This window comes from Oceaniglobus roseus (assembly GCF_002869745.1).
In the GTDB taxonomy this organism is placed as follows: Bacteria; Pseudomonadota; Alphaproteobacteria; order Rhodobacterales; family Rhodobacteraceae; genus Oceaniglobus; species Oceaniglobus roseus.
On sequence record NZ_PNOS01000002.1, the window covers coordinates 57,672 to 152,737 of the forward strand.

Consider the following 95,066-nt stretch of genomic DNA (forward strand, 5'->3'; position numbering starts at 1 on the left):
CTCTTCGTCTCGCTCGCCATCGAAGGCTTCCTGCGCGACCCCCTCGCCTTCGGCTGGCCGCAGTCCGTTCCCGTCCCGCCCGAGGCGCGGCTGCCGAAGCTCGTCGACCGCTCGCGCCTGCACGTCGGGCTGGTGATCGCGGTGCTGGCGGCGGTGCTGGTGTACCTCGTGAACCGATACACCGTCTTCGGGTTGCAGGCCCGCGCTGCCGGCCTCTCGGCCCCCGCCGCGCGCTTCGCGGGCGTGCCGCTGTCGCGCACGCTGCTGACCACCGCCTGCCTTTCGGGCGGTCTGGCGGGGCTCGCCGGGGCGATCGAGGTCATGGGGGTCAAGGGCCACGTCTCGTCCGACCTCTCGCCCGGCTTCGGCTATACCGGCATCGTCGTCGCCATGCTCGCCGGGCTCTCGCCCCTCGGCGTCATCCTCGCCGCCCTCTTCGTCGCCGCTCTCTTCGTCGGCGCCGACGGCATGTCGCGCGCCCTGGCGGTGCCGAGCTTCATCGCAGACGTGACCACCTCGCTCGCCCTGCTGGCCATGCTGGTCGCGATCTTCTTCACCCAGTACCGGGTCGCGAAATGACCGACCTCCTCGACATCCTGCTGACCGCGGGGCTCTGGTCCTCGACCTTCCGGATCGCGACGCCGCTGATCTTCGGCACCCTCGGCGCGCTGCTCTGCGAACGGGCGGGGGTGCTGAACCTCGGGATCGAGGGGATCATGACCTTCGGCGCGATGATCGGCTGGCTCACCACCTACCTCACCGGCGACCTCTGGTCCGGCGTCCTCGCCGCCGCGCTGGCGGGCGCGGCCTTCGGCCTGCTCCATGCCGTCCTCACCGTGACGCTCGGCCTCTCGCAGCATGTCGCGGGGCTCGGGATCACGCTCTTCGCGTCGTCCTCCAGCTATTACGTCTTCCGCCTCGCCGTCCCCGTCCAGGGGACACCCCCGACGGTCGAGGCCTTCGCCCCCCTCGCCCTGCCGGGCCTGTCTGACCTGCCCTGGATCGGCCCGGCGCTCTTCACCCAGACGCCGCTGACCTACCTCGCGCTCGTCCTCGTGCTGTTGACCGCCTGGATCCTCGCCCGCACGCCCCTCGGCCTCGCCGTCCGCCTGACCGGCGAGAACCCCCACGCGGCCGAGGCGCAGGGGCTCGACCCCGTCGCGCTGCGCTACGGCGCGATCATGGCGGGCAGCGCGCTGATGGGTGTCGGCGGCAGCTTCCTGACGCTGGCGGCCTTCAACAGCTTCTTCCCGACCATGGTGCAGGGCCGCGGCTGGATCTGCATCGCCCTCGTCGTCTTCTCCACCTGGCGGCCGATGCGCGCGCTCCTCGGCGCGGTGCTGTTCGCGCTGTTCGACGCCTACCAGCTGAGGCTGCAGGCGGTCTTCGGCAAGGCGGTGCCCTACCAGCTGTTCCTGATGCTGCCCTACGTGCTGTCGATCCTTGCCCTGGTCGTCATGGCCCGCCGGGCGCGGGTGCCGCAGGCACTGATGAAGCCCTACCGGCGGGGCGAACGGTAAGGGCGGATCTCGAGTATCCGGGGAAAGAAGAAGCAAAAGGATGTTTCTTCTTTGCAAAAATACTCCCGCCGGAGGCATCCCCGGCCAGACGCGGGCGGCTCAGGTGAAAAGGTAGGACACCACCAGCACCAGCCCCAGCCCCGCCACGGTCCAGCGCATCGGCCTTTCCGGCAGGTGCCGCGTCAGGTGGCCGCCGAGGTAGCCGCCGATCAGCCCGCCGACCAGCACCGTGCCCGCCGCCGTCCAGTGGACGAGACCGGAAACCGAGAGCGGGATCACGGCGACCGAGTAGATGAAGAAGGCGATCAGGTTCTTCAGCGTGTTGGCCCGGTGGAGCGACACCCCGCCCGCCACCGACAGCACCGCGATCAGCATGAACCCGAGCCCGGCGCCGAAGTAGCCGCCGTAGAAGCCCACGGCGAACATCAGCACCTGCGACGCGCGGTGCAAGCGTCCGCCGGGGAAGAGCTTCTGCATCAGGTCGGTCAGGCGGCGCCCGGCGATGATCGCGCCGACGGCGATCAGCAGCAGCACCGGGATCACGGCGAGGAAAGCCTTCTCGGACGAGAAGATCAGCGCGACCGCACCGAGAAAGCCGCCGACGAGCGCGGGCAGCATCTGCCGGAACAGCGCCTTCGGGTCGTCCAGCACACCCTTGCGGTTCACCCAGACGGCAGGGATCTGGGCGGGCCACATGGCGACGGCGGCCGTCGCGTTTGCGGCGAGCGGCGGCAGGCCCGCGGCCAGCAGCATCGGGAACACGAAGAGCTTGGCGCCGCCTGCGGCGGAGTTGACCACGCCGCCGACGATGCCGGCGACGAAGAAGAGAAGCAGTTCGGTCATTCCGCTCCCTGACTGCCGCCCCTGCGGCCTTGCACAAATCGAACAACAACACCGTCAGACAGCGGCAAAATGGAAGCCGTTCCTGCACATTTCACGCAAGCGGTGTCACACGTAGCAGCCTGCGATCCGCGCCCGCTGTTGCACCAGCGCCAGCACGTTGGCGATGGTCGGACAGGGCAGGTCCACCTGCTGGGCCAGTTCCTGCACCGCCGTGACCAGCGCGTCAATCTCCATCGGCCGTCCCAGCTCCAGGTCCTGCAGCATCGAGGTCTTGTGCGCTCCCACGGCCGCCGCGCCGTCGATCCGCTTGTCGACGTCGATCGAGAACTTCACGCCCAGCCTCTCGGCCACCCCCTGCGCCTCGACCATCATCGCGCGGGCCAGCGCCCGGGTCCCCCCGTCGGCACAGATCTGTTCAAGCGTCGCGCCGGTCAGGGCCGAGATCGGATTGAAGGCGAGGTTGCCCCAGAGCTTGACCCAGATCTCGTCGCGGATCTGCGGGCGCACCGGCGCGCGGAATCCCGCGGATTTCAGCGCCTCCGACAGCTTCTGAGCGCGTTCGGACTTCGACCCGTCGGGCTCGCCCAGGGTGAAGCGGTCGCCCGAGACGTGGCGGATCACCCCGGGCTCCTCCACCTCGCAGGCGGGATAGACGACGCAGCCGAGCGCGCGCCCGGGCGGGAGCGCCTTGCTCACGGCGCCGCCGGGATCCACCGCCTCGACCACCTTCCAGTCGTGCCCCTCAAGGCCGTGGAAGTACCAGTAGGGCACGCCGTTCATGCCCGTCACCAGCGTCGTGCCCTCCCCGAACAGCGGGGCCAGCTTCGGCGCGACGGGGGGCAGCGAATGGGCCTTCAGCGTGACGAAGACGTAATCCTGCGGCCCGAGGTCCGCGGGATCGTCGGAGGCGGCGATCTGCGCCACCTCCTCCCTGCCGTCTATCAGCAGCTTCATGCCGTTCTCGCGGATCGCCTTCAGGTGCGGCCCCCGCGCAACGACCGAAACCTCCTGTCCGGCACTGGCGAGGCGCACCGCAAGATAGCCGCCGATGGCGCCGGCTCCGAAAATGCAGATTCTCATGCCGAGAGCCCCAGCTTTTCGGCCAGGCCAATGCGCTGCAACTTGCCGGTCGAGCCCTTCGGGATTTCGTCCAGGATCAGCACCTTGCGCGGCACCTTGAAGGCGGCGAGCGTCTTGCTGCAGTGCTCGCGGATGCCCGCCTCGTCGGCCTCGGCGCCCTCCTTCAGCACGACCGCCGCCGCGACCTCCTCGCCGAGCTTGGCGTGGGGCATGGCGAAGGTCACGCACTGCGCGATCGCCGGGTGCTCCATCAGGACGGCATCGACTTCGCCCGGCGATACCTTCTCGCCGCCGCGGTTGATGATCTCCTTCAGGCGGCCGCGGATCGTCAGGAACCCGTCCTCGTCCAGCGACCCCTGGTCGCCGGTGCGGAACCAGCCATTGGTGAAGTTCTCGGCGTTGGCCTTGGGGTTGTTCTGGTAGCCCGCGGTGACGTTCGGGCCGCGTATCACGATCTCGCCCACCTCGCCCTGGGAAAGCAGGCTGCCGTCCTCGCCCATGATCGCCACCTCGGGGCCCGCGGCGGCGCCCACGGTGCCGGGCTTCCTCTGCCCCGGCTCCAGCTGGTTCGACGCCATCTGGTGCGCGGCCTCGGTCATGCCGTAGGCCTCGATCACCCGACAGCCGAAGGTCTTTTCCAGATCGTGCAGCACCGGCACCGGCAGCGAGGCCGAGGAGGAGCGGATGAAGCGCAGGTTCGCCCCCTCGACCACCGCGGCGTTGCGCGCCGCGCGCGACAGGATCGCCTGGTGCATGGTCGGCACGGCGGTGTACCAGGTGGGCTTCGCGGCCTCCATCCAGCCGAAGAACTTCAGCGCGTCGAATCCCGGCGTGCAGGTGATCGCCGCCCCGGCGCTGACCGAGGACAGGACCGCCGCGATCAGCCCGTGGATGTGGAACAGCGGCATGATGTTGAGGCAGCGGTCGGTCTCGGTCAGGTTCAGCGTTCCGGCGATGTTGGCGGCCGAGGTGCAGATGTTCGTCGCCGAGAGCGGCACGATCTTCGGCCGCGACGTCGTGCCCGAGGTGTGCAGCACCAGCGCGGTGTCGCCGGGGCCGTTGCGCTTCGCCTCGCCGGTGGCGAGCGATGCGCCGTCCGTCGTCAGGTCGAAGGCGCCCGCGGTGTCGCCCGGCACAAGCTCGATCAGCGTGGTGCCGAGGCGCGCGGCCGCGGCGCGGGCGGGGCTGTCGTTCCCGGCCTGCACGATCAGCGCCTTGGCGCCCAGGTCCTCCATGTAGAAGGCGAACTCGTCCTCCTTGTAGGACGGGTTCAGCGGCGCGGCCGTGGCGTGGGACGCGACGGCCAGGAAGGACGACGCCATCTCCGGCCCGTTCGGCAGCGCGATCGCCACCGCGTCGCCCGGCCCGATGCCGAGAGAGGCAAGCCGCGCGCCCGCACGGTCGATCAGGGCGGCGAGGTCGGCATAGCTCATGTCGGGCCGGTCAGTGGCCCCCAGCACGGGGCCGGATCGGCCCGCGATCATGTCGGGGATGGTCATGGGTCTGTCAGTCATGGTCGTGTCCTTCCTCCGGGGATTGGGTCATGGCGCGGCGGACCGCGTTCAGGTGGCTGCGCATGGCGTCGCGGGCCTTCGGCGCACTGCGGGACGCGATGGCGTCGATCACCGCGCGGTGCTGGGCCGAGAACAGCCGCTGCCGTTCGGGGTCCAGCGTGGCGCTGCGAAGATCGCGCCAGGCCTGCTGGTTGCGGATGCCGTTCAGCGTGTCCAGCACGGCGGCCAGCAGCGGGTTGCGCGCGGCCTCGGCGATGGCGGTGTGAAGCGCGCTGTCCTCCGCCTCCCACGCCGACCAGTCCTGCGCCGATTCCGCGGCGTCGGCCCGCAGGCGCAGGGCGTCGACCGCGGCATCCGAGGCGCGCAGGGCGGCAAGGCCCGCGATCTGCGGCTCGATCATCTCGCGCAGCTCCAGCACGTCGGCGGGGCCGGGGGCGGTGTCGAGGTGCAGCATCGCCACGATGTCGCGGCGGCTGACGAAGGTGCCCCGCCCCACCTCGCGGCGCAGGCGGCCTTCCCGTTCAAGCCGGTCGAGCGCCTTCCTGAGCGTCGAGCGGCCGACGCCCAGCTGCGCGGCCAGATCCCGCTCGGGCGGCAGCCGGTCGCCGGGCGCGAAGGCGCCGTCCATCAGCGCCTTCTGCAACAGATCCAGAGCGTCCTCCGCCGTGCGCATCGGGCCCGCGCCCTCCTCATCCGCAAACCATTGGGGACCAATGTAGCGGATCAACGGCGAAGTAAAGAGGAAAGTGTCGGACCAATCGAGAGGATTGGTTTGCCCTATGTCAGGCTGCGCATCCAGCCCAGCGTCGGCTCCGTCGGGCCGCCGGGCTTGTACTCGGCCCCGAGCGGCGCGTCATAGCCGAGCGCGGCGAGGTGGCGGAAGACATGGGCATAGGCCACCTCGCCCTCGTCCGGCCTGCCCCGCGCGGGCACGCCGGCGAACTGGATGTGGCCGATGATGTCGAGGGTGTCGGCCAGCCGATGGGTCAGGTCGCCCTCCATCAGTTGCAGGTGATAGCAGTCGAACATCAGCTTCAGGTTGGTCTCGCCCACATCCTCGATGATCGCGCGGGCCTGGTGGCTGTTGGTCAGGAAGTAGCCCGGCGCGTCGTAGCGGTTCAGCGGCTCGATCAGGATGGTGATGCCGTGGGGCGCGGCGGCGCGGCAGGCGTGGCGCAGGTTGTCGACGAAGGCGAGCCGCGCGGCGGGGCCGGTGGCGAAACCCGCCATGACGTGGATCCGGCCGCAGCCGATGGCGACCGCATAGGCCACCGCCTCGTCGATGGCGGCGCGCGCCTCGGCCTCGCGTCCCGGCAGGGCCGAAAGCCCGTTTTCCCCCGCTGCCACGTCGCCGCGGCGGGTGTTCAGGCCCAGCATGGCGAGGCCCGTCTCGGTCAGGGCGGCGTTCACGTCGTCCGGGGGCGTGTCATAGGGCCAGTGGCATTCCACCGCGTCGAAACCGGCGGCCTTGGCGGCGCGGATGGCGTCGGGCAGGGAGAGCTCGGTCCAGAGGAAGCCGAGATTGGCGGAAAACCGGGTCATGCGTCCCACTCCACGTCGAAATGCGTCACGATCTCCGTGACCTGTCCGGGGCTCAGCATCCGCGGCGAGAGGCCGCGGGTCAGCAGCGCAAGGCGCGCGGTGTCCTCGAGCTCCTCGATGGCGTTGCAGGCGGCCTCCACGTCCTTGCCCGCGACGACGGGGCCGTGGTTCGCCAGCATCACGGCGCTGCGCTTGCCCGCGAGGCCACGCACTGCCTCTCCCATGGCCGGGTCGCCCGGGCGGAAGAAGGGCAGGAGTTTCACTTTTCCGACTTTCATGATCGCGTAGGGCGTCAGCGGCGGCAGGAAATTATCCTCATCCGCCATTGGCAGCATCGACAGCGCGACCGAGTGGCAGGCGTGCAGGTGCACCACCGCCCCCGCCGCCGAGCGGGTGTCGTAGAAGGCGGAATGCAACGGCATTTCCTTCGTCGGCGGGTCGCCGTCGACCAACTGCCCATAAGCATCGAACCGCGACAGCCGCCCCGGATCGAGCCGCCCGAAGCTGGTGCCGGTGGGCGAGACCAGCAGCCCGCCGTCCCCGGTCCGGGCCGAGATGTTGCCGGTGGAGCCGCCTGTCAGCCCGCGGTCGAACATCGACTTCGCCAGCATGCAGATCAGCTCGCGCAGGCGGGCCTCGGCGCTCATCCCTGCCCCGTCAGGATACGGGCGGCCTTGGCGAAGAAGTCCGGCGCGCCGAAGTTGCCGGATTTCAGCGCGACGACCAGCTTGTCCGAGGCCCTCAGTGCAGGCACGCCGGGGTCGATCTCCGGCCCGATCTCCAGCCGCTCCAGCTTAAGCCCCTCGACCACCGCGCCCGAGGTCTCGCCCCCTGCGCTGATGATCGCCCCCGCCCCCATGGCCCGGCAGAGCTGCGCCGTGGCGGCGAACAGCCGCTCGAAGGCCTCGGCGGATTTCTCGCGCCCGTATTGCTCCTGCACCCGCTTCACCACCGCCGGATCGGCCGAGGAATAGGCCAGCGGCACGCCCTTCTGCTGCATCAGCCAGTGCGCCACCTTCTCGGGGGTCATCTGCCCCGACATCACCTCTTCGGCGCCGATCTCAAGCGCCGGGTGCGTCTCGGCATGGCGCGCCACCTGCGCCCGCGTCGCCGTGGAACACGACCCCGACAGCGCGACGCAGCGCCCCGGTTGCGGCTGCCACTCGGTGCCGTAGCCCTCGATCTTGCCCGCCCGCTCGAAGTTGGCGGGCAGGCCGAGCGCAACCCCCGAGCCGCCGGTAATCAGCGGCAGGTCCGCCGCCGCCGCGCCGATCTCGCGCAGGTCGGGGTCCTGGAGGGCGTCCACCACGATCAGCCGCTTGCCCGCCTCGTGCTGGGCCGCCAGCGCCGCGCGGATCGCCTCCGCCCCCTGCAGCACGTCCCGCGCGGCAACGTGACCGACGGCAAGCGAGGTCTGCCGCGCCAGCCAGCGCCGCAGGTCGGGGTCGGTCATGGGGGTCAGCGGATGGTTCTCCATCCCCGACTCGCTCAGCAGCCGGTCGCCCACGAACAGGTGCCCCTGGTAGACCGACCGCCCGGTGCCCGGAAAGGCCGGGCAGACGATCACCTTGTGGGCGTCCAGCGCGTTCGCCAACGCCTCGGCCACGGGGCCGATATTGCCCTCGGGTGTCGAATCGAAAGTCGAGCAGTACTTGAAGAAGAACTGCGTGCAGCCCTGCGCCTTCAGCCAGTCGAGTGCCTCGAGCGACAGGCGCACCGCCTCCTCCGGCGCGATGGAGCGCGACTTCAGCGCGACCACCCCCGCCTCGACCGCCGGATCGGCGGGGCCGGAGGGCACGCCGGTATATTGCACGACCCGCATCCCCTCCTTCGCCAGCGTGTTGGCAAGGTCGGAAGAGCCGGTGAAATCGTCGCCGATACAGCCGAGCAGCATCACGCCTCTCCCGGCAGGGCGATCCCGGCGTTCCGGGCATAGACCTTGGCCACCGCCGCGTCGTCCTCGCCCCCGAGGCCCGAGCCCGAGGCGGCGAGGAACTGCTGGAGCGCCGCCGCGGTCAGGGGCGCGGAAAACCTCGCCCCCCGCGCGATGTCCAGCACGATGCCAAGGTCCTTGGGCCAGATGTCGACCGACGAGCGCGGGGTGTAGTCGCCCTCGGCCACGTGGGGCCCGCGATTCTCGAGCATCCAGGAGGTGCCCGCGCATTTCGGGATCACCTCCAGGAACTTCTCGGGGCTCACCCCTTGCGTCATGCCGAAGGTCATCGCCTCTGCCATCGCGGCGATGTGGACGCCCGCCAGCAGCTGGTTCACCGCCTTCATGGCCGAGCCCGCGCCGGCCGTCTCGCCCAGCTCGAACACCGAGGCCGCGCAGGCATCGAGCACGGGGCGCGCGGCGGCGAAGGCCTCGGCCGTGCCCGAGGCCATGATGGACAGCTCTCCCGAGGCCGCCTTCGCCGCACCGCCGGAAATCGGCGCGTCGAGATAGAGCACGCCGGCCTCGGCACAGCGCGCCGCCATGTCGCGGGCGAAGGCCGGGGGCACCGTGGCGCAGGCGATCACCACCGCGCCCTTCCGCAGCCGTGCCACGATGCCCGCCGCGCCGAACAGCACCGCCTCGGTCTGGGCCGCGTTCAGGACCACGACCACCACGGCGTCGAGCTGCGGCGCAACCTCGCCCGCCGCCCCCTCGGCCCCGCCCTCGGCGCGGAACCTGGCGACCTGCGCCTCGGCGATGTCGAAGCCGTGGGTCACGTGTCCCGCCCGCAGCACCGATTGCGCCATGCCGTATCCCATGGAGCCCAGTCCGAAGACCGCCACCCGTCTTGCCTCTGCCATGCTGCCTCCCCTTGCGTTGCCTCACGTTACCGCCGATGCGGCGGGCAATTGCAAGCCATTCCGCCCTAGGCCCCGCGGCGAAGGCAGGCTAAATGCATCGTTGAACCAGGGGCCGAAGATGACCGAACGCAACATCACCGCCGCCGCCACCGCCGCCCGCGTGCTCGAGACCGAGGCCACGGCGCTCCGCCGCCTCGCCGCCGAGATGCCAGAGGATTTCGAGCCGCTGGTGGCGCGGATCCTGACGCTCAGGGGCCGGGTCATCGTCTCGGGGATCGGCAAGTCGGGCCACATCGCGCGCAAGATCGCGGCCACCCTCGCCTCGACCGGCACTCCGGCCCTGTTCGTCCACCCCGCCGAGGCAAGCCACGGCGACCTCGGCATGATCGGGGCCGAGGATGCCTGCCTGCTGATCTCGAACTCCGGCGAGACGTCCGAGCTGTCGGACATCATCACCTATTCCCGCCGCTTCTCGATCCCGCTGATCGCCATCTCGGGGCGCGCCGACAGCACGCTGATGCGCGCCGCCGACCTGCGGCTGCTGCTGCCCGACGCGCCCGAGGCCTGCCCGATCGGCATGGCGCCGACCACCTCGACGACCATGACCCTGGCCCTTGGCGATGCGCTGGCCGTCGCGCTGATGGAGGCGCGGGGCTTCGCCGCCGAGCGGTTCCACGACTTCCACCCGGGCGGCAAGCTCGGGGCGCAGATGATGCGGGCGGACCAGCTGATGCACACCGGCGAGGCCCTGCCGCTGGTGCCCGAGGACACGGGAATGGGCGAGACGCTGCTGGTGATGACGTCCAAGGGCTTCGGCATCGCCGCCGTCACCGACGCCGAAGGCCGCCTCGCGGGGATCGTCACCGACGGCGACCTGCGCCGCAACATGGCGCTGCTGATGGCCCACACCGCGGGCCAGATCGCCACGAGGAACCCGGTGACGATCGGCCCGGGCACGCTGGCGGCCGAGGCGCTGGCGATCCTGAACGCGCGCAAGATCTCGGTGCTGGTGGTGGTGGACGACGACCGCCGGCCCATCGGAGTGCTGCACATCCACGACCTTTTGCGCCGCGGCGTCGCCTGAAGCCGCGTTTTGCGTTTGAGATCGCGGCGCCGGGGCGATAGAGCTTGAACAGCACGGCGCCCGAGGCGCCGCGCATGGTCCCGTAGCTCAACTGGATAGAGCACCTGACTTCTAATCAGGATGTTGAGGGTTCAAGTCCTTCCGGGATCACCAATTCTTCGGATCATCTGGGTTCTGGCGGACAAATCCCGTCAGTGACTCATCTCGTGAATCCAGCGTGGCAGCCTTGATGCATGAGCAGACCAACCGCTCCGACCTGCAGGACCAGGAACTGGCCGGCCTGCAATGAAGCGCTCAGGCGCCGGGGCTCGTTGAGGATCTGGTCTGACCCCGAGATGACCTGGGAAGCCTCGCCGTCTGGCAAACGCGACCGTCGGCAGACCTACGGCGATGCCGCCATCCAGACCTGCCTGTCGATGAAAGTCCTGTTCGGCATGGCACCCAGGCACGCAACAAGCATCGTCGACAGCCTGTTGCGGCTGGCCGGGCTCGACCGGGCGGCACCCGACTTCAGCACGCCGTCGCACCGACAGAAGACACTGGCCGTGAACATCCCATATCGAGGTTCGAAGGAGCCGTTGCACCTGCTGATTCCCTCCCGGGCATTGCTGCGCAATACCCTGCCGGGCAGCGGATAGCACCGGGATCAAGGTTGAGGGTGAAGGCGAGTGGACCGCGCGCAACCATGGAGGTCCCAAACGGCGCGTCTGACGCAAGGTCCACCTCGGGATCGATGAGCAGACACTGGAGGTTCGGGCCGTCGAGATCACCGGTAGCCACATCAGCGACGGACCTGTTCTGCCTGACCTGCTCAGCCAGATCCCAGCCGAGGTAGAGATCGCCAGCGTCACTGCAGACAGTGCCGCACCAGCCGCGAGCCGGCGAACATCCCTCCCGCCAGGCGGCCATCGGGATTGTCGATCACCGCGCGGATCTCGAAACTGCGGGTCTGCATGTCGATCTCGGGGGCGCGCACCGTGACGCGTCCCGTGAAGCTCTCGTCGGGATAGGACGGCGTCGTCACCTCCACCGTCTGGCCGGGGGAAATGCGCGCGAAATAGCGTTCGGGGATCGTGGCCGAGACCTTGACCGCGGAGAGGTCCGACACCCGCGTGACCGCACGGAATCGCCGGGCGGCAACGGATCCCCGCCTCACCCTCCGTCCTGCGCGTCCAGCAGGACCGCGCGCAGTCCGGCCTCGTCCAGTCCGAGCCCCGAGAACAGCGTCCAGGCCTGCACGCCCTGGAAGAAGAACAGCTCCCATCCGGGAATGATCGACAGGCCCGCCGCAGCGGCATCGGTCAGGAAGCGCGTGTCGGTCGGGGTGTAGACGGCGTCGAAGGCCCAGGTCGCGCCCGGCATCGCCCCGGCGTCGAGCGGCGTGCCGTCGTGGCCGACCATGCCGACGGGGGTGCAGTTGACCAGGCCCTCGGCCCCGTCCGCCGCCGCTGCCGCCTCGGGCCAGACCGAAACGTCGAGCGTCGGCACCGCGCCGCGCAGCGCGTCGGCCAGCGCCTCGGCCCGGGCGGGATCCCGGTCGACCAGCCTCAAAGCGCGGGCGCCGAGCCCCGCCAGCCCGAAGGCGACGGCGCGCCCCGCCCCGCCGGTGCCGATCAGCAGGACGGTGCCGGGGGCCGCGTCACCGCGGACCTTGCGGTAGGCGGCCATGAAGCCGGAGTGGTCGGTGTTGTAGCCGACCGGCCCGCCGTCCTCGAAGATGACCGTGTTCACGGCGCCGATGGCGCACACCAGCGGATCGTCGATCCGGACCTTGCGGGCCGCCGTCTCCTTGTAGGGATAGGTGACGTTGATGCCGCGGAAGCCCTCGGCGGCGCAGGACGCGAAGACCTCGTCGAAGCTCTGGCCCAGATCCCGCGGCACCAGACGCTCGTAGGAGACCGCGACGGCGTTCTGCTGGCCCGCCAGGCGGTGCAGCAGGGGCGCGCGCGAGGCGGCGATGTTGTCGCCGATCAGGCCCAGCAGCAGCACGCCGATCATCGGTGCGCCCTCCGCCCCGCGGTGCCGCCCCCCGGGTCCGCCACGACGGCGGCCGCACCGGATACCGATGTGCGGACGGCGGGGCGAAGAACGGCGGTAACAATGAAACGCGGCATGGGGGACTCCCGTAACAACAAGGCCTGCGGCCAGTGCGGTCGTGATGCGCCGAGGAGCGGCGTGCCGTCAAATGCGATTTCCCGGCAGAGACCGCACGGGTGGCCGTCCGGGCCGGAGCGTTGTCTGTGGGTGCAACAAGCGGAGTTAGGCCGCTCGCGCGCATCGCTCGGGGCCGCGCGGCTTCTGCGGCAGGTTGCCGCACAGGGGTACAGGGTCCCCCTGCACTGCCGGTCATCACGCCGCAATCCCGGTTTCCGGCCCTTCCGTTTCCTGCTTTACTCCGCCCTGCGTCCCCTCCCGCTCCGCAGGGATCGGGGGAACTGGCAGCACCATTCGCCGGACCGGGGGCGAGACGACGGGACGGACCGGCCGCCCGGCCCTGTCCGCAGTCCGGAAAGGATCGTCATGGCCCGGCGCCCGCTTCGCCCCCTGCTCGTCGCGCTTGCGCTGGCCAGCCCCCTGTCGGCCGCGGCCGAGCCGCTGGCCCTGACCACGCCCGAGGGCACGCCGTTCGACTTTGCCCTGACGATCGACTGCGGCGGCCGTCCGGTGTCGCAGTCCTTCCGGGTGTACGCGGACGGCATGCCGCGTCCGGGGGCGGAGATCCTTGCGGGGCTTCAGGGCCCGATGGCCGAGGCCGCAGATCCCGACGACCTCGCGCAGGTCATGGAGACGGCGAGCCTAGCGGGAAGCGACTGCGACGTCGCCTCGAACCTCTCGCCCGTCAGCCCGCAGACCGCCCTTGTCGCCGACACGGCGCGGGCGGCGGGCAGCCTCTGGGCCGGGGCGCGGCTGGCCGATCTCCGGACCCGGCAGGAGGCGGACGCCCGGTTCCCCGTCACCTTTGCCGACGACTGCCGCGCCCGGGCCGCGGCGTCCGGCACGCCCGGCCCGGAACAGCTCTCGGCCGCTCTCGACCGGATCCCAAGGGTGGCCGGGGCGCTCGCCAAGGCTGCGCCCGGCAGCCTCGACCGGCAGTTCCTTCTGGGTCTCGACCAGTCGGCCTTCGCGCTGTCCACCGCCCTGGCCCGGTGCGCCTTCGCGCAGCCTTTCGATGCGACCCTGCCCGCGACGCTCGACGCGCAGACCGCCGACTACGCTCGCTTAGCCGCGATGATCGCGGCCGACGCGAAGACGCCGCCGACCGCGGCCCCCACCGGTGACTGGCGCCTGACCCGTCGCGGCTGGGGCGCCCATGCGCTGGTGCCGTCGGAAGCGGGGCCGAGCTTCGGCTATTACTGCGAGGTCGACAGCTCGGGCGGCTATCGCTGGTCCTTCGTGGTCTCGGGTCAGGACAACGATCCGACGGCCGAGCTGGTGATCGACGGCACGCCCGTGCTGGGGCGGCTCTTCGGCGAGAGCCTGCGCCGCTTCGCCGACTCCGACCGCGCCTTCCAGTACCTCGCCCTGTCGGAGGACAGCGGCGATCCCGTCGCGGCGATCCGGGCCGCCCGCACGCTGGCGCTGAGGATCAACGGCGAGGTGATCGACTTCTCGAGCCGCGGCTCGGCCGCCGCCATCGGGCAGGCCCGCGACCACTGCGCGGCCTCGGCGGTCGAGGTGCGCTAGCGAAGAAGGAGGTCAGTGCGTCCAGGCACCCCGGCGGTTGGTCGCGAAGTTCTCGCCATAGCCGCCCGGACGGATGTTGGCGGCCCGCTTCTTCGGCTGGGTCACGATGGCGTCGATCCCGTGCTCCTTGGCATAGTCCAGCGCCGCTTCCTTCGTGTCGAAGTGCAGCTTCACCTGGGCCTGGGTGTCCGAGGAACTGGTCCAGCCCATCAGCGGATCGACCGAGCGCGGCGTATCGGCGACGAACTCCAGCACCCACTCCTTCGTCTTCGCGATGCCCGAGGACATGGCGGTCTTGGAGGGTCTGTAGATGCGTGCGGTCATGGGAGTCTCCGGCGGGAATGCTGCGGCCGCAGTATTCCGCATCGCCGCGGAAATCGCAAGATTGCGCCGCCCGAAGGACGGCATCCTGGGCGCGGCCCGACAGGGAGGAGAGAAGAGGGGAGCGCCGCAGGAACCGTGAGTGGTGGCGTTGGCTGCCAGGGGGTCCGGGGTGAGCGAGGGGTGATGCTCAGACCTCCTGACAGCCAAGCCTGCTGCTTGCCCCCTGAGTAAGCCACGGCGATCCTCAACGTGCAAGAGAATTTTTCTACCTATGGTTGTTTTGCGCCCCTCGCCCTGACATGCGGCGAATTCGCGCAGATTCGTGCCGATCCCGCCCGCGGTTCCGGCGGAGGACTGCCGCGCAGGGCGTGGACGTCCGGCCCGGCCGCGACACATATCAACCTTGCGCCTCCAGCCCTGCACCACCATCTTCGCCGTGACCGAAGGACCAGACATGCCCCACCACAACACCAACGCGCTCACGCCCCGCTCCGAGGTGCTGACCCGCCCGAAGCTCGAGGGCGGGCGCCGGCTGACGATGCATACCGAGTTCAAGGCGGCCGGCGACCAGCCGACGGCGATCAGGGAGCTGACGGCCGGCGTCCTGTCGGGCGAGCGCGACCAGGTGCTGCTGGGCGCCACCGGCACCGGCAAGACCTACACCATGGCCAAGGTGATCGAGGAGACGCAGCGTCCGGCGATCATCCTTGCCCCGAACAAGACGCTGGCGGCGCAATTGTACGGAGAGTTCAAGGGCTTCTTCCCCGACAACGCGGTGGAATACTTCGTTTCGTTCTACGATTACTACCAGCCCGAGGCCTATGTGCCGCGCTCGGACACGTACATCGAGAAGGAAAGCCAGATCAACGACCAGATCGACCGGATGCGCCACTCGGCCACCCGGGCGCTGCTGGAGCGCGACGACGTCATCATCGTCGCCTCGGTCTCGTGCATCTACGGCATCGGCTCGGTCGAGACGTACTCGGCCATGACCCAGGACCTGATCGTCGGCAACCAGTACGACCAGCGGCAGGTGATGGCCGATCTCGTCGCCCAGCAGTATCGCCGCAACGACCAGGCCTTCCAGCGCGGCAGCTTCCGCGTCCGGGGCGATTCGCTGGAAATCTTTCCCGCCCACCTCGACGACCGGGCATGGCGGCTCTCGTTCTTCGGCAACGAGCTGGAGTCGATCGTCGAGTTCGACGCGCTGACGGGGCAGAAGACCGATACCTTCGAGAAGATCCGCGTCTACGCGAACTCCCACTACGTCACGCCCAAGCCGACGCTGAAACAGGCGATCTCCCAGATCAAGGTCGAGCTGCGCCAGCGACTCGACCAGCTGGTGGCCGAGGGCAAGCTGCTGGAGGCGCAGCGGCTGGAGCAGCGCACCAACTTCGACATCGAGATGCTGGAGGCCACCGGCTCCTGCAACGGGATCGAGAACTACTCGCGCTATCTCACCGGCCGCGCCCCGGGCGAGCCGCCCCCGACCCTGTTCGAGTTCATCCCCGACAACGCCATCGTCTTCGCGGACGAGTCGCACGTGAGCGTGCCGCAGATCGGCGGCATGTACCGCGGCGACTATCGCCGCAAGTACACGCTGGCCGAGCACGGCTTCCGCCTGCCCTCCTGCATGGACAACCGTCCCCTGAAGTTCGAGGAGTGGGACGCCATGCGCCCGCAGTCGGTCTTCGTCTCGGCCACGCCGGCCGCGTGGGAGCTGGAGCAGACCGGCGGCGTCTTCACCGAACAGGTGATCCGCCCCACCGGCCTGATCGACCCCAAGGTCGAGATCCGCCCGGTCGAGATGCAGGTCGACGACCTGCTGGACGAGATCCGCAAGGTCAGCGCCGCGGGTTTCCGCACCCTCTGCACCGTGCTGACCAAGCGCATGGCAGAGGACCTTACCGAATACCTGCACGAGCAGGGCATCAAGGTCCGCTACATGCACAGCGACATCGACACGCTGGAGCGGATCGAGATCCTGCGCGACCTGCGTCTCGGCGCCTTCGACGTGCTGATCGGGATCAACCTCCTGCGCGAGGGGCTCGACATCCCGGAATGCGGGCTGGTGGCGATCCTCGACGCGGACAAGGAAGGGTTCCTGCGCTCGGAGACCTCGCTGGTGCAGACCATCGGCCGCGCGGCGCGCAACGCCGAGGGCCGCGTCATCATGTACGCCGACCGCATCACCGGCTCGATGGAGCGCGCCATGCGCGAGACCGACCGCCGCCGCGAGAAGCAGATCGCCTACAACGAGGAGCACGGCATCACACCGCAGACCGTGAAGAAGAACGTCGAGGACATCCTCGCCGGGCTCTACCAGGGCGATGTCGACATGAACCGCGTGACGGCGAAGATCGACAGCAAGATGCAGGGATCGAACCTGCAGGCGGTCATGGACGGCATCCGGGCCGACATGCGGAAGGCCGCCGAGAACCTGGAGTTCGAGGAGGCCGCGCGCCTGAGGGACGAGCTGAAGCGGCTCGAAGCCGTGGACCTCGCCGTGTCGGACGACCCGATGGCGCGCCAGTCCGCGGTGGACGCCGCGGCCGAGGCGGCGGTGAAATCCTCGGGGCGTTCCACGGCGGGCCGTCCCGGCCAGCGCGGCGGCAACGTGCGGCGGAAGAAGCGCTAGGGACGGCTCACATCACGTTGCCCGCCCCGGGGGTATAGCTGGCCGCGACCACGGAGTTGGCGATCAGCGTGTCGCATTGCACCGCGCCCGAGACCTTGAACATCCCGGTGCTGACCTCGCTCAGGGCCGCCGAGGCACGGATCACCGCGCCCGCCGTGACCTCCACCGAGGTCGCGGCGCTGACCAGAACGCTGCCGGTGGCCGCGATCACCACGTCCTGCCCCTGCACCTGCACCACGCTCTCCAGCGCCGCCAGCCGCGCCTCCAGTTCCAGCACCCGCGCCTGGAGCGCGGCGATGTCCTGGGCGTTCTGGCCCGTCGTCGGAAGCGGCCGCGCCGCAGGCGGGGCCTTGGGCAGGGGCAGCCGTTTCATCGGGGTCATGCGAATGGGCTTCTTGGTAATCAGCATGGAAATCTCCGTCGTCGGAATGATCCGGGAATGCCGTGACGATACCTCAGAATCGCCTCTGCGCTAAGCCGCCCTTTCAGCCGCACCGCCGCGTCCGCGATTATTTCCGGCCGCCCCTTGCGCGCCGTCCGCGCCTGCCCATCTGACAGCAGCCCACCCGCTCCGATCCAGGGATCACCCAGATGCGCTCCGTCCTCGCCGCCGCCCTCCTCGCCGCTTCCACCCTGCCCGCCCTCGCCGATACCACCTCCGGCACCGTCATCGCCTACGACCGCGTGGCGAAGATCATCGTGCTCGACGACCGGACGGTGTGGTCCCTCGAAACCCTGAAAACCCCGCCCGAAGGCCTGAAGGCCGGGGACAGGGTGAAGATCGACTATACTTCGAACGGCGACAACGGCTGGGGCCGGATCAACGCGCTGACCATCGGCGGCTGATCCAGGCCAGTCCGGCCGTTAACGCCTGCTTAACCACGCACGGCGCAGCCTCCGAGGATGCTGCGCCATTGCCTCCCGACGGCCGCCTTGACGGCCCTGCTTGCGATGCTGACCCCCCTGGCGGCCTCCGCCGGGGCCTGGCCGCGCGAGAAGGGAACGGGCTTCCTCTCCATCTCGCAGGAGTTCGGGCGCCGCGCGGACGGAACGCTGAGAAGCTACGCCTCGGTCTACGGCGAGATCGGCGCGACCGACGCGCTCACCCTCGGGGTGAAGGGCGGCATGGCCTACGGCGAAGGCTATTACGACGGCTTCCTCTTCGCCCGCCTGCCGATCGGTCCCGCCGACGGGAAGAACCGGTTCGCCGTCGAACTCGCCGCGGGCGCCCGCACGCTGCCGGGAGGCGCCGCCGAGGCCGTCCTGCAACCCGGCGCGGCTTGGGGCCGGGGGTTCGAGGCCTTCGGAAAGAACGGCTGGATGGGGATCGAAGCCTCGTTCGGCCTGGGCCTGACCACCCGCGACACCTGGGGCAAGGCCGACGTCACCCTCGGCCTCAGCCCGTCGGAGGGCTCCCACCTCATCCTCCAGTTGCAGAGCTACCACGACGTCTACGGATCGCTCTACAAGCTCGCGCCCGGCTACGTCCGCCGGATCACCCCCGCGATGCAGATCGAGGTCGGACTGATCCACCACCTGACCGGGCGCCGTCAGACCGAGCTGAAGATCGGCAGCTGGTTCGAGTGGTGACGTTACCCCCCCAGAAACGTGTGGGTGGCCGAGGGCGGGACCGGAGCCTTGCCGTCCTGCCGAAGGCAAGCTCCGGCAAGACCCTCGAGGCATGGGCAGCAAAACCTGGGCGCCGCTCAGAAGGGCTTGTCGCAGCGCGCCGTCACCTGCACCCGCCCCCGCGCGGGCGCGGACCAGCCAAGACGGACCCGGTTCTGGTTCGCCCCGTCCAGCGGCGTGACCGACGGCATCTCGTAAAGCACCTGCGCACCGCTCGTCCGGATCTCGCCTTCGGGCACCACCGCGCTCACCGTGCGGGTGTAGCCCTCGAACGGGAGATAGCCGCCGACGTTCAGCACCCAGGTCGCGGCATTGTCCGGCTGGTCGAACTCCAGCGTCACCGGGTTGATGGTGATCTGGTTCACGCCGTTGAAGGAATTGCCCGCGAAGACGATCTGGCGCGACAGCGACAGGTCCAGCGGCGCGATCGAGTCGTCCACCCGCTCGATCCTCTCGATCGAGCCGTTCAGCGACTTGAACACGTTGCCCTCGACGCTCAGCCCCTGGAGGAAGTGACCGGGCCCGTAGGGTTTCACGACAATCCAGCTGAAATACGGCGCGACATCGTTGGCCGTGAAGATGTTGCCGGTCAGGGTCAGGCCGCCGAACGAGAACTCGTTCGAGAACGACGGCTGCGCGTCATGCTCGTTGGTCCACTCGATGAACGAGTTGTCGAGGTAGCAGCCGGTGATGACAGTCTTGACGTTGGTCTCGGTCAGCACGACACCGGCGGTGCGTGGTCCGTTGGTCTCGTTGTCGCCCTGGAACCAGTGGTTGCCGACCAGGAGGTGGCCATTGCCGAACAGAACCATCGTGGTGCCGAGACGCTGGAACCGGCTGTCGCGGATCTTCGAATCGTTCGCATTGACGTTGAACCCCACCGACTGCCGCTGCGGCGCGGGCAAAGCCTGCTCGTCGCTCACGAAATGGCAGCGGTCGATCTGCAGATCCTGGCAACCCCGCCCGATCGAGGTGATCCCGCGGTGCTTCGGCTTGGTGATCCAGCAGTCCCTGAGGTGGAAGGTCTCCCCCTCCGGGGCAAGAAGGATGCCGCTCGCCTCGCCGTCGAGCTGGAACTCGATGTCGGTCAGCGTGAACTTGCTGAGCCTGGCGAAGCCGCTGAAGTCCAGCGCATAGCGGAAGCGGCGGAAGGAATAGCTCTGTGTTCCGGCCGGCCCCCACAGCGGCTGGCTGAGCGTGAGACTGCCCGCGCCGACGTTCTTCGCCCGGACATAGACCTCGCGCCCCACACCGTTGCCGGTGACCAGCGAACCGACCTCGATGTTGGCGATGTTCGCCACGTCCGTCAGCATGTTGGGATTGTTGACGTTGTATCGCGCCGACGAGGTGACGGTGGGCGTGTTCCAGGCCGGCCCGGGCTGCACGTTGAACTGGCCGTTCCGGATCACGCGGCGGATCTCATAGGTGTCGAGGTTGTTCACCGCCGCCGCCATGTCGATCGGCGCGCCGAGCTCGATCCGCCGTCCGCCCATGTCGAGGCTCTCGTGGTTGGTGTTGTTCAGCAGCGCCTGGAACGCCTTCCGGAACGCCTCCACCTCGTTGCCGAAGGCGTCGATATAGGTCGGCAGGTCATAGTTCTTCTGCAACAGCAGCCGCCGGTTCGCCGGCATGGTCACGGTGCCCACGAAGCGCACGCCGTTCTCGAACGTGACATCGCCGTTCAGCCGATAGGTGCCCTCGGACACCACCACCGAACGGCCCTGCGCGGCGGCGTCGGCGGCGAGGAAGGCGTCGGTGTCGTCGGCGACGCCGTCACCGATGGCGCCGAAATCCCGCACGTCGACCCAGTCCATCAGCACCCGGAGGAAGGCCGACGTGATATCCTCGATCTCGATGTCGTCGATGCGCACCCCCCCGCCGGTCGGCCCGGTCAGGTCCAGCCCGAAATGACCGAACAACGGCGCCCGCCCCCAGACCATGTCGACCCCGGTGCGGTCGCCCACGCCGACGATGGCGCTGACCTCGACGACCTCGCCGTAGCTCTGGAGCTGTACCGAGGGCCCCACCTCGACCACGTTGGCTATATGGGCATTGCCCGCCCCCACGGCATAGCCGGCGATGCGCACCGCGGGCAGGTTGCCCGACACGGCCTTCACCCGCGCCGTGATCCGCAGGTAGCAGCCGGGCAGGATCGGCGTCTCGCCGGTATAGCGCAGCTTCTGCACGCTCTGAATCTTCACCAGCTCCAGCGCGCCGCCGAAATCCTGGTCCGCGGGCACGAAGGCCGCGTTCGCCGCGTTCTGGTAGGTCGCCGAACCGGGCGTCCCGTTCTCGCTGGACCAGACGCCCAGCCCCTGGCTGAACGGCGGCGGCATCAGAACCAGTCCGTCGGTGATCGCCTTGTTCATCGGAATCCCTTTCCATGGCTCGAGCCCGGACGAAAAGGACCCCGGCGGCGCCAGCCGGCGGGGTCTCGAATGTCGGGGATCGTGATCTGCGGGAAAGGGATAGGGCGGCGTGCGTTAACCGGCCGCTACCCGGGCGTGCGCCCGAAGTGGGTCCGCGCGACGTAGGCGCACCGCTTCAGGCGCCCAGCTGTTCGGCCTTCAGAAGTTGCACGCCGTTGATCTGCCAGCCGCCCTCGGGCGATTGCACCATCTGGTAGTCGAGCGCGTAGTAGACACCTGCCGCGTCCTTCACCAGCACCTTCTGCCACACCTGCCCGCCGATGCTGCGAAGCTCGAGGAACTGCACCTCCTGCGGGTGGTGCACCATGGGATAGCCGGTCACGACCATGTTGCGGAACCGCTCGGACGAACCGAAGACCCCCTGGATCGTCGGCGAGGCGAAAGAGAACGCCCGGTCGAAATCCTCGGCCTTGAAGGCTTCCATCTGCTGGCTGATCACCGCCTCGATCCCCGGGTCTGGCATGACGGTGGTGGTCTGGGCGCGAAGCGGAAGGCTCAGCGCGAACACCGCCGCGATCGTCAGAAAAATCCGTGTCATTCCTCGTCCTCCGTGCTGCGTCTCGTTCAAGATACGCAGGGAGTGGAAGCTTGGTTTCAAAATCCCTCCAACGGACGACACTTCGTTGCGCCGGAGTCCGGATTTCCGGCACTCTCTTGACCCGGCGCCGCGCCAGCGGGCGTCCGGCCGGGCCGGACGTGCGGCTTCCCGGTCAGAGCCTGCCTTCGAGTCCCGCGTCGATCAGCGCGATGCTCTCATCGATTCCGTAAAGCGCGATCAGCCCGCCGAAGCGCGGCCCCTGCGAGGCGCCAAGAAGAACCTCGTACAGCGCCTTGAACCAGTCCCTCAGCGGCTCGAACCCGTGCTCCTTGCCGACGGCGAAGACCATGCTCTGCAGCGCCTCGGCGTCCAGTCCGCCGTCCCAGGCCTTCAGCCGGTCGCGCAGGTCCTCCAGCGCCGCCCTCTCCTTCGCGTCGGGGGCGCGGAACACCTTTGCGGGCTTCACGAAGTCGTGGTAGTACCGGATCGCATAACCTGCCGCCGCGTCCAGCCCCGGATGGCTTTCCGGCCCGGTCTCCGGCGCATAGCGGCGGATGAAGCCCCAAAGCCGCTCCTTGTCCTCGGCCCCCGAGACCGAGGCGAGGTTCAGCAGCATCGAGAACGGCACCACCATGTCCGACGTCGGCACGTCGTGGCCGTGGATGTGGAACACCGGGTTGGCGCAGCGCCCCGCGGGATCCTGATCGTCATAGGCCCTGAGCTGCTGATGATACTCGTCCACCGCCTTCGGGATCACGTCGAAATACATCCGCTTCGCCGTCTTCGGCTTCTGGTACATGAAATACCCGAGGCTCTCGGTGCTGGCATAGGTCAGCCACTCGTCGATGGTCAGCCCGTTGCCCGACGACTTGGAAATCTTCTGCCCCTTGTCGTCCAGAAACAGTTCGTAGGTGAAGTGGTTCGGCTTCCGTCCGCCCAGGATCTCGCAGATCCGGTCGTAGATCGGCGTGTTGGTGCTGTGATCCTTTCCGTACATCTCGAAATCGACACCCAGTGCCGCCCACCGCGCGCCGAAATCCGGTTTCCACTGCAGCTTCACGTTGCCGCCCGTCACCGGCAGCGTGCAGTCGCGCCCGTCCTCGCCCTCGAAGGTGATCGTCCCGTCCTTGCCGTTCACCTCCTTCATCGGCACGTACAGCACGCGCCCCGAGATCGGCGAGATCGGCAGGAAGCAGGAATAGGTCTGCTGCCGCTCTTCCCTGAGCGAGGCCAGCATCACCTCCATGATTGCATCGTACCGCTCCGCCGCGCGCAGCAGCACCTCGTCGAACTTGCCCTCCCTGTAGAACTCGGTGGCCGAAATGAACTCGTATTCGAAGCCGAAGGTGTCGAGGAACCTCCGGAGCATGGCGTTGTTATGGGCGCCGAAGCTTTCGAACTCGTTAAAGGGATCGGGGACCGAGGTCAGGGGCTTCTGCAGGTGCTCGCGCAGCTTGTCGGGATTGGGCACGTTCCCCGGGACCTTGCGCATCCCGTCGAGGTCGTCCGAAAAGCAGATCAGCCGGGTCGGAATGTCCGAGATGATCTCGAAGGCGCGGCGGATCATCGTCGTCCGCTGCACCTCGCCGAAGGTTCCGATATGGGGCAGACCCGAGGGGCCATAGCCCGTCTCGAACAGCACGTATCCCTTTTCCGGCGGCGCCTTCTCGTAGCGTTTCAGCAGCGCGCGGGCCTCCTCGAACGGCCAGGCCTTCGATTGCATCGCCGCGTCGCGCAGATCCGACATCTTTCTTCCCTCCATCGCGGCCCCGCCGCATCCGAAGGCTCCTCCCTATTGCCCCACCGTCCGCGCGTCAATATTCTGCGCCGCAACAAGGTTCAGGAGCATCCATTGACCGACATCTCCCACTCGCTGACGCCGCAGGACTGCCTCGTGGCGGTGATGATCGCCGTCTCAGTGTCCGACGAACGGGTGAAGACCACGGAACTCGTCACGATCGAGCGGATCGTGAACCACCTGCCGGTCTTCGCGGGCTTCGACCAGGACCGCATCACCCCCATCGCCGAGGTCGTCTATGACCTGTTCGGCGAGGAGGACGGGCTTGACGCGCTGTTCGGACTGATCCGCGACAACCTGCCCGAGCGGCTGTTCGAGACCGCCTATGCGCTGGCCTGCGACGTGGCCGCGGCCGACGGGCATATCGGCGAGAACGAGCTGCGCCTGCTCGAGGAAATCCGCTACGAGCTGACCATCGACCGGCTGCACGCCGCCGCGATCGAACGGGCAGCCCGGGCAAGGCACTTGTCTCTTTGAGCGGATCGGCGCCCGGATCGGGCGCCAGAACTGCCCAAAACCTTCACTTGTCGAACAATCATGGCCAGACCGGCGCCGAGGATCCCAAGGCGGCCGCGGGTCGCTCCCAATGCATCGGCACGCCGTCGATCTCCAGCGCGGGCCGCAGGCGCCGCGCCACACCCCAGACGGTCCGCTCGACGCCGTCGGCGTAATCGGCAGGCGTCGCCGCAGCCATGGCGCCCTGCACCCCGGGGGTCATTCCGGCCAGCAGCTCCGCCGTCCGCGCCAGCGACAGGCGCAGCGGACGCAGCCCCTGTCCCGCCCGGCCCCGCGCCAGCTCGCCGACCACCGCCGCCGCCATTAGGTAGCCGGTCGCATGGTCCAGCGCCTGCACCGGCAGCGGCACCGGCTTCTCCGCCCCCGCCCGGGCCTGCCCTTCCGCAGCGATGCCGGCGCTCATCTGCACCAGGGAATCGAACCCGCGCCGCCCCGCCCAGGGGCCGGTCCAGCCATAGGCGCAGAGCGCGGCATCCACCGCCCGCGGGGCGATCCCGGCCCGCGCGGCGTCGCCAAGGCCGAGCCCTTCCAGCGCCCCGGGCCGATAGCCGTGCACCAGCACGTCCGCCTGCGCCAGCAGCCCGTCGAACACCGCCCGGTCCTCCGCCACGCGCAGGTCCAGCCGTGCGCAGCGTTTGCCAAGGGTGATATCAGGGACCACGTTCGGCTCGTCCCAGCCCGGCGGGTCGATCCGCAGCACCTCGGCGCCGACCCCCGCCAGCCCCCGCGTGCAGACCGGCCCCGCCAGCACCCGCGTCAGGTCCAGCACCCGAAGCCCCGCCAGGGGGCGTCCCGGCGCGCCGCCCCAGTCCCGCGGCGCGACCTCGCGCGTGTCGCCGAAGCCCACCAGAGGCTCCGCCGCCACGGCCGCGCCCTGCGGATGCGCCGCCCAGGCCGCCCGGTCGCGCATCGCCGCGCTGACGCCGCCCGCCGCCGCAATCCGGCCCTCCAACTCATGTGGATCCCACCCGCGAAGGGCCTCCGCCACCGCCTCGCGCCGCGCGGCGCAGCCCAGCACCGACAGAGCCGCGTCGCGGTGATGGGGCAGGTTGGTGTGCAGCCGGATCCAGCCGCCTTTCGCCGGATAATCTCCGGCCAACGCGTCCCAGATCGGCGGCAGGCTCCAGCCCTCGGGCGCGATCGAACGATCGAACCACAGCGCGGCCAGCCGCGCATCGACCGCGCCGCTGCCCACCGGCAACCCCAGCCCCGCGCAGAGCGCCGCCACCGCGTCGCCCACCGCCGCCACCGAGGCGCCCGACAGCTCCGTCACCGCGAAACACGACGGCAGGGCCCCGGCGAACCGCAGCTCCGTCACCGGGACCAGGCCCAGCGCGGCGCCGATGCCGCCGAGGTCAGCGCGCATGGTCAGGCCGCATAGACCGTGCTCCACCGCGACAGCAGCGCCCGCTGCAACGTCCGCGCGCGGGCCAGCCAGACCGAGCCGCCCGGCGGCTGCTCCATCTCGGCCTCGCTCAGGGCATCGCGCCGCTCGACGTCCGCGCAGTAGATCGCGAAGGCCAGGTCGTGACCGCCCTGCGCGCGGACATAGCCGACCAGCGCCGAGACGAAGTTCAGCGTCCCGGTCTTGGCCTGGACCAGGGCGTCGGGACTATCCTCCACCTCGTAGGTCTTGAGGAGCGGCCGCAGCCCCTCCTGCGGTCCGAGCTTGATCAGCGCGGCGACCATGTCGGCGGCGTCGATCCGCGACTCCCCGCCAAGCCCCGAGTGGTCCACCAGCTGCGCGGAGGAGGCGCCCGCCTGCTGCGCCAGCCACGCATCCATTGACCGCGCGCTCGACACCAGGTCGCGCACGCCGCCGCTGCGCGCGGTGGTCGCCGTCATCCCCACGACCTCGGCGGTGAGGTTGGTCGAATACTTCAGCATCTCGGTCAGCACATGGGAGAGCGGCGCGCTTTCGTGCACCACCAGCTCGCTGCCCTCGGCCGTGTCGGCCACCGCGACCCGCCCGCCCGTCTGGATGCCGTGGGCACGGGCCAGCGTCTGGAACACCTCGCCCGCATAGAGGTCGGGCCGACGGACCGGCAGCCAGCGTGACCCGCCCCCGCCAAGCGCCCCCTTGGCGACGGTCCAGATGTCGGTGTCGTCCTTCTCGGTGTAGGTATAGACGGGCCCCGCACGGTCGGCGACGGACATCTTCGCCACGGTCACGCCGGGGCTGTACTTCGCGCTGCGGGCATCCATCGCCACGTCGTAGGCGCCCCCGCTCCGGCGCCATTCGAAATGCACCCGGTTGTAGTTCAGGTTCAACCCGCCCACCGAAGGGTTGTAGGCCAGGTGATCGGGCTGGAGGGGGTCGATCTCGCGTACTTCCGGCAGGGCGCCGCTCCAGACGCGGAACCGCCCTGCCACCTCGCGCACGCCGATCCGCTTCAGTTCCGCCGCCATCTCGCCCAGCGCGTCGGTGTCGAGGTCGGGATCCCCGCCCCCGGCCAGGATCAGGTCGCCCTCGATCCGCCCGTTCGTCACCGGCCCCGTCGCCAGAAGCCGCGTCTTGAAGGTGTAATCCGCCCCCAGCGTGTCCAGCGCATAGAGCGAGCTCAGCGTCTTCGCCGTGCTCGCGGGCGGCTGGGGCAGGAGCGGCGCGCGGGATTCAAGGATCTCACCGGTCCGGGTGTCGGCGACGGCGAAGCTCACCTTGCCGGTCAGCCGCGCCTTCTCGACCAGAGCGTCGGCATCCGGGATAGTGACCTTCCGGAACTCGGGATGCCGCGACCGCGGACGGATCGAGGTTTCGGGCGCCTCGGCCCAGAGCCGGGCGGCCGGAGTGGCGAGCAGCCCCCCGAGGAGCAGTCGTCGCGACAGGTTCAAGGGCAGTCCCCCCGGGTTCGGGCAATGGTCACAGGGCCCTGGCAGGGGCCCCGGCGGTTGTAACCGGCGCGCCCGTTCGGCTGCAAGCCTAACTCTGCCAGCCGCCCCGGGCCCGGATCGCGCTTGACGACATCGTGTTCATCGGCAGGTTCACGAAGCACCAGGCGGGCGGCGCCGAGAGCGCCAGCAGCTTGGCGCGGCGCGCGGGCAGGCGGAACGGCTCGAACCGCGCGGCGGCGGGCGACATCCGCGCGACGATGCCAAGCCCCGGGCGCGCCAGCACCCCCACCGGCACATGGGACATGATCCACTGCCAGCGGTCCCACAGGTGGAATGTGGCCAGCGAGTCCGCCCCCATCAGCCAGACGAAGTGGACGCCGGGATAGGCGGGCAACAGCGCCTCCAGCGTCGCCGCGGTGTAGCGGGTGCCGAGGTCCCGCTCCAGCGCCGTGATCTCGACCCGCGGGTGGCGCATGACCTGGCGCGCCTGTTCCAGCCGCCGCTCCATCGGCGCAGGGCCACGCGCCTTCAGCGGATTGCCCGGCGACACCAGCCACCACACCGCGTCGAGGTCGAACCGCTTCAGCGCCTCGCGGGTGATGTGGGCATGCCCCTCGTGGGCCGGATCGAAGGAGCCGCCGAGCAGCCCGATCCGCTGCCCGGCCCGCGCCACGGGCCAGCCCGGACGCCGCCGGGTCACGCCCGCCGCTCCGCACGGACCAAGGCGCAACCGCCCGACATCGCTGGACCTCCTCCCGCCGCGGGGCACCCGAAGCCCCCCGGCCAGTCACCCGAAAAGCGCCGCCGCGTCAACCGGCGGCGGTGGCTCAGACCTCCTCGCTCGACCGGGCCCAGAGGTTGATGTCCTCCTCCTGCGTCACCGCGTCGATCTCGGCCAGCTCCGCGTCGCTGAACTCCAGGTTCCCGACCGCGCCCGCGCAGTCCACGACCTGGCTCGGCTTGCTTGCCCCGATCAGCGCCGTGGTGATCCCGCCGCCCCTCAGCACCCAGGCAATCGCCATCTGGGCCAGCGTCTGTCCCCGCGCCTCGGCGATGGCGTTCAGCTTCCGCACGCTTTCGACGGCGCTGTCGGTGATCATCCGCTCGGCCAGCGACTTGCCCTTCGCGGCGCGGCTGTCGGCGGGGATCCCGTTCAGGTACTTCGGCGTCAGGATTCCCTGCGCCAGCGGCGTGAAGGCGATGGAGCCGACGCCAAGCTCGGCCAGCGTGTCCTTCAGCCCGTCCCGCTCGACCCAGCGGTTCAGCATGTTGTAGCTCGGCTGGTGGATCAGGCAGGGCGTGCCCAGGTCCTTCAGGATCGCCACCGCCTCGCGCGTCCGTTCCGAGTTGTAGGACGAGATCCCGGCATAGAGCGCCCGGCCCGAGCGCACGATGTGATCGAGCGCGCCCATCGTCTCTTCCAGCGGCGTGTCGGGATCGAAGCGGTGGGAATAGAAGATGTCGACGTGATCCAGCCCCATCCGCTTCAGCGACGCGTCGCAGGACTGCACCAGGTACTTCCGCGACCCCCACTCGCCGTAGGGCCCCGCATGCATCCGGTAGCCCGCCTTGGACGAGATCACCAACTCCTGCCGGTAGCCGCGGAAATCCGTCCTCAGGATCTCGCCGAAGGCTTCCTCGGCCGAGCCCGGCGGCGGGCCGTAGTTGTTCGCCAGGTCGAAATGGGTGATCCCGTGGTCGAAGGCCGCGCGGCAGATCTCGCGCTTCGTCGTGTGCGCCGCGTCGCCGCCGAAATTGTGCCAGAGCCCCAGCGACACGGCGGGCAGCATCAGCCCCGAGGCGCCGCAGCGTCGGTAGATCATGCGCTCGTAACGGTTTTCGGCGGGGACATAGGTCATCGGTCGGCTCCTCTTTCGTTCCGGGCGCACCATGTGCGGGCGCCCGCGCGAAAGTCAAACCGCGGTTGCCAAGCCCGCGCGCAGCCGCAACAGTGGACTCAACCCCAAGGGTAGACCCAAGGAGCGTCCCCATGTCCCGCCCCCTCGCCGCCCTGCTCTTCTGCCTCGCCGCGTGGCCGGCCCCGGCGCAGCAGGCGCCGGAGCAGAACGCCGACGCCGCCTTCATCGCCAGCCAGGTCGCGACCGAGGAGATCTTCCGCGGCGCCGTCACCGCCAACCGCCCCGTGATCGTCAAGGCGCTGGAGAACGACCTCGACCAGCGCGGCATCACGCTGGCGGACAGGGACAGGTTCTTCGACCTGTTCCTGGAAGAGTTCATCGCGGGCTTCACCGAGAAGATGCAGGCCGAGACCGCCGCGATCTACCGCAACGCCTTCAACGACACGCAGCTCGCCGACATCGCCGCCTTCTACCGCACCGAGTCCGGCCAGGCGCTCCTGCGCCAGCTGCCCGCCGTCATGGCCATGGGCGCCGCCGCCGGGCAGCGCGCGGGCCAGATCGCCGGGCAGGAGGCGGGCCCCCGCCTTGCCGCGCGGATCGAGGCGGAAAGCCTCGGCATCGCCGCCGACGACGTCTCGAGGAAGCGCCTCCTCGACATGCTCCGCTGAGCAAACCAGAAGCACCGCGAAAGGACACGCCATGCACCGCCCCCTGACCGCCACCTTCGCCCTATTCCTCGCCCTGCCCGTCGCGGCGCAGCAGAGCACCGACGCCGTCGCCCCCGAGACCGCGACGGAAACGCCGACGGCAACCGCGCCCGACGCCTTCGCCGACCTTGGAGAGCCCGCGAAGGCCGCCCTCGCCACGAAGGAGTCCGGCAAGCCGACCGAGGCGCAGGACTGGATGATCGCCGCCGCCAACCCGCTCGCCGTCGAGGCCGGGGCGAAGGTGCTGGCCGAGGGCGGCAGCGCCGCCGATGCGATGGTCGCCGCGCAGCTGGTGCTGGGGCTGGTCGAGCCGCAGTCGTCGGGCCTCGGCGGCGGCGCCTTCCTCGTCTGGTACGACGCCGCAACGGGTGAGCTGACCACGCTCGACGGGCGCGAGACCGCGCCCCTCGCCGCCCGCCCCACCCTGTTCCTCGACGACCAGGGCGAGCCGCTGAAGTTCTACGACGCCGTCGTCGGGGGCCGCTCCGTCGGCACGCCGGGCACGCCGAAGCTCATGGAAACCGCCCACCGGATGTGGGGCAAGTCCAACTGGGCCGGCCTGTTCGAGCGGGCCATCGCGCTGGCCGAGGACGGCTTCACCGTCTCCCCCCGCCTCGCCTCCCTCATCGCCGAGGATACCGAGCGGCTGGCCCGCTTCCCCGCCACCGCCGAATACTTCCTGCCCGGCGGCACCGCGCTCGCCGCGGGCGACACGCTGAAGAACCCCGCCTACGCGCAGACGCTGAGAGCCATGGCGCAGAACGGCGCCGACGCCTTCTACCGCGGCCGCATCGCCGAGGGGATCGTCGACACCGTGCAGGGGGCCGAGGGCAATCCCGGCGTCCTCTCCAGCCTCGATCTCGCGCTCTACGACGTGGTCGAGCGTCCCGCCGTCTGCGCCGCCTACCGCGCCTACGAGGTCTGCGGCATGGGCCCGCCCTCCTCCGGCGCGCTGGCGGTGGGGCAGATCCTCGGCACGCTCGAACCCTTCGACCTCGCCGCCATGGGCCCCGACAGCCCCGAGGCGTGGCGCCTGATCGGCGACGCCTCCCGCCTCGCCTTCGCCGACCGCGGCCGCTACGTCGCCGACACCGACTTCGTGCCGGTACCGGTCGAGGGGATGGTCGATCCCGCCTACCTCGCCACCCGCGCCGAGCTTCTGAAGACCGACAAGGCGCTGGAGACGGTCGAACCCGGCACCCCCGAGTTCGATCACGCGCTGATGTGGGCCGACGACCAGAGCATCGAGTTCCCCTCCACCTCCCACATCTCCATCGTCGATGCCGAGGGCAACGCGCTGTCGATGACCACCACCATCGAGAACGGCTTCGGCTCGCGCCTGATGACCGGCGGCTTCCTGCTGAACAACGAGCTGACCGACTTCTCCTTCGCCACCCACGAGGACGGCCGCCCCATCGCCAACCGGGTCGAGCCGGGCAAGCGGCCCCGCTCGTCGATGTCGCCGACCATCGTGATGCAGGAGGGCAAGCCCGCCATGGTCGTCGGCAGCCCCGGCGGCTCGCGCATCATCGGCTATGTCGCCCAGGCGGTGATCGCCCACATCGACTGGGGCATGGACGCCCAGGCCGCGGTCGCCATGCCGCACTTCGTCAACCGCTTCGGCACCTACGATCTCGAGGAAGGCACCACCGCCGCCGACCTCGCCCAGCCCCTGACCGACCTCGGCTTCGAGACCAGCGTGACCGACCTGAACTCCGGCCTGCACGCCATCATCGTCGGCGACGGCCTGACCGGCGGCGCCGACCCGCGGCGCGAGGGGATCGCGCTCGGAGAATGACCGGGAGGGGGCCGCGCCTGTCGGCCCCCCCTTCCGCCTCCCCGCCGTTCAGGCCCGTACCAGGGTCGGTCTGGCGGCACGCCCTTTCCGGGTGCAGAGTGGCCGCCATGCGGCAGGCCCGCCGCAGGACAAGGGAGAGCGAGAGATGAGCGTTTACCTGATCGCCGACGTCCGCGTGACCGACGACGGCTGGATTCCCGACTATGCCGCCGCGGTGCACGGGATCGTCGAACGGCACGGCGGCCGCTACCTGTCGCGCAGCGGCAACATCGACACGATCGAGGGCGAGGACCCGCAGAGCAGCCTGATCGCCGTGCTCGAATTCCCCGACCGCGCCGCGCTCGACGGCTTCGTGAACGATCCCGACTATGCGCCCCACGCCGCCGCGAGGCAGGCCGGCAGCGTCTCGGTCTTCCGGGTGATCGACGCCACCGACGCCGCCGGGACGATCCCCTATCTCGGCAAGGGCTGACCGCCCATCCGGAACGGCTTGCGCGCCCCGGAAGGCATTTCCGGGACGCGCACCGACATCGGATCGGGACGGCGGCCCCCGAGGGGGCCTGCTCCCCCCCTCAGCCCTTGAACTTCTGGATCTCGCCCGAGCGCAGCTTGCCGATGTACCGGCTCAGCTCGCCCTTCACGATCGGCATCAGCAGGTACAGCGCGATGATGTTGACGATCGCCATCGAGAACAGCATCGCGTCCGAGAAGTCGATCACCGGGCCCAGCGAGGCCGCGGCGCCGATCACGATGAAGATGCAGAAGATCGTCTTGAACACCAGCTCCTTCGCCGCGCCCTCGCCGAAGAGATAGGTCCAGGCCTTCAGCCCGTAGTAGCTCCACGAGATCATGGTGGAGAAGGCGAAGAGCACCACTGCCACCATCAGCAGGATCGGGAACCACGAGAACTCCTGCGCATATGCGAGCGATGTAAGCTCGACCCCCGAGACGCCGCCGTCGGTCGCGATCCGCCCCGCCTCGGCGTTCCAGATATAAAGGCCGGTCTCGGGGTCCTGGTTCAGCACGCCGGTGATGACGATGACGAGGGCCGTCATGGTGCAGATCACCACCGTGTCGATGAACGGCTCCAGCAGCGCGACGTATCCCTCCGTCACCGGCTCCTTCGTGCGGACCGCCGAGTGGGCGATGGCGGCCGAGCCGATGCCCGCCTCGTTCGAGAAGGCCGCGCGCCGGAAGCCCTGGATCAGCGCCCCGGTAAAGCCGCCGGCCACCCCGAGCCCGGTGAAGGCCCCCGCGAAGATCTGACCGAAGGCCCAGCCGATCTGGTCGAAGTTCAGAAGCAGGATCAGGATCGACACCACGACATAGAAGATGCCCATGAACGGCACGATCTTCTCGGTCACCCGGGCGATGGACTTCAGGCCGCCCGCGATCACGGCGAAGGTGATGGCCGCCAGGATCACGCCCGTGATCCAGCCCGGGAAGTCGCCGAAGACGCCGGCGATCTGGGCATGGGCCTGGTTCGCCTGGAACATGTTGCCGCCGCCGAGCGCGCCGAGGATGGTGAAGATGCAGAAGATCACCGCCATGACCTTGCCCGCGGGCAGGCCCCGCTCCTCGAACCCCTTGACGATATAGTACATCGGCCCGCCCGAGACGGTGCCGTCGGGGTATTCGTTGCGGTACTTCACGCCGAGCGTGCACTCGGTGAACTTCGTCGCCATGCCGAACAGGCCCGCGACGATCATCCAGAAGGTCGCGCCGGGTCCGCCGATGCCCACGGCCACCGCGACGCCCGCGATGTTGCCAAGGCCCACCGTGCCCGACAGCGCGGTCGCCAGCGCCTGGAAATGGCTGACCTCGCCCGCGTCGTCGGGGTTGGAGTAGTCGCCCTTCACCAGCGCGATGGAATGCGCGAAGCCGCGGAACTGGATGAAGCCGAAGTAGAAGGTGAAGACCAGCGCGCCGATCACCAGCCACATCGCGATCCAGCTGAAGTCCGTGCCCGGGATCGGCGCGAAGATGAAGCCGACGTACCAGCCGGTGTAGTCGGCGAATATCTGGTTGATCTTCTGGTCGATGCCCATGGGGGTGGCGGCCTCCTGCGCGCGGGCGGCGCCGGTCAGCAGCGCGGAGAAGAGCGTGGCCAGGAAGGCCAGGGGAAGGTTTCGCATGGCTGTCTCCTCAGGGAACGATGGTGACGGGAACGGAGGACTGGGCGACCAGCCGCCCCGAGACGCCGCCGAAGATGCGCTCGGTCAGGCCGCGGGCGCCGACGCGGCCGATGATGATCTGCGCCGCCCCCTCCTTCACCGCGATCCGGTCCAGGATGTCGGCGGCATCGCCGTGCTCGACCCGGCCGCTGACGCTCAGCCCGCCCGCCTGCAGCGCGGCGAGGGCGGGTTCCACGACCCGCTCGCGCGCCAGCTTGATGTCCTGCTCGCGCCGCTTGTGGCGCTCGGCGTTTTCCTCCGGCGTCTGGAAGCTGAAGGGCGACCATTCTATGACATAGACGGCGATGACCTCGCAGCTTTCCATGGCCTTCGCCTGCTGCCGGACGACGTCCAGAACCCTCGAAGAGGCCTCCGATCCGTCCAATCCGACGACGATCTTCGTTCCCGGCATTGCTGTGCCTCCTTTGTCCCTCGGTCCGGGAAGGCTAACGGGGGATGTCTTTTCATGATACCCCTCTTCACAACCCGCGATGGATTCACGTCCCCTTGCCGCCCCTGACGGCAAATCCTACTCTGGCGCCTCATTCCACGGCAGGATCCGACATGAAAATCGCCATGATGGCGCAGAACGCCAACCTCTACTCGCACCAGCGGATGAAGGAGGTGGCCGAGGCGCGGGGGCACCAGTTCGACATCATCAAGACGCTCGGCTGCTACATGAACATCGCCTCGCGCCGCCCCGACATATACTACAACGGGGCGAAGCTGCCGAAATACGATGCGGTGATTCCCCGGATCGGCGCCTCGATCACCTTCTACGGCCTCGCGGTGCTGCGGCAGTTCGAGATGCAGGGCGTCTACCCGCTGAACGAGTCCGTGGCGATCGGCCGCTCGCGCGACAAGCTGCGCTCGATGCAGCTGATGGCGCGCGACGGGATCGGCCTTCCGGTGACGACCTTCGCCCACGACCCGAAGCAGACCGAGGAGGTGCTGAAGCTCGCCGGCGGCGCGCCGACGGTCATCAAGCTGCTGGAGGGCACGCAGGGCATCGGCGTGGTGCTGGCGGACACCGACCGGTCGGCCAAGTCGGTGATCGAGGCCTTCCGCGGCGCCAACGTGAACATCATGGTGCAGGAGTTCATCAAGGAGGCCGGCGGCACGGACATCCGCGCGCTGGTGGTCGGCGGCAAGGTGATCGCGGCGATGAAGCGGACGGGGGCCGAGGGCGAGTTCCGTTCGAACCTGCACCGCGGCGGTTCCGCGCAGACGATCAAGATCACGCCCGAAGAGCGGGCAACGGCCATCCGCGCCGCGAAATCCATGGGGCTGAACGTCTGCGGCGTGGATATGCTCAGGGCCAACCACGGGCCGGTGGTGATGGAGGTCAACTCCTCGCCCGGTCTCGAAGGGGTGGAGAAAGCGACGGGGATCGACGTGGCGGGTAAGATCATCGACTTCATCGAGAAGAATGCCAAAGAGGGCAAGACCCGCACCGTGGGCAAGGGATGACACGCGCGCAGGCTCCGGCGGGGGGAGAGTGCCTCTCCCCCGGACCCCCTTTCGGGCACGCCGCGGCAAGGGCATCGGCGGAAGGAAAGCCGTGCGCCACGGCGCGCCGTGCGGCAGCCGTCGGGAAGTTGGGGAATGCGGGGGCGACGCCCGGGGCCGCCCTCGCCCCTCTGCCCCCTCTCCCGACCTCCGCGCGAGGCGACACCGTGTATGCGGCGCACAGGGCCCGCGCCGCCCGCCGCGCACCCGCAGCCAGGCCGACGTGCCGCATCCCATGACCCGCCCGCCCTTCACCCTCGGCCCCGCCACCATCGCCCCCGGCAGCCGCCGCACGGTGGACCTGCCCGTTTCCGTCCTTTCCGACCATACCCCCGTCACCATGTCGGTGCAGGTGATCCACGGCCGCCGCGACGGCCCCACCCTCTTCGTGTCCGCCGCCGTCCACGGCGACGAGGTGATCGGGGTCGAGATCGCCCGCCGCCTGCTGCGTGCCCCGCAACTCGACAGCCTGAGGGGGACGCTGATGGTGGTCCCCATCGTCAACACCTTCGGTTTCCTCAACAATTCCCGCTACATGCCCGACCGGCGCGACCTGAACCGGGTGTTCCCCGGCTCGCCCACCGGATCGCTCGCCGCCCGCCTCGCGCACCTGTTCATGACCGAGATCGTGGCCCGGGCCGATTTCGGGATCGACCTGCATTCCGCCGCGCTGCACCGCATCAACATGCCGCAGATCCGCGTCTCGGCCAGCAACGACACCACGCTGGAACGGGCCGAGGCCTTCGGCGCCCCGATCGTGGTGCGCGCGAAGCTGCGCGACGGCTCGCTGCGCCAGGCGGCCCGCGCCATCGGCTGCGACATCCTGCTCTACGAGGCAGGCGAGGCGCTCAGGTTCGACGAGATGTCGGCGCGCGTCGGCGCCTCGGGCATCCTGCGCGTCATGCACCACATGGGGATGATCGGGACCAAGGGCCTGCCGAAGCGGCGGGCGGCGCCGATCCAGGCCTCCTCCTCGGCCTGGACGCGGGCGCCCGCCGGTGGCCTGCTGCGCTGCTTCAAGGAGGTCGGAGAGGGTGTCGAGACAGGAACGCTTCTCGCCATCGTCACCGACCCCTTCGGCGAGACCGAGGCCGAGGTGCTGGCGCCGAACCCGGGCATCATCCTTGGCCGGGCCATGATGCCGGTGGTGAACGAGGGCGACGCCGTCTATCACATCGCCGCGACGCCGGTCGATCCGGCGGTCAGGCTTCAGCGCCTTGCCGCGGATCTCGAAGCCGATCCGATGTTCGACGAGGACGAGATCCTGTAGCGGCACAGGCGGCAGGGTCGCGGGCCAAGACAGGCAGAAGCCCGGCCTACGCGCCGGTCGCCCCGACCGCATCCCCCAGCGCGATCTCGCCCGGCACCACGACGCTCGCATAATACCCGCCGTGGCCGCGCACCGCGGAATATCCGCCGAAGCCCAGCGCCTCCTCCATCCGCGAGCAGGGCGGGCAAGGCCCCTCGACGAACAGCACGGCCGAGCCGATCCGGACCTCCCGCCTGCGCAGGGCGGCAAGGTTCGCGCCGGACACCATCAGGTTGCGCCTCAGCGTCGCCGCCGTCACCTCCCGGCCGAGAAGCGCCGCGATCACCGGCAGATGCTCGGCCTGCAGCAGCGTTACCGCCCGCTTGCCGGCCCGCCCGTGATCGCCGCAGATCCCGTCCAGTTCGACGCGCACCCGCACCGGTTCCGCGACCGCCGCCCGGCGCTCCGACCGCACCCCGATCCATGCGACACGGCCCGCCCGGGCGTGACGCGACATCATCTCGGCCAGATCCACCATGGACACCTCTCGATTCTGTTGCCAAACTGCAGCATCTTTCGGCCCCCGGATAAGGAAAATCCGGCCGATCGGGAACCGTGAACCGATCCGTTCCGTTGAGGGGCGAATGACGTGGTGGCGCGGGGGGGCGCACCGGAAGGAAAGCAAGAGCCGGACCGATGATGCGTGTACTGATCGTTGAAGACGAAATCCTGGTTGCCCTCGAGCTTGAAGCCGTTCTGGAAGAGAACGGACTCGAGCCTGTCGGCATCGCCGCTGACCGGGCAAGCGCCATGCGCCTTGCATCAGGAAGCCTCGACGTCGCCCTTGTCGACATCAACCTCCGCGACGGGCCGACTGGGATCGACATCGGCCGCAGGCTCGCCACCGACCACGGCGTGCGGGTTATCTTCACCTCCGCTAACCCGATGATGCTGGGCGACGGGGTGGAGGGCACTCTTGGCTATCTCCCCAAGCCTTATCATCCCGATCAGATCGTCGCCGTTCTGCGCTATCTCGACGCGCAGCCTTCGGAGGCCGATGCCGCGCTCATGCCGCCCCCCGACCTGCGCCTGTTCCAGAGCAGCGGGCTATCTGCCTGAGCCATTTCCAGAGAAGCGATGTTCGGCCCGAGGCTGTTCCAGATCGGCAGTCTCCTGACCTCAGCCCTGTCCTGAACGGCGGCATCTCGGCCTGAGCGTCACTCCTCTTCCTCCTCCGGCTCGGCCCGGGCAAGGTTCCGGGTCTTGCATACGAAGGTCACTTCCAGTCCCTCCGGCCGCCACTCCCGCTCGATGCGCCCGTCGAGGTGCTGTTCGACGCTGACCGTCGACAGCATCGTGCCGAACCCCATCTGCGTCGGTGCATCGTCCAGCACCGGTCCGCCCGTCTCCGACCAGCGCACCCGGCAATCCCCGTTCGACAGCGCGGTGTCGATCGTCACCAGTCCGTCCGGCGTGCTCAGGGCGCCGTACTTGCTCGCGTTGGTCGCCAGTTCGTGGAAGATCAGCGCCAGCGGCGTCGCCGAGGAATCGTCGATCACCGGATCCTCGCCCGAGAACCGGATCCGCCCCTCCTCCAGCGCCGGATATGGCACGAGGATCTCGCGCGCCAGCTGGTGCAGGGTCGTCTCGCCATGCTGGGGCCGCGACCTTGCGCTGTGGGGCCGGGCGAAATCGTGCGCCCGCCCCAGGGCCGCCACCCGGTCCTTCAGCACCGCGGCGAAGGCCCGGCTTTCGGGGAAGCGGCGCGAGGACAGGCCAATCAGGCTCTGGATGATCGCGAAGATGTTCTTGATCCGGTGGCTCAGCTCGTGGCTCAGCAGCTCCGAGTAGTCGGCCTGGCGCTTCGCCTCATCGATGTCGGTGCAGGTGCCCATCCAGCGCACGATGTTGCCCTCGGTGTCGCGGATCGGCAGCGCACGCCCCAGGACCCAGCGATAGGTCCCGGAACGGTGGCGCAGCCGGTACTCGATCTCGTAGGGCTCACCGGTGGCCAGGCTGTGCCGCCAGATCTCCCAGGCCCGCTCCTGGTCGTCGGCGTGGAACATGCCGTTCCAGCCCTCGCCGTCGGTGCTGCCCTCCGGAACACCGGTGAACTCGTACCACCGCGCATTGTAGTAGTCGTGATCGCCGTTCGGCAGGGTCGACCAGACCATCTGCGGCATCGCATCCGCCAGCGCGGCGAACCGCTGCTCGCTCTCGTAGAGCGCCGCATCCTGCAACGCCAACCGGTCGATGCCGAACCGCAGCGGGCTGACATCGGCCGCGACGCCCTCCAGCCGCACCCGCGCGCCGTCGCGCTGGCAGCGCCCGCGCAGGCTGATCCACCGCTGCCCGCCCGAGGGCAGGCGGATCCGGAACGTCTCGTTGAAGCGGCCCTGCCGCATGGTCCAGAACTTCGCCAGCCGCTCGGCATCTCCCTTGTGGACGACACCGGCGACCAGATCGCGGGTCACGATGGTCCCCCGTTCGCGCCCGAACAGCGCCGCCAGTCCGGCGGCGGCGGAAAACCTGTCGGTCCCTGAATCCCATTCGAAGGCGATGGTGTCGTTGTAGATGACGGCAAGCTCGCGCTGCCGGTCGGACGTCAGAGTGGCGGTCATAGAGGAAGAAACGTCCTGGATTCCGAAGTAACCGTTAATAACGCGCCGACTCTCCGGCGGTTCCGCGGGCCGATAGCACGATCGCGGCGCGGCCGCCAGAAACCCCGCACCAAAGGACCGGGAGGGTTCGCACGAGCCTTCCAAATCCCGCGCCCATCCCGTATCTCCGATGCAAACCGAGACACCCGAGACACCCACAGGACAAGGGCAGAGCATCCCATGGCAGCCTATCAATACGTCTATCACATGGACGGCGTCAGCAAATCCTACCCCGGCGGCAAGAAGCTGTTCGAGAACATCCGTCTTTCCTTCCTGCCCGGCGTCAAGATCGGCGTCGTCGGCCCGAACGGCGCCGGCAAATCCACCCTGCTGAAGATCATGGCCGGGATGGACAAGGACTTCACCGGCGAGGCCTGGGCGGCCGAGGGGGCGCGCGTCGGCTATCTCCCGCAGGAGCCGAAGCTCGACGAGTCGCTGACGGTGCGCGAGAACGTGATGCTTGGCGTCGCGGGCAAGAAGGCGATCCTCGACCGCTACAACGACCTTGCCATGAACTACTCGGACGAGACGGCCGAGGAGATGGCCAAGCTCCAGGACGAGATCGACGCCCAGAACCTCTGGGACCTCGACGCCCAGATCGACGTGTCGATGGAGGCGCTGCGCTGTCCGCCGGACGACGCCATGCCCGCGACCCTCTCGGGCGGCGAGGCGCGCCGCGTCGCCCTCTGCCGGCTGCTGCTCGAAGCGCCCGACATGCTGCTGCTCGACGAGCCGACCAACCACCTCGACGCCGAGACCATCGCCTGGCTCCAGCAGCACCTGATCGACTACAAGGGCACGATCCTGATCGTCACCCACGACCGCTATTTCCTCGACGACATCACCGGCTGGATCCTCGAACTCGACCGCGGCCGCGGCATCCCCTACGAGGGCAACTATTCCTCGTGGCTGGAACAGAAGGCCAAGCGCCTCGCCCAGGAGGCGAAGGAGGACAAGTCGCGCCAGAAGACGCTGGAGCGCGAGCTGGAATGGATGCGCCAGGGCGCCAAGGCGCGGCAGGCGAAGTCGAAGGCGCGGATCAGCGCCTACAACGAACTCGCCGCACAATCCGACCGCGAGAAGCTGGCCCGCGCCCAGATCATCATCCCGGCCGGCCAGCGCCTCGGCAACAAGGTGATCGAGGTCGAGGGCCTGACCAAGGCCATGGGCGACAAGCTGCTGGTCGAGGACCTGAGCTTCGCCCTGCCGCCGGGCGGCATCGTCGGCGTGATCGGCCCGAACGGCGCCGGCAAGACGACGCTGTTCCGCATGCTGACGGGACAGGAGAAGCCCGACGCCGGTTCGGTCGAATACGGCGAAACCGTCGACCTCGCCTATGTCGACCAGTCCCGCGACGCGCTCGATTCGAACCATACGGTCTGGGAGGAGATCACCGGCGGCGCCGAGATCATCGAGCTCGGCGACGCCCAGATGAACTCCCGCGCCTACTGCTCGGCCTTCAACTTCAAGGGCGGCGACCAGCAGAAGAAGATCGGCATGCTCTCGGGCGGCGAGCGGAACCGCGTCCACATGGCGAAGCTGCTGAAATCCGGCGGCAACGTGCTGCTGCTCGACGAACCCACCAACGACCTCGACGTCGAGACGCTGCGCGCCCTGGAGGACGCGCTGGTGGACTTCGCGGGCTGCGCCGTGGTCATCTCCCACGACCGCTTCTTCCTCGACCGCATCTGCACCCACATCCTCGCCTTCGAGGGCGAGGCCCACGTGGAGTGGTTCGAGGGCGCCTTCTCGGACTACGAGGAGGACAAGAAGCGGCGGCTGGGGGCGGATGCCGTCGAGCCCAAGCGCCTGAAACACAAGAAATTCAGCCGATAGGCTGGAGTTCTTGCGTTTCCCGCTTGGGATCGACGCGTGCGCGAAAGCGATTGCGAAGCAATTGCGTGCGGCACCCGGTGAAGGTTGGGTGCCGCCACTGGAGCCGAAGCCGATCAAGCACAAGAAGTTCAGCCGCTGACACCCTGCTCCGCGCCCGCGCAACACGATGCGGGCGCGAAAGCGATTGCGTGCGGCACCCGGTCAAGGCGGGATGCCGACGGTGGAATCGAAGGACCGTCGCTGATCCCTTCCGCGCGGGCAACCGGGGGGCGCCTGCGCGGAAGCCTTGGCGCCACAGAAGCGGGCGGACCCGGGGCGCACCGCCCCTCGCGGAACCCGCGACGACCTGCCGCGTTGCTTGGCCAACATATGGTAAAGGATTCCTCCCATGACCCTCGGCACCATTCTCCTCATCCTGCTCGTCATCGCCCTGATCGCGGCCCTGCCCACTTGGGGATACTCCCGCGGCTGGGGCTATGCGCCCACCGGCGGCCTCGGCCTCGTGCTGCTGATCGTGATCATCCTGCTCGTGATGGGCCGGATCTGAAGACGCGGGATGGGTGATGACGTCACCCATCCTGCCCTTTCCGCCCGCGAGGCGCGGATCGCAGGCCAACGAACCCGCTACCGACTCAGGCCGGAATATGCTATGCAGGCCCTACGAAGCCAGACCGCAGCACCTCAAACCCAGGTATATCCTCAACGCGTGTGCATGTGAGAGAGCTTCCCGGACCGCCGCCTCAACCGCGGCGGTCTTGGCTTGCGGGCCATCCCCCGTCCCTCCCGTACCGCCCCTGCCGTCAAAGGACATTCCATGCGCGCTTCCGTCTTCGCCCTCTCGCTCCTCGTCGCCACGCCGGCCGCCGCCGAACAGGTCGGCAACGTCGATGTCGACTGGCTGGGCAACGACATCGTCATCGAGGCCTTCGCCGATCCCAAGGTCGAGGGCGTGACCTGCCATGTCGCCTATTTCGACCGCGGCCTGATCGACCGGCTCCAGAAGGGCAACTGGTTCGAGGATCCCTCGAACTCCTCCATCGCCTGCCGCCAGACCGGGCCGATCACCATCGGCGACATCGACCGCTCGGACGAGGGCGAGTCGGTGTTCTCCGAACGCCGCTCGATCATCTGGAAGACGCTCCAGGTGAAGCGGATCTTCGACGAGGCGAACCAGACGCTGATCTACATCTCCCACGCGCGGCAGGTGCAGGACGGCTCGGCCAAGATGGCGATCTCCACCGTGCCGCTCTACAACTCCGGCGCCGCGGGCAACTGAGCGTGCAAGGCGACGGAGGGATTCGGGGAGGCGCGGTTTGCATTTTGCCCGCACCCGCCCCATTCTTGCGCGACAGCCCGAGAGGTGCGCCATGCCCGACGTCTCGCCCACCCGACACGGCCCGCCCGCCTGTCCGACCTGCGGAAGACCCGTCGCGCGGCCCGGTCCCTGCGACGCCCCCGCCTGCCAGACCCGCGCACGGGTCGCCGAAGGGGCCGCCCTCGCAGCCCGCAAGCGCGCCGTCGAGATCCGCCGCGCCGAGCAGGCCGCCACCCGCTGCCGTCCCCTTGCCGTCGCCGCCATGCGGCAGCTTGGCCTCGACGTCCCGGCGAAGGTCGCGGTCGGACCGCTGACCGACAGGCCCCTGCGCCGCCCGGAGGACTCCGAGCTTCAGGCCCTCGCCGCGCATGTCGAGGGCCTGCTCGCCGCGTCCTTCGGGCCCGATCCCGCGCAGCCGCGTCCTCCCGAAACCCCTGAGCCCGAGGCGGCGGCCTTGCGCAGCGATACCGTCCCGGACGATCCGCCCTGGGTCGGCGCGCTCTGCGTGGCGTGCCGCGGGCTGTGCTGCCAGGGCGGGCGGCGCAGCCATGCCTACCTAAGCCGCGGCACCATCGACGCGGTGCGCCACGCCGCCCCCGACCTGACCCATGCCGCGCTGCGCGACGCCTATCTCTCGGCCCTGCCCCAGCAGGCGGTCGTGGACAGCTGCCTGTTCCACGGCGTCGCGGGCTGCACCCTGCCCCGCCGCCTGCGCTCGGACATCTGCAACGCCTACGAATGCGACGAACGTGTGCGCCTGCGCGAAAGCGGCGCGGGTGCGGACGGAACGCCGGTGGTCGCCGTAGCCGTTCGCCGCGATCACCATGCCTTCACCGCCGCGGGCGCCCTGCCCGTGCGCGTGGTCAGCGCGACGGCGGCGCACGGGCTCACCCTCCACGAGAACCTCGCGCTGCCCGCCATGCCCGGCGAGGCCGACGGATAACACTTGCTTTTTCCGCAGGACTACCCCATACGGCCCCTGCGAACGTTATCTCTTTCGACCCACTGTTCTCCGACATACCGGCCACAGTCTTTCGATCTTGCACTGACCGAGCCGGGCCACCGCATTCCGCGGGTGGCGAATGACAGGAGTACACACGATGGCCCAGGGCACCGTGAAATGGTTCAACGCCACCAAGGGTTTCGGTTTCATCGAACCCGAAGGCGGCAAGAAGGACGTGTTCGTCCACATCTCGGCAGTCGAGCGTTCGGGCCTCACCGGCCTCGCCGACAACCAGAAGGTCACGTTCGACATCGAATCCGGGCGTGACGGCCGCGAAAGCGCCGTGAACCTCCAGCTGGCCTAAGTCGGCATGGCGCCGCTCCACGGGCGGCGCACCCAACTACGAGCGAACCGGCCCCGACCAGGGCCGGTTTCTTCTTGCCCGATCAGAACGGGAAGAACACCGGGATCGCCAGCACCGAGGCGAGGCCGACGATCAGGTTCATCGGCACCCCGATCTTCAGGAAGTCGCTGAAGCGGTAGTTCCCCGCGCCATAGACCAGCGTGTTCGTCTGGTAGCCGATGGGCGTCGCGAAGCTGGCCGAGGCGGCGAACATCACCGCCACCACGAAGGGCCGCGGATCGGCCCCGATCTGCCCGGCCAGCGCGATGACGATGGGCGTCAGCACCACCGCCACGGCGTTGTTCGTCACCGTCTCGGTCAGGAACGAGGCCAGGACGTAGACGGCGACCAGCGTCACCATGGGCGGCAGCCCCTGCAGCATCGGCGCCAGCGTGTCGACGATCAGCTGCACCGCCCCCGTCTGCTCCAGCGCCGCGCCGATGATCAGCATGGCGAAGATCAGCACCAGGATCCCCCCGTCGATCGAGCCCCAGGCCTCGTCGTTGTCGATGCAGCGCAGGATCAGGATGCCCGCAACCCCGATCAGCGCCAGAAGCTGGATCGGCATCACGTCGAAGGCCGCCAGCCCGACGATGGCGGCAAGCGCGAGGATGGCGATGGGCGCCTGGCGGCGGCGGAAGGCCCGCCCGCCGGTGGTGGTGATCGACACCAGGTCGCCCGAATCCCGCAGCGCCGAGAAGCCCTCGTCGGTGCCCTCGAGCAGCAGCTTGTCGGCGGGGCGCAGCCTGACGCTCGACAGGTCGGCGCCGGGGATATGGTTGTGGCGCGCCGCGCCCAGAACCCGCACCCCGCCCCGCCGCCCGAGCGCAAGGTCGGCGATCCGGTGGCCCGCGCTGGAGCGTGACGTGGACACGATCGCCTCGGCCACCCGCACCGTCGCGTCCGCCTCCAGTTCGATCGCGCGCCGCTGCCCGACCCTCAGACCCGTCTCCTTCGCCAGCGTCAGCAGCTCCGACGCCGTGGCCAGCACCACAACCGTGTCGCCCTTCTGCACCGTGGCGCCCTTCAGATCGCCCCGCTCGATCCGGTCGCGGCGCCTTATTCCGGTGACCCGGACCCCGGAGCGGTCGAACATGGCGAGGCTGCCGAGCGTCTCGCCGATGGCGGGGAAGCTGCCTTGGATCGTGACCTCGGACAGGAACCGCTCCTCCTCCTCGCCCGATCCCTCGACCGCGGCGCGGTCGGGCAGCAGCAGGGGGCCGAGCAGCAGCATCGCCGCCGCCCCGACCGCCGCGACGACGATGCCGACCGGCGCGATGGAGAAGATCGAGAACCCCTCCAGCCCGCTCTCCCGCGCGATGCCGTCCACCAGGATGTTGGTCGAGGTGCCGATCAGCGTGCAGGTGCCGCCCAGGATCGTGGCATAGGACAGCGGGATCAACAGCTTGGTCGAGGCGATCCCGAGGCTTGCCGCCAGCCGGATCACCACGGGAATCAGCACCAGCACCACCGGCGTGTTGTTCATGAAGGCCGAGGCGACGATGGTCGCGATCAGGAACACGGCGACCGCCAGCGTCGGCCGGTTCTGCGCCCGCCCGATCACCAGCGAGGCCATGGCGTCCAGCACCCCGGTGCGCACCAGCGCGCCCGAGATCACGAACATCGCGCCGATGGTGATCGGCGCCGAGTTCGAGAAGACGCCCATCACCTCCTTCGACGGCACGAGACCCAGCACGATATAGGCCGCGGCACCCCCCGCCGCCGTGACCTCGGGCGGATAGAGTTCGAGGATGAAGGCGACAAAGACGAGGGCCAGGATCGCAAGGGCGATGACGGGGGCATGTGCGGCGATGAAATCTGCCATGGAACACCAGCGAGGGGGCAGGCCGCCGCCGCGGCGCTGACCGGATACGGCGCCGAAACCCGCGCCGCTGCCGCAACGCATCCCCGACCCGCCGGTTCCCCGCAAGGGCTTTTCGCGCCCTGCGCCCCGCGCTCCTCTCCGCGCGCGGTTCCGACCGGCGGAAGCCTGCCACCCCCGCGAACCAATTGTGAACCATTGTCGGGGTCCACCCCGGGAATTGTCTTTACGAACGGGGTCCGACCTGTCAGAGTCGGTACCTGCGACGTCACCTCTATCGACACCTGACTGCTTTCCAAGGCTACAGCGCATTCGATCAAGCACTGACCGAGCCCTGCTGTTGCACTCCCGCGAACAGCGAGAAAGCAAGGAGACACGGAATGGCCACTGGCACCGTGAAGTGGTTCAACACCACCAAAGGCTACGGCTTCATTGCCCCCGATACCGGCGGCAAGGACATCTTCGTTCACATCTCTGCCGTCGAGCGTTCGGGCCTCACCGGGCTGCGCGACGACCAGAAGATCCAGTTCGATGTCGAAGCCGGCCGTGACGGCCGCGAGAGCGCCGTCAACCTCAAGCCGCTCTGAGAGCGGCTCCGCATCACGCCCTTGGAAAGACCGGCCCTTCGCCGGTCTTTTTGTTTGCGCGTCCGCGTCTTCCGCGCCTCACCTCTTCGGTGGCTGCGGCGTGGGATAACGCGTGCCCTGCACGATCTCGTCGATCTCCACCGCCTCCCAGGAGAACCCCTCCACCTCCCGGTCCTTCCGGCAGAACACCTCGCTGTGGCAGTACATCTCGCGCACCGGGCGATAGCGCAGGTACCGCTCGGAGCCGGGCGCGAAATAGCCGCCCATGGGATTCGACATGCCCCCGTCGAGGAAGGTGTAGCCGAGGCCCGGGTTGAACAGCGCCCTGAGCCCCATGTCGGAGAACTGGAAGAAATTCCATGGCCGCTCGTGCGACGAGAACGAGAAATGCGTCTCGACGAAGACGTGACCGCCGACCTTCAGCATCTTCGTGATCTCCTGCGCCACGATCCAGGGCATGCACAGATGCTCGAACACCGCGGAAGAGAAGATCAGGTCGAACCGTTCGCCCTCCCGGAAATAGCTGCCGAGGCGGTGCGCGTCGCCGACGACATCGACGTTCTCGCCGTCATAGAAGTCGAAGCCCACGTACTCGGCCCGTGCGAACCGGTCGCGGAAATTCGCCCCCGTCACGTTGCGCGAGCCGATCTCCAGCACCCGCATCCCCGGCTTGTCGAACAGCCGCGGCAGGTGGTCGGGCCATTGTCCGTGGGACACCTCGCGCGGGGGCGCGATCCGGGTCTTGTGGAACAGGAACGGCAGGCTGGCGAAGATGCCGTATATGCTGAAGAGCCTGCGCTCGATCTCCTTCTTCGTCGCCCGCTTCAAGGCGCCCCTCCGTCTCGTCCTGTTGAATGATCGCGTGCGGGCCGGGCGGTCAGAGCAGCGCCTCGACCTCCGAGAGCAGCGCCGCCATCTCGTCTGTCGCCGCGCCCCTGCCCCGCTCCTGCACCCCGCGCCCGAGGCCCAGCGTCTCGGCATAGACGACGCGGTTGCCGAGCTTCGTCTCGGCCAGCGCCACGTCCAGGTCGCCGATCGCCGCCGTCACGTCTGTGCCGACGCGGGTGCCCGCCTTGAACCGGTTCAGCACCACCAGCGCCGTCTTCCGCTCGCGCGCGACGAGGTCCAGCACCGATTCCACCGCCCAGACATCCACCTGCGACGAGGCCACCGGAACGATCACCAAGTCCGAGATCTTGAGCGAGGGCCGCAGGTCCGCATCGACCTTCGGCGGCGTGTCGAGGATGACGATGTCGCAGGTCTTCTTCAGCTTCTCGCATTCATAGCCGACGCCCCAGGCGCTGGCCGTCGAGAAGTCCATGTCGGCGATCCCGTCGCCATGGCGCGCCATGAACCACCGCCCGAGCGATCCCTGCGGATCGGTGTCGAGCAGCGCCACGGACTTGCCCGCCCTGACGAAGGCGACGGCCAGATTCGCGGCGATGGTCGTCTTGCCCGACCCGCCCTTCTGCTGGGCCACGGTGATCACTTTTCCGGCCAAGACGGCTTCTCCCCCGGCTGCTGCGACGCAGCGTATGCGACACCTGCCTCTGCGGCAAGTCCGCTCACGGCCCGCTCCAGTCCACGTCCCCGGCCGGCTCGACCAGAAGCGTGCCCTCCGGCGCGGACCGGATCAGCTTGGCCGCCGCCGCTTCGTCGCCGTCGAGCCAGGCCGCCAGGTCGCGCGGCTCCAGCAGCACGCCCATCCGGTGGTGATAGTCCCTCACGTCGCCCGAGGGCGCGCAGGTCACGGTGGCGACCTGCGGCACCGCCCCGCCGCCGGGCCCGCACCAGAGACCCGTGACCGCCGCGAACAGCAACGGCGCCCCGTCGACGCGGCGGATCCGCCAGGCCGTCTTGCGCCGCGCGGCGCCGGTCCACTCGTACCAGCCATCCACTGGCACCGCCGCCCGGCCAAGCCCGGCAAAGGCGGATTTCGCGAACAGCGTCTCGCCCCGCGCGTTGACGATGGTCTCCAGCACGGGCCGCCCCCGCGCGTTGCGCCGCCCCGAGGGGATCATCCCCCAGCGCATCTCCCGAAGCTGCCGCTCCGGCGTCACCACCGCCACCTGCTGCCCCGGCTGGATGTTCCGCCGCGGCGGCTGCGCGGGCAGTCCTGTCCGCAGGCCGAGCCATGCGGCGATCTCGTCGACGGGGGTGGTCAGGAACATGCGGCCGGGCATGGGTTCAGCATAGGAGCGCAACTGGTTTGCACAAAGACCTTCCGGCGCAATGGCGGCGTCGCCCGGCCTCTTTGCCACGCCCTCGCCGGTTCAGGGCAAGGGCAGCACCCGGGCGCAAGCGCAAGAGACCCGGGAACTGTCCGGCAGCACGCCCGGGGCGGGACATTTCCGCCCGGCACGCCCCGGACCGCGGCCACCGACGGCCCCGCCGCGCGTCCGCGCCGCTCGGGAAGGGGCCTCCCCGAAACGCCACGCCGCCGCTCCGCGCGCCCGGAGTTCCCCGAACTCCGGTCCCCCGGGGCCCTGCCGATTGACCGCCGCGCCGCAACCGGCCACACAGCCGACAAGGAGAGGCACATGATCGGCAAGGGCATCTCGCTGCGCGCGCTCGAACTGTTCGAGATGGTCGCGGACACCGGCTCGGTCGCGCGCGCGGCCGAACGGGCGGGGCTGAGCCTGCCCGCCGTCTCGCAGGCGCTGAAGACGCTGGAGGACGCCGTCGGCCGCCCCCTTCTCGACCACGCCCGCCGCCCGATGCAGCTGACTCCGGCCGGGCGCCTCTTCCTGCGCCGCGCGGAAACCGCGCTGGCCGAGATCCGCCAGGGTCAGGCCGAAGTCGCCATGCCCGACCTCGGCCACCTCGCCGATCTCGGGCTCGGCATCATCGACGACTTCGAATCCGAGGTGACCCCCGAACTCGTCACAACCCTCGCCGCCACCCTGACGCGCTGCCGCTTCCGCCTGCACACCCAGCCGAGCCACGGGTTGCTCGCGATGCTGGAGGCGGGCCAGATCGACCTCGCCGTGACCTCGCTGCCCGAGACGACGCCCGAGGGTCTCGCCGTGCGCCCACTGCTGAGCGATCCCTTCCTGCTGGCAGTCCCCCACGGCACCGATCCCACCGACGATCCCTGCGCCGCCCTCGCCGCCCTGCCCTTCCTGCGCTACAGCCGCGACCAGATGATCGGCCAGCGGATCGAGGCGGAACTGGCGCGCCACGCAACCGACATCCCGAACCGGTTCGAGCTCGACTCGGTCCAGTCGCTGCACGCCCTCGTCGCGGGCGGGGCGGGCTGGGCGATCACCACGCCGCTGTCGTTCCTGCGCGCCCACCGCTTCCGGGCGGCCATCGACCTGCACCCCCTGCCGATCCCCGGCTTCGCACGGCAGATCGCGCTGGTCAGCGCCGATGCCTGGATGGACGACGTGGCCGACGACCTTGCCGCCACCCTGCGCCGGATGATCGAGGCCCGCGTCACCGCGCCCCTGCGCGACCGCCTTCCCTGGCTCGATGCCTTCCGGGTGCTCGACCCGCGCTGAGCCGGCGCGGCGCCGGAAGGCCTATTTCACGAACAGCTCCCGCGGAGTCGCGCACAGGCACTCGGCACCGGTTTCGGTGATGAAGATGGGCTCGGTGATCTCGATCCCGCCTTCCTCCAGCCAGAGCGCGGGCATGAAGTGGAAGGTCATTCCCGGTTCCAGCACCGTGGTGTCGCCTGCGCGCAGGCTCATGGTCCGCTCGCCCCAGTCGGGCGGATAGGAGAGCCCGATCGGATAGCCGCAGCGGCTGTCCTTGCGGAAGCCCAGACGGTTCAGCGTGCCGTTGAACGCATCCGCCACCGCGCCGCAGGTGTTGCCGGGCCGCGCCGCGGCAAGCCCCGCCTCGGTCGCCTCCAGCACCGCCGCCTCGGCGCGGCGGAAGGTGTCGGGCACTTCTCCGAAGAACAGCGTGCGCGACTGCGGACACTGGTAGCGCATGTGCGCCCCGGCGATCTCGAAGAACGTGGCCTCCCCGGCCCGAAGCGGCCGGTCGTCCCAGGTCAGGTGCGGTGCCGTCGCGTCCATCCCCGAGGGCGCCATGGGCACGATCGCCGGGTAGTCGCCCCAGTTCCCGTCCGCGCCGGTGATCCCGGCGTGCCAGATCTCCGCCACCAGCGCGTTCTTCGCCATCCCCGGCTCGGCCTTCTCGAGGATCACGCCGTGCATCCGCTGCACGATCGCCGCCGCCCGGCGCATGTATTCGATCTCCTGCGGCGACTTCACCGCCCGGCACCAGTTCACGAGCGCCGTCGCATCCTCCAGCCGCGCCCCCGGCAGGCTCTGCCGCAGGGTCAGGTGCGCCGCCGCGGAATAGTAGTAGTTGTCGAGTTCCACCCCGATGCGCCCCAGGCTCCAGCCCCGCGCCAGGATCAGTGCGGCCAGTTCGCCCATCGGATGCCTGTCGGGGTTCTGCACGAAGCCGTCGTCGTAGCCGACGATGTCGTCGTCGCCCATGAACACCGTGCGCCTCGCCCCCGCCGCGTCCATCCCCCGCCCCCACCAGACCGGATCGCCCTCGAGCCCCAGCAGCACCGCTTGGTGGACGTAGAAGGACCAGCCGTCATAACCGGTGAGCCAGCCCATGTTCGACGGATCGCTGACGACCAGCAGGTCGAGGCCCCGGTCGGCCATCGCGTCGCGCACGGCGGCGATGCGGGCGGCGTATTCCGCGGCACTGAAGCGGGGGGCGGGGTTCGGCATGGGCGGGCTCCTGTTGTCGCTTTCGCCCACCCTCGGGCAAGGCGGGCCGCCCGGCAAGGGGTCAACCGGCGACGGCGCCGACGACGAAGACCGGGATCAGCCCGGCGCAAAGGCCGAAGAGCATCCCGAACAGCACGAAGATCCCGTCGCCCACCAGGAGGCCCACCGCGATCAGCGTCACCATGGCGCCGATCAGCGAGGCCGAGAGCGGCACGAGTTCCAGAAGCGGCGTCATTCCCCCCGCGAGGGCGCAGAGCGCCAGGGCGGCGACGCTCAGCGGCGGCGAGACCAGCGCCTGCAGCCGCGGCTTCGAATGGCGGTCCAGCCAGTCCGCCAGCCGCTTCAGCGCATCGGTGGCCCGGCGCAGCGTCCTGCCGCCGAGGCTGAGGCGCATCAGGAAGCCGGGCAACCACAGGTGCTCGCGGCGGAACAGGATCTGCAGGGCGACGAGGGCGATCGAGATGCCGCAGACGGTCGAGAACAGGGGGATCCCGCTCAGCGGCGAGAAGACCAGCAGCGCGGGCACCAGCAGCATGGCGAGGAAGGAGGAGCGTCCGAAGCTCGCCACGATCTCGCCGAGGCTCACCTCCTCGCGCCCGGTGAGCGATTCGAGGCGCTCCACCACCTCGCCCACGGCATGGCGCGGCGGCTCGGTCGGTGCGGCGGTTGTTGTGGCGGCGCGCGCGGGGGCCATGCTCGTCGGTCCTGTAACGCGCCCTCGGCGCAGCGGCGGCGGCATCGCACGTCGGGCGCCCCGCCGCCAGAGAGATCGCGTCGAAGTCCGGCGGTTTCAACCGCAACCCGCGGAAATCCGCCCCGATCGGCGGGTTCGCGTCGATCTGGAGCGCGGTGCGGCTCCGGCAGGGTCGGCGCGCGCAGATGATGCAGGGCGCAACCGGGAGAGGGGGGGGGGGGGGGGGGCCCCCCCCCCCCCCCCCCGCCCCCTCTCCGCCGCACCGTCCCCGGCCGTCGGCCATGGCGTCATCGGTTCCGCGGCGGGCTCAGCGGCCGATCGTGCGGCGGCTCCCGCCCTGCCGCCCGGCGCCCCGATACGCCGCGGTCCCCCGCCCGTCAGCCCTCCGCCGCGCGGAACCAGGACGCCAGCGCGTCGCGGTCGCCCTGCGGGATCTCGGTGACGTTGGCGGGCGGCATCGCGTGGCTCACCGCCGCCTGCAGGTAGATCTGGCGGGCATGGGCAGCCACGTCGCCCTCGGTCTCGAGGTACACGCCCTTCGGCGCCCAGCGGATCCCGGGCCAGACCGGCTTGCGCGCGTGGCACATCGAACAGCGCCCGGTGACGATGTCATAGGCGGCGTCGAACCCCTCGGCACCGGCGAACCGCTGCTCGACCGGCGTCAGCCCCCGCGCCTCGGCCTCCTCGACCGTGCCGCCGAAGGGCACGGAGGACAGCCAGGCGATGACCAGGAACAGCACCACCGTAACGGCCCAGGTCCAGGTGGGCTTCCCCTTCCGCGCGTGCATCGAGTTGAAGTAATGCCGGATGCTCACCCCGGTCAGGAACACCAGGGGCGCGATGATCCAGGCATAGGGCGTCGCGAAGGCCAGCGGGTAATGGTTGCTCAGCATCAGGAAGATCACCGGCAGCGTCAGGTAGTTGTTGTGGGTCGAGCGCAGCTTGGCGATCTTGCCGTACTTCGGATCGGGCTTGCGCCCCGCCTTCAGGTCGGCCACGACGATCCGCTGGTTCGGCATGATCACATGCGCCACGTTCGCGGTCATGATCGTCGCAGTGAAGGCGCCGAGGTGAAGCATCGCCGCCCGCCCGGTGAAGACCTCGTGATAGCCCCAGGACATCGCGGTGAGGATCACGAACAGCAGCAGCATCAGCACAGTCGGCCGCTCGCCCAGCGGCGACTTGCATAGCGCGTCGTAGACCACCCATCCGACGGCGAGCGACAGGGCCGAGATCGCCACCGCCTGCCACACCGAAAGATCCGCCTTCGCCGGGTCGATCAGGTAGAGGTTCGCCCCCGCCCAGTAGACGATCATCAGCAGCGCCGCGCCGCTGAGCCAGGTCCAGTAGCTCTCCCATTTGAACCAGGTCAGATGCTCGGGCATCGCCGCGGGCGCGACGAGGTACTTCTGGATGTGGTAGAACCCGCCGCCGTGCACCTGCCACTCCTCCCCGTCCGCGGGGCCCGGGATGTTGCGGTTCAGCCCGAGATCCAGCGCGATGAAATAGAAGGAGGATCCGATCCAGGCGATGGCGGTGATCACGTGGGTCCAGCGAACGGCGAAGGCCATCCACTCCCAGAGGATCGCGAGGTCGTACATCGGCGGGGCTCCGTCAGGCGAAAGGGTCGCCCACAGGCCAATCCCGTTGCCGCCCCGCCGTCAAGGCCCAAGGCGCCGCGGCGCGGCGAACTCCACGGCACGCGGGCCACCACGCCCTCCGGTCAGCCGCCGCGCCCCGGTTTCTTCGAAGAAACCGGACCATTTTCCTCGAGGAAAATGGCACCGCTCCACCCGCCGCTCTCCCATCCTGCCGCGCGCCCGCCGCCCGCGCCCCGCCGGGGTCCTCAACTCCCCCGGTAGGTCGAATACCCGAACGGCGACAGCAGCAGCGGCACGTGGTAGTGGTCCGCCTCCGCCATCCCGAACCGGATCGGCACCACATCGAGGAACCGCGGCCCCCCGGCCCCGCCGAACCCGTCGAGATAATCCCCCGCGTGGAACACCAGCTCGTAGACCCCGACCGCGAACTCCGCTTCCGGCAGGATCGCCCCGTCCGTGCGCCCGTCCGCGTTGGTCACCGTCTCCCGCACCAGCTCCCGACCCCCGCCGTCGAGCCGGAACAGCTCGATCTTCAGCCCCGCCGCGGGACAGCCCCGCGCGGTGTCCAGCACATGGGTCGTCAGATATCCGCCCGCCATCCTCATCTCCGCCTTGAGCTTCCCCGAACCCCAAGGCCTAATGGCGCGGACACGACAAAGGAAGTCCCCATGTCCGACCTGCCCCGCTATCCCCGCGACATGCGCGGCCACGGCGCCACCCCGCCCGACCCGCAATGGCCCGGCGGCGCGAAGATCGCCGTCCAGATCGTGCTGAACTACGAGGAGGGCGGCGAGAACAACATCCTTCACGGCGATGCCGCCTCCGAGGCGTTCCTGTCGGAAATCGTCGGCGCCGCGCCCTGGCCGGGCCAGCGCCACTGGAACATGGAGTCTATATACGAATACGGGGCGCGGGCCGGGTTCTGGCGCCTCCACCGGATGCTGCAGGACACGCCGATCACCGTCTACGGCGTCGCCACCGCCCTCGCGCGGTCGCCCGAACAGGTCGCCGCGATGCAGGCGGCCCGGTGGGAGATCGCCTCCCACGGGCTGAAATGGATCGAGTACAAGGATTACGCGGAGGACGCCGAGGCCCGCGACATGGCCGCCGCCATCCAGCTGCACACCGAGGTGACCGGCGCGCCGCCGAAGGGCTGGTACACCGGCCGCTGCTCCGCCAACACCGTCGCCCTCGCGGCGAAGAGCGGCCGCTTCGCCTATGTCGCCGACGCCTACGACGACGACCTGCCCCACTGGATCGAGGTGGGCGAGAAGGACCAGCTGGTCGTGCCCTACACGCTCGACTGCAACGACATGCGCTTCGCCACGCCGCAGGGGTTCAACGCGCCGCAACAGTTCTTCGACTACCTCCGCGCCACCTTCGACACGCTCTACCGCGAGGGCGAGCAGGGCGCGCCGAAGATGATGTCGGTCGGCCTCCACTGCCGCCTCGTCGGCCGCCCCGCCCGTGCCGAGGCGCTGCAGCGCTTCCTCGACCACGCCCGCGCCCGGGACGGCGTCTGGTTCGCCACCCGCCTCCAGATCGCCGAGCACTGGGCGAGGACGCACCCCCACCGCCGCCGCCCGCGCGCCTCGGACATGGGCCGCGCCGCCTTCGTGCGCGCCTATGGCGGCGTCTTCGAACACTCCCCCTGGATCGCCGAACGGGCGCTGCGCCTCGAACTCGGGCCCGCCCACGACAGCCCCGCGGGCATCCACAGCGCGCTCTGCCGCGCCTTCCGCGCCGCCACCCGCGAGGAACGGCTCGGCGTGCTCCGCGCCCACCCCGACCTTGCCGGGAAACTCGCCGCCGCCCGCCGCCTCACCCCCGAGAGCACGGCGGAACAGGCCTCCGCCGGGCTCGACCACCTGTCGGACGAGGAACGCGCCGCCTTCCAGTCCCTCAACGCCGCCTACACGGAAAAATTCGGCTTCCCCTTCATCATCGCCGTGCGCGACCACGACAAGGCGTCGATCCGCGCCGCCTTCGAATCGCGCCTCGACAACGACCCCGAGACCGAGTTCGCCGAGGCCTGCCGCCAGGTCGAGCGCATCGCCGAACTCCGCCTCGCGCAGATGCCATGATCGCCCTCGCGCCCGCCCCCCTGACCGCCGCCGCCTTCGCCCCCTTCGGCGAGGTGCTGGAGGCGGAAGGCCCGCCCGACCGCATGATCAACGAAGGCCTCTGCGCCCGCTTCCACGACCGCGCGACGCTCGACTTCGGCGCGGGCCGCGCGGGCATCAGCATCTTCTCGGCCGAGCCCCGCTCGCTCCCCTACCGCTTCGACCTGGTCGAGCGTCACCCCGAGGGCAGCCAGGCCTTCCTGCCGATGACCGCCCACCCCTTCCTCGTCATCGTCGCCCCCGACCTCTCCGGCACCCCCGGCACGCCCCTGGCCTTCCTCACCGCCCCCGGCCAGGCCATCAACCTCTTCCGCGGAACTTGGCACGGCGTCCTGACGCCGCTGCATGCCCCGGGCCTCTTCGCCGTGGTGGACCGGATCGGAGAAGGCGCGAACCTGGAGGAGTACCGGTACGGGGAGGGGTATGTGGTGGGGTGAGGCGAGGAGCTGGTTACGGCGAGATGGTGGATTGGGCGGAAAACGGACTTACGCTGCGGAGGCAAAATAATTCGGAAGACGAGGTCAGAGCAGCTACTCATACTAAACCTATCGGCCTCCAATTGAAAATTGGTTTTCCGCTGCTTGCCCTGCCAAGGCGCCATCTATAAAATTTGCTCCAAACAAGATCGAAGGCCTTTGTGGATTGAAGGACGAAATGGACGCAAATCATCACCTCCGACCACAGCTTGACGCTTTCGCCCGTCTTGCCAACCCCGGCTTTGCCCTTCTCGTGGACGCTCCATGGGGCGCTGGCAAAACTCACGAGCTGAAAGGATGGCTGACGGGCCGGGAAGACGCCCTTTACGTAAGCATCTACGGTGCGAAAGGCTCGTGCGCTATCGAGGAAGCTCTGTTTCAGACACTCCTAAAAAGAAAGGATTTGAAGCCTCCCAAAGGCGCCACGCAGATAATGGAAGGTGTCGCAGAGAAATTTACCGGGGCCAAAATAGATTTTACCGGCGCCTTTAGACGGGCAGTGATGAAAGACCTGCCGCGGGTTCTTGTGTTCGACGATCTTGAGCGGGCAGAAATGCACCTGACCGAATTGTTAAGCGCTATTAACCGATTTGTAGAGCATGAAGGGCGGAACGTTGTTCTCTTGGCAAATCAGGCTGAACTTCGTGATAAAGATCCCAAAACATATGAGAGGACAAAAGAGAAAGTTATCGGACGGATCATCACTATTTATCCCGACGTCGATGCTGCGACAGAAAGCTTTTTGGCATCTATGGAAAGAGCTGAACACCAGCGCGCAGCACGCGAGTTTCTGACATCCGAGAAAGCCCTCCTTTGCAGCGTTTTCGATACATCCAAGGCTTTGAATCTTCGATTACTCCGATACGCCATGCTCGAAATCGCACGGGTATTCGATGGGATTCCCGAGGAACTAAGGGAAAATGCGGAGGGAATGCGCTACTTGCTTGCCACTTTCGTTGCTCTTTCGATAGCCTTTCATGGCGGTGAAGGCCTTGGCATCGAAGGATTAGGGCAAGAAACAGGCTGGGCGCACGCGGTTTGGAGTGCAAATGGTCAAAAAGGTGAGGCACCTCCGAAGTCTGCGCTCGAAAACCTGCAAGAACGGTTTGGAGAGCATCCTTACGTCCGCCTACATAGCCAAGTTGTTTCTGCCAAACTTGCCATCGCATGGATAGGTAAAGGACATGTGGATGACAAGCTTCTGTCCGACGAATTGCGGAAATCGCCTGTATTCAGGTTGCAGGACTCTGAGGCTTGGCAGACCTTGTGGTGGTGGCCAAAACGAAAGGATGCCGAGGTCGAGGCGGCACTGAAAACGGTGAAAAGACAAATAGGTGATAAAGAGTTCCACGACCCAGCAGTTATTATGCACCTGCTTGGGATATTATTGGACCTGGCCGACCAAAAAATTGGATGGAGTTCGCGGCATGATGTTGAAAATGAGGTCCGCGCGTATATAGCCACACTGGAACAGGATAATCAGCTTCCAAAAGAGCTGCCAAGGCGGCGGTGGAGCGGCGTCTCTTTCGATCATGGGCAATTTGGGCTCGGCTTCCATCAAAAAGATTCCAAAGAGTTTGCTACGATTCGCGAGGAGCTACTTGAAGCATTGGATCGGTCGTTCTGGAAAGCAAATCAGGAGCGTGTAGAGGAGATGCTATCCCTTGCGGAAGCGGACCTTGGGGCCTTTGTCGAAGCAATCGACGACGGGGGACGCCGAGCTGGCAGTCCGAACTATGCACATGAGCCTATTTTTGCAGATGCCGACCCAGTGGAAGTGGCGCGACTTTTGTTTTCGTTTGAACCTGAAGCCACACACGAGGCGCTCAGGCCATTTGAACGCAGAATTCAACGCATGGAACGAGATACCAGAGCCGGGGGTCAGAGCTCAGAACGCGATTGGCTCTTGAGGGTGAGGAAAGCAGCGTATGATCTTGCATCTGAAGCAACGCCCATTCGGGCCGCACAGATCCGAATGGCAATCAAGTGGTACCTCGATTTCTTGGACGGGCCTGACAAAGAGCCCGACGACGGCGGGAAGGCGAAGCAAGGCGTTTAGGGCCGAAATACGGTTCAGCCTGTCCGCCACAAGCATATTCGCCGATTAAAAATGCCGCGCTTTCGAGGGATGTCCGCTTTCTCGAGCTGCGCCGCAGCAAAATCAGTGAGCATGAATGGCAGATCAGGGCCGTGAACCACCCTCCGCGTCGCCCCACACAAACGTCCCACCCAAATCATACACAAGTCATACGCCGATCATACACCGGTACCCCCCTACCTCCCCAGCCCCATATGCCGGTTCACGTCCTTGTAGAGCAGGTAGCGGAACGGCCCCGGCCCCCCGGCATAGCAGGCCTGGGGGCAGAAGGCGCGGAGCCACATGAAGTCCCCGGCCTCGACCTCCACCCAGTCCCGGTTCAGCCGGTAGACCGCTTTTCCTTCAAGGACATAGAGCCCGTGCTCCATCACGTGCGTCTCCAGGAACGGGATCACCGCGCCGGGCTGCAGCGTCACGATGTTGACGTGCATGTCGTGCCTCAGATCGCCCGGATCCACGAACCGCGTCGTCGCCCAGGCCCCGTCCGTCCCCGGCATCCCCGCCGGCGCGATGTCCTGCTCGCGCGCGACAAAGGCCTCCGGCGCCGCGATCCCCTCGACCGGCTGATAGCGCTTGCGGATCCAGTGGAACGTCGCCGCCGCCCCACCCCGGTTCCGGAGCCGCCACGCGGCCCCCGCCGGCAGGTAGGCATAGCCCCCCGCCGCCAGCGCGTGCACCTCGTCGGCCACCGAAAGCTCCACCTCGCCCGCGACGACGAACAGCACCGCCTGGGCCCCCGGATCCGTTTCGGGCCGGTCGCTGCCGCCCCCGGGCGCCAGTTCGGCCACGTATTGCGAGAAGGTCTCGGCAAACCCGCCCAGGGGCCGCGCCAGCACCCAGAACCGCGCGCCCTCCCAGTGGGGCAGGTACGAGGTGACGATGTCGCGCTGCACCCCGGCGGGAATCACCGCGTAGGCCTCGGTGAAGACGGCGCGCCCCGACAGCAGGTCGGTCTGCGGCGGCAGTCCGGCGGGGGGTGTGGCATAGGATGTCATGGCAGGTCTCCGGCGTTTCGCACCGACCCTGCGCCGGACGCCGAGACCCGGAAACGCCAGAATGGAGGGAGTTGGTGGAGTCGATCGGGATCGAACCGACGACCTCGTCATTGCGAACGACGCGCTCTCCCAACTGAGCTACGACCCCACTTGTGCGTCAGATGGACCATCCCGCCGCCGGTGTCAAGGTCGCCCCGACTTCGGCCGAAGGTCGTGGACGACCCGCCCGGATGCGATAGGTTCAGCGTCACCCGACCCACCCCAGGCGAAAGTCCCCGATGCCCCAAGCCCGCGCCGCCCTGTCGAAGACGCTCTACCGGCTGCGCCGGTTTTCCCGCAAGATCTGGGTCCGCTCCTCGCTGATCGCGCTGCTGGGCGTGGTCGCCGCCGGAGGCTCGGGCAGCCTCGCCCCGCTGGTGCCCGAGGACATCGCCAAGGCGGTCGAGCCGGAGGCGGTGGAGAAGATCCTCGAGATCATGTCCTCCGGCATGCTCGCCGTCGTGATCTTCTCGCTCTCGGTCATGGTCTCGGCGCGCCAGTCCGCCTCGTCCCAGGTGACGCCCCGGTCGCACCAGCTGCTGCTCGAGGACACGACGACGCAGAACGTGCTGGCGACCTTCCTCGGCGCCTTCCTGTTCTCCCTCGTCGGTGTCATCACGCTCGGCACCCAGCTTTACGCCGGGGATGCGGCGGCGGTGATCCTCGCCTTCGCGCTGCTGGTCATCCTGCTGATGATCGTCGCCATCCTGCGCTGGATCTCGCACCTCAGCGACCTCGGCAGCGTGCTGGCCACCACCCGACGGGTCGAACGCGCGGCCATCGACGCGATGGAGGCCTGGCTGAACTCGCCCTGCATGGGAGGCCGCAAGCTGACGGGTCCGCCCGAGGGCGATCCGGTCAAGGCGCGCCGCTCGGGCTATGTCCAGCACATCGACATGGAGAAGCTGTCGGACGCGATGGAGGACTGCGGCGGCAAGCTGTTCCTCGCCGCGCGCCCCGGCGCCTTCGTCACCGAAGGCCAGCCCATCGCCCATTGCACCGCGAAGGCCGACATGGACCAGGTTCACCTCGCCTTCACCATCGACGACATCCGCCGCTTCGACCAGGATCCGCGCTTCGGCGTCATCGTGCTGAGCGAGATCGCGCAGCGGGCGTTGTCGCCCGGGATCAACGATCCGGGCACCGCCATCGACGTGCTGACCCGGCAGGAACGGCTGCTGTCGCGCTACCGCGACCGGATCGAGCATGCGGACGACGACGCGCTCCACCCCCGCATCCATGTTCCACCGCTGACCGCCGACGCGCTGGTGCGTGACGCCTTCGATCCCATCGCGCGGGACGGCGCGGCCATGGTCGAGGTGCAGATCCGCGTGCAGAAGGCCCTCGCCCACCTGGCCGAGACCGGGGATCCGGACATGAAGGTCGCCGCCCGCGACGCCGCGGCGCGGGCGCTGCAGCGGGCGGTGATCGCCACCGCCCTGCCAGCCGACCGCCAGCGCCTGCTGCGCACCGTGGCGCGCTGCGGGCTGGTGGATGCCGACAAGGTCGACCTCGCGTTCGAGTGACCCCTGCCGACCGCTACTCCGCCGCTTCGGCGTAGGCCTCGAGCGGCGGACAGGTGCAGACGAGGTTGCGGTCGCCATAGGCGTTGTCGACCCGGTTCACCGGCGGCCAGTACTTGTCGACCCGGAACGCGCCCTTGGGATAGCAGCCCTGCTCGCGGCTGTAGGGCCGCTCCCAGTCGCCGACCAGGTCCTCGACCGTGTGCGGCGCGTTCTTCAGCGGGTTGTTCTCGCGGTCGATCTCGCCCTTCTCGACCGCCGCGATCTCCTCGCGGATGTTCAGCATGGCGTCGCAGAAGCGGTCGAGTTCCGCCTTCGTCTCGCTCTCCGTGGGCTCGACCATCAGCGTGCCCGCCACCGGCCAGCTCATCGTCGGCGCGTGGAAGCCGTTGTCGATCAGCCGCTTGGCGATGTCGTCCACGGTGATCCCCGCCGACTTCTCGAACGGCCGGGTGTCGAGGATGCACTCGTGTGCCACCCGCCCCTCGGTACCCTTGTAGAGCACGTCGAACGCCCCTTCGAGCCGCTTTGCGATGTAGTTGGCGTTCAGGATCGCGACCTTCGTCGCCTGGGTCAGCCCCGCGCCGCCCATCAGCAGGCAGTAGGCCCAGGAGATCGGCAGGATCGAGGCCGAGCCGAAGGGCGCGCCGCTGACCGCGTGGGCGCCGCCGGTCTCGGTATGGCCCGGCAGGTGCGGCGCGAGATGCGCCTTGACGCCGATCGGCCCCATGCCGGGACCGCCGCCGCCATGGGGAATGCAGAAGGTCTTGTGCAGGTTCAGGTGGCTCACGTCGCTGCCGATCTCGCCGGGCTTCGCCAGCCCGACCATCGCGTTCAGGTTGGCCCCGTCGAGGTACACCTGCCCGCCGTGGGCATGGGTGATCTCGCAAACCTCCTTCACCGTCTCCTCGAACACGCCGTGGGTCGAGGGATAGGTGATCATGCAGGCGGCCAGCGTGTCGCCGGCGGCCTCGGCCTTGGCGCGGAAATCCTCCACGTCGATGTCGCCCCGCGCGGTGCACTTCACCACCACCACCTTCATGCCGCACATCTGGGCGGAGGCCGGGTTGGTGCCGTGGGCGTTGACCGGGATCAGGCAGACCTTGCGTTGATGATCGCCATTCGCCTTGTGATAGGCGGCGATGGTAAGAAGACCCGCATATTCCCCCTGCGCGCCCGAGTTCGGCTGCATCGACATCGCGTCGTAGCCGGTGATCTGGCACAGCTTCGCCGACAGGTCCTCCAGCATCTCGGCATATCCCGCCACCTGCTCCTTCGGGGCGAAGGGGTGGATCAGGCTGAACTCGGGCCAGGTGATCGGCATCATCTCGACCGCCGCGTTCAGCTTCATCGTGCAGGACCCCAGCGGGATCATCGCCCGGTCCAGCGCCAGGTCGCGGTCGCTGAGACGGCGCATGTAGCGCATCATCTCCGTCTCCGCCCGGTTCATGTGGAACACCGGGTGGGTCAGGTACTCGGACGTGCGCAGCAGCGCGTCGGGGATGCGGTATTCCTCGGACAGGTCGTCGTGCCGGCCGTGGATCCCGAAGGCATCCCACAGCCGCTCGACCGTCTCGGGGCGCGTCGTCTCGTCCAGCGTTATGCCGAGCTTCGTCTTGCCCACGACGCGCAGGTTGATCTTCTGCCGCCGCGCCTCGTCCATGATCGCGCCCTGCAGCGGTCCGACCTCGACCGTGATCGTGTCGAAGAAGCTTTCGGGCTCCACCTTGAACCCGGTCTCCTGCAGTGCCCGCGCCACGCGCACCGTCTTGCGGTGGATGCGCTGCGCGATGGCCTGCAAGCCTTCGGGCCCGTGGAACACCGCGTAGAAGGACGCCATCACCGCCAGCAGCGCCTGCGCCGTGCAGACGTTGCTCGTCGCCTTCTCGCGCCGGATGTGCTGCTCGCGCGTCTGGAGGCTGAGGCGGTAGGCCTTGTTCCCCCGCGCGTCGATCGACACGCCGACGATCCGCCCCGGCATCGACCGCTTCAGCGCGTCCTTGCAGGCCATGTAGGCCGCGTGCGGCCCGCCATAGCCCATGGGCACCCCAAACCGCTGGGTCGAGCCCACGGCGATGTCCGCCCCCATCGCCCCCGGCTCCTTCAGCAGCGTCAGCGCCAGCGGATCGGCGATGACGATGCCAAGCGCCCCTGCGGCGTGCAGCGCCTCGATCTCGGGCGTGAAGTCGCGCAGGTGGCCGTGGGTGCCGGGATACTGGAACACCGCGCCGAACACGGCCGACGCGTCCAGGTCCTCGGGCGCCCCCACGATGACCTCGATCCCCAAGGGCTCGGCCCGGGTGCGGATCACGTCGATGTTCTGCGGATGGCAGCCCTCGTCCACGAAGAAGGCCATCGCCTTCGTCTTGCTCGCCCGCTGCGCCATGGTCATCGCCTCGGCCGCCGCCGTCGCCTCGTCCAGAAGCGAGGCGTTCGCCACCTCCAGCCCCGTCAGGTCGCAGACCATCGTCTGGTAGTTCAGCAGCGCCTCGAGCCGCCCCTGCGAAATTTCCGGCTGGTAGGGCGTATAGGCCGTGTACCAGGCCGGGTTCTCCAGGATGTTCCTCTGGATCGCGGGCGGCGTGACCGTCCCGTGATAGCCCTGCCCGATCATCGACGAGAACACCTGATTCTTCTTCGCCACCTGCGCCATGTGCCAGAGCAGCTCGCGCTCGGACTTCGGCTTGCCGAACTCCAGCGGCTGCGCCTGCCGGATCGCCTTCGGCACCGTCTCGGCGATCAGGTCGTCGAGCGTCCCGGCCCCGATCACCCGCAGCATCTCCTCCATCTCCGAAGGCGAGGGGCCGATGTGGCGGCGGTTGGCGAAATCGTAGGGGCGGTAGTCGATGGGGGTGAAGGTCATTCCGGTCTCCTGACGTCACGACGGATGGACCGGGCCCCTGCCCGGTCCGGCCTCCGGCGGGAGTATTCGGGGCAAAGAAGAAACGGGGAGGCTTCTTCTTTGCGGAACTACTCCCGCCGGAGGTATTGAAGGTTCCTGCCCGGCGGTGGCCGTCAGCCGATGAACTTCAGATAGGCTTCCTCGTCCATCATGTCGTCGAGCACCGACATGTCCTCGAGCTTCATCTTGAAGAACCAGCCGTCGCCCGTGGGGTCCTCGTTGACCAGCGCGGGGTTGTCCACCAGCACCTCGTTCACCTCGACGATCTCGCCGTCCACGGGCGCCATGATGTCCGACGCGGCCTTGACCGATTCGATCACCACGACCTCCTCGTCCTTGACCACGGTGCGCCCTTCCTCGGGCAGCTCGACGAAGACGAGGTCGCCCAGCTGTTCGGCGGCATGCTCGGTGATGCCGACGACGACCAGATCGTCCTCGACGCGCAGCCATTCGTGTTCTTCGGTGTACTTCATCAGGCTCTCCAGGGAGGGTGTTGTCAGCGTTTGAATTGGGCGGGGCGGAAGGGCAAATCAACCACCGTCGCGGGCAGCCGCTTGCCGCGGACCTCGGCGAAAAGCTGGGTGCCCGGCGCAGCCTTGTCGGCACTCACGTAGGCCATGGACATCGGCCGGTCGATCGAGGGGCCGAAGGCGCCCGAGGTGACCCGGCCCACGGGCTCGCCCGCCTCCGCGTCGGCGTAGAGATCGGCGCCCGCCCGCATCGGCCCGCGCCCCTTCGGCAGCAGCCCGACACGCATCCGCGGCGCGCCATCGGCCATCTGGCCGAGGATCCTGTCGGCGCCGGGAAACCCGCCTTCCCGCGCACCCCCTGCGCGCCGCGCCTTCTGGATCGCCCAGGTCAGACCCGCTTCCACCGGCGTCGTCGTCCCGTCGATGTCGTTGCCGTAGAGGCAGAGCCCCGCCTCCAGCCTGAGGCTGTCCCGCGCGCCGAGGCCGATCGGCGCCACCGCCTCGATCGCCAGCAGCGCCTTCGCCAGCTCCGCGGCCCCGCCCGAGGGCACCGAGATCTCGAACCCGTCCTCGCCGGTGTAGCCCGAGCGCGAGATCCAGAGCGGCCCGAACAGCGTGTCGACCGTCCGCACATCCATGAACCGCATCCCCCGCACCTCGGGAACCAGCGTCGCCAGCGCGTCCTCCGCCAGCGGCCCCTGCAGCGCGAGCAGCGCGCGGTCGGTGATCTCCTCCACCTCGCAGCTGTCGGAGAGGTTGGCCCGCAGGTGGGCGATGTCGGCGGCCTTGCAGGCGGCGTTGACCACGAGGAACAGGTGATCGCCGCGGTTCGCCACCATCAGGTCGTCGAGGATGCCGCCCTCGTCGTTCGTGAACAGGGCATAACGCTGCCGCCCCTCGGCCAGACCCAGCACATCGACCGGCACCAGCCCCTCCAGCGCCAGCGCGGCGTCAGATACGTCGCCCGACTTCGGCCGCAGGATCACCTGGCCCATGTGGGAGACGTCGAACAGGCCGGCCGCAGCGCGGCAGTGCAGATGCTCCTTCATCACGCCCGCGGGATACTGCACCGGCATCTCGTAGCCCGCGAAGGGCACCATGCGGGCGCCGAGGTCGAGGTGCATCTGGTGAAGTTGCGTCTTCTGCAGGTCGTCCATCGCCGTTCCGTCCCCTCTCCGGCCGAACGCCGGGCATCTGGCGGCCTCCTGACGGATGCCGCGGTCCATGCCCCCTCTGTTCCTGCGCCTGAGATCGCTATCCCTTCGGCGGGCGCTGCGGCGCCACTCTCCAGAGTTCCGTGTCCGGCGAAGGTCCTTTTGCCTGAGAGTTCGCCGGGGCGGCTGCTCCTTCGGCACCGGCCCGCCCGAAAGCGGCCCGGATTCTCCCTTCGCCTGCCTCCGGTTATTTCACACCCGGCGGCTTTGGCAAGGGGGGACGGCGCCGTGTCCGCCTCACCCCGGCAGGGTGACGACCGTCGCACCGCGGCCGGTCGCGACGACCGTATGCTCGTACTGCACCACCGGCGCCGACGGCATGCCATAGAGCGTCCAGCCGTCCGCACCGCCCCGCGCCATGTGCCCGCCTGTCGACAGGAACGGCTCGATGGTGAAGACCAGCCCCCTGGTGATGCGGCGGCGCTCGGCCCGGTCCGGCCAGGTGGCGATCTCCTCGGGATACTCGTGCAGCGCCCGTCCGACACCGTGGCTCGCGAGGTTGCGGATCAGCGTGTAGCCGCGTCGCGCGGCGAACCGTCCGATGGCGCGGCCGACCCCCGCCAGCGGCCTGCCGGCACCGACTTCGGCGATCCCGATCCTCAGCGCCCGCCGCCCGTCGCGGCACAGCCGCTCCCGCAGGGGATCGGAGGGTGGCACGATGAAGCTTGCGCCGGTGTCCGCGAAATAGCCGTCCTTGGAGGCTGACACGTCGATGTTCACCAGATCCCCGGGCGCGATCACCCGCGCGCCGGGAATGCCGTGGGCGATCTCCTCGTTGACGCTGATGCAGGTCGCGCCGGGAAAGCCGTAGGCCGATTCCGGCGCCGACACGGCGCCTTCCCGCTCCAGCTGCAGTCGGCCGATGCGGTCCAGCTCGGCGGTCGTCATACCGGGCTCCAGCGCCGCCGCCATGTCGCGCAACGTGTTCGCGACGATCCGGCCGATGGCCTTCACCCCCTCCAGCTCGTCCTCGTTGGTGATCGTCATGGCGCTGCCCTTCCCCGCGCAAGGTTCGTGACGACAGCCATAGCGGATCGGCCGCCCCCGGCCCAGACCCGGCAGGGCCCGGCGGCAGCGGGGACTTGATTTCCCGCCCCCGCCACGGCATCGAAGCGCCATGACCAAGCATCTCTTCTTCGGCTACGGCTCGCTCGTGAACCGGACCACCCACGAATATCTCGAGGGCCGCACCGCGCGGCTGCACGGCTGGCGGCGCGTGTGGCGGCACACCCAGATCCGGGAGGAGGCGTTCCTCACCGCCGTCCCCTCCCCCGGCACCACCATCGAGGGGCTCGTCGCGCGGGTCCCCGGCGGCGACTGGCAGGCGCTCGACGCGCGCGAGACGGGATACGACCGGGTGCAGAGCGGCGACGTGGAAATCGCCGGAGAGCGGCTGGCCGATGTCGCCGTCTACTCGATCCCCGAGAACCGCCACCCCGCGCCCGCCGACATGCGCCCGCTGCTGCTGAGCTATGTCGATGTCGTCGTGCAGGGCTTCGCGCGCGAGTTCGGTCCCGCCGGCGTCACCCGCTTCTTCGAGACGACCGACGGCTGGGACGCGCCCGTCATCGACGACCGCGCCGCCCCCCGCTATCCCCGCCACCGCCGCCTGTCGGCAGAGGAGACGGCGCTGGTCGACCGCCACCTGGCGGAACGCGAGGTGCGCTTCATCGACGGGTGACGTCCCTCAGCCGATGATCTCGAACTTCATCACGTCGACCATGCCCCGGTCGGTGATCTTCAGCTTCGGGATCACCGGCAGGGCAAGGAAGGCGAGCTGCAGGAACGGCTCTTCCAGCGTCACCCCCAGCGACACCGCGGCGGCGCGCAGCGCCACCAGCGCCTCGCGCACCTCCTCGAAGGGCAGCAGGCTCATCAGCCCCGCCACCGGCAGCGCCAGCTCGGCCAGCACCTCGCCGCCCCGCACCACCACGAACCCGCCCTCGATCTCCGACAGCCGCGACGCCGCGACCGCCATGTCGGCGTAATCGACGCCCACCACCGCGATGTTGTGGTGGTCGTGGCAGACGGTCGAGGCGATGGCCCCCGCCCCGATCCCGAAGCCGCGCACGAAGCCGTTGGCGATGTTGCCGTTCCTGCCGTGCCGCTCGATCACCGTGATCCGGGCGAGGTCGCGGGCCGGATCGGGTCGCTTGTCGCCGTCCGCCACCGCCACGTCCTCCACCAGATGCTCGGTGATGATCTTGCCGGGCAGGATGCCGATCACGTCCGTCACCGCCCGGTTCGACCCCAGCCGGAAGGACTCCGCCGTGACCCGGGGCGCCCTGACCGAGCCGCGCCCGATCGGCTCCACCACACGTCGCGCGGCGAAGGCCGCCTCGCCCACCACCACGCCGCCGCACAGCACCACCTCGGCATCGCAGTACGCAAGCGAGCGCACGGCCACGATGTCGGCCCGCTTGCCCGGCGCGATCTGGCCGCGGTCCTTCAGCCCGAACGCCTCGGCCGCCGACAGCGACGCCGCCCGGTACACCGCCAGCGGCGACACCCCCCGCGCGATGGCGGTGCGGATCATGTAGTCGAGATGCCCGTGCTCGCCGATGTCGAGCGGATTGCGGTCGTCGGTGCAGAAGCAGCAATAGGCCGAGGTGCGCTCGTCCAGGATCGGCAGCAGCGCCTCCAGGTCCTTCGAAACCGACCCCTCGCGGATCAGGATCCGCATCCCCTTCCGCAGCTTCTCCCGCGCCTCCTCGGCGGTCGTCGCCTCGTGCTCGGTGCGGATGCCGGCGGCGATGTAGGCGTTCAGGTCCTTCCCCGACAGCATAGGCGCGTGTCCGTCGATGTGCCCGCCCCGGAACGCCTCCAGCTTGGCGAGGCAGCCGGAATCGCCATGCACCACGCCCGGATAATTCATGAACTCCGCCAGCCCCAGTGCCGCGGGATGGTCGCGCAGCGCCACCAGGTCCTCCGCCCCGATCTCGGCCCCCGCCGTCTCCATGTCGGTCGAGGGCACGCAGGACGACAGGTTGACCCGGATCGACATCACCGTCTCCAGCGCCGCCTCCAGGAAATACCGGATCCCGTCGACCCCCAGCACGTTGGCGATCTCGTGGGGATCGCAGAGCGCCGTCGTGACTCCCCGGGGCGCGACGCAGCGGTCGAACTCGAACGGCGTGACCAGCGAGCTCTCGATGTGCAGGTGGGTGTCGATGAAGCCCGGCACCAGCGTCAGGCCCGAGACGTCCAGCACCTCCGCCCCTTCGTACTCCGCGCCGATGCCAACGATCACCCCGCCGGTGATCGCCACGTCGCCGCGGATCGAGTCGCCGGTGACGACGTCGAACACCTCCCCCCCGCGCAGCACGAGGTCGCAGAGGGCGGCGCCACGGCCGGTTTCGATCAGGCGGGACAGGTCGGGTCTGCTCACGAATTGGGCTCCGATGCTGGGATCTGTGGCAGATTGGCACCATCCGGGCGCGAAGGTCCAGCCCGGCGCACTCATCCAGCGGTTGCCGTAGCGTCGCCACAATCTCCCTGTTACCTTGAAAGCAAGAAAGTCGGCCGGGACTGCGGGAACCGAACGGATCGATCGGCACTTGTACCTCGGCAGTCCAGACCGACAGCAGCAGTTTCCGGCTTCGCCCGCAAGGGCCCAGCCATCCGGTTCCTCCCTGACTGGACAGGCCGCACTTCGGTGTGGCCTTTTTTTTGGGGCGCGACGCCGCCCTACTCGTCCGGATAGGCAAGGCAGGGATCCAGCATCACCTGCCGCTCGCCCACCCGCATGTACCCGCCCGCCAGCAGAACCGTCTCCCCGGTCAGCTCGGCCGGATAGTAGGTGACGCACAACACCTGCACCTGTTCTTCGCCGCACATCAGAAGATAGGCCAGAACCCCGTCCCACTCGCTGTCCCGAAGCACGCCGCGGATGGTCATGGAGATCCGTCCGTCATAGTCGGGCACCCGGTCGATCCAGTCCCCCAGGGTGTCGCAGGTCGCGGGCGTGCCGAACCCCTCGCCCTGCCGGAACGGCCCCTCGGGATCGAACTCCGGCACGTTTTCCGCGCGCAGCGGCGCGCCGTTCACCGCGATGGCCGTCACGAGCGCGACGGTCCACTTCATCACCTTGTACGATAGCATGGTCCTGCCTTTGCTGCCTCCGAGCACCTGGCCTGCCTGCCCGAAGATCGGGAGGAGCAACCGGGCGGCCCCTAGTTTTTTCTATGCCCCAAGGTGTAGAACCCCGCCCCAAGGGCAGCAAACGATGATATCTAGACCGCGGCACTCATAAAATTCATGGCAGATGGACCGGCCCAATCTCCCCCTTACAGCTCTGCGCGCCTTCGAGGTGGCGGCCCGTCAGGGCAGTTTCACACGCGCCGCCATCGAACTCTGCGTCACCCAGGCCGCCGTCAGCCACCAGGTGATCGCGCTCGAATCCCTGCTGGGCGTCCGCCTGCTGAAACGCACGCCCTCGGGCCTGATCCTGACCGACGAAGGCACGGCGCTCCTGCCGGTGCTCACCCAGTCCTTCGACAGGATCGGCCAGGTTCTCGACCGTTTCAGCGGCGGTGCCTACCGCGAGACGCTGAACGTCGGCGTCGTCACCACCTTCGCCGTCGGCTGGCTGCTGCCGCGCATGGACGGTTTCGCCAGGCTCCACCCCGGGATCGACCTCAGGATCTCGACCAACAACAACCGCGTGGACCTGGCGCGCGAGGGGCTCGACATGGCGATCCGCTTCGGCGACGGTACCTGGCCCGGTCTTGCCGCCGTGCCGCTCCTCGACGCAGCCCTGACCCCGCTCTGCGCCCCCGCCACCGCCGCCCGCCTGACCCGGCCCGAGGATCTGGCGGACGAGGTTCTCCTGCGCTCCTACCGGAGTGCCGAATGGCCGCTCTGGTTCTCCGCCCTGAAACTGCCCTGCCCCGACCTGCGCGGCCCGGTGCTCGACTCCTCCGTGGCCCTGGCCGAGCTTGCCGCCGAAGGCCGGGGGGTCGCACTGCTGCCGCCGCTTATGTTCGGCGACCGCCTCGCCACCGGACGTCTGGTGCGCCCCTTCCCGGCCGAGGTCGCGACCGGGCGCTACTGGCTCACCGCGCCGAGGTCGCGCAAGCGGACTCCTGGGATGGAGCGGTTCGAGGCATGGCTGCTGGACGCCGCGAACGCGCCGGACGACGCGGAAGGCACACCCGGCTGACGCCGCCCTTCGCCGTGCCGGCGCGGGCCATGTGCGCAGATCCGGCCCCCGCAGTCAGGCTTCCACCGGCGCGATCAGCCGCTCGCCCGACGCGCGGTTCGAGTTCACCGCCGGATCCACCCGGTGCATCGTCAGCGCCTCCTCCGGCGCCGCGACCATCAGCGCCGCCGCGCCCCTGCCCTCTTCCCCGAGCCACTTCGCCCAGTCGCCGGGCGCCAGCACCACCGGCATCCGGTGGTGGATCCGCGACATCGTCCCGTTGGCCCCGGTGGTCACGATGGCACAGGTGGTCAGCTGCGTGCCGTCCCGCTCCCAGTCCTGCCAGACGCCGGCGAAGGCGATGGGCGCTCCGTCGGTCCGGTGGATGTACCAGGGCAGGCGATTGCCGTCCCCGTCCTTCGTCCACTCGTAGAACCCCGAGGCCGGGATCAGGCAGCGCCTCTCGCGCGCGGCGGTGCGGAAGGCGGGCTTCTCGGCGATCGTCTCGGCACGCGCGTTGATCAGGAGCGGCCCGTCCCCCGTCGTCTTGTACCAGTGCGGCAGGAAGCCCCAGCGCATCGCCGTCAGCCTGTGGCGGCCCTCGGCGGACACGACGCCGTGCACCTGGTTCGTCGGACAGACGTTGTAGTTCGGCACGACCGGCAGGTCGTTCCCCGGCACCGCCTCGAACAGCTGCGCCATGGCCTCGGGCGGCAGGGTGATGGCAAATCGTCCGCACATGGCACGACACTAGGCGCCCCCCCGCGCCTTGACCAGAACCTCCCGCCCGAGGGTTGCGCCGGGGCGGTCGCCCTTGCTAGGCCCGTGGAAGCGAACGAGGGGAAAGCGATGGTCCGAACGCTGCTGCCGATCAGCGCCCTGCTGCTGGGCTCGGCCTTCCTGCTGTTCGGAGGCGGGATCAACAACCTGATCCTGCCGCTCCGCGGCGGCAGCGAGGGCTTCTCGGCCCTCTCCCTCGGCCTGCTCGGCACCGGCTGGGCGGTCGGATACGTGCTCGGCTGCATCCTCATGTCCGCCGTCGTCGGGCGGGTCGGCCACATCCGCGCCTTCTCGGTCACCGCCGCCTTCGCGGCCATCGCCATCCTCGGCTCGCTCCTCGCCGTGACGCCCTGGGTCTGGATCCCGCTGCGCGGCGTCCAGGGCTTCTGCTTCGCGGGCGCCGCAATGATCGTCGAAAGCTGGCTCGGCGAGCGGGCGGAGCCGCACACGCGGGGGCGGATCTTCGGCGTCTACACGATGGTGAACCTCGCCGCCTCCACCGCGGGGCAGCTGGTGCTGTCCCAGGGCGACACCTCGGGCTTCCTGTTCTTCGTGCTCGCCGCGATGTTCTACTGCCTCGCGCTGGTGCCGACCGCGATGAGTTCGTCGAGCACGCCGAAGCCCCTCGTCTCGGTGCGGCTGGACCTGCGCGGCCTCTGGCGCAACTCGCCGGTGGCGGTGTTCGGGGTGTTCATGGCCGGGATCTCGAACGCGACCTTCGGCACGCTCTCGGCGGTCTATGGCGAGCGGGTCGGGCTGAACCTCGCCACGATCACCCTCTTCGCCTCGATTCCCGTGCTCGCCGGGGCCCTGTCGCAGATCCCGGTCGGCTATCTCTCGGACCGGATGGACCGGCGGAAGGTGCTGCTGGGCCTCGCCGTGATCGCGCTGGCGGTCGATCTCTGCTTCATCCTGATCCAGCCCGAGGGGCGGACCCTGAACCTCGCCTTCGTCGCGGTGTTCGGCGCCTCGATCTATGCGATGTACCCGGTCATCGTCGCCCATGCGAACGACCATGCGCCGCCCGGCACCTACATCCAGGTGTCGGGGGGGCTGCTGATGGTCTTCGGCCTCGGCTCGATCATCGGGCCGCTGGTTGCGGGCTGGGGGATGACCGGCTCGGACCCGCGGGCGCTGTTCCTGACCACGGTGGCGGCCCATGTGCTGATGGCGCTGTTCACGCTCCTGCGCCTGGCCCGCCGCGCGCCGGTCGCCGCCGAGGACAAGGGCGCCTTCGTGTTCCAGCCCATGGCACGCCCGGCGACACCGCAGACCGCCGACCTTGCACGGGGGATCGCGGCGGAGTAGGCGCGCGGCCCGAACGAAGCGAAAGAGGTCTCCGCCGGAGCGTAGGATGGGTGATATCACCCATCCTGCGTGACCTGCGTGACCGCCGAAGTCCTTATCGCTGCCGCGGGAGGGGTAGGATGGGTGATATCACCCATCCTACATCAGGCTTTCAGGATATTTACTCCCCGGCCTTCGCGATCCGCCCGTCCGTGCCGGGCGTGATCGGCCCGTTGGCCGCCATGTACTCGGCCAGGACATCCGCCACGTCGGGGCCGAAGTCGTAGGCGTTCTCGGCATCGGTGAACATCTTGTAACCGTCGCCGCCGTTGCGCACGAAGTTGTTCGACACCACGCCGTAGGTCTTCGCGGGGTCGATCGGTTCGCCGCCGACCATCACGTCGCTGATCCGGCTGCCGACCTCCTTCGCGGGATCGAAGGTGAACGACATCCCCGCCACCTGCGGGAAGCGGCCGCCGCCGTCCTCGAGCTGGCTGACCCCGTTCTCGAGCGCGTCGAGGATCGTCTGGCCCGACACCTCGAAGGTCGAGAGCGTGTTCTGGAACGGCAGCACCGTCAGCACCTCGCCCATCGTCACCGGCCCGGCGTCGATGCTGGCGCGGATGCCGCCGCCGTTCTGGATCGCGACCTGCACGCCCTGCTCCTTCGTCGCGGCAAGCATCGCGTCGGCGATCAGGTTGCCCATCGCGCATTCCCCGGCCCGGCAGGTCGTGCGGTCGCCGTCGATCGCCTCGGTCGCCTCGGCCACCACCCTGTTGCGGATCTCGTCGAGCGGCTTCGCCGCCTCGCCGATCCGGCTGACCGTGTCGGCGTCCTCGGTCACGGCGGCGTCGAGCAGCACCGGCTCGCCCTCGGCCTTCACCACCTTGCCCTCGTCGTCGAAGGTCACGTTCAGCTCGCCCAGGAACTTGCCGTAGGCATAGGCCTGCACGATCGCCGTGTCGCCGACCATCACCGGATAGGGCCCCTTCGCCCCCTCGATGGTGTTGGACAGGAGCGAGTTGTCGTGCCCGCCCACGATCACGTCGACCCCCGTCGTCTCCTCGGCCACGCGCTTGTCGACGTTGAGGCCCGAGTGGGACAGCACGACGATCTTGTTCACGCCCTCGCCGGTCAGCCTGTCGACCTCGCCCTGCACCGCCTGGACGGGATCGGTGAAGACCACGTTCTTGCCCGGGCTCGAGAGTTCCGCCGTGTCCACCGGGGTCAGGCCGATCAGGCCGATCTTCTCGCCGTTCTTCTCGATCACCACGGATTTCCGGACCGCGTCCGACAGCAGCTTCTCGCCCGAAAGGTCGGCGTTCGACATCAGGATCGGGAAATCGACGGCATCGACGAAACCGCGCAGCACCTCGGGGCCGTCGTCGAACTCGTGGTTGCCCACCGTCATCGCGGTATAGCCCATCCGGTTCATCATCTCGGCCGAGAGCTTGCCCTTGTAGTAGGTGTAGAACAGCGTGCCCTGGAACTGGTCGCCGCCGTCCACGAGGATCCAGTTGTCGGTCTTCGCCTTCGCGTCGTTGATCGCCGTCACCAGCCGGGCCGAGCCGCCGAAGCATTCGCCGGCGGTGTTGTCCTCGGCCGAGCAGGTCGAGTCGTACTTGCTGATCGGCTCGAAACGGGCGTGGAAGTCGTTGGTGTGCAGGATCGTCAGGTTGTACTCGGCCGAGGCCGCGCCCGCCGTCAGGGCGAGGATCGCGGCGGAGGTGAGAAGGCGTGTGGACATGAGGTTCCCCCGGAGACTGTGGTTCGCGGTCGAGAGTGGCGCGGGGGCGCGGCCCTGTCAAAGCACAATGCGACGACACCCGCCGCCGCCGCGCCGCCCTGCGACCGGCACGGCCCTTGACCCTTCGCGGCGCAGGATGCATGTGCAGGGCATGCAAATTTACAAGATCCTGAGGGCCCAGGAATGGGCCACGCTGCGCGACCTCGGCACGAGCCCGGGCGCGCCCATCGACCAAGCCGACGGCTTCGTCCACTTTTCCACCGCCGACCAGGTGCAGGGCACCCTGGAAAAGCATTTCGCGGATGTCGAGGATCCCCTGGTCCTCGTCGCCATGGATGCCGATCTCATGGGCGACTCGCTGAAATGGGAAGAGGCGCGGGGCGGCGACAAGTTCCCCCACCTCTACCGCGCGCTGTCGCTGGCCGACGTGATCTGGAACCGGGAGATCCTGAAGGGCTCCGACGGTCACGTCCTGCCCGACGGCGTCGAGTGAGCGCACTCGAACGTCTGGGTCTGGCCGCGCTTCACCGGCTGGACCCCGAGGTGGCCCACGGCCTGGCCCTGAAGGCCCTGCGCGCGGGGCTGGCTCCCGCGCCGGGGCCGGTGACGTCGGAGCGGCTGAAGACCACCCTCGCGGGACTTCGGCTGCCCAATCCCGTCGGCCTGGCCGCGGGTTTCGACAAGAACGCCGAGGCGGTGGCACCGCTGATGCGCGCGGGCTTCGGCTTCGTCGAGGTCGGCGCCGCCACCCCCCGCCCCCAGCCCGGCAATCCCCGCCCGCGCCTGTTCCGCCTCTCCGCGGACCGCGCGGCGATCAACCGCTTCGGTTTCAACAACCTCGGGATGGAGACGGTGGCGCAGCGCCTGTCTCGTCCCCGCGGGGACGGGCCGGTCGTGCCCGTGGGGCTGAACCTCGGCGCGAACAAGGACAGCGCCGACCGCGCGGCGGATTTCGCCCGGGTGCTGGAGCGCTGCGGGCCCTACTGCGATTTCGCCACGGTCAACGTCTCCTCCCCCAACACCGAGCGGCTGCGCGACCTGCAGGGCGCCGAGGCGCTGTCGGCGCTGCTGCAGGGGGTGATGGACGCCCGCGCGACCCTGCCCCGGCCGATTCCGATCTTCCTGAAGATCGCCCCCGACCTGACCTTCGGCGATCTCGAGGACCTTGCCGCCGTCGCGCTGGAGCGCGGCGTGGATGCCATCGTCGCCACCAACACCACGCTGTCCCGCGAGGGCTTGACGAGCGCGCAGGCCGCCGAGAAGGGCGGGCTGTCCGGCGCGCCGCTGTTCGAGCCGTCGACGCGGGTGCTGGCGCGGCTGTCGCAGGTGACGCGCGGGCTGGTGCCGCTGGTCGGCGTCGGCGGCGTCGGCTCGGCCCGGCAGGCCTATGAGAAGATCCGCGCCGGCGCCTCGGCGGTGCAGCTTTACACCGCGCTGATCTATGGCGGGCTGTCGCTGGTCGGAGAGATCGTGCGGGGGCTCGATGGACTCCTGGAACGGGACGGGTTCGCAAGCGTGAGCGACGCGGTTGGGACCGGGCGGGAGGCGTGGCTGGGGTAGCGTGCCGGGGCACGCCCGCCGCTCTCATGGACGCGCGTCGGACCGAGCAGGCATCGAATCTCCCGACCTGCCGCGGCCAATGTCGGGCGGATCGGGAAACGCACCGCGTTTCCCCGCCCGCCGCGATGCATGTGCCGCAAGATCGCCAGCCACCCGCACCACGAGAGGCCAGCGCCTGACCCGGCGGGCGAGAAGCGCCCGCCGAGGGCGGGGCGGGCGCTGGCCGGGGGCTTGGGCCCCGGCCCGAAGAAAGGTTGGCTTGGCGCTGTGGCCGAGGCGATGGCCTCGGCCATGGAGGGGCCAGCAACGGCGCGGGCCGATGCCGTCAGCCAGGCGCGGCGCGCCGCCTACACCGCCAACCGCTCGATCTTCGGATAGCGCAGCCCCAGCGTCACGCCGCGCGCCACGAAGGAGATCAGCAGCGCGACCCACAGCCCGTGGTTGCCGAACACCGGCGTCAGGGCGAGGAGCGCGGCGAAGTAGATCGCGGCGGACAGCGCCATCATGTTGCGCATGTCGCGGCTCGCCGTGGCGCCGATGAAGATGCCGTCGAACATCCAGGCGGCGCAGCCCGCGAGCGGGGCGAGCACCATCCAGACGAGGTAGTGCCGCGCCTCGGTGCGCACCTCGGGCGCCGTGGTCATCAGGTCGATGATCGCGCCGCCGAACAGCGCGAAGGCCGCCGCGAGCGCCAGCACCGCCACCACGCCCCAGCCCGAGGTCAGGAGCGCCGCGCGGCGCACGAGGTCGGGGCGCCGCCGTCCGATGGCCTGGCCCACCAGCGCCTCGGCCGCGAAGGCGAACCCGTCGAGCCCGTTGGCGGTGATGTGCAGGAACTGGAGCAGGATCTGGTTCGCCGCCAGCGGCACGTCGCCGAAATCGGCCCCGAAGAACAGGAACGAGACGAAGATGCCCTCGATCAGCAGCGAGCGGACCATGAGGTCGCCGTTCACCGCCGCCATCCGCTTCAGCCGCAGCCGGTCGAAGACCCTTGCCCAGTCGCGCCAGGCAGGCACGGCAAAGGCGGCGCGGCAGAACCAGAGGCCGAGGGCGAGGCCGGTCCATTCCGAGACCAGCGTCGCCAGCGCCACGCCCTCGACTCCCCAGCCGAGGCCGAGCACGAACCAGAGGTCGAGCAGCACGTTCATGCCGTTCATCCAGAGCTGGATCACCAGCACCGCCCGCGCCCTCTCGGCCGCGAGCAGCCAGCCGGTGATCCCGAAAAGCGAGATCGCCGCGGGGGCCGACCAGATGCGGATCGCCATGTAGTCGCGGGCCAGCGATTCGACCTCGGCCGAGGCGGGGGCGATGCGGAAGGCGGCGGCGAAGAGCGGCAGTTGCAGCGCGATGATCGCCGCCCCGGCGCCGAGCCCGATCAGCAGCGCCCGCGACAGCAGCGCCGCGACCTCGCCCCGGTCCTCGGCCCCGAGGGCTTGGGAGGTGAGTCCGACGGTGCCCATGCGCAGGAAGCCGAAGATCCAGTAGACCGAGGTCAGGATGATCGCGCCGATGCCGACCGCGCCGATGGGCGCGGCAAGGCCCAGCTGCCCGACGACGCCGGTGTCCACCGCGCCGAGGATCGGGATGGTGGCGTTCGACAGCACGATCGGCAGCGCGATGTTCAGCACCCGGCCGTGGGTGACGGCCCTCGGTTCAGCCATCGCCCGCCCCGGCGCCCTCGACCGGGGGCATGATGAAGTGCCCGGTGCCCTGCGCGAAGAGCCGCGCGCGGTTGTCCTGCCAAGCCTCGACATGGACCGAGGCATAGCGCCGCCCCGAGCGGTTGATCCGCGCCCGCGCATAGGCGTCCCGGGGCAGGCCCGAGCGCAGGTAGTCGACGGTGAAGTCCACGGTGCGCGGCAGTTTCGGCAGCGCCCCCTTCTCCAGCGCCGCCGCGTCCAGACGACCGCTTTCCAGTTCGGGCCAGATCAGCGACCAGCAGAGCTCGATGATCGCCGCCGTCTCGAGGAAGGCCGCCGTCGCGCCACCGTGCAGGGCGGGCAGCAGGGGATTGCCGATCAGCATCTCGCGGAACGGCAGGATCGCCGTCAGCTCGTCGCCGCGGCGGTCGAAGGTGATGCCCATGAAGCGGATGTAGGGCACGCTGCCGACCAGGGCGGCCAGCGCCCCGTCGCGCCGCTGCTTGATGACCTGGACGGGCTCGGGCGTCGGGCGGCTCATGCCCCGGCCCCCTTGCGGCGCTCGAAGACGAAGGCGCCGGTGGCGGTGGCGACCGGGTGATCGTCGTCATCGTCCAGCGCGTCGGCGCGCAGGAAGGCGACGTTGCGGGTGACGTGATAGCAGTGGGCGCGGGCGCGGATCGTCTGCCCCGGCACCGCCGCGCGCATGTAGTCGATGCGAAGGTCGATGGTGGCCGTGTTGCCGTTGCCGTCGGGATGGCACATCACCGCGGCGCCGCAGCAGGTGTCCATCAGCGCCGAGACCGCGCCGCCGTGGATCACGCCGGTGGCCGGGTCGCCGACGAGGCGGGGGTCGTAGGGCATCGAGATCTCGGCCCGCCCCTCGCCGATTCCCACCAGCTCCATCCCGAGTTCGCGGGAATGGGGCAGCGCGGCGATGAATTGTCTGGCAATCGCCGTCATCTTCTCGGGCGTCACGGGCAAAGGCTCCCCCAGTTGCAGGTTTCGAGGCGCGAGAGCCGTTATTGGGCCTTGCCAAAGCGGCGGCAAGGCCTAACTCTGCGATTGAGAATTATTCGCAATTGAAGGGTGCCATGGCCGCCTCCGACACCACGCTTTCCGTTGCCGAGACCGCGACCGGCCCCTCGGGCTGGGGATTCCGCCCCAATCGCCTCCTGATCGCGCTCGCTTTTCTGGCCCTCGCCGCCGCGCCGGGCGATCTCGGGGCGCTGACCCGGTCGCTGATGACCGACGCCTATACCCAGGTCAGCGTCTTCGTCGCCGCCACGCTGCTGCTGTTCTACGGGGCCGAGCGGGTGTTCCGCTTCGACATCGGCGAGGGGTTGCGCAACGCGAAGGCGATGCAGGTGCCGCTGGCGGCGCTGCTGGGCGCGACGCCGGGCTGCGGCGGGGCGGTGGTGGTGGTCGCCGCCTATTCCTCGGGCAACGTCGGCTTCGGCGCGGTGGTGGCGACGCTGACCGCGACGATGGGCGACGCGGCCTTCCTGCTGATCGCCACCCGCCCCGACGCGGCGGCGGTGCTGCTGCCGCTGTCCTTCGCCGTCGGGATCGTCTCGGGCTGGATCGTCGACGCGCTGCACCGGACCGAGTACCGCAGCACGACCTCGGCCGCCTGCGCGGCGGCACCGCTGATCGGGCGCACCCGGCCGCAGGACATCCTCTACCTCCTGCTGGCGATTCCCGGCCTCGTCGTCGGCGCGGCGCAGCTTGCGCAGGTCGAGGTCGAGAGCCTGCTTGGTCTGCCGGTCGAGGCGCTGGCCATCGCGGGCATCGCCCTGGGCCTCTTCGTCTGGGCCCGCTCGCCGCTGGCCGCGATGACCAACGGCAACGACAGCCCGGCGACGCGGATGACGGAAGAGACGGCGTTCATCACCGTCTGGGTGCTGGGCGCCTACCTCGCCTTCGACTACGCGACGGCTTACCTCGGGCTCGACCTCGAAAGCTGGTTCCAGGCCGTCGCGCCGCTTCTGCCGCTGATCGCCATCGCCATCGGCTTCATCCCCGGGTGCGGGCCGCAGGTGCTGGTGACGACGCTCTACATCAACGGCCTGGTGCCCTTCGCCGCCCTGCTCGGCAACGCGATCTCGAACGACGGCGACGCGCTGTTCCCGGCGATCGCGCTGAACCCGAAGGCGGCGATGATGGCGACCGTTTATTCCGCGGTGCCCGCCCTGATCCTCGCCTATGGCTTCTACGCTTTCGCGCCGGGCTTCATGAACTGACGGCGAACACCCTCCGATTGATCCCGGCGGCACAACGCTCTATCTGTTCGGGCGGGGAGGAGCGCCAATGCCCGACACACGTCTGTCCTTCAAGGAGATGTGCGCCAAGTTCGATGTCACCCCGCGCACCCTGCGGTACTATGAATACATCGAGCTGCTGAGCCCCGAGAAGGAGGGCCGCGCGCGGTTCTACCACGCCCGCGACATCGCCCGCATGACGCTGATCCTGCGCGGCCGCCGCTGGGGCTTCTCGCTGGAGGAGATCCGCCAGTGGCTGCTGATCTACGACAGGCAGGGCAACGCCGCGCAGATGGCCGAATGGATCCGGCTCGCCGACCGGCAACTCGCCGCGCTCGACGCCGAGCAGAAGCAGCTGGAGCGCACCATCGCCGAGTTGAGGAAGACCCGCGACGAGGTGGCGGATTCGCTGGCCGGGGGCCAGTCCGACAACTGACGTGGCGGCAGGAACCGGCGGGAATCCGCTGTATTTCCAAGGCGCGGCGCGTGTCGCGTCCTTAGAAAGTTGCGTTTCCCGAAGGTCATCTTAAACGGGATTACGCCACCGCGAAAATGACGTCACGTTTCGTTTACGTTCACGTCACCCATGCTTGTAAGGTTGGGCCAACCGCCGCATCTCAGCCACCGACCGAGGTTCTGAGAGGCACAGCCATGAACGAGCAAACGATGACGATCCGCGAGATGTGCGAGGCCTTCGAGGTGACTCCCCGCACCCTGCGCTTCTACGAGGCGAAGGAGTTGCTGGCACCGATCCGGGAAGGCCAGAAGCGTCTCTTCACCCGCCGCGACCGCGCCCGCCTGAAGCTGATCCTGCGCGGCAAGCGCTTCGGCTTCAGCCTGGAGGAGATCCGCCAGCTGCTGGACCTCTACAACGCCGACGAGCAGCACGAGACGCAGCTGGTCAAGACCCACGAGCTGGGCACCGCCCACCTGAAGGACCTGCAGCGCCAGCGGGCCGAGATCGACACCGCCATCACCGAGTTGAAAGAGCAGCTGGACTGGGCCGAGAAGAAGCTGTCCGCGCTGCGCAAGAACGCCGCCTGAAACGTCGCCCGAGGAGGAACAATGCCCACCTACACCGCCCCCGTGAAGGACATGCAGTTCGTGCTGCACGAGGTCCTGGAGATCACCGGCTCCGGCATCCCCGGATACGACGAGCTTGACCGCGACTTCACCGCCGCGATCCTGGGCGAGGCCGGCAAGCTGGCCGAGAACGTGCTGGCGCCGCTGAACACGGTGGGCGACGAGGAGGGCTGCAAGCTGGAGAACGGCGTCGTGCGCACGCCGAAGGGCTTCAAGGAGGCCTATGACCAGATGCGCGAGGGCGGCTGGATCGGGCTCGACTGCGATCCCGACTTCGGCGGCCAGGGCATGCCCTACCTGCTGAATTCGGCCGTGGGCGAGATGTTCGTCTCGGCCAACATGGCGTTCAACATGTACCAGGGCCTGTCCCACGGCGCCTACAACGCGATCCACACCCACGGGTCGGACGCGCAGAAGCAGACGTACCTGCCGAAGATGGTCGAAGGCTCGTGGTCGGGCACCATGAACCTGACCGAGCCGCACTGCGGCACCGACCTCGGCCTGATCCGCACCAAGGCGGAACCGCAGGACGACGGCACCTACAGGATCACCGGCCAGAAGATCTGGATCTCGGCGGGCGAGCATGACCTGACCGACAACATCATCCACCTCGTGCTGGCCAAGATCCCCGGCGGCCCCGAGGGCGTGAAGGGCATCTCGCTCTTCATCGTGCCGAAGTTCCTGGTGAACGAGGACGGATCGCTGGGCGAGCGCAACAGCCTCTCCTGCGGCGGGCTCGAGAAGAAGATGGGCATCCACGGCAACGCCACCTGCGTGATGAACTACGACGGCGCCACGGGCTTCCTCATCGGCGAGATGCACAAGGGCATGCGCGCGATGTTCACAATGATGAACGAGGCGCGTCTGGGCGTCGGCCTGCAGGGCTATGCCCAGGGCGTCGTCGCCTACCAGAACGCGCTCGGCTTCGCGCAGGAGCGGCTCCAGGGCCGCGCGGTGACCGGGGTCGAATCGCCCGACAAGCCGGCCGACCCGATCATCGTCCACCCCGACGTGCGCCGGAACCTTCTGCACCAGAAGAGCTTCGTCGAGGGCGCGCGCGCCTTCACCTTCTGGGGCGCCTCGCTGATCGACCGGGCGCACCGGAACGAGGATGCCGAGGCCGAGGCGATGATCTCGCTCCTGACCCCTGTGCTGAAGGGCTTCCTGACCGACAAGGGCTTCGAGACCACGGTGCTGGCGCAGCAGACGCTGGGCGGCTCGGGCTTCACGAAGGAATGGGGGCTTGAGCAGTTCGTGCGCGATGCGCGGATCACCATGATCTACGAAGGCACCAACGGCATCCAGTCTCTCGACCTCGTGGGCCGCAAGCTGGGCCTGAACGGCGGCAAGACGGTGATGGCCTTCTTCGAGCTGGTGAAGGCGTTCATCAAGGAGAACGAGGACCGCGCCGACCTGAAGGCGAACTTCCTCGATCCCCTGAAGGAGGCGAGCAAGGACCTCCAGGCGGCGGCGATGTACTTCATGCAGAACATGAAGAACCCGAACGCGGCGCTGGCGGGCTCCTACGACTTCATGCACCTCTTCGGCCACGTCTGCCTGGGGCTGATGTGGGCGCGCATGGCGAAGGCGGCGATGACTGGGCTGGACGGCGGCGAGGGCGATGCCGACTTCTACCGCACCAAGATCGCCACGGGGCGCTACTACATGGCGCGCCAGCTGCCCGCCACGAAGCTGCACCTCGCCCGCATCACCAGCGGCTCGGACAGCGTGATGGAGCTGGAGGCGGCCAACTTCTGATGGACCTCCCCGGCAGGGCCGCTACCCTGCCGGGATCACACCGCACGGCCGAGGACCCATGCCCAAGCGTTTCAAGCTCACCCGCCGCTTTCCCGTCGCCATGACCGAGGACGGCTATCGCAAGCTCAGGAGCTTCGCGAAGGAGGCGGGGCTGGACGAGGGCGAGGCGCTGTCGTTCCTGTTCGAGCATTTCGACAGCGTCACCAACCACGAGAACCTGACGGCCCGCCTGAGGCTGTTCAACGCGGAGCTGGAAGAGCGGAAGCGGTGACGGAGCGAGGGCGGAAAATGCGGGACGCCTCCGGCGGGGGAGTATTTGGACAAAGAAGAAGCCAGGGTGCGCTTCACCGCCATGTCGGTCTTACCCAGTGCCCGTTTCCGGGCGGCGGTGAAGCGGCTTCTCCTTTGGCGGTCATCGACTCTCCAGCCTGTACCGCGTCCCGAGGATGGGCCGGACAGGGCTAACAGAAGGTGAAGAAACGAAGCTCTGCTTCTTCTTTGTAAAAATACTCGACGGGGGTGTGGGGGTGTCAAACCCCCACTCCGACCGCGGGAAAGGGAGGAACGATGACATTGAAGCTCTACTGCTTCGGAGAGAGCGGCAACGCCTACAAGGCGGCGCTGGCGCTGGAACTCTCGGGGCTCGACTGGGCGCCGGTGAAGGTGGATTTCTTCAACGGCGAGACCCGCGGCGAGGCCTACCGGCGCGACGTCAACGAGATGGGCGAGGCGCCGGTGCTGCTGGACGAGGCGAGCGGCTATCGCCTGAGCCAGTCCGGGGCAATCATGGACTATGTCGCCGAGACGTCCGGCAAGCTGATGCCCGAGGATCCCGTACAGCGGCGCGAGGTGCTGCGCTGGATGTTCTGGGACAACCACAAGCTCAGCGGCGTCGCGGGCATGTGCCGGTTCCTGATGAACTTCCTGCCCGAGGAGAAGCGCCCGGCCGAGGTGATCGCCTTCACGCAAGGGCGGCTCAAGGCCGCCTACCAGGTGCTCGACCGTCATCTGGAGGGCCGCGACTGGATCGTGGGCGACGCGGTCAGCCTCGCCGACCTCTGCTGCTGCGGCTACCTCTTCTATCCCGAACCTTTCGGTTTCGTGCGCGCCGACTGGCCCAACATCGACCGCTGGCTCGACGGCATCGCCGCCCTGCCCGGCTGGAAACACCCCTATGACCTGATGCCCGGCTCGCCTGCCGACCGGGCCGCAACCTGAGGCCGAACGGCCGGAGGAGATCCACATGACCGAAGCCTATATCTACGACGCCGTGCGCAGCCCGCGTGGCAAGGGCCGCGCAGACGGCTCGCTGCACGAGGTGACATCCGTCCGCCTCTCCGCCCAGGTGCTGAACGCGCTGAAGGACAGGAACGGGCTCGACGGCCACGCGGTCGAGGACGTGATCTGGGGCAACGTCACCCAGGTCGGCGAGCAGGGTGGCTGCCTCGCGCGCACCGCGGTGCTGGCGAGCGACCTCGACCAGTCGATCCCCGGCCTCGCCATCAACCGCTTCTGCGCGAGCGGCATGGAGGCGGTGAACCTCGCCGCGAACCAGGTCCGGGGCGGCGCGGGCGAGGCCTATATCGCCGGCGGTGTCGAGATGATGGGCCGGGTGCCGATGGGCAGCGACGGGGCGGCCATCGCCGTCGATCCGTCGATCGCCATGGACACCTATTTCGTGCCGCAGGGCATCTCGGCCGACATCATCGCCACCGAATACGGCTTCTCGCGCGACGACGCCGATGCGCTGGCCGTGGAATCCCAGAAGCGCGCGGCGGCGGCCTGGGCCGACAACCGCTTCGCCAGGTCGATGATCGAGATCAGGGACATCAACGGCCTGCCGATCCTGTCGCGCGACGAATACATGCGGCCGCAGACCGACATGCAGAGCCTCGGCGCGCTGAAGCCCTCGTTCAAGGACATGGGCGAGGTGATGCCGGGCTTCGACAAGATCGCGCTGATGAAGTACCCGCACCTCGAGCGGATCAACCACATCCACCACGCGGGCAACTCGTCCGGGATCGTGGACGGGGCCGCGGGGGTGCTGGTCGGCTCGAAGGAGTTCGGCGAGAAGCACGGGCTGAAGCCGCGCGCCCGGATCCGCGCGACGGCGAAGATCGGCACCGACCCGACGATCATGCTGACCGGACCCGTCCCCGTCACCGAGAAGATCCTGAAGGACAACGGCATGGAGATCGGTGACATCGACCTCTTCGAGGTCAACGAGGCCTTCGCCAGCGTGGTGCTGCGCTTCATGCAGCGCTTCGACGTCGACCCTTCCGTGGTGAACGTCAACGGCGGCGCCATCGCCATGGGTCACCCGCTGGGCGCCACGGGGGCGATCATCATCGGCACGCTTCTGGACGAGATGGAGCGGTCGGACCGCGAGACCGGTCTTGCCACCCTCTGCATCGCGAGCGGCATGGGTGCGGCGACGATCCTCGAGCGGGTCTGATGACCCCCGAGGACCACGTCCAGGAATGGCTGGATGTCACCGGGGCGCTGTCGTTGACGGACGACTACGACAGCTACCGGCAGCGCATCCTGCTGCCGCTGCGCCTGGAGACGCTCGGCGGGACGACGATGATCCGCTGCGACGCAGACCTGGCGCAGACCTTCGCGGACTGGCGGGCGATGCTGGAGCGGCTGGGCATCCGGTCGATCCGGCGCACGGTCGAGACGGTGCGCCCGCTGGGGCCGAACCGCATCTACTGCAGCTACCGGACCGTGATGGAAGGCGAAGGCGGGGCAGCCGCGCCCGCCTATCCCGGCGCCGGGGTCCTGTGCTTCGACGACGGCGTGTGGAAGGCGAACGAGATGTGGGTGGGGGTCGAGAACACCTCCTTCCCCCTGACCGATCCGCGCACCGACGAGATCCACGACGAGAGCGAGGCCTTCCGGCGCTTCGCCGAGGAGAAGAAGACATGAAGGGTCTGGACCCGGGCTCGACCCATCGAACGGGCGGACGCCCCTGATGGCCGGGGTCGCCCTGCCCCCCTTTCCCCACGCGGCCGGTCCGACCCGTCCGACCGGCGGCGCGTGCCGGCGGACCGACGCGGTTCTCGACCCGCACCGCGAACCCACCCACACGAACAACGCTGCCCGCCGCCGGACCCAAGGCAACGGCAGCCCCCGCAACGGAGGAACCACCCCATGAGCGATTTCACCTACCACGTTGGCGACGACGGCGTCGCCGTCATCACCTGGGACGCGCCGGGCAAGTCGATGAACGTGCTGACCCGCGAGGCCTTCGGGCTGGTCGAGGGCTTCATCGACGAGGCACTGGCCGACGAGGCCGTGAAGGGCATCGTCATCACCTCGGGCAAGAAGGACTTCGCCGGCGGCATGGACCTGAACGTGCTGGCGAAGATCCGGGCCGAGAGCGGCGACAACCCCGCGCAGGGGCTGTTCGACTTCACGATGAACGGCCACCGGATCCTGAGGAAGATCGAGCGCGCGGGGATGGACCCGAAGACCAACAAGGGCGGCAAGCCGATCGCCTGCGCGGTCAACGGCACCTGCGCGGGGATCGGGACCGAGATCGCGCTGGCCTGCCACCGCCGGTTCATGACCGACAACGCGAAGGCGAAGATCGGCCTGCCCGAGATCCTCGTGGGCCTGTTCCCCGGGGCGGGCGGCACCACGCGGGTCAGCCGGATGCTGGGCGCCATGGCCGCCTCTCCGATCCTGCTGGAGGGCAAGATGATGGCCCCCGCGCAGGCGAAATCCGCCGGGCTGGTGGACGAGGTCGTGGCCCATGACGAGCTCGTGGCGAAGGCGAAGGAATGGGTGCTGTCGGCGAAGGACGCGGACATCGTGAAGCCGTGGGACGTCAAGGGCTGGAAGATGCCGGGCGGCGCGCCCTATCACCCGGCGGGGTTCATGACCTTCGTCGGTGCCTCGGCCATGGTGAACGGCAAGACCCAAGGGGTGTACCCGGCAGCGAAGGCGCTGCTCTCGGCGGTCTACGAAGGCGCGATGGTGCCCTTCGACACGGCGCTGAAGATCGAGGCGCGGTATTTCACCAACGTGCTGATGAACCCCAGTTCCTCGGCCATGATCCGCAGCCTGTTCATCAACAAGCAGGCGCTGGAGAAAGGCGCGAACCGCCCCGAGGCCCCGGACCAGACGGTGAAGAAGGTCGGGGTGATGGGGGCCGGCATGATGGGTGCGGGTATCGCGCTGGTCTCGGCCCTTGCGGGGATCGAGGTGGTGCTGATCGACCAGAAGCAGGAAGCTGCGGACAAGGGCAGATCCTACTCGGCCGACTACATGGACAAGGGGATCAGCCGCAAGAAGGCGACGCCGGAGAAGAAGGAGCAGGTGCTGGGCCTCATCACCGCGACCACCGATTATGACGCGCTGAAGGGCTGCGACCTGATCGTCGAAGCCGTATTCGAGGATCCGGGCATCAAGGCCGAGGTGACGAAGGCGGTCGAGGCCGTGGTGGGCGAGGACTGCATCTTCGCCACCAACACCTCGACCCTGCCGATCAGCGACCTGGCCAAGGCCAGCGCGCGCCCGGAGCAGTTCATCGGCATCCACTTCTTCAGCCCGGTGGACAAGATGATGCTGGTCGAGATCATCAAGGGCAGGCAGACGGGCGACCGGGCGGTGGCCAAGGCGCTCGACTTCGTGCGGCAGATCAGGAAGACGCCCATCGTGGTGAACGACGCGCGCTTCTTCTACGCCAACCGCTGCATCATCCCCTACATCAACGAGGGCATCCGCATGGTGGGCGAGGGCGTGTCCCCTGCCCTGATCGAGAACGCGGCGAAGATGGTCGGCATGCCCCTCGGGCCGCTGCAACTGGTCGACGAGACCTCGATCGACCTCGGGGTGAAGATCGCCAAGGCGACGAAGGCGGCCATGGGCGATGCCTATCCGGACGGCGCGGTGGACGAGGTGCTGTTCTGGATGGCCGACCAGGGCCGGATGGGGCGGAAGTCGGCCTCGGGCTTCTATGCCTACGACGAGAAGGGCAAGCGGACCGGCATCTGGGAGGGCCTTGCCGCGAAGTACCCGGTGAGGGACGACCAGCCGGAACTGGCCGAGGTGCAGCACCGCCTGCTGTTCGCGCAGGTGCTCGAGGCCGTGCGGGCGCTGGAGGACGGCGTGCTCATGGACATCCGCGAGGGCGACGTGGGCGCGATCCTCGGCTGGGGCTTCGCGCCGTGGTCGGGCGGACCGTTCAGCTGGCTCGACATCATCGGCGCCGCGAAGGCGGTGGAACTGACCGAGGGTCTGACCGAACGCCACGGCGCGCGGTTCGAGACGCCGAAGCTCTTGCGCGAGATGGCGGCGTCGGGCGAGACCTTCTATGGCCGGTTCGCGGACTCGAAGGCCGCCGCGTGAAACCAGACGGGCGCCCCTGCGGGCGCCCGTTTCCGAAGGCCCGGGAAGATGTCAGACCTGCCGCGCCTGCCGGGCATCGCGCTCGGCCAGGGAGACCAGCGCCTCGGCGATGTCCATGGGCAGCGGCGTGTAGGGGCTGGTGATGACGGTGTCGCCGGACTGGATCAGTGTTCCGGCGTCCTGCGTGCGCACGGGGCAGAAGAACAGCGCTCCCAGATTGGCGAACACCACCTGGTCGCTCTCGAAGGAGAGGCTGACGATCTCCAGCGGATCGACCGGACGGAACCGCTCGATCCCCCGGTAGCCTTCCAAAGCCGCCGCGGGCAGCAGGGCGAAGGGATCGCCGAACAGCTCTTCGGCGCAATCGGCCTCGAAGATCACCGGCTGGTCGGGCAGCAGCACCATCTCGGCATGGTTGCCGAGCGCCTGGGGCGGCACGCGGAGCGGTTTCTGGGCGGCGGCCATCGCGCCGGTGCCGTCGAACCACACCCGCTCGACCGCCGTGACCAGCTGCAACCCCGCATCGAAGGTCAGCACCCGGTCGCCCACCGTCACCGCCTCGACCGGACGCCAGCCGGTCGCCGTGGCGACGCGGGTGCCGGCGGTCAGCCCGAAGGCGGGCATGTGCCGCGTCCTGCCGGGAGACGTCGCGCCGCTCCCCCCGTCCTTCCGCGTCTCGCCGGAAAAGACGGACTCGAAAACCCTGCTTGCCAGATTAAGCACTGCCCCGCCCCTTCAGCCTGCGGCGGTTAATCCACCGTTAACCTTTTCATTCCGGCAGCCGACGCGACCGGCAGGACGCGAGTTGGGCGCAATCCGGGCGATTTCAAGGCATTGCGCCCGGCGTGCCGGGTTGCCGCAGGCCATCCGTTCAGAACGCATAGCCGAAACGCGCGATATCCTCGGCGCAGAGTTCGGCCACCAGCGCGCGGGTCTGCGCGGTATAATGCGCGCGGTGCCCGGCCGTGCGGTCCGACCGGTTGGCGACGGGAAGCGGTGTCAGCGCGAAGCCAAGATGCGCCTCGACCGGCGCGATGTCCTCGTCGAGGTGTTCGAGCCGCAGGAACACCGCGCCCCGCTCCGCCCCGTCCGACCCGCGGACGTAGGCTCCGAAGGGCATCGCCGTGAAGGCGGCGCGGGTCTGCGGGTGGCCGACGAACCCGCCGAAGTCGCTGGACCGCGCCAGCGTCACGGCCGGATGATCGAACGTCTGGGCGCAGAGCCAGTGGTAATAGCTCACCATCCGGTCCCAGGGATTGCGCACCAGCGTGAAGACGAGGCACTCAGCCTCGACATCCGGCGGCAGGACGCCCTCGATGTCGGCCAGGGTCGAGTGCTTCCAGAGCCGCCCCCGCGCATCCAGCCGCTTCAGCCGGCCGCGCCGCCGCTTCGCCTTCGGCGTGTCGCCGATCAGGATGTCGTCCTTCATCGCCCGGGCCTCCAGCGCGAGGGACAGCGCGGTGCCGCCGGTCTTGGGAATGTGCACGAAGATGAAGCGGCGGCCGGGCGAGATGATCATGGCGCCGAGGATAGACGATCGGCCTTCGGCGGGCCAAGGCGCGTCGCGCTGCCGCCTCTCACAAAGCGCTTTTCATCCCGCGGGGCGGGCGGCAATACTGCACCCTCAGGGACGCCGACGGACCGCGGGGAGGATACGATGGGCTGGCTGCAAGACGAGACCGGGCTGGAGCGCTGCGCGGCCAATTTCGTGCCGCTCACGCCCCTTTCGCACCTGAACCGCGCCGCCGCCGTCTTCCCGGGGACCGAGGCGCTGGTCTATGGCGCCGACCGCTGGACCTATGCCGAGTACCATGCCGACGTCTCGCGCTTCGCGGGCGGCCTTGCCGCGCTTGGCGTGGCGCCCGGCGACGTGGTGGCGACGCTGATCCCGAACCTCCCCGCCCAGGCCATGGCGCATTTCGCCGTGCCGGCGGCCGGTGCGGTGCTGAACACGATCAACACGCGGCTGGAAACCGACACGGTGTCCTACATCCTCGACCATGGCGGGGCGAAGGTGCTGCTGGCCGACACCCAGTTCATCGCGCTGGCCGAGCAGGCGATCGACGCCGTCGACGGCCCCGCCCCGGTGCTGGTCGAGGTGCCCGATCCGGCGGCGGGTTTCCCGGCCACGGGGCGGCACATGACCTTCGCCGACCTGCTGACAAAGGGCGCGCCCGACACGCCCTGGATCATGCCGCAGGACGAGTGGGAGAGCCTCGCGCTGAACTATACCTCGGGCACCACCGGGCGGCCCAAGGGCGTCGTCTATCATCACCGGGGCGCCTACCTGATGACGATGGGCACCGTGGTGTCGTGGCGGATGACGCTCTATCCCCGGTTCCTCGCCATCGTGCCGCTGTTCCACTGCAACGGCTGGAACCACACCTGGATGATGCCGATGCTGGCGGGCTGCGTCGTCTGCTGCCGCGACATCACGGCGAAGGCGATCTACGACGCCATCGCCGACGAGGGGGTGCAGTATTTCGGCGGCGCGCCGATCGTGCTGAACATGATCGTCAACGCGACGCCCGACGACCGCCGCAGCTTCGACCACCGGGTCGAGGTCTTCACCGCCGGCGCGCCCCCCGCCGCCGCGACCTTGGGCAAGATCGAGAAGCTGGGCTTCAACGTCACGCAGGTCTACGGACTGACGGAAACCTACGGCCACGTCACCGAATGCGTCTGGAACGACGACGCCTGGGACGCCCTCCAAGGCGAGGAGCGGGCGGCCCTGAAGGCGCGCCAGGGCGTCGCCATGCCGATGATGGAGCACATCACCGTCGTCGACGACGCCATGGGACAGGTGCCCATGGACGGCACGACCCAGGGCGAGATCGTGATGCGCGGCAACTCGGTGATGAAGGGCTACCTGAAGAACCCCAAGGCGACCGAGGAGGCGTTCAGGGGCGGCTATTTCCACTCGGGCGACCTCGCCGTGCAGCACCCCGACGGCTATATCCAGATCGTCGACCGCGCCAAGGACATCATCATCTCGGGCGGCGAGAACATCAGCTCGGTCGAGGTCGAGGGCGCGCTGATGCACCATCCCGACGTCTCGCTCGTCGCCGTGGTGGCGAAGCCAGACGAGAAGTGGGGCGAGGTGCCCTGCGCCTTCGTCGAGCTGAAGCCGGGCGCGACGGTGCGGGAGGACGAACTGATCGCCTTCGCCCGCTCCCGCCTTGCCGGGTTCAAGACGCCGAAGCGCGTGGTCTTCCAGGAACTGCCCAAGACCTCGACCGGGAAGATCCAGAAGTTCGCGCTGCGCGATGTGGCCCGCACGGTCTGACGCCGGGTCCGCCGCGGATCGCTTCGGGGCAATGACATTGCCGCCACCCCGCCAGTGCCCTAGTGTCTGCCGGTGGAACAACGACGAGGCGGCGGAAAATGGCCGTCCGGCAGGCGGATGACAGCACTCACGGAATACCAGCGGCTTGAAGCCAGCGGCATCTGGCGCTCGGGGCCCGGCGCGCAGCGGCGGGACGTGATCGTGTCCGTCGGCAACGCGACGCTGGCAATCTACGACATGAACGAGAAGGCGCTGGCGCACTGGTCGCTTGCCGCGGTCGAGCGCTGCAATCCCGGTCAGCGCCCCGCCCTCTACATCCCCGGCCCCGATGCCGACGAGATGCTGGAGATCTCGGACGACACCATGATCGACGCCATCGGGCGGGTCGCCACCGCCATCGCCCGGCGGCGGCCGCGCACCGGGCGGCTGCGCTACTTCATCGCCGCCGCGGCGCTTGCCCTGACGGCCTTCCTCGCGGTGTTCTGGCTGCCCGGCGCGATGATCCATCACACGGTGCGCGTCGTGCCCCCGGCCAGCCGCGCCGACATCGGGGCGCGGATGCTGGAGACGATCCAGCGCATCGCCGGGCGCCCCTGCGCCAGCCCCGACGCCGAGGCGGCGCTGGACGACCTGGCCGAACAGGTGCTGCCGCGCAAGCCGGTGCGCCTCGTGGTGCTGTCCCGCGGGCTCGGCTTTGCCGAGCATCTGCCGGGCGGCTACATCCTGCTGAACCGTGCGCTGATCGAGGATTTCGACGGCCCCGGCCCGGTCGCGGGTTTCATCCTGGCCGAGGACGAGCGCGCGCGGGAGACGGATCCGCTGGAGCGGCTGCTTCGCGCCGCGGGGCCGCTTGCGGCGTTCCGGCTGCTGACCACAGGCAGCCTGCCGGAAGAGGTGCTGGACGGCTATGCCGAGGCGCTGCTGCTGAGCGATCCCGCCCCGCTCGACGAGGCGCGGCTGCTGGCCCGCTTCGCCGAGGCTGGCATCCCCTCCACCGCCTATGCCTATGCGCTCGACGCTTCCGGCGAGAAGACGCTGCCGCTGATCGAGGGCGATCCGGTCAGCCCCGAGATGGCGCGCCCGATCATGCCGGACGGCGAATGGGTGGCGCTTCAGGGGATCTGCGGGGAATAGGCGGCGTCACCGTGCCGCGTCGAGGCTGGAGCGCAGGACGACCATCCGCGTGCCGTTCACCTGCACCACCACGTGACGCCCCCCGGCCAGGTCGCGCCGCTGCTTGTCGTAGTCGGTGTAGGGATAGATCAGGTACTTGTAGTTCCGCGTGACATCCCGGCCGTTCCTCGGATCGACCAGCCGCCGCGGCACCGTCTGGGTCCAGATCAGCGCCGTCTGCAATGCCCCGGAATAAAGCTGCTTGCCGCGGTAGGGGTTCAGCCGCCCGTCCTCCCAGGCCGGACGATAGCCCTTCGGAGTCCGGAACTGCGGCCCCGGGGGCGGAACCAGCAGCGCGCCTTCGCGCGTGGCGAGGTGCTGTTGCGCGGAGGCCGGCAGGGCAAGCCCCCCCGCCAGGGCGAATGTTGCGGCAGCGAGAAGACCCCGGAGGACTGGCATGCTCTTCATCTTGTCGGTCCCCTCGTCGATTTCACCATATCTGCCCCAACCCTTCCCGTGGGTAAAGCGGATTTGCCTCACTTGGTTCCGAACATCCGGTCCCCCGCGTCGCCGAGGCCGGGCACGATGTAGCCCTGTTCGTTCAGCCGCTCGTCCAGCGCGGCGGTGACGATGGGCACGTCCGGGTGCGCCTCGGCCATCCGCTTCACCCCCTCCGGCGCCGCCAGCAGGCAGAGGAAGCGGATGTCGGTCGCCCCCGCCTTCTTCAGCAGGTCCACCGCCGCGGCCGAGGAGTTGCCGGTGGCCAGCATCGGGTCCACCGCGATCACCAGCCTCTCGCCCAGCTCGGCCGGCAGCTTGCAGTAGTATTGCACCGGCTGGAGCGTCTTCTCGTCGCGGTAGAGCCCCACGAAGCCGACCCGTGCCGAGGGCACCAGTTCGAGGATCCCGTCGAGCAGACCGTTGCCCGCCCTGAGGATCGACACCAGCGCCAGCTTGCGCCCGTCCAGCACCGGCGCGTCCATCTCGCACAGGGGCGTCTGGATGCGCCGGGTGGTCATCGCCATGTTGCGCGTGATCTCGTAGGCCAGAAGCTGGCTGATCTCGCGCAGCAGCTGGCGGAAGCCGGCGGTCGAGGTTTCCCTGTCGCGCATCAGCGTCAGCTTGTGCTGCACGAGGGGGTGGCGGACGACGGTCAGGTGCTCGGTCATCGGGTCTCCAGTCGTTTCTTCAGGGTCTCTTTGGTGGCGGCGTCGCAGAAGGCGGCGTCGAGGCTGGTCCGCTCGATCTCCTCGAACACGCCCTCGTCCCAGTCGAAGGCCTCGGCCAGGCGGTCGTATTCGCGGCTCATCGTGGTGTGGAAGAACGGCGGATCGTCGGTCGAGACCGTGACCTTCACGCCCTTCGCGCGCAGTTTCTCGACCGGGTGGTCGCGCCAGGTCGGATAGAGGCCGAGGGCGACGTTCGAGCCCGGGCAGACCTCCAGCACGATGCCGTCCTCGGCCAGCCGGTCCACCAGCGCCGGATCCTCGATCGCGCGCACGCCATGGCCGATGCGTTCGACCCGGAGGCGATCCAGAGCGTCCCGGACCGACTGCGGCCCGCCCCATTCGCCCGCGTGGGCGGTCAGCCGAAGCCCGGCCTCGCGCGCCATGTCGAAGGCCCAGGCGAAGTCCTTCAGGTGGCCCGCCTTCTCGTCCCCGCCGATGCCGAACCCGGTGATGAACTCACCGGCGGTCTCGGCGGCGCAGAGCGCGGTTTCCTTCGCCTTGTCGGGACCGAAGTGCCGGATCGGCGTGACGATGCCGCGCAGCACGATGCCGTCGCTGCGCTCGGCCGCCTCCGCCGCCTCGCGGATCGCGTGGAGATAGTCGCGCCAGGCCGAAACGTCGCGGCCGCCGCAGAAGTCGGGCGACAGGAACGTCTCGACATAGATCACGCCGTGGGCCGCGCATTCGGCCAGGACGGCAGAGGTGAGCCGGGCATAGTCCTCGGGCGTCCGCAGCACCGAGGTCGCGGCCTCGTAGACCTTCAGGAAATCCCAGAAATCGGCATAGGCATAGTGGCCCCGTTCGTCGAAGATCCCCGGGATGTCGATGGACTTCTCCTTCGCCAGCCCGCGCACGAAGGCGGGCGGCGCCGCGCCTTCGAGGTGCAGGTGCAGTTCGATCTTCGGACGGGTCGCAAGGCTCACAGCAGGCTCCTCCCGCGCTTGAGGGACAGGCCCAGGTGGGCGGCAAGGGTGGCGGCGACGTCGACGAAGGCGCAGAGGCCAAGCGCCTTCACCCCCGCCCCCTGGATCAGCACCGGCACCCGTTCGCGCGTGTGCTCGGTGCCCCGCCAGGTCGGGTCGTTGCCGTGGTCGGCGGTGATCAGCAGCAGGTCGCCCTCGCGCATCCGCGCGGTCAGCTCCGGCAGGGCGGCGTCGAACCATTCGAGGTGGCGGGCATAGCCCGAGACGTCGCGGCGGTGGCCGTAGACGCTGTCGAACTCCACGAAGTTGGCGAAGACCAGCGCCTTGTCCTCCGCCGTCTCGATCCGCCCCTTCAGCGCCTCCATAAGGTCGGCGTCCGGCCCCTTGTCCACCGTGTCGATGCCCTGCATCGAGAAGATGTCGCCGATCTTGCCCACGGCATGCACCCTGCCGCCCGCCCCCTGCACCGCGTCGCAGAGCGAGGGCTCGGGCAGGGCGATGGCATAGTCGTGGCGGTTGGCGGTGCGTCGGAAGCCCGTCTCCGGCGTGCCGAGGAACGGACGCGCGATCACCCGCCCGACCTTCATCGCGTGCAGGTGCGGCGCAAGGTCCCGGCAGAGTTTCCAGAGCCGTTCGAGGCCGAAGCGCTCTTCGTGGGCGGCGATCTGGAAGACGCTGTCGGCAGAGGTATAGCAGATGGGCCAGCCGGTCTTCATGTGCTCGGCCCCGAGGCGGGCGATGATCTCGGTCCCCGAGGCGTGACAGTCGCCGAGGATGCCGTCGGTGCCCGCGAGCCTTGCCGCCAGCGCCGACAGCTCGGGCGGGAAGGCCGGGACGGTTTCGGGGAAGGTCGTCCAGTCCCAGGGCACCGGCACGCCCGCCAGCTCCCAGTGGCCCGAGGGCGTGTCCTTGCCCTTCGACACCTCGCTGGCCGCACCCCACCCCCCCTGCGGTTCCGCCTCCAGCCCCGGCGTTGCGGCGCCCGAGGCGAGGCGGATCGCGGCGCCGAGGCCGAGGGCATCCATGTGCGGCAGGCGCAGGGGGCCCGACCGCCCCTCCTCCGCCTTGCCCGCGGCGCAGGCGGCGGCGATGTGTGCGAGCGTGTTGGCACCCGCGTCGCCGAAGGCGTCGGCGTCCGGGGCACCGCCGCAGCCGACGGAATCGAGCACGATCAGGATGGCGCGGGGCATGGGAGCACCTCGTGTATCAGCGTCCGACTTGTCTCAGGCGCCGCCTCCGCGATGCGGATGGCGCGCTGCACCGACAGGCGCGCCCGCTCGGCCGCCTCCGCCGTGGCGGCATGGACCATGGCAAGGGGCTGGCCCGCCTCGACCCTTTCGCCAAGGCGGACCACGGCGGAAAGGCCCACGGCGGGGTCGATCCTGTCGGTCTCGACCTGCCGCCCGCCGCCGAGGGCGACGACGGCCTGGCCGAGGG

At 69.0% G+C, this 95,066-nt stretch carries 91 protein-coding genes, 2 tRNA genes, 2 pseudogenes and 1 riboswitch (1 of these 96 only partly in view); of the genes and pseudogenes, 44 read left to right on the forward strand and 51 right to left on the reverse strand.

The genetic code is table 11. From position 1 onward, the window contains the following. Both A7B20_RS02075 and A7B20_RS02080 read left to right on the forward strand, forming a co-directional pair. Positions 1-579: the 3' portion of an ABC transporter permease gene (locus tag A7B20_RS02075; RefSeq protein ID WP_102106896.1), read on the forward strand. Its footprint begins 459 nt before the window's first position; the window shows 579 of its 1,038 coding nt (coding positions 460-1,038); its start codon lies off the left edge, out of view; the stop codon is at positions 577-579. Continuing rightward, positions 576-1,520 carry an ABC transporter permease gene (locus A7B20_RS02080; RefSeq protein WP_102106897.1) on the forward strand — a complete coding sequence of 315 codons (945 nt, stop codon included), beginning with the start codon at positions 576-578 and terminating at the stop codon, positions 1,518-1,520. Before A7B20_RS02075 ends, A7B20_RS02080 begins: the two co-directional genes overlap by 4 nt. 99 nt (positions 1,521-1,619) lie before the next feature. On the opposite strand, the gene A7B20_RS02085 is transcribed toward A7B20_RS02080, so the two are convergent. The 8 genes from A7B20_RS02085 to ltnD form a co-directional block, all read right to left on the reverse strand. Then, on the reverse strand, positions 1,620-2,363 hold the full coding sequence (locus A7B20_RS02085) for a sulfite exporter TauE/SafE family protein (RefSeq protein ID WP_102106898.1): 744 nt from the start codon (positions 2,361-2,363) through the stop codon (positions 1,620-1,622). 105 nt (positions 2,364-2,468) lie between these two features. Continuing rightward, on the reverse strand, positions 2,469-3,443 hold the full coding sequence (locus A7B20_RS02090) for a 2-dehydropantoate 2-reductase (RefSeq protein ID WP_102106899.1): 975 nt from the start codon (positions 3,441-3,443) through the stop codon (positions 2,469-2,471). Further along, positions 3,440-4,957 carry an acyl--CoA ligase gene (locus A7B20_RS02095; RefSeq protein ID WP_102106900.1) on the reverse strand — a complete coding sequence of 506 codons (1,518 nt, stop codon included), beginning with the start codon at positions 4,955-4,957 and terminating at the stop codon, positions 3,440-3,442. The genes A7B20_RS02090 and A7B20_RS02095 overlap by 4 nt, the downstream gene beginning before the upstream one ends. Next, positions 4,950-5,630, reverse strand: a complete 681-nt coding sequence (locus A7B20_RS02100; RefSeq protein ID WP_102106901.1) for a FadR/GntR family transcriptional regulator — start codon at positions 5,628-5,630, stop codon at positions 4,950-4,952. Before A7B20_RS02100 ends, A7B20_RS02095 begins: the two co-directional genes overlap by 8 nt. Before the next feature lie 104 nt (positions 5,631-5,734). Beyond that, positions 5,735-6,499 carry a hydroxypyruvate isomerase family protein gene (locus A7B20_RS02105; protein ID WP_102106902.1) on the reverse strand — a complete coding sequence of 255 codons (765 nt, stop codon included), beginning with the start codon at positions 6,497-6,499 and terminating at the stop codon, positions 5,735-5,737. Continuing rightward, positions 6,496-7,146 carry a 3-oxo-tetronate 4-phosphate decarboxylase gene (otnC, locus tag A7B20_RS02110; protein ID WP_102106903.1) on the reverse strand — a complete coding sequence of 217 codons (651 nt, stop codon included), beginning with the start codon at positions 7,144-7,146 and terminating at the stop codon, positions 6,496-6,498. The genes A7B20_RS02105 and otnC overlap by 4 nt, the downstream gene beginning before the upstream one ends. Beyond that, positions 7,143-8,393: a 3-oxo-tetronate kinase gene (gene otnK / locus A7B20_RS02115; protein WP_102106904.1), complete on the reverse strand. Its 1,251-nt coding sequence runs from the start codon at positions 8,391-8,393 to the stop codon at positions 7,143-7,145. Before otnK ends, otnC begins: the two co-directional genes overlap by 4 nt. Continuing rightward, positions 8,393-9,295: an L-threonate dehydrogenase gene (gene ltnD / locus A7B20_RS02120; RefSeq protein WP_102106905.1), complete on the reverse strand. Its 903-nt coding sequence runs from the start codon at positions 9,293-9,295 to the stop codon at positions 8,393-8,395. The genes otnK and ltnD overlap by 1 nt, the downstream gene beginning before the upstream one ends. A 118-nt stretch (positions 9,296-9,413) precedes the next feature. On the opposite strand from ltnD, the gene A7B20_RS02125 reads away from it, so the two are divergent. The 3 genes and pseudogenes from A7B20_RS02125 to A7B20_RS02135 form a co-directional block, all read left to right on the forward strand. After that, positions 9,414-10,379 carry a KpsF/GutQ family sugar-phosphate isomerase gene (locus A7B20_RS02125; protein WP_102106979.1) on the forward strand — a complete coding sequence of 322 codons (966 nt, stop codon included), beginning with the start codon at positions 9,414-9,416 and terminating at the stop codon, positions 10,377-10,379. Between the two features lie 76 nt (positions 10,380-10,455). Further along, positions 10,456-10,532 (forward strand) — tRNA-Arg (locus A7B20_RS02130). A gap of 80 nt (positions 10,533-10,612) precedes the next feature. After that, positions 10,613-11,243, forward strand: a pseudogene (locus A7B20_RS02135) (IS5 family transposase); the annotation flags it as partial. Here A7B20_RS02135 and A7B20_RS02140 read toward each other — a convergent pair. Continuing rightward, positions 11,227-11,643 carry an efflux RND transporter periplasmic adaptor subunit gene (locus A7B20_RS02140; protein WP_102106906.1) on the reverse strand — a complete coding sequence of 139 codons (417 nt, stop codon included), beginning with the start codon at positions 11,641-11,643 and terminating at the stop codon, positions 11,227-11,229. The pseudogene A7B20_RS02135 and the gene A7B20_RS02140 overlap by 17 nt on opposite strands. Further along, entirely contained in the window at positions 11,532-12,377 is an 846-nt protein-coding gene (locus A7B20_RS02145) for a shikimate dehydrogenase family protein (RefSeq protein ID WP_102106907.1), read from the reverse strand. Before A7B20_RS02145 ends, A7B20_RS02140 begins: the two co-directional genes overlap by 112 nt. Positions 12,378-12,899: 522 nt before the next feature. On the opposite strand from A7B20_RS02145, the gene A7B20_RS02150 reads away from it, so the two are divergent. Continuing rightward, positions 12,900-14,063 carry a hypothetical protein gene (locus A7B20_RS02150; RefSeq protein ID WP_102106908.1) on the forward strand — a complete coding sequence of 388 codons (1,164 nt, stop codon included), beginning with the start codon at positions 12,900-12,902 and terminating at the stop codon, positions 14,061-14,063. A 12-nt stretch (positions 14,064-14,075) separates the two neighbouring features. Here the strand turns inward: A7B20_RS02150 and A7B20_RS02155 are convergent, their stop codons facing one another. Continuing rightward, a complete protein-coding gene (locus A7B20_RS02155) occupies positions 14,076-14,387 on the reverse strand; it encodes an ETC complex I subunit (RefSeq protein ID WP_102106909.1) in 312 nt (103 codons plus the stop codon). 454 nt (positions 14,388-14,841) lie between these two features. On the opposite strand from A7B20_RS02155, the gene uvrB reads away from it, so the two are divergent. Next, positions 14,842-17,025 carry an excinuclease ABC subunit UvrB gene (gene uvrB / locus A7B20_RS02160; protein WP_102106910.1) on the forward strand — a complete coding sequence of 728 codons (2,184 nt, stop codon included), beginning with the start codon at positions 14,842-14,844 and terminating at the stop codon, positions 17,023-17,025. Positions 17,026-17,032: 7 nt separating this feature from the next. Here uvrB and A7B20_RS02165 read toward each other — a convergent pair whose 3' ends face one another. Continuing rightward, positions 17,033-17,434: a hypothetical protein gene (locus A7B20_RS02165; protein WP_102106911.1), complete on the reverse strand. Its 402-nt coding sequence runs from the start codon at positions 17,432-17,434 to the stop codon at positions 17,033-17,035. 182 nt (positions 17,435-17,616) lie between these two features. Between A7B20_RS02165 and A7B20_RS02170 the strand changes: the two genes are divergently transcribed. Next, positions 17,617-17,871 carry a hypothetical protein gene (locus tag A7B20_RS02170; RefSeq protein WP_102106912.1) on the forward strand — a complete coding sequence of 85 codons (255 nt, stop codon included), beginning with the start codon at positions 17,617-17,619 and terminating at the stop codon, positions 17,869-17,871. A gap of 87 nt (positions 17,872-17,958) precedes the next feature. Continuing rightward, positions 17,959-18,615 carry a hypothetical protein gene (locus A7B20_RS02175; protein WP_102106913.1) on the forward strand — a complete coding sequence of 219 codons (657 nt, stop codon included), beginning with the start codon at positions 17,959-17,961 and terminating at the stop codon, positions 18,613-18,615. A 116-nt stretch (positions 18,616-18,731) separates the two neighbouring features. Here A7B20_RS02175 and A7B20_RS02180 read toward each other — a convergent pair whose 3' ends face one another. The 3 genes from A7B20_RS02180 to A7B20_RS02190 all read right to left on the reverse strand — a co-directional run bounded on the left by A7B20_RS02180 (position 18,732) and on the right by A7B20_RS02190 (position 23,368). Continuing rightward, a complete protein-coding gene (locus A7B20_RS02180) occupies positions 18,732-21,023 on the reverse strand; it encodes a glycosyl hydrolase family 28-related protein (RefSeq protein WP_102106914.1) in 2,292 nt (763 codons plus the stop codon). Positions 21,024-21,198: 175 nt separating this feature from the next. After that, positions 21,199-21,621 carry a DUF4864 domain-containing protein gene (locus A7B20_RS02185; protein WP_102106915.1) on the reverse strand — a complete coding sequence of 141 codons (423 nt, stop codon included), beginning with the start codon at positions 21,619-21,621 and terminating at the stop codon, positions 21,199-21,201. 172 nt (positions 21,622-21,793) lie between these two features. Beyond that, complete coding sequence (locus tag A7B20_RS02190; protein ID WP_102106980.1) at positions 21,794-23,368, reverse strand: lysine--tRNA ligase; 1,575 nt, start codon at positions 23,366-23,368, stop codon at positions 21,794-21,796. Between the two features lie 105 nt (positions 23,369-23,473). On the opposite strand from A7B20_RS02190, the gene A7B20_RS02195 reads away from it, so the two are divergent. Continuing rightward, positions 23,474-23,896: a tellurite resistance TerB family protein gene (locus A7B20_RS02195; RefSeq protein ID WP_102106916.1), complete on the forward strand. Its 423-nt coding sequence runs from the start codon at positions 23,474-23,476 to the stop codon at positions 23,894-23,896. Positions 23,897-23,954: 58 nt separating this feature from the next. Here A7B20_RS02195 and A7B20_RS02200 read toward each other — a convergent pair whose 3' ends face one another. The 4 genes from A7B20_RS02200 to mgrA all read right to left on the reverse strand — a co-directional run bounded on the left by A7B20_RS02200 (position 23,955) and on the right by mgrA (position 28,626). Beyond that, complete coding sequence (locus A7B20_RS02200; protein WP_102106917.1) at positions 23,955-25,301, reverse strand: CoA transferase; 1,347 nt, start codon at positions 25,299-25,301, stop codon at positions 23,955-23,957. 2 nt (positions 25,302-25,303) lie between these two features. Further along, a complete protein-coding gene (gene dacB / locus A7B20_RS02205; protein WP_245866475.1) occupies positions 25,304-26,767 on the reverse strand; it encodes a D-alanyl-D-alanine carboxypeptidase/D-alanyl-D-alanine endopeptidase in 1,464 nt (487 codons plus the stop codon). 88 nt (positions 26,768-26,855) lie between these two features. Then, positions 26,856-27,467: a nicotinate-nucleotide adenylyltransferase gene (locus A7B20_RS02210; protein ID WP_102106918.1), complete on the reverse strand. Its 612-nt coding sequence runs from the start codon at positions 27,465-27,467 to the stop codon at positions 26,856-26,858. A gap of 127 nt (positions 27,468-27,594) precedes the next feature. Further along, positions 27,595-28,626 carry an L-glyceraldehyde 3-phosphate reductase gene (gene mgrA, locus A7B20_RS02215; RefSeq protein WP_102106919.1) on the reverse strand — a complete coding sequence of 344 codons (1,032 nt, stop codon included), beginning with the start codon at positions 28,624-28,626 and terminating at the stop codon, positions 27,595-27,597. Positions 28,627-28,757: 131 nt separating this feature from the next. On the opposite strand from mgrA, the gene A7B20_RS02220 reads away from it, so the two are divergent. The 3 genes from A7B20_RS02220 to A7B20_RS02230 all read left to right on the forward strand — a co-directional run bounded on the left by A7B20_RS02220 (position 28,758) and on the right by A7B20_RS02230 (position 31,603). After that, positions 28,758-29,294 (forward strand): DUF2059 domain-containing protein, encoded by a 537-nt coding sequence (locus A7B20_RS02220; protein ID WP_102106920.1) that lies wholly within the window; start codon positions 28,758-28,760, stop codon positions 29,292-29,294. A gap of 31 nt (positions 29,295-29,325) precedes the next feature. After that, the gene (ggt, locus tag A7B20_RS02225) at positions 29,326-31,131 is read left to right on the forward strand and encodes a gamma-glutamyltransferase (RefSeq protein WP_102106921.1); all 1,806 of its coding nucleotides are present in this window, start codon (positions 29,326-29,328) and stop codon (positions 31,129-31,131) included. Positions 31,132-31,276: 145 nt separating this feature from the next. Further along, positions 31,277-31,603: a DUF1330 domain-containing protein gene (locus A7B20_RS02230; RefSeq protein ID WP_102106922.1), complete on the forward strand. Its 327-nt coding sequence runs from the start codon at positions 31,277-31,279 to the stop codon at positions 31,601-31,603. 100 nt (positions 31,604-31,703) lie between these two features. Here the strand turns inward: A7B20_RS02230 and A7B20_RS02235 are convergent, their stop codons facing one another. Together A7B20_RS02235 and A7B20_RS02240 are read right to left on the reverse strand one after the other, a co-directional pair. Then, on the reverse strand, positions 31,704-33,266 hold the full coding sequence (locus A7B20_RS02235; protein ID WP_102106923.1) for an alanine/glycine:cation symporter family protein: 1,563 nt from the start codon (positions 33,264-33,266) through the stop codon (positions 31,704-31,706). 10 nt (positions 33,267-33,276) lie between these two features. Then, entirely contained in the window at positions 33,277-33,717 is a 441-nt protein-coding gene (locus A7B20_RS02240) for a universal stress protein (RefSeq protein WP_102106924.1), read from the reverse strand. A 152-nt stretch (positions 33,718-33,869) separates the two neighbouring features. Between A7B20_RS02240 and rimK the strand changes: the two genes are divergently transcribed. Further along, positions 33,870-34,775, forward strand: a complete 906-nt coding sequence (rimK, locus tag A7B20_RS02245) for a 30S ribosomal protein S6--L-glutamate ligase (RefSeq protein ID WP_102106925.1) — start codon at positions 33,870-33,872, stop codon at positions 34,773-34,775. A gap of 274 nt (positions 34,776-35,049) precedes the next feature. Further along, positions 35,050-36,084, forward strand: coding sequence for a succinylglutamate desuccinylase/aspartoacylase family protein (locus A7B20_RS02250; RefSeq protein WP_102106926.1), 1,035 nt, complete (start codon positions 35,050-35,052; stop codon positions 36,082-36,084). 46 nt (positions 36,085-36,130) lie between these two features. Here the strand turns inward: A7B20_RS02250 and A7B20_RS02255 are convergent, their stop codons facing one another. Beyond that, positions 36,131-36,601, reverse strand: coding sequence for an MOSC domain-containing protein (locus A7B20_RS02255; RefSeq protein ID WP_102106927.1), 471 nt, complete (start codon positions 36,599-36,601; stop codon positions 36,131-36,133). A 161-nt stretch (positions 36,602-36,762) separates the two neighbouring features. On the opposite strand from A7B20_RS02255, the gene A7B20_RS02260 reads away from it, so the two are divergent. After that, complete coding sequence (locus tag A7B20_RS02260) at positions 36,763-37,182, forward strand: response regulator (RefSeq protein WP_216641156.1); 420 nt, start codon at positions 36,763-36,765, stop codon at positions 37,180-37,182. A gap of 98 nt (positions 37,183-37,280) precedes the next feature. Here the strand turns inward: A7B20_RS02260 and A7B20_RS02265 are convergent, their stop codons facing one another. Further along, on the reverse strand, positions 37,281-38,684 hold the full coding sequence (locus A7B20_RS02265; RefSeq protein WP_102106929.1) for a sensor histidine kinase: 1,404 nt from the start codon (positions 38,682-38,684) through the stop codon (positions 37,281-37,283). A gap of 219 nt (positions 38,685-38,903) precedes the next feature. On the opposite strand from A7B20_RS02265, the gene ettA reads away from it, so the two are divergent. The 5 genes from ettA to A7B20_RS02290 all read left to right on the forward strand — a co-directional run bounded on the left by ettA (position 38,904) and on the right by A7B20_RS02290 (position 43,181). Beyond that, positions 38,904-40,559: an energy-dependent translational throttle protein EttA gene (gene ettA, locus A7B20_RS02270; protein ID WP_102106930.1), complete on the forward strand. Its 1,656-nt coding sequence runs from the start codon at positions 38,904-38,906 to the stop codon at positions 40,557-40,559. 388 nt (positions 40,560-40,947) lie between these two features. Continuing rightward, the gene (locus tag A7B20_RS02275) at positions 40,948-41,106 is read left to right on the forward strand and encodes a DUF3309 family protein (protein WP_102106931.1); all 159 of its coding nucleotides are present in this window, start codon (positions 40,948-40,950) and stop codon (positions 41,104-41,106) included. Between the two features lie 267 nt (positions 41,107-41,373). Then, positions 41,374-41,835: a CreA family protein gene (locus A7B20_RS02280; protein ID WP_102106932.1), complete on the forward strand. Its 462-nt coding sequence runs from the start codon at positions 41,374-41,376 to the stop codon at positions 41,833-41,835. 91 nt (positions 41,836-41,926) lie between these two features. Next, a complete protein-coding gene (locus tag A7B20_RS02285; RefSeq protein ID WP_102106933.1) occupies positions 41,927-42,817 on the forward strand; it encodes a hypothetical protein in 891 nt (296 codons plus the stop codon). Positions 42,818-42,974: 157 nt separating this feature from the next. Next, positions 42,975-43,181 carry a cold-shock protein gene (locus A7B20_RS02290; protein WP_102106934.1) on the forward strand — a complete coding sequence of 69 codons (207 nt, stop codon included), beginning with the start codon at positions 42,975-42,977 and terminating at the stop codon, positions 43,179-43,181. An 82-nt stretch (positions 43,182-43,263) separates the two neighbouring features. Here A7B20_RS02290 and A7B20_RS02295 read toward each other — a convergent pair whose 3' ends face one another. Continuing rightward, positions 43,264-45,045 carry an SLC13 family permease gene (locus A7B20_RS02295; RefSeq protein ID WP_102106935.1) on the reverse strand — a complete coding sequence of 594 codons (1,782 nt, stop codon included), beginning with the start codon at positions 45,043-45,045 and terminating at the stop codon, positions 43,264-43,266. 377 nt (positions 45,046-45,422) lie between these two features. On the opposite strand from A7B20_RS02295, the gene A7B20_RS02300 reads away from it, so the two are divergent. Then, on the forward strand, positions 45,423-45,629 hold the full coding sequence (locus A7B20_RS02300; protein ID WP_102106936.1) for a cold-shock protein: 207 nt from the start codon (positions 45,423-45,425) through the stop codon (positions 45,627-45,629). 78 nt (positions 45,630-45,707) lie between these two features. On the opposite strand, the gene A7B20_RS02305 is transcribed toward A7B20_RS02300, so the two are convergent. The 3 genes from A7B20_RS02305 to A7B20_RS02315 all read right to left on the reverse strand — a co-directional run bounded on the left by A7B20_RS02305 (position 45,708) and on the right by A7B20_RS02315 (position 47,800). Further along, entirely contained in the window at positions 45,708-46,457 is a 750-nt protein-coding gene (locus tag A7B20_RS02305) for a class I SAM-dependent methyltransferase (protein ID WP_216641157.1), read from the reverse strand. A gap of 49 nt (positions 46,458-46,506) precedes the next feature. Beyond that, positions 46,507-47,130 (reverse strand): ParA family partition ATPase, encoded by a 624-nt coding sequence (gene parA, locus A7B20_RS02310; RefSeq protein ID WP_102106938.1) that lies wholly within the window; start codon positions 47,128-47,130, stop codon positions 46,507-46,509. A 64-nt stretch (positions 47,131-47,194) separates the two neighbouring features. After that, positions 47,195-47,800: an SOS response-associated peptidase gene (locus A7B20_RS02315; RefSeq protein WP_245866476.1), complete on the reverse strand. Its 606-nt coding sequence runs from the start codon at positions 47,798-47,800 to the stop codon at positions 47,195-47,197. A gap of 369 nt (positions 47,801-48,169) precedes the next feature. On the opposite strand from A7B20_RS02315, the gene A7B20_RS02320 reads away from it, so the two are divergent. Continuing rightward, positions 48,170-49,132, forward strand: coding sequence for a LysR family transcriptional regulator (locus A7B20_RS02320; RefSeq protein WP_102106940.1), 963 nt, complete (start codon positions 48,170-48,172; stop codon positions 49,130-49,132). A 21-nt stretch (positions 49,133-49,153) separates the two neighbouring features. Here A7B20_RS02320 and doeA read toward each other — a convergent pair whose 3' ends face one another. The 4 genes from doeA to uraH form a co-directional block, all read right to left on the reverse strand. Next, the gene (doeA, locus tag A7B20_RS02325) at positions 49,154-50,332 is read right to left on the reverse strand and encodes an ectoine hydrolase DoeA (protein ID WP_102106941.1); all 1,179 of its coding nucleotides are present in this window, start codon (positions 50,330-50,332) and stop codon (positions 49,154-49,156) included. Positions 50,333-50,393: 61 nt separating this feature from the next. Then, a complete protein-coding gene (locus A7B20_RS02330; protein WP_157937582.1) occupies positions 50,394-51,026 on the reverse strand; it encodes an exopolysaccharide biosynthesis protein in 633 nt (210 codons plus the stop codon). A gap of 377 nt (positions 51,027-51,403) precedes the next feature. Next, on the reverse strand, positions 51,404-52,627 hold the full coding sequence (locus tag A7B20_RS02335) for a urate hydroxylase PuuD (protein ID WP_102106943.1): 1,224 nt from the start codon (positions 52,625-52,627) through the stop codon (positions 51,404-51,406). Between the two features lie 245 nt (positions 52,628-52,872). Then, positions 52,873-53,226, reverse strand: a complete 354-nt coding sequence (uraH, locus tag A7B20_RS02340; protein WP_102106944.1) for a hydroxyisourate hydrolase — start codon at positions 53,224-53,226, stop codon at positions 52,873-52,875. A gap of 69 nt (positions 53,227-53,295) precedes the next feature. On the opposite strand from uraH, the gene puuE reads away from it, so the two are divergent. The 3 genes from puuE (at position 53,296) to A7B20_RS21155 (ending at position 57,285) form a co-directional block, all read left to right on the forward strand. Further along, complete coding sequence (gene puuE / locus A7B20_RS02345) at positions 53,296-54,711, forward strand: allantoinase PuuE (RefSeq protein WP_245866478.1); 1,416 nt, start codon at positions 53,296-53,298, stop codon at positions 54,709-54,711. Beyond that, positions 54,708-55,187 (forward strand): ureidoglycolate lyase, encoded by a 480-nt coding sequence (locus A7B20_RS02350; RefSeq protein WP_102106945.1) that lies wholly within the window; start codon positions 54,708-54,710, stop codon positions 55,185-55,187. Before puuE ends, A7B20_RS02350 begins: the two co-directional genes overlap by 4 nt. Before the next feature lie 205 nt (positions 55,188-55,392). Beyond that, positions 55,393-57,285 carry a P-loop NTPase fold protein gene (locus A7B20_RS21155; RefSeq protein ID WP_157937583.1) on the forward strand — a complete coding sequence of 631 codons (1,893 nt, stop codon included), beginning with the start codon at positions 55,393-55,395 and terminating at the stop codon, positions 57,283-57,285. A gap of 215 nt (positions 57,286-57,500) precedes the next feature. On the opposite strand, the gene A7B20_RS02355 is transcribed toward A7B20_RS21155, so the two are convergent. Beyond that, positions 57,501-58,319: a bifunctional allantoicase/(S)-ureidoglycine aminohydrolase gene (locus A7B20_RS02355; RefSeq protein ID WP_102106946.1), complete on the reverse strand. Its 819-nt coding sequence runs from the start codon at positions 58,317-58,319 to the stop codon at positions 57,501-57,503. A gap of 72 nt (positions 58,320-58,391) precedes the next feature. Beyond that, positions 58,392-58,467: transfer RNA gene (locus tag A7B20_RS02360), tRNA-Ala, on the reverse strand. Positions 58,468-58,597: 130 nt separating this feature from the next. On the opposite strand from A7B20_RS02360, the gene A7B20_RS02365 reads away from it, so the two are divergent. Continuing rightward, complete coding sequence (locus A7B20_RS02365) at positions 58,598-59,884, forward strand: DUF2254 domain-containing protein (RefSeq protein ID WP_102106947.1); 1,287 nt, start codon at positions 58,598-58,600, stop codon at positions 59,882-59,884. A 13-nt stretch (positions 59,885-59,897) separates the two neighbouring features. On the opposite strand, the gene gcvP is transcribed toward A7B20_RS02365, so the two are convergent. The 4 genes from gcvP to map form a co-directional block, all read right to left on the reverse strand. After that, entirely contained in the window at positions 59,898-62,744 is a 2,847-nt protein-coding gene (gcvP, locus tag A7B20_RS02370; RefSeq protein WP_102106948.1) for an aminomethyl-transferring glycine dehydrogenase, read from the reverse strand. A 152-nt stretch (positions 62,745-62,896) separates the two neighbouring features. Then, positions 62,897-63,256, reverse strand: coding sequence for a glycine cleavage system protein GcvH (gcvH, locus tag A7B20_RS02375; RefSeq protein ID WP_102106949.1), 360 nt, complete (start codon positions 63,254-63,256; stop codon positions 62,897-62,899). Positions 63,257-63,279: 23 nt separating this feature from the next. After that, positions 63,280-64,410: a glycine cleavage system aminomethyltransferase GcvT gene (gene gcvT, locus A7B20_RS02380; RefSeq protein ID WP_102106950.1), complete on the reverse strand. Its 1,131-nt coding sequence runs from the start codon at positions 64,408-64,410 to the stop codon at positions 63,280-63,282. A gap of 141 nt (positions 64,411-64,551) precedes the next feature. Beyond that, a riboswitch (glycine riboswitch) is annotated at positions 64,552-64,650 on the reverse strand. Positions 64,651-64,704: 54 nt separating this feature from the next. Next, the gene (map, locus tag A7B20_RS02385; protein WP_102106951.1) at positions 64,705-65,454 is read right to left on the reverse strand and encodes a type I methionyl aminopeptidase; all 750 of its coding nucleotides are present in this window, start codon (positions 65,452-65,454) and stop codon (positions 64,705-64,707) included. A gap of 130 nt (positions 65,455-65,584) precedes the next feature. Here map and A7B20_RS02390 point away from each other — a divergent pair, with 130 nt between their 5' ends. After that, positions 65,585-66,148 carry a gamma-glutamylcyclotransferase family protein gene (locus tag A7B20_RS02390; RefSeq protein ID WP_102106952.1) on the forward strand — a complete coding sequence of 188 codons (564 nt, stop codon included), beginning with the start codon at positions 65,585-65,587 and terminating at the stop codon, positions 66,146-66,148. A gap of 6 nt (positions 66,149-66,154) precedes the next feature. Here A7B20_RS02390 and ade read toward each other — a convergent pair whose 3' ends face one another. Then, the gene (gene ade / locus A7B20_RS02395; RefSeq protein WP_245866480.1) at positions 66,155-67,855 is read right to left on the reverse strand and encodes an adenine deaminase; all 1,701 of its coding nucleotides are present in this window, start codon (positions 67,853-67,855) and stop codon (positions 66,155-66,157) included. 299 nt (positions 67,856-68,154) lie between these two features. Beyond that, entirely contained in the window at positions 68,155-68,568 is a 414-nt protein-coding gene (locus A7B20_RS02400; RefSeq protein WP_102106954.1) for a hypothetical protein, read from the reverse strand. A gap of 163 nt (positions 68,569-68,731) precedes the next feature. Between A7B20_RS02400 and A7B20_RS02405 the strand changes: the two genes are divergently transcribed. Continuing rightward, positions 68,732-69,628 carry a LysR family transcriptional regulator gene (locus A7B20_RS02405; RefSeq protein ID WP_102106955.1) on the forward strand — a complete coding sequence of 299 codons (897 nt, stop codon included), beginning with the start codon at positions 68,732-68,734 and terminating at the stop codon, positions 69,626-69,628. A gap of 54 nt (positions 69,629-69,682) precedes the next feature. On the opposite strand, the gene A7B20_RS02410 is transcribed toward A7B20_RS02405, so the two are convergent. Beyond that, a complete protein-coding gene (locus A7B20_RS02410; RefSeq protein WP_102106956.1) occupies positions 69,683-70,348 on the reverse strand; it encodes an SOS response-associated peptidase in 666 nt (221 codons plus the stop codon). 108 nt (positions 70,349-70,456) lie between these two features. Between A7B20_RS02410 and A7B20_RS02415 the strand changes: the two genes are divergently transcribed. Then, entirely contained in the window at positions 70,457-71,695 is a 1,239-nt protein-coding gene (locus A7B20_RS02415; RefSeq protein WP_102106957.1) for an MFS transporter, read from the forward strand. A gap of 160 nt (positions 71,696-71,855) precedes the next feature. On the opposite strand, the gene A7B20_RS02420 is transcribed toward A7B20_RS02415, so the two are convergent. Then, positions 71,856-73,421, reverse strand: a complete 1,566-nt coding sequence (locus A7B20_RS02420; protein ID WP_102106958.1) for a bifunctional metallophosphatase/5'-nucleotidase — start codon at positions 73,419-73,421, stop codon at positions 71,856-71,858. Positions 73,422-73,572: 151 nt separating this feature from the next. Here A7B20_RS02420 and A7B20_RS02425 point away from each other — a divergent pair, with 151 nt between their 5' ends. From A7B20_RS02425 to A7B20_RS21160, 3 genes are all read left to right on the forward strand, one after another. Then, entirely contained in the window at positions 73,573-73,914 is a 342-nt protein-coding gene (locus tag A7B20_RS02425; protein WP_102106959.1) for a DUF952 domain-containing protein, read from the forward strand. Continuing rightward, entirely contained in the window at positions 73,911-74,981 is a 1,071-nt protein-coding gene (locus tag A7B20_RS02430; protein ID WP_102106960.1) for a quinone-dependent dihydroorotate dehydrogenase, read from the forward strand. The genes A7B20_RS02425 and A7B20_RS02430 overlap by 4 nt, the downstream gene beginning before the upstream one ends. A 129-nt stretch (positions 74,982-75,110) precedes the next feature. Further along, the gene (locus tag A7B20_RS21160) at positions 75,111-75,359 is read left to right on the forward strand and encodes a hypothetical protein (RefSeq protein WP_157937584.1); all 249 of its coding nucleotides are present in this window, start codon (positions 75,111-75,113) and stop codon (positions 75,357-75,359) included. Here A7B20_RS21160 and A7B20_RS02435 read toward each other — a convergent pair. Genes A7B20_RS02435 through A7B20_RS02445 form a run of 3 tightly spaced genes read right to left on the reverse strand, consistent with a single transcriptional unit; the run spans position 75,329 to position 77,584 of the window. Beyond that, entirely contained in the window at positions 75,329-76,642 is a 1,314-nt protein-coding gene (locus tag A7B20_RS02435) for an MATE family efflux transporter (RefSeq protein WP_102106961.1), read from the reverse strand. The genes A7B20_RS21160 and A7B20_RS02435 overlap by 31 nt on opposite strands. Further along, a complete protein-coding gene (locus A7B20_RS02440) occupies positions 76,635-77,162 on the reverse strand; it encodes a PaaI family thioesterase (protein ID WP_102106962.1) in 528 nt (175 codons plus the stop codon). Before A7B20_RS02440 ends, A7B20_RS02435 begins: the two co-directional genes overlap by 8 nt. After that, positions 77,159-77,584: a PaaI family thioesterase gene (locus A7B20_RS02445; RefSeq protein WP_102106983.1), complete on the reverse strand. Its 426-nt coding sequence runs from the start codon at positions 77,582-77,584 to the stop codon at positions 77,159-77,161. The genes A7B20_RS02440 and A7B20_RS02445 overlap by 4 nt, the downstream gene beginning before the upstream one ends. 131 nt (positions 77,585-77,715) lie before the next feature. Here A7B20_RS02445 and A7B20_RS02450 point away from each other — a divergent pair, with 131 nt between their 5' ends. From A7B20_RS02450 to A7B20_RS02490, 9 genes are all read left to right on the forward strand, one after another. Next, positions 77,716-78,864 carry a putative manganese transporter gene (locus A7B20_RS02450; RefSeq protein WP_102106963.1) on the forward strand — a complete coding sequence of 383 codons (1,149 nt, stop codon included), beginning with the start codon at positions 77,716-77,718 and terminating at the stop codon, positions 78,862-78,864. Positions 78,865-78,931: 67 nt separating this feature from the next. Continuing rightward, positions 78,932-79,318: a MerR family transcriptional regulator gene (locus A7B20_RS02455; RefSeq protein WP_102106964.1), complete on the forward strand. Its 387-nt coding sequence runs from the start codon at positions 78,932-78,934 to the stop codon at positions 79,316-79,318. Positions 79,319-79,533: 215 nt separating this feature from the next. Further along, the gene (locus A7B20_RS02460; RefSeq protein WP_102106965.1) at positions 79,534-79,926 is read left to right on the forward strand and encodes a MerR family transcriptional regulator; all 393 of its coding nucleotides are present in this window, start codon (positions 79,534-79,536) and stop codon (positions 79,924-79,926) included. Between the two features lie 21 nt (positions 79,927-79,947). Further along, positions 79,948-81,723: an acyl-CoA dehydrogenase C-terminal domain-containing protein gene (locus A7B20_RS02465; protein WP_102106966.1), complete on the forward strand. Its 1,776-nt coding sequence runs from the start codon at positions 79,948-79,950 to the stop codon at positions 81,721-81,723. A gap of 58 nt (positions 81,724-81,781) precedes the next feature. Then, the gene (locus A7B20_RS02470; protein ID WP_102106967.1) at positions 81,782-81,994 is read left to right on the forward strand and encodes a hypothetical protein; all 213 of its coding nucleotides are present in this window, start codon (positions 81,782-81,784) and stop codon (positions 81,992-81,994) included. A 296-nt stretch (positions 81,995-82,290) separates the two neighbouring features. Then, positions 82,291-82,941: a glutathione S-transferase family protein gene (locus tag A7B20_RS02475; protein WP_102106968.1), complete on the forward strand. Its 651-nt coding sequence runs from the start codon at positions 82,291-82,293 to the stop codon at positions 82,939-82,941. A gap of 25 nt (positions 82,942-82,966) precedes the next feature. Continuing rightward, complete coding sequence (locus A7B20_RS02480; protein WP_102106969.1) at positions 82,967-84,178, forward strand: acetyl-CoA C-acetyltransferase; 1,212 nt, start codon at positions 82,967-82,969, stop codon at positions 84,176-84,178. Then, positions 84,178-84,651: a hypothetical protein gene (locus A7B20_RS02485; protein ID WP_102106970.1), complete on the forward strand. Its 474-nt coding sequence runs from the start codon at positions 84,178-84,180 to the stop codon at positions 84,649-84,651. The genes A7B20_RS02480 and A7B20_RS02485 overlap by 1 nt, the downstream gene beginning before the upstream one ends. Positions 84,652-84,876: 225 nt before the next feature. After that, the gene (locus A7B20_RS02490; protein WP_102106971.1) at positions 84,877-87,078 is read left to right on the forward strand and encodes a 3-hydroxyacyl-CoA dehydrogenase NAD-binding domain-containing protein; all 2,202 of its coding nucleotides are present in this window, start codon (positions 84,877-84,879) and stop codon (positions 87,076-87,078) included. Between the two features lie 51 nt (positions 87,079-87,129). Here A7B20_RS02490 and A7B20_RS02495 read toward each other — a convergent pair whose 3' ends face one another. Together A7B20_RS02495 and A7B20_RS02500 are read right to left on the reverse strand one after the other, a co-directional pair. Further along, positions 87,130-87,702, reverse strand: a complete 573-nt coding sequence (locus tag A7B20_RS02495) for a Hint domain-containing protein (protein WP_102106972.1) — start codon at positions 87,700-87,702, stop codon at positions 87,130-87,132. A 247-nt stretch (positions 87,703-87,949) separates the two neighbouring features. Next, positions 87,950-88,597 carry a sulfotransferase family 2 domain-containing protein gene (locus tag A7B20_RS02500; RefSeq protein ID WP_102106973.1) on the reverse strand — a complete coding sequence of 216 codons (648 nt, stop codon included), beginning with the start codon at positions 88,595-88,597 and terminating at the stop codon, positions 87,950-87,952. Between the two features lie 138 nt (positions 88,598-88,735). On the opposite strand from A7B20_RS02500, the gene A7B20_RS02505 reads away from it, so the two are divergent. Next, positions 88,736-90,364: an AMP-binding protein gene (locus tag A7B20_RS02505; protein ID WP_102106974.1), complete on the forward strand. Its 1,629-nt coding sequence runs from the start codon at positions 88,736-88,738 to the stop codon at positions 90,362-90,364. A 117-nt stretch (positions 90,365-90,481) separates the two neighbouring features. Continuing rightward, positions 90,482-91,498, forward strand: a complete 1,017-nt coding sequence (locus A7B20_RS02510) for a hypothetical protein (RefSeq protein WP_102106975.1) — start codon at positions 90,482-90,484, stop codon at positions 91,496-91,498. Positions 91,499-91,504: 6 nt separating this feature from the next. On the opposite strand, the gene A7B20_RS02515 is transcribed toward A7B20_RS02510, so the two are convergent. From A7B20_RS02515 to A7B20_RS02530, 5 genes and pseudogenes are all read right to left on the reverse strand, one after another. Beyond that, positions 91,505-91,945, reverse strand: a complete 441-nt coding sequence (locus A7B20_RS02515; RefSeq protein ID WP_102106976.1) for a hypothetical protein — start codon at positions 91,943-91,945, stop codon at positions 91,505-91,507. Positions 91,946-92,013: 68 nt separating this feature from the next. Next, a complete protein-coding gene (gene upp, locus A7B20_RS02520; protein ID WP_102106977.1) occupies positions 92,014-92,646 on the reverse strand; it encodes a uracil phosphoribosyltransferase in 633 nt (210 codons plus the stop codon). Then, positions 92,643-93,629, reverse strand: coding sequence for an adenosine deaminase (locus A7B20_RS02525; RefSeq protein WP_245866483.1), 987 nt, complete (start codon positions 93,627-93,629; stop codon positions 92,643-92,645). Before A7B20_RS02525 ends, upp begins: the two co-directional genes overlap by 4 nt. Then, on the reverse strand, positions 93,626-94,819 hold the full coding sequence (locus tag A7B20_RS21525) for a phosphopentomutase (RefSeq protein WP_245866485.1): 1,194 nt from the start codon (positions 94,817-94,819) through the stop codon (positions 93,626-93,628). Before A7B20_RS21525 ends, A7B20_RS02525 begins: the two co-directional genes overlap by 4 nt. After that, positions 94,801-95,066 (reverse strand): annotated as a pseudogene (locus tag A7B20_RS02530) (thymidine phosphorylase); the annotation flags it as partial. The gene A7B20_RS21525 and the pseudogene A7B20_RS02530, both read right to left, overlap by 19 nt.

Bases quoted from the DNA above. Each gene is read 5' to 3' on its own strand.
- A7B20_RS02080 (WP_102106897.1), top strand. From the start codon at position 576: ATGACCGACCTCCTCGACATCCTGCTGACCGCGGGGCTCTGGTCCTCG.
- A7B20_RS02085 (WP_102106898.1), bottom strand. From the start codon at position 2,363: ATGACCGAACTGCTTCTCTTCTTCGTCGCCGGCATCGTCGGCGGCGTG.
- A7B20_RS02090 (WP_102106899.1), bottom strand. From the start codon at position 3,443: ATGAGAATCTGCATTTTCGGAGCCGGCGCCATCGGCGGCTATCTTGCG.
- A7B20_RS02095 (WP_102106900.1), bottom strand. From the start codon at position 4,957: ATGACTGACAGACCCATGACCATCCCCGACATGATCGCGGGCCGATCC.
- A7B20_RS02100 (WP_102106901.1), bottom strand. From the start codon at position 5,630: ATGCGCACGGCGGAGGACGCTCTGGATCTGTTGCAGAAGGCGCTGATG.
- A7B20_RS02105 (WP_102106902.1), bottom strand. From the start codon at position 6,499: ATGACCCGGTTTTCCGCCAATCTCGGCTTCCTCTGGACCGAGCTCTCC.
- otnC (WP_102106903.1), bottom strand. From the start codon at position 7,146: ATGAGCGCCGAGGCCCGCCTGCGCGAGCTGATCTGCATGCTGGCGAAG.
- otnK (WP_102106904.1), bottom strand. From the start codon at position 8,393: ATGCTGCTCGGCTGTATCGGCGACGATTTCACCGGCTCTTCCGACCTT.
- ltnD (WP_102106905.1), bottom strand. From the start codon at position 9,295: ATGGCAGAGGCAAGACGGGTGGCGGTCTTCGGACTGGGCTCCATGGGA.
- A7B20_RS02125 (WP_102106979.1), top strand. From the start codon at position 9,414: ATGACCGAACGCAACATCACCGCCGCCGCCACCGCCGCCCGCGTGCTC.
- A7B20_RS02140 (WP_102106906.1), bottom strand. From the start codon at position 11,643: ATGGGAGCTGTTCTTCTTCCAGGGCGTGCAGGCCTGGACGCTGTTCTC.
- A7B20_RS02145 (WP_102106907.1), bottom strand. From the start codon at position 12,377: ATGATCGGCGTGCTGCTGCTGGGCCTGATCGGCGACAACATCGCCGCC.
- A7B20_RS02150 (WP_102106908.1), top strand. From the start codon at position 12,900: ATGGCCCGGCGCCCGCTTCGCCCCCTGCTCGTCGCGCTTGCGCTGGCC.
- A7B20_RS02155 (WP_102106909.1), bottom strand. From the start codon at position 14,387: ATGACCGCACGCATCTACAGACCCTCCAAGACCGCCATGTCCTCGGGC.
- uvrB (WP_102106910.1), top strand. From the start codon at position 14,842: ATGCCCCACCACAACACCAACGCGCTCACGCCCCGCTCCGAGGTGCTG.
- A7B20_RS02165 (WP_102106911.1), bottom strand. From the start codon at position 17,434: ATGCTGATTACCAAGAAGCCCATTCGCATGACCCCGATGAAACGGCTG.
- A7B20_RS02170 (WP_102106912.1), top strand. From the start codon at position 17,617: ATGCGCTCCGTCCTCGCCGCCGCCCTCCTCGCCGCTTCCACCCTGCCC.
- A7B20_RS02180 (WP_102106914.1), bottom strand. From the start codon at position 21,023: ATGAACAAGGCGATCACCGACGGACTGGTTCTGATGCCGCCGCCGTTC.
- A7B20_RS02185 (WP_102106915.1), bottom strand. From the start codon at position 21,621: ATGACACGGATTTTTCTGACGATCGCGGCGGTGTTCGCGCTGAGCCTT.
- A7B20_RS02190 (WP_102106980.1), bottom strand. From the start codon at position 23,368: ATGTCGGATCTGCGCGACGCGGCGATGCAATCGAAGGCCTGGCCGTTC.
- A7B20_RS02200 (WP_102106917.1), bottom strand. From the start codon at position 25,301: ATGCGCGCTGACCTCGGCGGCATCGGCGCCGCGCTGGGCCTGGTCCCG.
- mgrA (WP_102106919.1), bottom strand. From the start codon at position 28,626: ATGACCTATGTCCCCGCCGAAAACCGTTACGAGCGCATGATCTACCGA.
- A7B20_RS02220 (WP_102106920.1), top strand. From the start codon at position 28,758: ATGTCCCGCCCCCTCGCCGCCCTGCTCTTCTGCCTCGCCGCGTGGCCG.
- ggt (WP_102106921.1), top strand. From the start codon at position 29,326: ATGCACCGCCCCCTGACCGCCACCTTCGCCCTATTCCTCGCCCTGCCC.
- A7B20_RS02230 (WP_102106922.1), top strand. From the start codon at position 31,277: ATGAGCGTTTACCTGATCGCCGACGTCCGCGTGACCGACGACGGCTGG.
- A7B20_RS02235 (WP_102106923.1), bottom strand. From the start codon at position 33,266: ATGCGAAACCTTCCCCTGGCCTTCCTGGCCACGCTCTTCTCCGCGCTG.
- A7B20_RS02240 (WP_102106924.1), bottom strand. From the start codon at position 33,717: ATGCCGGGAACGAAGATCGTCGTCGGATTGGACGGATCGGAGGCCTCT.
- rimK (WP_102106925.1), top strand. From the start codon at position 33,870: ATGAAAATCGCCATGATGGCGCAGAACGCCAACCTCTACTCGCACCAG.
- A7B20_RS02250 (WP_102106926.1), top strand. From the start codon at position 35,050: ATGACCCGCCCGCCCTTCACCCTCGGCCCCGCCACCATCGCCCCCGGC.
- A7B20_RS02255 (WP_102106927.1), bottom strand. From the start codon at position 36,601: ATGGTGGATCTGGCCGAGATGATGTCGCGTCACGCCCGGGCGGGCCGT.
- A7B20_RS02260 (WP_216641156.1), top strand. From the start codon at position 36,763: ATGCGTGTACTGATCGTTGAAGACGAAATCCTGGTTGCCCTCGAGCTT.
- A7B20_RS02265 (WP_102106929.1), bottom strand. From the start codon at position 38,684: ATGACCGCCACTCTGACGTCCGACCGGCAGCGCGAGCTTGCCGTCATC.
- ettA (WP_102106930.1), top strand. From the start codon at position 38,904: ATGGCAGCCTATCAATACGTCTATCACATGGACGGCGTCAGCAAATCC.
- A7B20_RS02275 (WP_102106931.1), top strand. From the start codon at position 40,948: ATGACCCTCGGCACCATTCTCCTCATCCTGCTCGTCATCGCCCTGATC.
- A7B20_RS02280 (WP_102106932.1), top strand. From the start codon at position 41,374: ATGCGCGCTTCCGTCTTCGCCCTCTCGCTCCTCGTCGCCACGCCGGCC.
- A7B20_RS02285 (WP_102106933.1), top strand. From the start codon at position 41,927: ATGCCCGACGTCTCGCCCACCCGACACGGCCCGCCCGCCTGTCCGACC.
- A7B20_RS02290 (WP_102106934.1), top strand. From the start codon at position 42,975: ATGGCCCAGGGCACCGTGAAATGGTTCAACGCCACCAAGGGTTTCGGT.
- A7B20_RS02295 (WP_102106935.1), bottom strand. From the start codon at position 45,045: ATGGCAGATTTCATCGCCGCACATGCCCCCGTCATCGCCCTTGCGATC.
- A7B20_RS02300 (WP_102106936.1), top strand. From the start codon at position 45,423: ATGGCCACTGGCACCGTGAAGTGGTTCAACACCACCAAAGGCTACGGC.
- A7B20_RS02315 (WP_245866476.1), bottom strand. From the start codon at position 47,800: ATGTTCCTGACCACCCCCGTCGACGAGATCGCCGCATGGCTCGGCCTG.
- A7B20_RS02320 (WP_102106940.1), top strand. From the start codon at position 48,170: ATGATCGGCAAGGGCATCTCGCTGCGCGCGCTCGAACTGTTCGAGATG.
- doeA (WP_102106941.1), bottom strand. From the start codon at position 50,332: ATGCCGAACCCCGCCCCCCGCTTCAGTGCCGCGGAATACGCCGCCCGC.
- A7B20_RS02330 (WP_157937582.1), bottom strand. From the start codon at position 51,026: ATGGCCCCCGCGCGCGCCGCCACAACAACCGCCGCACCGACCGAGCCG.
- A7B20_RS02335 (WP_102106943.1), bottom strand. From the start codon at position 52,627: ATGTACGACCTCGCGATCCTCTGGGAGTGGATGGCCTTCGCCGTTCGC.
- uraH (WP_102106944.1), bottom strand. From the start codon at position 53,226: ATGGCGGGCGGATATCTGACGACCCATGTGCTGGACACCGCGCGGGGC.
- puuE (WP_245866478.1), top strand. From the start codon at position 53,296: ATGTCCGACCTGCCCCGCTATCCCCGCGACATGCGCGGCCACGGCGCC.
- A7B20_RS02350 (WP_102106945.1), top strand. From the start codon at position 54,708: ATGATCGCCCTCGCGCCCGCCCCCCTGACCGCCGCCGCCTTCGCCCCC.
- A7B20_RS02355 (WP_102106946.1), bottom strand. From the start codon at position 58,319: ATGACATCCTATGCCACACCCCCCGCCGGACTGCCGCCGCAGACCGAC.
- A7B20_RS02365 (WP_102106947.1), top strand. From the start codon at position 58,598: ATGCCCCAAGCCCGCGCCGCCCTGTCGAAGACGCTCTACCGGCTGCGC.
- gcvP (WP_102106948.1), bottom strand. From the start codon at position 62,744: ATGACCTTCACCCCCATCGACTACCGCCCCTACGATTTCGCCAACCGC.
- gcvH (WP_102106949.1), bottom strand. From the start codon at position 63,256: ATGAAGTACACCGAAGAACACGAATGGCTGCGCGTCGAGGACGATCTG.
- gcvT (WP_102106950.1), bottom strand. From the start codon at position 64,410: ATGGACGACCTGCAGAAGACGCAACTTCACCAGATGCACCTCGACCTC.
- map (WP_102106951.1), bottom strand. From the start codon at position 65,454: ATGACGATCACCAACGAGGACGAGCTGGAGGGGGTGAAGGCCATCGGC.
- A7B20_RS02390 (WP_102106952.1), top strand. From the start codon at position 65,585: ATGACCAAGCATCTCTTCTTCGGCTACGGCTCGCTCGTGAACCGGACC.
- A7B20_RS02400 (WP_102106954.1), bottom strand. From the start codon at position 68,568: ATGCTATCGTACAAGGTGATGAAGTGGACCGTCGCGCTCGTGACGGCC.
- A7B20_RS02405 (WP_102106955.1), top strand. From the start codon at position 68,732: ATGGACCGGCCCAATCTCCCCCTTACAGCTCTGCGCGCCTTCGAGGTG.
- A7B20_RS02410 (WP_102106956.1), bottom strand. From the start codon at position 70,348: ATGTGCGGACGATTTGCCATCACCCTGCCGCCCGAGGCCATGGCGCAG.
- A7B20_RS02415 (WP_102106957.1), top strand. From the start codon at position 70,457: ATGGTCCGAACGCTGCTGCCGATCAGCGCCCTGCTGCTGGGCTCGGCC.
- A7B20_RS02420 (WP_102106958.1), bottom strand. From the start codon at position 73,421: ATGTCCACACGCCTTCTCACCTCCGCCGCGATCCTCGCCCTGACGGCG.
- A7B20_RS02425 (WP_102106959.1), top strand. From the start codon at position 73,573: ATGCAAATTTACAAGATCCTGAGGGCCCAGGAATGGGCCACGCTGCGC.
- A7B20_RS21160 (WP_157937584.1), top strand. From the start codon at position 75,111: ATGTGCCGCAAGATCGCCAGCCACCCGCACCACGAGAGGCCAGCGCCT.
- A7B20_RS02435 (WP_102106961.1), bottom strand. From the start codon at position 76,642: ATGGCTGAACCGAGGGCCGTCACCCACGGCCGGGTGCTGAACATCGCG.
- A7B20_RS02440 (WP_102106962.1), bottom strand. From the start codon at position 77,162: ATGAGCCGCCCGACGCCCGAGCCCGTCCAGGTCATCAAGCAGCGGCGC.
- A7B20_RS02445 (WP_102106983.1), bottom strand. From the start codon at position 77,584: ATGACGGCGATTGCCAGACAATTCATCGCCGCGCTGCCCCATTCCCGC.
- A7B20_RS02450 (WP_102106963.1), top strand. From the start codon at position 77,716: ATGGCCGCCTCCGACACCACGCTTTCCGTTGCCGAGACCGCGACCGGC.
- A7B20_RS02455 (WP_102106964.1), top strand. From the start codon at position 78,932: ATGCCCGACACACGTCTGTCCTTCAAGGAGATGTGCGCCAAGTTCGAT.
- A7B20_RS02460 (WP_102106965.1), top strand. From the start codon at position 79,534: ATGAACGAGCAAACGATGACGATCCGCGAGATGTGCGAGGCCTTCGAG.
- A7B20_RS02465 (WP_102106966.1), top strand. From the start codon at position 79,948: ATGCCCACCTACACCGCCCCCGTGAAGGACATGCAGTTCGTGCTGCAC.
- A7B20_RS02470 (WP_102106967.1), top strand. From the start codon at position 81,782: ATGCCCAAGCGTTTCAAGCTCACCCGCCGCTTTCCCGTCGCCATGACC.
- A7B20_RS02475 (WP_102106968.1), top strand. From the start codon at position 82,291: ATGACATTGAAGCTCTACTGCTTCGGAGAGAGCGGCAACGCCTACAAG.
- A7B20_RS02480 (WP_102106969.1), top strand. From the start codon at position 82,967: ATGACCGAAGCCTATATCTACGACGCCGTGCGCAGCCCGCGTGGCAAG.
- A7B20_RS02485 (WP_102106970.1), top strand. From the start codon at position 84,178: ATGACCCCCGAGGACCACGTCCAGGAATGGCTGGATGTCACCGGGGCG.
- A7B20_RS02490 (WP_102106971.1), top strand. From the start codon at position 84,877: ATGAGCGATTTCACCTACCACGTTGGCGACGACGGCGTCGCCGTCATC.
- A7B20_RS02495 (WP_102106972.1), bottom strand. From the start codon at position 87,702: ATGCCCGCCTTCGGGCTGACCGCCGGCACCCGCGTCGCCACGGCGACC.
- A7B20_RS02500 (WP_102106973.1), bottom strand. From the start codon at position 88,597: ATGATCATCTCGCCCGGCCGCCGCTTCATCTTCGTGCACATTCCCAAG.
- A7B20_RS02505 (WP_102106974.1), top strand. From the start codon at position 88,736: ATGGGCTGGCTGCAAGACGAGACCGGGCTGGAGCGCTGCGCGGCCAAT.
- A7B20_RS02510 (WP_102106975.1), top strand. From the start codon at position 90,482: ATGACAGCACTCACGGAATACCAGCGGCTTGAAGCCAGCGGCATCTGG.
- A7B20_RS02515 (WP_102106976.1), bottom strand. From the start codon at position 91,945: ATGAAGAGCATGCCAGTCCTCCGGGGTCTTCTCGCTGCCGCAACATTC.
- upp (WP_102106977.1), bottom strand. From the start codon at position 92,646: ATGACCGAGCACCTGACCGTCGTCCGCCACCCCCTCGTGCAGCACAAG.
- A7B20_RS21525 (WP_245866485.1), bottom strand. From the start codon at position 94,819: ATGCCCCGCGCCATCCTGATCGTGCTCGATTCCGTCGGCTGCGGCGGT.